This window comes from Stenotrophomonas sp. 220_Sma (assembly GCF_056487375.1).
Map to the genome: position 1 here is coordinate 4,559,428 of NZ_CM151348.1, position 115,343 is coordinate 4,674,770.

General features: G+C 64.1%; 91 protein-coding genes, 1 tRNA gene and 6 pseudogenes (2 of these 98 only partly in view). 46 read left to right on the plus strand and 52 right to left on the minus strand.

The window, feature by feature from the left end; translation table 11 throughout:
- Positions 1-986 carry the 3' portion of a hypothetical protein gene (locus tag ACZLIB_RS21260; protein ID WP_239496505.1) on the plus strand. The gene continues 55 nt to the left of window position 1, outside the view, so the window shows 986 of its 1,041 coding nt (coding positions 56-1,041); its start codon lies beyond the left edge, outside the window; it ends in the stop codon at positions 984-986.
- 36 nt (positions 987-1,022) lie between these two features.
- Here ACZLIB_RS21260 and ACZLIB_RS21265 read toward each other — a convergent pair whose 3' ends face one another.
- From ACZLIB_RS21265 to ACZLIB_RS21275, 3 genes are all read right to left on the minus strand, one after another.
- A complete protein-coding gene (locus ACZLIB_RS21265; protein WP_180846923.1) occupies positions 1,023-1,409 on the minus strand; it encodes a VOC family protein in 387 nt (128 codons plus the stop codon).
- A gap of 364 nt (positions 1,410-1,773) precedes the next feature.
- Entirely contained in the window at positions 1,774-2,481 is a 708-nt protein-coding gene (locus tag ACZLIB_RS21270) for a helix-turn-helix transcriptional regulator (RefSeq protein WP_423163358.1), read from the minus strand.
- Entirely contained in the window at positions 2,481-3,116 is a 636-nt protein-coding gene (locus ACZLIB_RS21275; protein ID WP_134951860.1) for a Rossmann-fold NAD(P)-binding domain-containing protein, read from the minus strand. The genes ACZLIB_RS21270 and ACZLIB_RS21275 overlap by 1 nt, the downstream gene beginning before the upstream one ends.
- Before the next feature lie 105 nt (positions 3,117-3,221).
- On the opposite strand from ACZLIB_RS21275, the gene ACZLIB_RS21280 reads away from it, so the two are divergent.
- Positions 3,222-4,760 carry a GGDEF domain-containing protein gene (locus ACZLIB_RS21280; protein WP_478468650.1) on the plus strand — a complete coding sequence of 513 codons (1,539 nt, stop codon included), beginning with the start codon at positions 3,222-3,224 and terminating at the stop codon, positions 4,758-4,760.
- Positions 4,761-5,447: 687 nt separating this feature from the next.
- Here ACZLIB_RS21280 and ACZLIB_RS21285 read toward each other — a convergent pair.
- On the minus strand, positions 5,448-6,374 hold the full coding sequence (locus tag ACZLIB_RS21285; RefSeq protein ID WP_478468652.1) for a DUF808 domain-containing protein: 927 nt from the start codon (positions 6,372-6,374) through the stop codon (positions 5,448-5,450).
- Positions 6,375-6,582: 208 nt separating this feature from the next.
- On the opposite strand from ACZLIB_RS21285, the pseudogene ACZLIB_RS21290 reads away from it, so the two are divergent.
- Together ACZLIB_RS21290 and ACZLIB_RS21295 are read left to right on the plus strand one after the other, a co-directional pair.
- Positions 6,583-8,229: pseudogene (locus tag ACZLIB_RS21290) on the plus strand (ABC1 kinase family protein); the annotation flags it as partial.
- A 244-nt stretch (positions 8,230-8,473) separates the two neighbouring features.
- Positions 8,474-10,579 (plus strand): phosphoglycerol transferase I, encoded by a 2,106-nt coding sequence (locus ACZLIB_RS21295; protein WP_478468653.1) that lies wholly within the window; start codon positions 8,474-8,476, stop codon positions 10,577-10,579.
- Between the two features lie 618 nt (positions 10,580-11,197).
- Here ACZLIB_RS21295 and ACZLIB_RS21300 read toward each other — a convergent pair.
- Positions 11,198-13,627, minus strand: a complete 2,430-nt coding sequence (locus tag ACZLIB_RS21300; RefSeq protein ID WP_478468654.1) for a DUF3772 domain-containing protein — start codon at positions 13,625-13,627, stop codon at positions 11,198-11,200.
- A gap of 87 nt (positions 13,628-13,714) precedes the next feature.
- Positions 13,715-13,963 carry a hypothetical protein gene (locus ACZLIB_RS21305; protein ID WP_049422925.1) on the minus strand — a complete coding sequence of 83 codons (249 nt, stop codon included), beginning with the start codon at positions 13,961-13,963 and terminating at the stop codon, positions 13,715-13,717.
- Between the two features lie 182 nt (positions 13,964-14,145).
- Here ACZLIB_RS21305 and ACZLIB_RS21310 point away from each other — a divergent pair, with 182 nt between their 5' ends.
- From ACZLIB_RS21310 to ACZLIB_RS21325, 4 genes are all read left to right on the plus strand, one after another.
- Positions 14,146-14,640, plus strand: coding sequence for a lipocalin family protein (locus ACZLIB_RS21310; RefSeq protein ID WP_478468655.1), 495 nt, complete (start codon positions 14,146-14,148; stop codon positions 14,638-14,640).
- Between the two features lie 121 nt (positions 14,641-14,761).
- Positions 14,762-15,190, plus strand: coding sequence for an SMI1/KNR4 family protein (locus tag ACZLIB_RS21315; protein WP_032127134.1), 429 nt, complete (start codon positions 14,762-14,764; stop codon positions 15,188-15,190).
- A gap of 3 nt (positions 15,191-15,193) precedes the next feature.
- Entirely contained in the window at positions 15,194-16,402 is a 1,209-nt protein-coding gene (locus tag ACZLIB_RS21320) for an NAD(P)/FAD-dependent oxidoreductase (RefSeq protein WP_478468657.1), read from the plus strand.
- A gap of 126 nt (positions 16,403-16,528) precedes the next feature.
- Positions 16,529-17,011 (plus strand): hypothetical protein, encoded by a 483-nt coding sequence (locus tag ACZLIB_RS21325; protein WP_005411364.1) that lies wholly within the window; start codon positions 16,529-16,531, stop codon positions 17,009-17,011.
- Positions 17,012-17,134: 123 nt separating this feature from the next.
- Here ACZLIB_RS21325 and ACZLIB_RS21330 read toward each other — a convergent pair whose 3' ends face one another.
- Positions 17,135-17,569 carry a PepSY domain-containing protein gene (locus tag ACZLIB_RS21330; protein WP_032127132.1) on the minus strand — a complete coding sequence of 145 codons (435 nt, stop codon included), beginning with the start codon at positions 17,567-17,569 and terminating at the stop codon, positions 17,135-17,137.
- Positions 17,570-17,720: 151 nt separating this feature from the next.
- Here ACZLIB_RS21330 and ACZLIB_RS21335 point away from each other — a divergent pair, with 151 nt between their 5' ends.
- From ACZLIB_RS21335 to ACZLIB_RS21345, 3 genes are read left to right on the plus strand one after another with little or no spacing between them, the layout of a single operon-like run.
- Complete coding sequence (locus ACZLIB_RS21335; protein ID WP_005411366.1) at positions 17,721-18,011, plus strand: PepSY domain-containing protein; 291 nt, start codon at positions 17,721-17,723, stop codon at positions 18,009-18,011.
- The gene (locus tag ACZLIB_RS21340) at positions 18,011-18,670 is read left to right on the plus strand and encodes a response regulator transcription factor (protein ID WP_014038779.1); all 660 of its coding nucleotides are present in this window, start codon (positions 18,011-18,013) and stop codon (positions 18,668-18,670) included. The genes ACZLIB_RS21335 and ACZLIB_RS21340 overlap by 1 nt, the downstream gene beginning before the upstream one ends.
- The gene (locus tag ACZLIB_RS21345; RefSeq protein ID WP_478468660.1) at positions 18,667-19,986 is read left to right on the plus strand and encodes a sensor histidine kinase; all 1,320 of its coding nucleotides are present in this window, start codon (positions 18,667-18,669) and stop codon (positions 19,984-19,986) included. Before ACZLIB_RS21340 ends, ACZLIB_RS21345 begins: the two co-directional genes overlap by 4 nt.
- A gap of 212 nt (positions 19,987-20,198) precedes the next feature.
- Here the strand turns inward: ACZLIB_RS21345 and ACZLIB_RS21350 are convergent, their stop codons facing one another.
- Together ACZLIB_RS21350 and speA are read right to left on the minus strand one after the other, a co-directional pair.
- The gene (locus ACZLIB_RS21350) at positions 20,199-20,519 is read right to left on the minus strand and encodes a DUF6122 family protein (protein WP_005411369.1); all 321 of its coding nucleotides are present in this window, start codon (positions 20,517-20,519) and stop codon (positions 20,199-20,201) included.
- 43 nt (positions 20,520-20,562) lie between these two features.
- Positions 20,563-22,452 carry an arginine decarboxylase gene (gene speA / locus ACZLIB_RS21355; protein ID WP_012512349.1) on the minus strand — a complete coding sequence of 630 codons (1,890 nt, stop codon included), beginning with the start codon at positions 22,450-22,452 and terminating at the stop codon, positions 20,563-20,565.
- A gap of 190 nt (positions 22,453-22,642) precedes the next feature.
- Here speA and speE point away from each other — a divergent pair, with 190 nt between their 5' ends.
- On the plus strand, positions 22,643-23,497 hold the full coding sequence (gene speE / locus ACZLIB_RS21360) for a polyamine aminopropyltransferase (protein WP_049400802.1): 855 nt from the start codon (positions 22,643-22,645) through the stop codon (positions 23,495-23,497).
- A gap of 122 nt (positions 23,498-23,619) precedes the next feature.
- Here the strand turns inward: speE and ACZLIB_RS21365 are convergent, their stop codons facing one another.
- The gene (locus ACZLIB_RS21365; RefSeq protein WP_024957655.1) at positions 23,620-24,525 is read right to left on the minus strand and encodes an aspartyl/asparaginyl beta-hydroxylase domain-containing protein; all 906 of its coding nucleotides are present in this window, start codon (positions 24,523-24,525) and stop codon (positions 23,620-23,622) included.
- A 436-nt stretch (positions 24,526-24,961) separates the two neighbouring features.
- On the opposite strand from ACZLIB_RS21365, the gene ACZLIB_RS21370 reads away from it, so the two are divergent.
- Positions 24,962-25,621, plus strand: a complete 660-nt coding sequence (locus tag ACZLIB_RS21370; protein ID WP_478468661.1) for an RIO1 family regulatory kinase/ATPase domain-containing protein — start codon at positions 24,962-24,964, stop codon at positions 25,619-25,621.
- Positions 25,622-25,810: 189 nt separating this feature from the next.
- On the opposite strand, the gene ACZLIB_RS21375 is transcribed toward ACZLIB_RS21370, so the two are convergent.
- Positions 25,811-26,149: a P-II family nitrogen regulator gene (locus ACZLIB_RS21375; protein WP_005411374.1), complete on the minus strand. Its 339-nt coding sequence runs from the start codon at positions 26,147-26,149 to the stop codon at positions 25,811-25,813.
- Positions 26,150-26,304: 155 nt separating this feature from the next.
- Here ACZLIB_RS21375 and ubiK point away from each other — a divergent pair, with 155 nt between their 5' ends.
- Complete coding sequence (gene ubiK / locus ACZLIB_RS21380) at positions 26,305-26,556, plus strand: ubiquinone biosynthesis accessory factor UbiK (protein ID WP_005419983.1); 252 nt, start codon at positions 26,305-26,307, stop codon at positions 26,554-26,556.
- A gap of 126 nt (positions 26,557-26,682) precedes the next feature.
- Positions 26,683-27,117, plus strand: a complete 435-nt coding sequence (arr, locus tag ACZLIB_RS21385) for an NAD(+)--rifampin ADP-ribosyltransferase (RefSeq protein WP_478468662.1) — start codon at positions 26,683-26,685, stop codon at positions 27,115-27,117.
- Here the strand turns inward: arr and ACZLIB_RS21390 are convergent.
- The 6 genes from ACZLIB_RS21390 to ACZLIB_RS21415 all read right to left on the minus strand — a co-directional run bounded on the left by ACZLIB_RS21390 (position 27,110) and on the right by ACZLIB_RS21415 (position 31,684).
- A complete protein-coding gene (locus ACZLIB_RS21390; RefSeq protein WP_478468663.1) occupies positions 27,110-27,556 on the minus strand; it encodes a DUF4279 domain-containing protein in 447 nt (148 codons plus the stop codon). The two genes, arr and ACZLIB_RS21390, sit on opposite strands and share 8 nt — an antisense overlap.
- Before the next feature lie 145 nt (positions 27,557-27,701).
- Positions 27,702-28,544: a hypothetical protein gene (locus ACZLIB_RS21395; protein WP_141401645.1), complete on the minus strand. Its 843-nt coding sequence runs from the start codon at positions 28,542-28,544 to the stop codon at positions 27,702-27,704.
- 76 nt (positions 28,545-28,620) lie between these two features.
- Entirely contained in the window at positions 28,621-28,938 is a 318-nt protein-coding gene (locus ACZLIB_RS21400) for a hypothetical protein (protein WP_478468664.1), read from the minus strand.
- Between the two features lie 112 nt (positions 28,939-29,050).
- Entirely contained in the window at positions 29,051-29,827 is a 777-nt protein-coding gene (locus ACZLIB_RS21405; RefSeq protein ID WP_478468665.1) for a hypothetical protein, read from the minus strand.
- An 833-nt stretch (positions 29,828-30,660) separates the two neighbouring features.
- On the minus strand, positions 30,661-31,026 hold the full coding sequence (locus tag ACZLIB_RS21410) for a hypothetical protein (protein ID WP_478468667.1): 366 nt from the start codon (positions 31,024-31,026) through the stop codon (positions 30,661-30,663).
- A 55-nt stretch (positions 31,027-31,081) separates the two neighbouring features.
- The gene (locus ACZLIB_RS21415; RefSeq protein ID WP_478468668.1) at positions 31,082-31,684 is read right to left on the minus strand and encodes a DUF998 domain-containing protein; all 603 of its coding nucleotides are present in this window, start codon (positions 31,682-31,684) and stop codon (positions 31,082-31,084) included.
- A gap of 667 nt (positions 31,685-32,351) precedes the next feature.
- On the opposite strand from ACZLIB_RS21415, the gene ACZLIB_RS21420 reads away from it, so the two are divergent.
- On the plus strand, positions 32,352-32,708 hold the full coding sequence (locus tag ACZLIB_RS21420; RefSeq protein WP_478468669.1) for a hypothetical protein: 357 nt from the start codon (positions 32,352-32,354) through the stop codon (positions 32,706-32,708).
- A 45-nt stretch (positions 32,709-32,753) separates the two neighbouring features.
- Positions 32,754-33,242 (plus strand): cold-shock protein, encoded by a 489-nt coding sequence (locus ACZLIB_RS21425; RefSeq protein WP_478468670.1) that lies wholly within the window; start codon positions 32,754-32,756, stop codon positions 33,240-33,242.
- A 75-nt stretch (positions 33,243-33,317) separates the two neighbouring features.
- Here the strand turns inward: ACZLIB_RS21425 and ACZLIB_RS21430 are convergent, their stop codons facing one another.
- A complete protein-coding gene (locus ACZLIB_RS21430; protein WP_478468672.1) occupies positions 33,318-34,421 on the minus strand; it encodes an Abi family protein in 1,104 nt (367 codons plus the stop codon).
- Positions 34,422-34,676: 255 nt separating this feature from the next.
- On the opposite strand from ACZLIB_RS21430, the pseudogene ACZLIB_RS21435 reads away from it, so the two are divergent.
- The 6 genes and pseudogenes from ACZLIB_RS21435 to ACZLIB_RS21460 form a co-directional block, all read left to right on the plus strand.
- A pseudogene (locus tag ACZLIB_RS21435) lies at positions 34,677-35,705 on the plus strand (YifB family Mg chelatase-like AAA ATPase); the annotation flags it as partial.
- A gap of 480 nt (positions 35,706-36,185) precedes the next feature.
- On the plus strand, positions 36,186-37,277 hold the full coding sequence (locus ACZLIB_RS21440) for a tyrosine-type recombinase/integrase (protein ID WP_197599548.1): 1,092 nt from the start codon (positions 36,186-36,188) through the stop codon (positions 37,275-37,277).
- The gene (locus tag ACZLIB_RS21445; RefSeq protein ID WP_366643378.1) at positions 37,274-38,977 is read left to right on the plus strand and encodes a hypothetical protein; all 1,704 of its coding nucleotides are present in this window, start codon (positions 37,274-37,276) and stop codon (positions 38,975-38,977) included. Before ACZLIB_RS21440 ends, ACZLIB_RS21445 begins: the two co-directional genes overlap by 4 nt.
- Positions 38,974-40,851 carry a site-specific integrase gene (locus ACZLIB_RS21450; protein ID WP_021201946.1) on the plus strand — a complete coding sequence of 626 codons (1,878 nt, stop codon included), beginning with the start codon at positions 38,974-38,976 and terminating at the stop codon, positions 40,849-40,851. The genes ACZLIB_RS21445 and ACZLIB_RS21450 overlap by 4 nt, the downstream gene beginning before the upstream one ends.
- A gap of 110 nt (positions 40,852-40,961) precedes the next feature.
- Entirely contained in the window at positions 40,962-41,258 is a 297-nt protein-coding gene (locus ACZLIB_RS21455; protein ID WP_197622619.1) for a hypothetical protein, read from the plus strand.
- Positions 41,259-41,351: 93 nt separating this feature from the next.
- Positions 41,352-41,831: pseudogene (locus ACZLIB_RS21460) on the plus strand (magnesium chelatase subunit ChlI family protein); the annotation flags it as partial.
- A gap of 7 nt (positions 41,832-41,838) precedes the next feature.
- Here ACZLIB_RS21460 and ACZLIB_RS21465 read toward each other — a convergent pair.
- From ACZLIB_RS21465 to yidA, 4 genes are all read right to left on the minus strand, one after another.
- A complete protein-coding gene (locus ACZLIB_RS21465) occupies positions 41,839-42,135 on the minus strand; it encodes a hypothetical protein (RefSeq protein ID WP_032127110.1) in 297 nt (98 codons plus the stop codon).
- A 24-nt stretch (positions 42,136-42,159) separates the two neighbouring features.
- A complete protein-coding gene (locus tag ACZLIB_RS21470) occupies positions 42,160-42,549 on the minus strand; it encodes a hypothetical protein (RefSeq protein ID WP_277779423.1) in 390 nt (129 codons plus the stop codon).
- A 119-nt stretch (positions 42,550-42,668) separates the two neighbouring features.
- Positions 42,669-44,987: a TonB-dependent receptor gene (locus ACZLIB_RS21475; RefSeq protein WP_478468673.1), complete on the minus strand. Its 2,319-nt coding sequence runs from the start codon at positions 44,985-44,987 to the stop codon at positions 42,669-42,671.
- A 498-nt stretch (positions 44,988-45,485) separates the two neighbouring features.
- Positions 45,486-46,319 carry a sugar-phosphatase gene (gene yidA / locus ACZLIB_RS21480; protein ID WP_478468675.1) on the minus strand — a complete coding sequence of 278 codons (834 nt, stop codon included), beginning with the start codon at positions 46,317-46,319 and terminating at the stop codon, positions 45,486-45,488.
- Positions 46,320-46,469: 150 nt separating this feature from the next.
- On the opposite strand from yidA, the gene ACZLIB_RS21485 reads away from it, so the two are divergent.
- On the plus strand, positions 46,470-47,132 hold the full coding sequence (locus ACZLIB_RS21485) for an exopolysaccharide biosynthesis protein (protein WP_049462570.1): 663 nt from the start codon (positions 46,470-46,472) through the stop codon (positions 47,130-47,132).
- A 140-nt stretch (positions 47,133-47,272) separates the two neighbouring features.
- On the opposite strand, the gene ACZLIB_RS21490 is transcribed toward ACZLIB_RS21485, so the two are convergent.
- The gene (locus ACZLIB_RS21490) at positions 47,273-48,583 is read right to left on the minus strand and encodes a PQQ-dependent sugar dehydrogenase (protein WP_478468676.1); all 1,311 of its coding nucleotides are present in this window, start codon (positions 48,581-48,583) and stop codon (positions 47,273-47,275) included.
- Complete coding sequence (locus ACZLIB_RS21495; protein ID WP_049400823.1) at positions 48,576-49,016, minus strand: DUF2231 domain-containing protein; 441 nt, start codon at positions 49,014-49,016, stop codon at positions 48,576-48,578. The genes ACZLIB_RS21490 and ACZLIB_RS21495 overlap by 8 nt, the downstream gene beginning before the upstream one ends.
- 310 nt (positions 49,017-49,326) lie before the next feature.
- Between ACZLIB_RS21495 and ACZLIB_RS21500 the strand changes: the two genes are divergently transcribed.
- Positions 49,327-51,093, plus strand: a complete 1,767-nt coding sequence (locus ACZLIB_RS21500) for a S8 family serine peptidase (RefSeq protein WP_049400824.1) — start codon at positions 49,327-49,329, stop codon at positions 51,091-51,093.
- Entirely contained in the window at positions 51,093-51,686 is a 594-nt protein-coding gene (locus tag ACZLIB_RS21505) for a S8 family serine peptidase (RefSeq protein WP_006399785.1), read from the plus strand. The genes ACZLIB_RS21500 and ACZLIB_RS21505 overlap by 1 nt, the downstream gene beginning before the upstream one ends.
- A gap of 182 nt (positions 51,687-51,868) precedes the next feature.
- Here ACZLIB_RS21505 and ACZLIB_RS21510 read toward each other — a convergent pair whose 3' ends face one another.
- From ACZLIB_RS21510 to cyoA, 5 genes are all read right to left on the minus strand, one after another.
- Entirely contained in the window at positions 51,869-52,540 is a 672-nt protein-coding gene (locus tag ACZLIB_RS21510; RefSeq protein ID WP_478469953.1) for an SCO family protein, read from the minus strand.
- 142 nt (positions 52,541-52,682) lie between these two features.
- On the minus strand, positions 52,683-53,015 hold the full coding sequence (gene cyoD, locus ACZLIB_RS21515; RefSeq protein WP_006399830.1) for a cytochrome o ubiquinol oxidase subunit IV: 333 nt from the start codon (positions 53,013-53,015) through the stop codon (positions 52,683-52,685).
- A 1-nt stretch (position 53,016) separates the two neighbouring features.
- A complete protein-coding gene (gene cyoC / locus ACZLIB_RS21520; RefSeq protein WP_080281857.1) occupies positions 53,017-53,652 on the minus strand; it encodes a cytochrome o ubiquinol oxidase subunit III in 636 nt (211 codons plus the stop codon).
- Complete coding sequence (gene cyoB / locus ACZLIB_RS21525; RefSeq protein ID WP_478468677.1) at positions 53,649-55,625, minus strand: cytochrome o ubiquinol oxidase subunit I; 1,977 nt, start codon at positions 55,623-55,625, stop codon at positions 53,649-53,651. The genes cyoC and cyoB overlap by 4 nt, the downstream gene beginning before the upstream one ends.
- Before the next feature lie 5 nt (positions 55,626-55,630).
- Positions 55,631-56,536 carry a ubiquinol oxidase subunit II gene (cyoA, locus tag ACZLIB_RS21530; RefSeq protein ID WP_134950806.1) on the minus strand — a complete coding sequence of 302 codons (906 nt, stop codon included), beginning with the start codon at positions 56,534-56,536 and terminating at the stop codon, positions 55,631-55,633.
- Positions 56,537-56,719: 183 nt separating this feature from the next.
- On the opposite strand from cyoA, the gene ACZLIB_RS21535 reads away from it, so the two are divergent.
- From ACZLIB_RS21535 to ACZLIB_RS21550, 4 genes are read left to right on the plus strand one after another with little or no spacing between them, the layout of a single operon-like run.
- Positions 56,720-58,135 (plus strand): aminotransferase-like domain-containing protein, encoded by a 1,416-nt coding sequence (locus ACZLIB_RS21535; RefSeq protein WP_478468679.1) that lies wholly within the window; start codon positions 56,720-56,722, stop codon positions 58,133-58,135.
- Between the two features lie 55 nt (positions 58,136-58,190).
- Positions 58,191-58,469 (plus strand): hypothetical protein, encoded by a 279-nt coding sequence (locus ACZLIB_RS21540; RefSeq protein WP_019336318.1) that lies wholly within the window; start codon positions 58,191-58,193, stop codon positions 58,467-58,469.
- Positions 58,469-59,068: a DUF6436 domain-containing protein gene (locus ACZLIB_RS21545; RefSeq protein WP_478468680.1), complete on the plus strand. Its 600-nt coding sequence runs from the start codon at positions 58,469-58,471 to the stop codon at positions 59,066-59,068. The genes ACZLIB_RS21540 and ACZLIB_RS21545 overlap by 1 nt, the downstream gene beginning before the upstream one ends.
- A 9-nt stretch (positions 59,069-59,077) precedes the next feature.
- Entirely contained in the window at positions 59,078-60,592 is a 1,515-nt protein-coding gene (locus ACZLIB_RS21550; RefSeq protein ID WP_478468682.1) for an aminotransferase-like domain-containing protein, read from the plus strand.
- Between the two features lie 223 nt (positions 60,593-60,815).
- Here ACZLIB_RS21550 and ACZLIB_RS21555 read toward each other — a convergent pair whose 3' ends face one another.
- Positions 60,816-62,117 (minus strand): aminotransferase class V-fold PLP-dependent enzyme, encoded by a 1,302-nt coding sequence (locus ACZLIB_RS21555; RefSeq protein ID WP_478468683.1) that lies wholly within the window; start codon positions 62,115-62,117, stop codon positions 60,816-60,818.
- Positions 62,117-64,519: a TonB-dependent receptor plug domain-containing protein gene (locus tag ACZLIB_RS21560; RefSeq protein WP_478468684.1), complete on the minus strand. Its 2,403-nt coding sequence runs from the start codon at positions 64,517-64,519 to the stop codon at positions 62,117-62,119. The genes ACZLIB_RS21555 and ACZLIB_RS21560 overlap by 1 nt, the downstream gene beginning before the upstream one ends.
- A gap of 201 nt (positions 64,520-64,720) precedes the next feature.
- Here ACZLIB_RS21560 and ACZLIB_RS21565 point away from each other — a divergent pair, with 201 nt between their 5' ends.
- Positions 64,721-65,536 (plus strand): AraC family transcriptional regulator, encoded by an 816-nt coding sequence (locus tag ACZLIB_RS21565; protein ID WP_478468685.1) that lies wholly within the window; start codon positions 64,721-64,723, stop codon positions 65,534-65,536.
- 105 nt (positions 65,537-65,641) lie between these two features.
- Entirely contained in the window at positions 65,642-66,313 is a 672-nt protein-coding gene (locus ACZLIB_RS21570) for a VOC family protein (RefSeq protein ID WP_478468686.1), read from the plus strand.
- Between the two features lies 1 nt (position 66,314).
- On the opposite strand, the gene ACZLIB_RS21575 is transcribed toward ACZLIB_RS21570, so the two are convergent.
- From ACZLIB_RS21575 to ACZLIB_RS21585, 3 genes are all read right to left on the minus strand, one after another.
- Entirely contained in the window at positions 66,315-67,655 is a 1,341-nt protein-coding gene (locus tag ACZLIB_RS21575; RefSeq protein WP_478469954.1) for a TPM domain-containing protein, read from the minus strand.
- A 68-nt stretch (positions 67,656-67,723) separates the two neighbouring features.
- On the minus strand, positions 67,724-69,562 hold the full coding sequence (locus tag ACZLIB_RS21580; RefSeq protein WP_478468687.1) for a M3 family metallopeptidase: 1,839 nt from the start codon (positions 69,560-69,562) through the stop codon (positions 67,724-67,726).
- A gap of 73 nt (positions 69,563-69,635) precedes the next feature.
- Entirely contained in the window at positions 69,636-70,148 is a 513-nt protein-coding gene (locus tag ACZLIB_RS21585; protein WP_478468688.1) for a hypothetical protein, read from the minus strand.
- 82 nt (positions 70,149-70,230) lie between these two features.
- Between ACZLIB_RS21585 and ACZLIB_RS21590 the strand changes: the two genes are divergently transcribed.
- Positions 70,231-70,857: a YiiX/YebB-like N1pC/P60 family cysteine hydrolase gene (locus ACZLIB_RS21590; RefSeq protein WP_478468690.1), complete on the plus strand. Its 627-nt coding sequence runs from the start codon at positions 70,231-70,233 to the stop codon at positions 70,855-70,857.
- Positions 70,858-70,911: 54 nt separating this feature from the next.
- Here the strand turns inward: ACZLIB_RS21590 and ACZLIB_RS21595 are convergent, their stop codons facing one another.
- The 3 genes from ACZLIB_RS21595 to ubiA all read right to left on the minus strand — a co-directional run bounded on the left by ACZLIB_RS21595 (position 70,912) and on the right by ubiA (position 74,032).
- Positions 70,912-71,070 (minus strand): hypothetical protein, encoded by a 159-nt coding sequence (locus ACZLIB_RS21595; RefSeq protein ID WP_162838410.1) that lies wholly within the window; start codon positions 71,068-71,070, stop codon positions 70,912-70,914.
- A 272-nt stretch (positions 71,071-71,342) separates the two neighbouring features.
- Positions 71,343-72,767 carry a short-chain fatty acid transporter gene (locus ACZLIB_RS21600; protein WP_180854520.1) on the minus strand — a complete coding sequence of 475 codons (1,425 nt, stop codon included), beginning with the start codon at positions 72,765-72,767 and terminating at the stop codon, positions 71,343-71,345.
- 371 nt (positions 72,768-73,138) lie between these two features.
- On the minus strand, positions 73,139-74,032 hold the full coding sequence (gene ubiA, locus ACZLIB_RS21605; protein ID WP_478468691.1) for a 4-hydroxybenzoate octaprenyltransferase: 894 nt from the start codon (positions 74,030-74,032) through the stop codon (positions 73,139-73,141).
- A gap of 149 nt (positions 74,033-74,181) precedes the next feature.
- Between ubiA and ACZLIB_RS21610 the strand changes: the two genes are divergently transcribed.
- The 3 genes from ACZLIB_RS21610 (at position 74,182) to ACZLIB_RS21620 (ending at position 77,422) form a co-directional block, all read left to right on the plus strand.
- Positions 74,182-74,258 (plus strand) — tRNA-Arg (locus ACZLIB_RS21610).
- Between the two features lie 49 nt (positions 74,259-74,307).
- Entirely contained in the window at positions 74,308-75,462 is a 1,155-nt protein-coding gene (locus ACZLIB_RS21615; RefSeq protein WP_478468693.1) for a helix-turn-helix domain-containing protein, read from the plus strand.
- Positions 75,463-75,544: 82 nt separating this feature from the next.
- Positions 75,545-77,422 carry an aspartyl protease family protein gene (locus tag ACZLIB_RS21620; RefSeq protein ID WP_478468694.1) on the plus strand — a complete coding sequence of 626 codons (1,878 nt, stop codon included), beginning with the start codon at positions 75,545-75,547 and terminating at the stop codon, positions 77,420-77,422.
- A 77-nt stretch (positions 77,423-77,499) separates the two neighbouring features.
- Here ACZLIB_RS21620 and ACZLIB_RS21625 read toward each other — a convergent pair whose 3' ends face one another.
- The 5 genes from ACZLIB_RS21625 to ACZLIB_RS21645 form a co-directional block, all read right to left on the minus strand.
- The gene (locus tag ACZLIB_RS21625; protein ID WP_478468696.1) at positions 77,500-77,958 is read right to left on the minus strand and encodes a hypothetical protein; all 459 of its coding nucleotides are present in this window, start codon (positions 77,956-77,958) and stop codon (positions 77,500-77,502) included.
- On the minus strand, positions 77,943-82,670 hold the full coding sequence (locus ACZLIB_RS21630; protein ID WP_478468697.1) for an RHS repeat-associated core domain-containing protein: 4,728 nt from the start codon (positions 82,668-82,670) through the stop codon (positions 77,943-77,945). The genes ACZLIB_RS21625 and ACZLIB_RS21630 overlap by 16 nt, the downstream gene beginning before the upstream one ends.
- A gap of 331 nt (positions 82,671-83,001) precedes the next feature.
- Positions 83,002-84,357 (minus strand): Gfo/Idh/MocA family protein, encoded by a 1,356-nt coding sequence (locus ACZLIB_RS21635; RefSeq protein ID WP_478468698.1) that lies wholly within the window; start codon positions 84,355-84,357, stop codon positions 83,002-83,004.
- A 65-nt stretch (positions 84,358-84,422) separates the two neighbouring features.
- Positions 84,423-87,398: a TonB-dependent receptor domain-containing protein gene (locus ACZLIB_RS21640; RefSeq protein ID WP_478468700.1), complete on the minus strand. Its 2,976-nt coding sequence runs from the start codon at positions 87,396-87,398 to the stop codon at positions 84,423-84,425.
- A gap of 133 nt (positions 87,399-87,531) precedes the next feature.
- Entirely contained in the window at positions 87,532-90,891 is a 3,360-nt protein-coding gene (locus tag ACZLIB_RS21645; RefSeq protein WP_478468701.1) for a TIM-barrel domain-containing protein, read from the minus strand.
- A gap of 322 nt (positions 90,892-91,213) precedes the next feature.
- Here ACZLIB_RS21645 and ACZLIB_RS21650 point away from each other — a divergent pair, with 322 nt between their 5' ends.
- The 6 genes from ACZLIB_RS21650 to ACZLIB_RS21675 all read left to right on the plus strand — a co-directional run bounded on the left by ACZLIB_RS21650 (position 91,214) and on the right by ACZLIB_RS21675 (position 98,515).
- Complete coding sequence (locus tag ACZLIB_RS21650; RefSeq protein ID WP_032127084.1) at positions 91,214-92,368, plus strand: SIS domain-containing protein; 1,155 nt, start codon at positions 91,214-91,216, stop codon at positions 92,366-92,368.
- Positions 92,361-93,299: an ROK family protein gene (locus tag ACZLIB_RS21655; RefSeq protein ID WP_164161940.1), complete on the plus strand. Its 939-nt coding sequence runs from the start codon at positions 92,361-92,363 to the stop codon at positions 93,297-93,299. Before ACZLIB_RS21650 ends, ACZLIB_RS21655 begins: the two co-directional genes overlap by 8 nt.
- 16 nt (positions 93,300-93,315) lie before the next feature.
- Positions 93,316-94,650 carry a D-tagatose-bisphosphate aldolase, class II, non-catalytic subunit gene (locus ACZLIB_RS21660; RefSeq protein WP_478468702.1) on the plus strand — a complete coding sequence of 445 codons (1,335 nt, stop codon included), beginning with the start codon at positions 93,316-93,318 and terminating at the stop codon, positions 94,648-94,650.
- 33 nt (positions 94,651-94,683) lie between these two features.
- Complete coding sequence (locus tag ACZLIB_RS21665) at positions 94,684-95,460, plus strand: DeoR family transcriptional regulator (protein ID WP_014038836.1); 777 nt, start codon at positions 94,684-94,686, stop codon at positions 95,458-95,460.
- Positions 95,457-96,584, plus strand: a complete 1,128-nt coding sequence (nagA, locus tag ACZLIB_RS21670) for an N-acetylglucosamine-6-phosphate deacetylase (RefSeq protein ID WP_478468703.1) — start codon at positions 95,457-95,459, stop codon at positions 96,582-96,584. The genes ACZLIB_RS21665 and nagA overlap by 4 nt, the downstream gene beginning before the upstream one ends.
- Positions 96,585-96,736: 152 nt before the next feature.
- Positions 96,737-98,515, plus strand: coding sequence for an MFS transporter (locus ACZLIB_RS21675; protein ID WP_478468705.1), 1,779 nt, complete (start codon positions 96,737-96,739; stop codon positions 98,513-98,515).
- A 51-nt stretch (positions 98,516-98,566) separates the two neighbouring features.
- Here ACZLIB_RS21675 and ACZLIB_RS21680 read toward each other — a convergent pair whose 3' ends face one another.
- From ACZLIB_RS21680 to ACZLIB_RS21690, 3 genes and pseudogenes are all read right to left on the minus strand, one after another.
- Entirely contained in the window at positions 98,567-99,037 is a 471-nt protein-coding gene (locus tag ACZLIB_RS21680) for a SecDF P1 head subdomain-containing protein (RefSeq protein WP_478468707.1), read from the minus strand.
- Positions 99,034-99,585 (minus strand): HdeD family acid-resistance protein, encoded by a 552-nt coding sequence (locus ACZLIB_RS21685; protein ID WP_049461697.1) that lies wholly within the window; start codon positions 99,583-99,585, stop codon positions 99,034-99,036. The genes ACZLIB_RS21680 and ACZLIB_RS21685 overlap by 4 nt, the downstream gene beginning before the upstream one ends.
- A gap of 58 nt (positions 99,586-99,643) precedes the next feature.
- Positions 99,644-100,078, minus strand: a pseudogene (locus ACZLIB_RS21690) (ComF family protein); the annotation flags it as partial.
- A gap of 477 nt (positions 100,079-100,555) precedes the next feature.
- On the opposite strand from ACZLIB_RS21690, the gene ACZLIB_RS21695 reads away from it, so the two are divergent.
- A complete protein-coding gene (locus ACZLIB_RS21695) occupies positions 100,556-101,836 on the plus strand; it encodes an HlyD family secretion protein (RefSeq protein ID WP_478468708.1) in 1,281 nt (426 codons plus the stop codon).
- Here the strand turns inward: ACZLIB_RS21695 and ACZLIB_RS21700 are convergent.
- A complete protein-coding gene (locus tag ACZLIB_RS21700; protein ID WP_478469955.1) occupies positions 101,763-103,460 on the minus strand; it encodes a peptidase domain-containing ABC transporter in 1,698 nt (565 codons plus the stop codon). The genes ACZLIB_RS21695 and ACZLIB_RS21700 overlap by 74 nt on opposite strands.
- A gap of 135 nt (positions 103,461-103,595) precedes the next feature.
- Positions 103,596-103,922, minus strand: a pseudogene (locus ACZLIB_RS21705) (cysteine peptidase family C39 domain-containing protein); the annotation flags it as partial.
- Between the two features lie 1,374 nt (positions 103,923-105,296).
- Between ACZLIB_RS21705 and ACZLIB_RS21710 the strand changes: the two are divergent.
- Entirely contained in the window at positions 105,297-105,656 is a 360-nt protein-coding gene (locus ACZLIB_RS21710) for a Fic family protein (RefSeq protein ID WP_478469957.1), read from the plus strand.
- A gap of 173 nt (positions 105,657-105,829) precedes the next feature.
- On the opposite strand, the gene ACZLIB_RS21715 is transcribed toward ACZLIB_RS21710, so the two are convergent.
- A complete protein-coding gene (locus ACZLIB_RS21715; RefSeq protein WP_197650184.1) occupies positions 105,830-106,843 on the minus strand; it encodes a hypothetical protein in 1,014 nt (337 codons plus the stop codon).
- 741 nt (positions 106,844-107,584) lie between these two features.
- Positions 107,585-109,672 (minus strand): hypothetical protein, encoded by a 2,088-nt coding sequence (locus ACZLIB_RS21720; protein ID WP_478468710.1) that lies wholly within the window; start codon positions 109,670-109,672, stop codon positions 107,585-107,587.
- A gap of 537 nt (positions 109,673-110,209) precedes the next feature.
- Between ACZLIB_RS21720 and ACZLIB_RS21725 the strand changes: the two genes are divergently transcribed.
- A complete protein-coding gene (locus tag ACZLIB_RS21725) occupies positions 110,210-111,184 on the plus strand; it encodes a hypothetical protein (RefSeq protein WP_197650182.1) in 975 nt (324 codons plus the stop codon).
- A 64-nt stretch (positions 111,185-111,248) separates the two neighbouring features.
- Positions 111,249-112,133, plus strand: a complete 885-nt coding sequence (locus tag ACZLIB_RS21730) for a ComEC/Rec2 family competence protein (protein WP_478468712.1) — start codon at positions 111,249-111,251, stop codon at positions 112,131-112,133.
- A 29-nt stretch (positions 112,134-112,162) separates the two neighbouring features.
- On the opposite strand, the pseudogene ACZLIB_RS21735 reads toward ACZLIB_RS21730, so the two are convergent.
- From ACZLIB_RS21735 to ACZLIB_RS21745, 3 genes and pseudogenes are all read right to left on the minus strand, one after another.
- Positions 112,163-112,497 (minus strand): annotated as a pseudogene (locus ACZLIB_RS21735) (ATP-binding protein); the annotation flags it as partial.
- A 934-nt stretch (positions 112,498-113,431) separates the two neighbouring features.
- Positions 113,432-113,890, minus strand: a complete 459-nt coding sequence (locus tag ACZLIB_RS21740) for a GIY-YIG nuclease family protein (RefSeq protein WP_197650180.1) — start codon at positions 113,888-113,890, stop codon at positions 113,432-113,434.
- Positions 113,891-114,744: 854 nt separating this feature from the next.
- A protein-coding gene (locus ACZLIB_RS21745) for a hypothetical protein (RefSeq protein ID WP_478468713.1) crosses the window boundary here: on the minus strand, positions 114,745-115,343 show its 3' portion. Its footprint extends 106 nt past the window's final position; the window shows 599 of its 705 coding nt (coding positions 107-705); its start codon lies beyond the right edge, outside the window — the gene reads right to left on this strand; the stop codon is at positions 114,745-114,747.

The following is a 115,343-nucleotide window of genomic DNA, read 5'->3' on the forward strand; positions in this document are numbered from 1 at the left end:
CCATGTTCGAGACACCACCCACACTCGAAGAATTCCTGAAGGCGGGCGATGATTTTTTCCGCGCCTCCCCGTTCAGCACACTGCTGCCGAGGGATGAGGATCCATCGAGCACGAGTTGGGTTCTGGACATCATCTTCCTGCGTTGGCTCTCCCGAAATAGCGCGTTCCTTGACGCATCGATCGGATCTGCGGTGGCGGCCGCTCTTTCGCCGGAAGATGCCTTGGCATGCATCGAAGCTGCTTTCCAGGACGAAATCCCCGGCGCGGCGTTCGCCCCGGAACTGCTGGAGTTTACCGTTCGCTACTTCTGCAAACGCGCACCCTATTCCTCGGATTTCTTCTCCCTTTTTCCGCAAAGCGAAATGCCTTCACCGGACGCCATGTGGGACAAGCAGGAGCAGGTTTACGCGATTATCGATTCTCGTCTGCAGTCATGGCGCAATGGCGAGCCCATCGTCCGGGCGCTCATCGCCAGAACCGATCAACAAGGGGACGCCGAACCGGCTACGCCGCTGGACGCTGACGTCTGGATCTCAACGCTGGCAACGCTATCGGATGCTGCGGTCACCCACGAAGGCTGCTGTGCATACGCCGACCACTTCTACAGACCTCTGACAAAACCACCGTCATTGGAAGTCGTCCTGGCAGTCATGAGGGAGTTTCTTCGCGACCCACCACATGATGCGTCGATCATGACTGCAACGGACAACTTCCTGTCGGATATTCCGTTCTCCCGCTACATCAAAGCCTACTCCATCCTCGCACCTGAACTGCTGGACCGTTCTTCAGATGCCGCGCTCAATCTGTTTGATTATCCAGGTTGTGAACTGACGCCCCGTCAGATACGGCAGTTCATCAGGGAACTCAGGCGATGCAATCCCGGCCGCGATGTGGTCGCAGAGCTGGCCCAGCTGGCCATTGAGTGGGATTCGGAAGACGACGAGACATTTTCAATCGTCATCGAAGCAGCGCAGAAGCAAGGGTAGGTCCAGGAGCCGGCAAATGCCGGCTCCCTCTCTGAATCAATCGCGCGCGACCATGCCTTCGGCACGGCTGTACACACGCAGACGGTGGCCATCCGGGTCTGCCCCGACAAAAGTGTGGCCGAATTCCAGTGTCACCGGTGCCTGCAGAATCCGCACGCCGAGCCCGCGCCACGCATCGTACATCTGCTGCACGGCATCCGGGTTGGCGACCACCATCGCCAGTTCGGCGGCACCGGCCTGCGCAGACACGGGTGGCTGCACGTCATCGCGTTGCCACAGGCCCAGTGCGGCGCCATCGCCGAGCAGGAACAGGGCGAAACCGGGCGACTGCTCGACCGGTGGCTTGCCGAGAATCCCACTGTAGAAGGTGGCGCTGGTGGCGACGTCGCGCACGTACTGCAGCAGGGTGCTGGGCGTGAACATGGGGAAGCTCCGTTGTTGGGAGCGATCATGGTGGTACGGCCCTGCTGACAGATTCTGTCAGTAGCGTCGAGCGTGCTCGACTGCTGTTGCCCCCCCCTGGTAGATGTCGAGCTTGCTCGACTGCTGTTGCCTCTGCCCTGGTAGATGTCGAGCTTGCTCGACTGCTGTTGCCTCTGCCCTGGTAGATGTCGAGCTTGCTCGACTGCTGTTGCCGTTGCTCTGGTAGATGTCGAGCTTGCTCGACTGCTGTCCGCGAAGATCAAAGGCGGTCGAGCAAGCTCGACCTCTACCAGGAGCGAAGAGCGAAGGCCGCCGTCCCCAGGAGCCGGAAGCGATGCACGGAAGCAGTCGAGCAAGCTCGACCCTACGAACGGTCCAGCCAGTCCGGTGCGATGCCCTGTGCCTTCTGCCAGCGCCGCAGCAGGGTGGCGCGCGGCACGAGGTAGCGATCCTCCAGCACGCGCACCTGGCGGATGCGGTCCAGCCGGAAATGGCGGAAGTCCTCGCGTCCTTCGCACCACGCCGCCAGCATCGGCACTTCATCGAAGTAGCCCAGCGCGAACGGCCAGACGATGCGCTCGGTACGTTGGCCCTGTGCATCCTGGTAGCCGAACTTCAAGCGCTGCTGCGACCCCACAGCCTCACGCACGGCCTGCAGGCGTGCCGCCGGCACCTTGGCCGCAGCGCGCGAAGGGCCCACGCGCAGGCCACTGTCACGCAGCGCTTCGCGGCGCGCTGCAGGCAGCACATGCGCGATACGCGCCAAGGCATCGCGTGCGGCCTCGGCCAACGCGGGTTCGGTGCGGGCCGCAACCCAGCGCAGGCCCAGCACCAGTGCATCGATCTCTGCGGGTGGCAGGGTCATCGGCGGCAGGGTATCGCTAGGTGCCAGCTGGTAGCCGACCCCAGCCTCACCACGCAGGTCGGCGCCCTGCTCGCGCAGGGTCTCGATATCGCGGTACAGCGTTCGCAAGCTGATGCCCAGCGCTTCGGCCAGCACCTGCCCGGCCACCGGCCGTCGATGGCGGCGCAGCAGCTGTTGAAGCTGGGTCAGGCGCAGCGCGCGCGACATCAGCCGACCAGTGCGCTGGATGCCACCACGTGTTCACCCGGTTGTGGGGCCAGCGCGGCTTCGACCAGTGCCTTGGCGATCTCGCTGGCCGGATTGATCCGCCACGCCCGTGGCAGCAGCGGCCCCAATGCCCCCAACACCGTCAGCGCCAGGCGCTCGCCACGTCGCACCTCAGTGCGCTCGCCGCCGATCAGCCCGGGGCGGACCAGGGTCAACGAGTTGAACCCCAGCGCACGCAGGTCATGCTCCAGCTCGCCCTTCACCCGGCTGTAGAAGATCGACGACTGCGGGTTGGCGCCGGCTGCGGAATTCAGCACATAGGTCTGCGCACCCTGCGCCTGCGCCAGGCGGGCGAACGCCAGCGGGTAGTCATGGTCGATACGGTGGAAGGCCTCGCGGCTGCCGGCTTGGGCAATGGTGCTGCCGAGCGCGCAGATGACCGCGTCCACGCGCGTCCATTCGGCTGCGTCGGGCAGTGCATCGAAGGCCAGCACCGGATTCTCCAGCTTGGCGTGGGCCACAGTCAACGGGCGGCGGGTCGGCGCGATCACGGCGCTGCAGCGCGGGTCGTCCAGCAGCCTGGACAGGGTCAGCCCACCGACCAGCCCGGTCGCCCCCAGCAACATCACGCGCATCACCACCTCCACTGCGGCATCCTGTCGCCCATCCTAGCCGTTCAAGCCGTCGGCGGCCGCGCCGATATGCTGGAACCAGTCCCTGCCAGCCCCAGGATTTGCTCCATGACGGACCAGCCCGACCACCGCCCTGCCCCCGGTACCGCCCTTGGGCCGCCGGCACGCGTGCGCGCGGTGGTGGACGATGGGCTGGGCGACCGCGTGGTGCTGCAGGGTGGCGGTGGCGTGGCCCTGCAGCAGCTGTTCGCCGGGGCCGACGCACCGGAGCCGCTGCTGGCCGCGTTCGCCAATGGCATGGCCACCCTGCCCGGCGAACTGGGCGACATGGGCGACCGCCTGCAGTCGGCGCAGGCCAGCGCCGATTGGCCGCGCTATGGGCGCGCAATGCGGCAGCTGATCGACAAGTACATCCGCACCATCGAACAGCATTCGCCGGATGGGCAGCCGGAAAGCCTGCGCCTGTCCGAGCAGCTGCGCCTGCTGCTGGGCGGCGCGGTGGTGGCCCTGCTGCAGCACGATCCGGACCTGCGCGAGCAGGCGCAGACGCTGGCCATGCAGCTGCGCCAGTGGCAACCGGGCACGGCGCTGGAACCGATCGAACAGGGCGTGCGCGAACTCGGCCACCAGGTCGGCGTGCGTGCCGAGAGCTGGCAGGAGCAGCAGGCGCTGCTGCTGGAGCTGTTCGCACTGCTGCTGGAGAACGTGAGCGAGCTGCTGGATGACCGCAGCTGGCTGCAGGGCCAGATCGCCGCAGTACGCCAGCTGCTGGACGGACCGCTGGAAGCCGAAGCGGTGGAGCGTACCCGTGCCGAGCTGCGCGAAGTGATCTACAAGCAGGGGCTGCTGCGCCAGGGCATCGACGATTCGAAGGCGGCGATGCGCGGGCTGATGGGTGAGTTCATCGAGCGCATGGATGGCATGGCCACCAGCACCGGTGAGTACCACGACCGCATCGGCAGCTATGCACTGCAGCTGCGCGAGGCACGCAGCATCGCCGACCTCAACCAGCTGCTGCAGGACGTGATGCGCGATACCGGCAAGGTGCAGCAGCAGGCCGCGCAGGCGCGCGATCATCTGGCCAGCGCGCGGCAGGAAGTGGAACGTGCAGAGCAACGCATTGCCGAGCTGGAGCAGGAACTGCGCGCCGCCGGTGACCTGGCGCGCATCGATCCACTGACCCAGGCGCTGAACCGCCGTGGCCTGGACGAACTGCTGCAGCGCGAGCTGGCCCGCGCCGCGCGCAACAACTCGCCGCTGGGCGTGGCGGTAATCGACCTGGATGATTTCCACCAGACCAACGATGCGCACGGCCATGCCGGTGGCGATGCGCTGCTGCAGCACCTGGTAGCCGTGTGCAAGCTGCTGCTGCGCGCCACCGATGGCATCGCGCGGCTGGGTGGCGACGAGTTCGTGCTGGTGCTGCCGGAGACCCAGGGCGCCGACAGCATGGCCACCGTGCAACGCCTGCAGCGTTCACTGGCGCACCGCGTGTTGACCGTGCAGGACCGGCGCGTGCCGGTGCATTTCAGTGCCGGGCTGGCGCAATGGCAGCCCGGCGACGATACCGAGACCCTGCTGCGGCGCGCCGATGACGCGCTGTATGCCGCGAAGCGCCAGGGCAAGAACCGCGTACAGGCGGGGTAGTTCTCCGGTACACCGGAAACCGCTTTGGTAGGTGCCAACCTTGGTTGGCACACGCGGAAACAATGCGCCGACCGAGGTCGGCCTCTACCAGCGCAAAGAACATCGCTTCGGTAGGTGCCAACCTTGGTTGGCACACGCCGGAACAAAGCGCCGACCAAGGTCGGCCTCTACCAACGCAAGGGACAGCGCTTTGGTAGGTGCCAACCTTGGTTGGCACACGCCGGAACAAAGCGCCGACCAAGGTCGGCCTCTACCAACGCAAGGGACAGCGCTTTGGTAGGTGCCAACCTTGGTTGGCACACGCCGAAACAAAGCGCCGACCAAGGTCGGCCTCTACCAACGCAAGGGACAGCGCTTTGGTAGGTGCCAACCTTGGTTGGCTCACGCCGGAACAAAGCGCCGACCAAGGTCGGCCTCTACCAACGCGAAGGACATCGCTTCGATAGGTGCCAACCTTGGTTGGCACGCGCGGAAACAAAGCGCCGACCAAGGTCGGCCTCTACCAACGCCAAGGACATCGCTTCGGTAGGTGCCAACCTTGGTTGGCTCACGCCGGGGCAAAGCGCCGACCAAGGTCGGCCTCTACCAACGCCAAGGACAGCGCTTTGGTAGGTGCCAACCTTGGTTGGCACACGCGGAAACAATGCGCCGACCAAGGTCGGCCTCTACCGGGCAATGGGCCGCCGCCTACTTCCCGCGCAGCTTCTGGAACCCGGTCACCGCCGCCAGCACGATGGCACCGGCGATGATGCCCACCACCATGTTGGCCGCAGCACTGATCAGCCAGCCCCACTGCCCTTCGCCACCCAGTGCCTGCACCGCGTGGTGCAAGGCCGGCACGTTGTGCACCAGGATGCCGCCACCGACCAGGAACATGGCGATGGTGCCGGCCACCGACAGGAACTTCATCAGCCACGGCGCCGACGCCACCAGCCCGCGACCGAAGGCGGCGATGGCACCGCCCTTGCGCGACAGGTACAGCCCAACGTCATCGAGCTTGACGATGCCCGCCACCAGTCCGTAGACGAACACGGTCATGGCCAGCGCAACCACGCTCAGCGTCAGGATCTGGTTGGTGAACGATGCGGTGGCGACCACGCCCAGGGTCAGCACGATGATCTCGGCCGAGAGGATGAAGTCGGTGCGGATCGCGCCTTTTACCTTGTCCTTCTCCCACGCCACCATGTCCACCTGGGTATCGGCCAGCGCCTTGCGCCGCTCGGCCCGATGCTCGGCATCGTCGTCAGCCGAATGCAGGAAGCGATGCGCCAGCTTCTCCACGCCCTCGAAGCAGAGGAAGGCACCGCCGATCATCATCAATGGCACGATCAGCGGCACGTTCCAGCCACGGCTGTGCAGCCACGCCTCCAGTGCACTGATCGCCAGCGCCGCCGGTACCAGGATCACCTTGTTCACCAGCGAGCCCTTGGCCACCGCCCACACCACCGGCAGTTCACGGTTGGCGTTGACCCCGGTCACCTGCTGCGCGTTCAGCGCCAGGTCGTCGCCCAGCACGCCGGCGGTCTTCTTTGCCGCGACCTTGGTCAGGACCGAGACATCGTCGAGCAGGGTGGCGATATCGTCGAGCAGGGCGAACAGGCTGGCACCGGCCATGGGGCGTCCAAGAAAGGGAATGAGCGGATTCTGACCGATACCGGGGCAGCTGCGGAAGCGGTCGGATTCACCGCGTGCCTACCGCCCCCCGGCGACACTGCGTAATCCGGACATTGCCGGCCAGCGGCCGGCACTACCTGTATCCGTCGCATGGGAGTTCCGCTTGAGCAATCCGCCCACCGCCAATGGCAATCCCCCGCTGGTCAAGGGCATGAACCGGCGCAGCCAGATCCTGCGCCTGCTGATGCGCTACCGCCATTCGGGCGTGTTCTCGGGCATGAACCTGGACGCCGCCAGCAACCAGGCCGACGTCCCCGCCGATGGCAACCCGGAACAGTTCGTCAGCGACCTGGAAGCGCTGGGACCGACCTTCGTCAAACTAGGCCAGATGCTGTCCACCCGCCCGGACATGGTGCCGGTGGAGTTCGCCACCGCGCTGGAGCGCATGCAGGAAAAGGTGGCCGAGATTCCGGTCGAGCGCATCCATGCCATCGTCGAGCAGGAGCTGGGCGCGCCGGTGAACAAGCTGTTCGCCGCGTTCGATCCCGAGCCATTGGGCTGTGCCTCGATCGCGCAGGTGCATCGCGCGGTGCTGCACGATGGCCGCCAGGTGGCGGTGAAGGTGCAGAAACCCGAGGTCGCCGCGCAGCTGCGCTCGGACCTGGAGGCACTGCGCAGCTTCGCGCTGGCCGCCGACCACCTGACCCAGGTGGGCCGTCGCGTGCGCCTGCGCGACTGGCTCAACGAGTTCGCCAAGACCCTGATGCAGGAGCTGGACTACCACGCCGAGGCCGAGAACCTGGCCCGTTTCGGCCGGCACCTGAAGCCGTTCCGCCGCCTGTGGATTCCGCAGCCGCTGTGGGACTACAGCAGCCAGCGCGTACTGACCATGGAACTGGCCACCGGCGTGCGCGTGGATGCGATTCCCGATGTGCGCCGCACCGAGCAATCGATGGATCCTCTGGCGGCGGCTCTGATCCGCGGCTACCTGGACCAGATCTTCGTGCATGGCGAGATCCATGCCGACCCGCACCCGGGCAACCTGCGGGTGATGCCAGATGGACGGCTGGCGATCTTCGACCTGGGCATGGTCGCGCACATGCCGCCGCGCCTGCGCGAGCGGCTGCTGAAGATCCTGTTCGCCGCGGTCGATGGCCGTGGCGAGGAAGTAGCCGACGATCTGATCAGCATCAGCACGCGGCTGGAGGCCTTCGATGAAGAGCGTTACCTGCGCGAGACCGGACAGCTGATCGCGCGCTACGCCGCCAGCGGTAGCTTCTCCGAAGGCCGCGTGGTGCTGGACATGGTGCGCATCGCCACCGCCTGCGGCCTGCGCACGCCGCCGGAACTGAGCCTGCTGGGCAAGGCGCTGCTCAATCTGGAAACCGTGTGCCGGCTGCTGGCACCCGAGCTGGAAACCCGCCGCATCGTTGAGCGCCAGCTGCAGCACGTGATGCGTGCGCGCCTGAAGAAATCGCTGTCTGCCGCCAACCTCGCCAGCGAGGCGATGGAGCTGCAGCAGCTGCTGCGCGATGGGCCGCGCAAGCTGTCGGACATCATGGCGCTGCTGGCCGAGAACCGCCTGCAGATGAAGGTGACCGGCCTGGAAGAATCGCGGTTGATGGAGAACCTGCAGAAGATCGCCAACCGCGTGGCTGCCGGCATCATCAGTGCCGCATTGATCATGGCTGCGGCGATGATGATGAAGATCGACACCGGCTGGCACCTGTTCGGCTACCCGCTCATTGCGCTGATTCTGCTGTTCATCGGCGTGGTGCTCGGCCTTGGCATCGTGACCAGTGCATTGCTGTTCGACCGTCGTGCGCGGGCACGCGAAGAACGCGGGCATCGCTAGCGCATCAGCGAAAACCGCCGTATTCATGCGGTTTTTAATGCAATCCAACGAAGCCCTTCACGCTCGTTTTACCTTCTGAGCGCGATTGCGCGCGTGCTATTTCAACAAACATTTCAGTCAGGTTCGTGCATGCACTATCGGGTCATCGGCCTGTCATGTGCATGTGCTTGTGGCAGCGTCGGTCGGATGGACACGCGTCGGTACGACGTCCATCACCACCACCCCGTCACTGCCGAAGCTGCCTATGCTCTGGATACTGCTGCTGTCGTTGTTGCTGCTGTGCTGGTTGTTCCTCGCGTCCGACAAGTGGGTGTGGTGGAAGGCTGGTGCGTTCTCGCTGCTGCTGCTCATGCTCAGCGCGTGGTGGCTGATCGACAAGCTGTCCGGTGATGGGCTCAATGCCGCCACCCTGTACCACCTCGGCGCCGACATGGAAGGCGCCGGTGTCTCCGACTTCAAGGGCTATATCGCCGGCTTCATCGTGCTGGCGCTGGTCTCGCTGCTGCCGCTGTTCGCCACGCGGGTGAAGCGCTGGCGCCGGCCCGGCCACGGTGGCGCGTTGTTCGCCGGTTTCGCGGCCGTGTGGGTGGCCACGATCATGATCAGCCCGCTGGCCCGCGACGGCCAGCGCCTGTACCAGCAGCTGCGGCCGGTCGACTTCGCCCGCATCGCACCCGAATACCAGGTGCCGACGCAGCCGCTGCAGCGCCCGCGCAACATCGTCTGGATCTATGGCGAAAGCCTGGAACGCACCTATCTGGACGAGAACGTGTTCCCGGGCCTGATGCCCAATCTCAACCGTCTGGCCACGAAGTCACTGGACGTGCGCAACCTGGCCTCGGCCGAGGGCAGCGGCTGGACCATCGCCGGCCTGGTGTCGTCGATGTGCGGCGTGCCGCTGACCACCTCGCAGGGCGATGAGAACAGCATGGACCGCATGGGTAGCTTCCTGCCCAAGGCCGTGTGCCTGGGCGATTACCTGAAGCAGCAGGGCTACACCAACCATTACCTGGGTGGCGCCAACGGCCAGTTCGCCGGCAAGGGCCAGTTCCTGGCCAGCCACGGCTTCGACGAAGTGCACGACCTGGCGTGGTTCAAGCAGCAGAAGAAGATCGGTCGCATCCACTACTCGGCCTGGGGCGTGCACGACGACGTGCTGCTGGACACCGCCTACCAGCGCTTTGAACAGCTCTCGCGCGCCGGTTCGCCGTTCATGCTGACCACGCTGACCATGGATACCCACCATCCGGCGGGCCACCTGCCGGTGTCGTGCAAGGGCGAGCGCTACCAGAGCCAGTACGGCAACATCAACATGCTCAACGCGCTCAAGTGCAGCGACCGGCTGATCTCGCAGCTGGTGCAGCGCATCCAGGCCAGCCCGTACGGCAAGGACACGCTGATCGTGATCGCCTCCGACCACCTGGCGATGCCCAACGATCTGACCCATATCCTGACCCGGCAGAAGCGCGAGAACCTGCTGCTGTTCCTGGGCGATGGCATTGCCCCGCAGCAGCTCAGCGCCGATGCCGGCACCACCCTGGATTCGGGTGCGACCCTGCTCAGCCTGCTGGACCCGAACCTGAAGACGATGGGCTTCGGCCGTTCACTGATCGATACCCAGCGCGCGCCCAGCGCCAGCGTGGCCACCCAGCGCGATGGCGGCCGCGATTACCCGCAATACCTCGCCTTCGCCCGTTCGCTGTGGCTGGGCGAACCGACCCGCGAGCTGAAGATCGACGGCGATGACCAGGTGGTGGTCGGCCTGCAGCACGTGCAGCCGCCGGTGCTGCTGGAGTACGACAAGGACTGGGGGTTGAAGTCGGTGTACCTGGAGAACACCTCGCGCCAGTTCGACGATGCCAACCCGGACAACACCCTGGCCTACGTCGACCGGTGCACCGCGTTCGAGGACGGCTCGGCCGACGGTGACTGGTGCGCCCTGCTGGTCAACCGCGACAACGGCATCAAGCTGTACCGCGACAACGACCTGCGTGGCGGCATCGCGGTGGATGCACCGCTGGACGCGTTCCAAGGCCCGCGCCCGAGCGTGCGCCAGGCGCACATGATCACCCAGAAGGGTCGTCGTACCCGTGCCGGCCAGTACATGCTGCAGCTGGTGGCAAGCACGCGCCCGGATCGCGGCTTCTGGATCGAGGCGGTGTCCTCGCAGCGCAAGGTGGTACTGGCGCAGCAGTGGGTGCAGCCCGATGCCAACGGCAAGATCAACGTGTCGTTCGGGCTGGACCACGAAGTGGATGATCTGGAGATCCGCGCGTGGTTGAACCATGCGGAGAAGCTGGCGGTGGATACGTTCGCACTGGTGCCCTCGCGCAGCCGACCACGAGGATAGGGTTCTTTGCAGGGCTGCGCCCTGCACCCGCGGTAGTGCCGGCCGCTGGCCGGCAACCTCAGAAGCAACAGCAACAGCGTGCATTCCGTGGTTTGGCGGGGCGGTGCCGGAGTGCGGGGACGCCGCAAGTACGTCCCTGTAGGCTTGGCAGCCGCATCCATGCGGCTGACACCCCGCACTCCGCCACCGCCCCACCTTTGACAGATTCCTGTGGCTGTCGGTAGGTGTCGACCTTGGTCGACACTTCTGTCAGATATCGAAATCAATCTTGGTTCAGATCCGTTTTCCTCCGGAAAACGGATCTGACCCAAGAGCATTTCCAACAGATCGCGGAAATCTGTCCAAGGCGGGGTGGGTCCGGTTGCGGGGGCGTGAGCCGCATGGATGCGGCGACCGAGCTTACATGGGTGAGGGCGCTTTGCTTGCGAAGCACTGCTTCGCAAGCGCCCGAACGCACAGCCGCCAGCGGCTGGGCCGGGCCCCGGAAGGGGGACTTGCAGCGCCCCCCGCAACCGGACCCACCCCGCCGTCCCACAGGAAACCAGCTTTTGCTTTTGCCGTTGCCGTTGCCTTTGCTCCGGCTTGTAGCGGGTGCAGGGCGCAGCCCTGCAAAACCCCCTACTCCTGCGGATCGCGGGTGATGTGGATGTCGGTCGGGGTCGACAGCGGAATGTTCCGCTCCGCCAGGATCTGCAGCAGGCTGAAGTACAGATCGCTGCGGGTGGCATACACCTGCCGCGGGCTGGCCACGTACGCGAAGCTGTTGATGGTGATCTGGCCACCGGCAATGCTGTCGATGTAGACCGTCGGCGCCGGCTGCTTCAGCACGTTGGTGTGCGCGGTGTACGCATCCAGCAACGCCTGCCGCAGGTTGCCGACATCGGTGCTGGGCGGCACCGCGAACTGGATCTGGATGCGACCCTGGTTGTTGCCCATCGTCATGTTGCGCACGGTCTTGGTGACCAACTCGGAGTTGGGCACGATCAACGTCGACTTGTCGCCCACCTGGATCTCGGTCGAACGCAGGCTGATGCGGCGGATGTCGCCCTCCTGGTCGCCCAGCTTCACCCAGTCGCCGATCTTCACCGGACGCTCGGCCAGCAGGATCAGGCCGGAGACGAAGTTCTGTGTGATCACCTGCAAGCCGAAACCAATACCCACTGACAACGCACTGACGAGCAGCGCCAGCTTGGTCAGCTCCAGCCCCATCGCCGTCAACGCCCAGATCACGGCGAGGATGATGCCGACGTAGCGGGCGACGGTACTGACCGAGTTGCGCGCCCCCAGGTCCAGTTCGGTCTTGGGCAGGTAGGTATCGGTCAGCCAGCGCTGCACCAGCTGGGTGATCGCCAGGCCGGCCAGCAGCACCACAACCGCCAGCACAATCTGCATCGGCTTCAGGGTGGTTCCACCCAACGGAATGCCCGTGGTGAGCAGCGAAGAGAAGCGTTCCACCACCGCGCCGATGTTGCCAAACGGTGCCACCAGCGCCAGCAATGTGATCAGCACGACGATGGTGCGCAGGGCTGCAGAGAGCAGCACGCCGGCCTGCTCCAGCCGCGACACGCTCAGGCCGGTACTGAGCAGGATGGTCTGACCCACCTTGCTGTCGGCGTTGAGCATCCACGTGCTCAAGTCATCGACGAATTTGAACAGCAGGGTCGCCGCCAGCACCACGATGCTGCCGCCGATCAGCTGCTGGTTCACAAACTTGGCGAAGTTCAGATACCCCAGCAGGGTGGCGATGATGGCCGCTACTACCGCGACGTTGCCCGCCACGCGTGCCAACACCAGCCAGCTGCTGCGGCGCACCGGAGTGGCCGCGCCCACGCCATCGGCCTGCGCCTCCAGCTTGGCCTCGGCCTCGGCGGTCTGCCGGCGATGCAGGCGCGCCAGGGTCACCAGCATGGCCATGATCAGGCCCAGGTAAGTCAGCGCAATCAGGCCATCCAGCGCCACCGTGGTGACGTCGCTGGTACGCGTGGCCTGATCGAGGGCGACCAGCACCGTGCTCAGCCAGGCCAGCGCCGCCGCGCCCCACGCGTACTTGCGCAGCTTGAGCGCGGCGGTGTCATCCAGATTCAGCAACCGCCACGACGGCCGCTTGGGAACCAGCATGCAGGCGCTGAGTGCCGCAATGAACGCAGCGCGGAACGTTGCGGTCTCCAGCCCGTCGGCCACCACCTGCAGGCGCGGCGCAATCGCATTGATGGCATCCAGCGCCGCCATCAGCACCACCACGGCATAGCCGGGCAGCAGCGTGCCCACCAGCAGCAGCCACATGGCCAGGCCGGAGCGCCGCAGGCGGCCATCGGGCGCACGCTCGGACGCGGCAAAGCGGCGACCCAGCTGGCGCAGCCACAACCGCAGCGGGAACATCATCACCAGCGCGGCCACCAGGCCCAGCAACGGCGTGCCCCAGCCATTGGCCCGGATGCCGGCGACGAAGGTATCGCGCCCCTGCTCGGCCAACGGCGCGACGCGTGCGATATCGATCGGCAGGCGTTCGGCAACCTTGCTCCACAGTGCCGGCGACAACGGCGAGGCGACCTTCTTCCCCATGTCTTCGGCGCGTTGCGCAGTGCGCTGCTGGTCGATGTCGGCTGCCAGCTGCTGGGCACGCACGGCACTGGTCTTGGCCTGCGCTACCGACGCGGCCAGGCCGTCGCGCTGCTTGTTGATGGTGCGCCGTTGTGCCGCCAGTTCGGGCGGCTCGGTGGTGCCCTCGGCAGGTGTGCCCAGCTGCGCCAGTTGTTCGTCGAGGCGGACGAGCTGTGGCTGCAGCTCCTTTTCCAGCGCCTCAGCATCCCGCCGCGCCTGCGAGGCATTCTCGGACAGCATCGCCAGCGTCTCGATGGCGGCCGCATCACCACGCTTGCGGTCGACCTCCTTCAGCTTTGCATCGATACCTGCCAGCTGCTGCTTCGGCGTGGGCTCATCATCCTGCGCCAGCACCGGCGCGGACAGCAGGAAGGCGCTGCACAGCAGCAGGGCCAGCCAAGGGCCCCGTGCACGGATCGATCGCAGGAAAGAAGACAAGCCAGCCACACCGGTTCGCGCGGACCACCGCGCCTGCGCGCGACTATACGGCAGAGGCGGTCAAGGGCGGATGGGCGGCCCTGGCAACGTCGAGCATCAGTACTTCAGCCGCAGCTCTTCCACGGCCGGCTGCTGCAGCGCGTACCAGTCCTGGAACTCTTCCTCGGTAATCTCATCGGGCGCATACACCGCCACCGGGTGCCAGTCGTGGTCGGTCGGCAGCGGCTGGCGCGGGCCGGCACGCAAGCTGTAGGCCACGCCTTCGTAGTCGACCAGGTCATCGACCTGAGGCCACTGTTCGCGTGCGAACGCGGATTCACTCTTCAACAGGATCACCTGGTACATCGGCACCTCCACCTCGGTTGGATCAGGAAAACACGGCGCTGGCAGCAGGATACCGCCACGCCGGTGACAACGGGCGCTCCGCCGGGGCGACGGAACGTTCTGGACACGGCCATCGCCCCGGCTTCACCCGCCCATGGCAAGGCCATCGGCATCGTGGAGGCCCACCCCTGCCACGACTGCCGATGACCGAGCACCCGCCGCTGAAAACCGTCGCCGACCTCAAGCTGCCCCGCTACCTGGGCACCTGGTACGAGATCGCACGCCTGCCGATGCGCCATGAACCGGAAGGCTGCACCGACGTGTCGGCGCACTACACCCTGCTCGACAACGGCAACGTCGGCGTCACCAACCGCTGCCGTATGGACGGCGAGGTCGAGGAAGCCACCGGCGAGGCCTGCGCCGTCGACAACGACAGCGCGCGCCTGGAGGTGAGCTTCCTGCCCAGGGGCCTGCGCTGGCTGCCGTTCGCCAAGGGCGACTACTGGGTGATCCAGGTCGCGCCGGACTACAGCGTGGCACTGGTCGGCAGCCCCGATCGCAAGTACCTGTGGCTGCTGGCCCGCGAGCCGCGCCTGGACGCGACCGTGCAGGACCATTATCTGGCGGCCGCCCGCCTGCAGGGCTTCGATCTGTCCGAACTGATCCAGCCCCCGCATACCGGCCAGCCCACGGCCTGATCTACGGGCAATGGTGGACGCCAACCGACTCCGCCAATGACGTTATCCCCCATCGCGACATTCATCAGCAGCAGGCAAACTTCTGGTTTAACCAGTCCCCGAGAGACATGGAAGAGCAGCCATGGAATATCACCTGACAGAGGGACAGCTCAATGGCCCGGCTGAAATGTCGGCCATTACTGGTCTGTCAGCCCGCGTGGGAGTGGCACTTCCCGAGAATTACCTTGAATTCCTTAGGGCGCACAACGGTGGCGAAGGATTTATTGGCGACAACTACATTGTCTTCTGGGAAGCAGAAGAGGTCATCGACTTCAATCGTGAGTATGAGGTTGAATCATATGCGCCGGGCATATTCCTGTTCGCTTCGGACGGCGGCGGGGAGGGCTATGGATTCGACACACTGGACGCAGCAATGCCGGTAGTGCGGATTCCATTCATTGGCATGGAACGTCAGTACGCCATCCCGGTAGCGAGTGACCTTCCCGACCTGTTCGCTCGATTGCTTGTAGATCAGCCTGCGGACGAGCATGAAATCGATCCGGCGAATTGACGCATGGACCTCAAGAGTGGCTACCCGTGGTGGGCGGTACGCAACGGCCTGATCCACGCTTTTCCTCCGCTGCAGCAGGACCTGCGCTGCGACGTGCTGGTGGTCGGCGGCGGCATCACCGGTGCGCTGATTGCCGACGAACTGTCCCGGCATGGCCACGACGTGGCAGTGATCGAGCAGCGCGACATCGGCTGGGGCAGCACCGCCGCCAGCACCGCGCTGCTGCAGTACGAGATCGATACCCATCTGATGGAGCTGGCCCAACGCTATGGCCAGGACGCCGCCGCGCTTGCCTATCGGGCGTGTGCCGAGGCGATTCCGGCCCTGGGCGACGTGGCTCGCGGCCTGAAAGACGTTGATTTCCAGCGCATGGACAGCCTGTACCTGGCCAGCCGCCATCGCGACGTGCCGCGCCTGATGGCCGAAGGTGAGGCGCGGCGCGGCATCGGTCTGGATGCCCGCTGGCTCGGCCCGGAGGCACTGCAGGAACGCTTCGACGTGGACGCCGGTGGTGCCCTGCTCACGCGCCAGGCGGCACGGGTCGATCCCTATCGCCTGACCTATGGGTTGCTGCAGCGCGTGCGCCGGCGCGGCGGCCAGGTGCATGACCGCACGGTGCTGCACACGCTCACTCCCTCCGCACGCGGCGTGAGCGCCCTCACCGAGGGCGGCGCCACGATTCACGCCCGCCATGTGGTGCTGGCAATGGGCTACGCCAACCAGACGTGGCTGCATCAGCGCGTCGCACGCAACCGCAGCAGCTACGCCTTCATCACCGACCCGATCGATGCGGACGTGCTGGGCCGGCTGCGCAACACGATGGTGTGGGAGAGCGCACGCCCGTACCTCTACCTGCGCGCCACCGGCGACCGCCGCCTGCTGGTGGGCGGGCTGGACGACGCCATCGACATCCCCGCCCGCCGCGATCGGCGCGTAGAGCGCAAGGCCGACAAGCTGATGAAACAGCTCCAGCACTGGTTCCCGCGGCTGGATCCGGTGCCCGCCTTCTCCTGGGCCGGCACCTTCGCCGAAACCGCCGACGGCCTGCCTTTCTTCGGCCCGCACGATCAGTGGGGGCCACGGGTGCATTTCGCCATGGCCTACGGCGGCAACGGCATCACTTATTCGATGATCGGCGCCCAGCTGCTGCGGGCCCGGATCGAGCGGCGCAGGCATGCGCTGGAAGGGCTGTTCGGGTTCGGGCGGCTGTGACCTGCAGCCAGGCATGGCCTGGCTCTACCCCAATCCGGCGCCGACAGGCATCATTCAAGCAACCCCTGCTAGCGTCGGCCTGTACCGCCGCGTGTTGCGCGGCCACCTGTCCGCTGGAGCGCCGTCATGATCCGCCCCCTGACCCTGCTGCTGTGCCTGGCCCTGCCGGGAACCGTGCTGGCCCAGTCCGCCGCTGGCGCCACCGCGCCGCAGGCCGCCGGCCTGGACCTGACGCTGCCGCAGGCGCCGATGCGCTACCTCAACGACCCGGCCCTGCAGCAGGACCCGCCGGGCACGTACTACGGTGACAAGAGCGGCCCGCGCGTGCACGACGACGCGAAGATAGCCGACGTCACCGACGACAAGGTCAAAGTGTCCGGCAGCTTCACCACCGGCATCGGCTATTCCAAGAACGGTGGCAACAGCCACTACAACGCCGCCACGCTGAACCTGAGCAAGAACTACACCACCGATGAAGGCAAGACCCACGGGGTCAACGTCAACATCCACGTGAGCGAAGGCAAGGGCCCGGGCTTCTTCGGCCCGTACGGCGGCTACTACGGCCGCGGCCCGGGCTACTGGGATTACCCGCCGCCGTTTGGCTGGTAAGCGCCGCGTCGGGCCTGGGCCGACCAAGGTCGGCCGCTACCGATGCGTACGTTTGGTAGGTGTCGACCTTGGTCGACACGCTTTCGCCCCGTGTGCCGGCCAGCGGCCGGCACTACCAGCAGGTCAATCCAGCCAGCCATCGCGCTCGCTGTGCAGGATGCGGCCGTCATAGCCGCTCAGGCGCACGTCCACCTTCTGGTTGCGGGCATTGCGGGCTTCCAGCGACCAGGTCGCACCATCGCGTTCCAGCGAATGGATCTCGCGCAGGCCATGCGCCTGTGCCCGTGCCAGCACCTGCTCGGTGGTCAACAGCGCGCGGCCGCTGTGCTCGTCGAAGATCTCGCCGGTCTTGGGGTCTACGTAGACCTCGCTGAAGCGGCCATCGGCGCGGCTCACGTCAGCCTCCCACAGGCCATCATCGCGTTCGATCTCGTGGATCTGGGTGTAGCCGGCCTTGCGCAGGGTCTGTTCGACCTGGGCCATGCCCAGCGGTGCAGCCTGTGCGGCCGGTGCGATGGCCAGCAGAGCAACAGTGGCGAGGGTGAGCGACTTCAACATGGGGGTTCTCCTGTTCGTGTTCGTGGCCGGACCATCCCGGCAACGCCACAATGCACCCCGTGGTTAACAGCTCCTTAGCCGGCACTGTTAGCCAGCTGTTAGTCAGCCCCGGCACACTCACGCCTGTTCCTACAGCCCGCCCTGCGCCCCGATGCTCTCCACCCTGCCCCTGCTGCTGGCCCTGGCCAGCGCCCCCACCGCCGCCGCACCGGCACAGGACCCGGCGCAGCAGGTCGCGCGCCGCGCCGTGCAGCAGGGCCGCTACGTGCCGTTGGAAAGCGTGGTGCGCGATGCGCTCAAGCGCTTTCCGGGCCAGCTGCTGGAAGTGGAACTGGACGATGGCGTCTACGAAGTGGAGATCCTGCGCGGCGACGGCGTGGTAGTGGAGCTGGACTATGATGCGCGCAGCGGAAAGCTGCTGAAGACGGAGCTCGACGACTGATGCGCATCCTGTTGGCTGAAGACGATGCCGCGCTGGCACAGCGCCTGGTGCCCCTGCTGGAGCAGGCCGGCTACGTGGTGCACGTGGTCGCCGACGGCCGCCAGGCCGAGGAGATCGGCCAGATCGAAGATCTGCAGGCGGCCATCGTCGACCTGGGCCTGCCCGGGCTGGACGGACTGAGCGTGATCGAGCGCTGGCGCGGCAACGGCCGCAGCTTTCCGGTGCTGGTGCTGACCGCACGCGGGCGCTGGCACGACAAGCTGGCCGGCTTCGACGCCGGCGCCGACGATTACCTCACCAAACCCTTCCAGGCCGACGAACTGGTGCTGCGCCTGCGCGCCCTGATCCGCCGTAGCCACGGCCACGCCAGCCCGCGCCTGCACTGCGGCCCGCTGCAACTGGACGTCAATGCAGGCCGCTTCGAGCTGGATGGGCAGGCGCTGGCGCTGAGCCCGCAGGAGTTCCGCCTGCTCAGCTACTTCATCCACCACAGCGGCCAGGTGATCGGCCGCGACCGCCTGGGCGAACAGGTGTTCGATGGCGGCCACGATCCGGACTCGAACGCACTGGACGTGCTGCTCGGGCGGGTGCGCCGCAAGCTCGGCATCGATCTGATCCAGACCGTACGCGGCCAGGGTTGGCGGCTGGCCGCGCCGTGAGCCGGCAACCCTCGCTGCGACGGCGCCTGCTGCTGGCTGGCGGTGTCGGCCTGCTGCTGGTCTCGCTGCTGGCCAGTGCACTGCTGGGCGAGCTGTTCAAGCGCAGCGCGCGCGATCGCTTCGACCATGAACTGCAGCAGGACATGCTGACCCTGCTGGCGCAGGCCGAAGTGGATGCGGACGGACAGCTGCGCCTGCGCCAGGAACCCAATGACGCGCGCTTCCAGCGTGTGTTCTCCGGTGCCTATTGGCAGATCGCCGGCGCCGATGGCCGCGTACTGCTGCAGTCGCGCTCGCTGTGGGATGAAACGCTGCCTGCCACGGCCATGGGAGCGGCCACCCGCAATCTGGCTGGACCGCTGCAGCAATCCCTGCGCGCACGCGTGCAGCAGGTGCGCCTGCCACGCGCCAACGAACCGTTCGTGGCCGTGGTTGCCACCGATCGCAGCGCGCTGGATGCAGACGTTGCCGCGTTCCGCCAGCGTACTGCCATCGCGCTGGGTGTGTTGGTCGCGGCGTGGCTGGCGGTGCTGGCCAGCCAGGTGCACTTCGGATTGCGTCCATTGCATCGCCTCGGTGCACAGCTGGAACGGGTGCGGCGCGGCGACGCGCAGCGCATCGATATACGGAGGCTGGGTGCGGAGGTCGCACCGCTGGGCGAGGAGCTCAACGCGCTGCTGGAGCATCAGCAACGCATGGTCGCGCGCGCGCGCACCAGTGCACAGGATCTGGCGCATGCGCTGAAAACCCCGCTGAGCGTGCTGGCCACTGAGGCCGACGGCGACGGCGCGGACTGGCGCGCCACCGTACGCGAGCAGAGTGCGCGTATGCAGGCCAGTGTCGACCGTTACCTGGCCGCAGGGTTGGCCGCCGACCATCGCCAGCGCACCGACGTGGCGGCAGTCGCACAGGCGATGTGCCGGCTGATGGCACGCGTGCATGGCGAACGTGGCATCACGTTCACGGCGGCTGGTATCGATCCGGCACTGCAGTTCGCCGGTGCCAGTGCGGACCTGGAGGAAATGCTGGGCAATCTGCTGGACAACGCCGGGCGCTGGGCGCAACAGCAGGTCACTGTCGAAGCGGAAACCAGCGAAGGGCAGTTGCGCATCGAAGTGCGCGACGACGGCCCCGGGCTGGCTGCAGACGCGCTGGAACAGGTCACCCAGCGTGGCGTGCGCCTGGATGAGCGCGAGGGCAGCAGTGGGCTGGGCCTGGCGATTGTGGGTGATATCGCTGCCAGTTATGGCGGGCGGTTGGCACTGGAGAATGCGCAGCCGGGATTGCGGGCCACGTTGTGGTTGCCGGTGGCGTGAGGCGGCCAACCTGACGGCGGGTAGTGCCGGCCGCTGGCCGGCAACCACGTGATCAACGGGAACACCGTTCGCCGTGCATCCGGTAGGTGTCGACCTTGGTCGACACGCATCAAAAGCGCCGACCAAGGTCGGCATCTACCAAAGCAGTGCATCAGTTCCGTCGGCCATCGCGCCCCCGGTAGGTGTCGACCTTGGTCGACACGCACCCAGCATCAACGGTGGTGCATCCACCAGCAATCAATCGCGTCCAGCACGATGTGGATGATCAAACCGATGCCGAACAACCGCGTTTTCTTCGGCACGCACAGCCCGGCATAGACCGCAATCGCCGGTGCGGTGTGCAGCGGGTGGAACCCGATGCTGCAGCGGTTCGGTGCATAGATCGGATCGGCCAGCAGGTGGTCCAGATCGATGATCCAGCCCAGCAGCATCAGCAGCCACGCCGAGGCGAAGCGCTTGCGCCAGAACAGCCATGCCAGCAGGGCTGGCACGGCGGCATGCAGGAACAGGTGGAAGATCGCGCGCGCGCTCATCGGGGCCGGTAGCGCCGGGCCATGCCCGGCGTTCCCGTTGACCTCAGACCAGCGGTTCGTCGGACAGGTAGGTGTAACCGGTCAGGCCGGCTTCCAGCGCCTCCGACAGCTCCTGCGCACGTTCCGGCGACAGCTGCGCCTCGGCCACGCGCTGCGCATAGGTGGCGCGCAGCTCGTCCAGGCGGTAACCCACGTAATCCAGCATCACGTCGGTGGTGTCGCCGCGGCGCTGCTGGGTGATGGCATAGCCATCGGCATCGGCCAGCACTTCCACCGCATCGGTATCGCCGAACAGGTTGTGGATGTCGCCCAGGATTTCCTGGTAGGCGCCGACCATGAAGAAGCCGATGCGGTAGCTCTCGCCCGGCTTCATCTTGTGCAGCGGCAGCGAGCTGTCCAGGCTCTCGTTCTCGACATAGGTTTCCACCATGCCGTCCGAGTCGCAGGTCATGTCGGCGATGATGCCGCGACGGTCCGGGGTTTCGTCCAGGCGCTCGATCGGCACGATCGGGAACACCTGGTCGATCGCCCACACGTCCGGGATCGATTCGAACACGCTGAAGTTGACGAAGTACTTGTCGACCAGGCGCTCGTTCAGTTCATCCAGCACCGGGCGATGGCTCTTCTCGTCGTAGCTCAGGCGCGCACGCACGCCATGGGCGATGGCGTAGAACAGATCGTCGATGCGCGCACGCTGCGGCAGGTCGATCTGGCCCAGCGCATAGCTGGCCAGGCCTTCGGCGTGGAAGTGCTGTGCTTCCTGGAACAGTTCCACCGCCGGGCGCACGTCCAGCTCGTCGTGGATCTCGCGCAGGTGGCGGATCGCGGCCGGCTCGTCGTCGTGCTGGTCCGGCACGCGGCCTTCCTGCGCCTCTTCCACTTCCGAGACATTGGCGATCAGCACCGCGTGGTGCGCGGTCATCGCGCGGCCGCACTCGGTGACGATGCGCGGCGGAGTCAGGCCGAACTCTTCGCAGGCATTGGCCAGCGGCTGCACGATGTTGCTGGCGTAGGAATGCAGGCCGTAGTTGATCGAGCAGAAGCTGCGCGAACGGGTGCCTTCATAGTCCACGCCCAGGCCACCGCCCACATCGACGTGGGTGATCTTCGCGCCCAGGCGCGACAACTCCACGAAGTAGCGGGTGGCTTCGCGCATGCCGTTGGCGATGTCGCGCACGTTGGAGATCTGCGAACCCATGTGGAAGTGCAGCAGGTTCAGGCAGTCGGCGTACTCGGTGTCACGCAGCGACTTCCACAGGTCCAGCAGCTGGCGCGGCGACAGGCCGAACTTGGCCTTGTCGCCACCGCTGTTCTGCCACTTGCCGGCGCCCAGCGAGGCCAGGCGCATGCGCACGCCCAGGCCCGGCTTCACATCCAGCGCCTTGGACTCTTCCAGCACCAGCTTCAGTTCGGAAGGCTTCTCGATGACGATGAAGGTCTGCAGGCCCAGCTTGCGGCCGATCAGGGCCAGGCGGATGTACTCGCGGTCCTTGTAGCCATTGCAGACGATCAGGCCACCCGGGCGCGACAGCGCCAGCACGGCCATCAGCTCGGGCTTGCTGCCTGCTTCCAGGCCAAAGCCTTCGCCGTGGTGGCTGGCCAGGGTGCCGGCCACGCCGCGGGTCTGGTTGACCTTGATCGGGTACACGGCGGTGTAGCCGCCGCTGTATTCCCAGTCCTGCTGGGCCTGGCCGAAGGCCGCCTGCAGCTTGCCCAGGCGCTGGCCGAGGATATCCGGGAAGCGCACCAGCAACGGCAGCTTGGCGCCGGCCGCACGGGCCGCGTCGACCACCTTGGGCAGCGACACCACCGGGCCGTCCGCCCCGGTCGGTCTCACCACCATGTGCCCGGCCTGATCCACGTCGAAGTAACCGTCCGCCCAATGCGGGATCGAGTAGGTCTTGCGGGCTTGGTCGAGGGACCAATCGGTCATTTCAGTCGGCCTTGTTGGCAATAAAGGGGGGGCATGATAACGCCTATATGCCCACAGGTTCGTTATCATGCGCGCCCGCGCCCGTGACAGGTTTCAACCTGAACGGGCCGATCCGTCCGGATGTGGCATCTGTGCCACGCGGCCCCGCCCGCCAGCCCGGCTTCACCCCTCCGAACAGGACTGTTTTCAAATGACTGACAGCAACAACTGGTACATCGAGCACTTCGAGCGCACCGGCTCGGCCATCGGCTACCGCATCACCGGCAAGCTGGACGAGGTGCAGTCGCCGTTCCAGAAGATCGAGATCTTCCAGACCACCGACTGGGGCAACCTGATGACCATCGACGGGGCCATCATGCTGACCAGCAAGGACAACTTCTTCTACCACGAGATGATCAGCCACCCGGTGCTGTTCACCCACGCCGCGCCCAAGCGCGTGGTGATCATCGGTGGCGGCGACTGCGGCACCCTGCGCGAAGTGCTCAAGCACACCGGCGTGGAGAGCGTGACCCAGTGCGATATCGACGAGCAGGTCACGGTGATGGCGCGCAAGCACTTCCCGGAACTGTGCGACTCCAACGACGACGCCCGCGCCGAGCTGCTGTTCGACGACGGCGTGGCCTACATGGCCAACTGCCCGGCCGGCAGCGTGGACGTGGTGATCGTCGATTCGACCGACCCGGTCGGCCCCGGCGAAGGCCTGTTCAACAAGGCCTTCTACGAGAGCTGCTTCAAGGCCCTGAAGGACGACGGCATCCTGGTGCAGCAGTCCGAGTCGCCGCTGATGCAGCTGGACCTGATCAACGAAATGCGCACCGAGATGGGCAAGGCCGGCTTCGGTTCGTTCAAGACCCTGCCGTTCCCGCAGCCGTGCTACCCCACCGGCTGGTGGAGCGTGACCATGGCGCGCAAGGGCGACAGCAGCTTCGACTTCCGCCAGGCCGACTCAGCCGCCAAGACCTTCAACACCCTGTACTACACCGCCGCGCTGCACACCGGCGTGCTGGTGACCCCGCCGTTCGTGCAGGCCGCACTGAAGGGTTGATCCAACAAAAAACCCGCGCTGGCAACAGCGCGGGTTTCTGCTTTCTGTAGAGTCGAGCCATGCTCGACTGCTCTTCGGACAGGTTGCGGTAAACCAAGTCGAGCATGGCTCGACTCTACAATTCAAAGCGCCCAGATACCCGCAATCACCGCCACCACCAGGCCCCACTTGATCAACTGGTAGGCCACCACGCTGCGCTCGCGCAGTGCCTTGGCCTTCAGGCGCACCTTGTAGACGCTGCCAAAGGCCTTGTTGACGCCACCGGTCGGGTCACCCGGCAGGTTCGGCGAGGCACCACCGGCCAGCAGCGTGGCCGCCACCGCGCGGTTGAACAGGCCCGGCAGGCCGAAGCGCAGCGGGCGGGCGATGTCACAGAACAGGATCACGCGGTCATCCGGCGTCTCGTTGTGCGCGTGGTGGATGTAGGTCTCGTCGAACATCATCCACTCGCCGTCGCGCCAGCTCTTCTTGATGCCGTCCACTTCGATGTAGCAGCCGTCGTTGTTGGGCGTGGCCAGGCCCAGGTGCAGGCGCAGCGAACCGGCGAACGGGTCGCGGTGCGGGCGCAGTTCGCTGCCCGACGGCAGCTGCGCGAACATCGCCGCGCGCACATCCGGCAGCGACTCGAGCAACGCCGTGGTCTTGGGGCACATCGCCTTCGCCGACGGGTGCGACGGGCCGTACCACTTCAGGTAGAAGCGCTTCCAGCCACGGCGGAAGAACGAATTGAAGCCGGCGTCGTTGAACGTGCTGGACGCGGCGATCTTCTGCGCATCGCGCAGCGCCAGCGCCTCATCGCGGATCATCTGCCAGTTCTGGCGCAGCGGCTCCAGCTGCGGGAACTCCTTGGCCGGGTCCAGGAACGGCGTGGTCGGCACCTTCGAGAACATGTACATGACCACGTTGATCGGGGCCATGAAACTGGAGTGGTCCAGCAGCTGGCGCGACCAGCGCGCGCGGACCTTGCCACGGAAGTGGATGTACAGCACGCAGGCGACGAACAGCGCTGCAATGACGATTTTGATGATCAAAACACTTTCCTCCAGCCGCAGCCGGAACGGGAAACAGGGCGATGCACGGCCGGACGGCCAGCACCGGTGGGGACCGCGGCAGGGGACGGGGACGTGCCAGGAAGGGGCGGCCGCCGATGTCGCGAATTAACAGCTTATGGTCGGCAGGCCGTGCGTCGGGGTCAAGCTGGACGTGCGTGACGTTCAGCGGGCCGCGGATGAACGAAATAGAGCGAAACGCAACCTATTGATTCTGAAAGAATCACCGACCAAGTGAGACGGAATTGTCCGATTGGGCGCGACGAACTGTTCCAGCCACGACCCCGACATTTCTCCGACAAATCGTGGAATAGCGAACTGGCGAGTACTAAAATTAACGAAAACTTAGTAACTCCCTGTAACACCGGTTCGCTTGACGCTTTGCGCCACCCACCGGGTCGTCCGAGACCCCGACATGTATCTTCCTGCTCTCCCCCCCTCCTCCTGCGGCAATGACGCCGCCTCCCCGCTGCTGCTCAAGCGCGGCGAGCGTTTCCTGGCCCCCGACGTCTACCGCACCTGCCTGGACGGGCGCGAGGCGGTCATCAAGGACTACTCCCGCTACCGCGGCACCCCCGTTTCACTGATCGCGCGGCTGATGGTGCGCCGTGAGGCCCGCATGCTGCAGCGCCTCGGCGGTTGGAAGCATGCCCCCGCGCTGCTCGGCACCCTGGGTGGCCTGGCGCTGGGCATGGAGTTCATCCCCGGCCAGACCCTGAGCACCGCGCAGGCCGTCGGCAACGACGTGTTCGAGCAGCTGCAGCACGCGCTCAGCCGCCTGCATGCCGCCGGCATCACACACAACGACCTGCATGGCACCAACGTGGTGGTCAGTGGCGGTGTGCCGGTGCTGCTGGACTTCACCTCCGCCTGGCGCGTACCCCGCTGGCTGCGCCGCGGCCCGCTGAGCCGGCAGATGCGCCGCAGCGACATGAAGAACCTGCTGAAGATCCGCCAGCGCGTGACCGGCCAGGCGCCGAGTGCCGCGCAGGCCGCGATGGTGGCCGACCCGGGTTGGGTCGCCGCCGTGCGGCAGGGCTGGAAGCGGTTCTATAAGTGGGCGAAGCGCCGGTAAGCGCTTTGCTTTGGTAGGGGTCGAGCTTGCTCGACCGCTTTACCGCTCTTTGTAGAGTCGAGCCCATGCTCGGCTGCCGTTTCGTAGAGTCGAGCTTGCTCGACTGAAGCGCAGAGCAGTCGAGCAAGCTCGACTCTACAAAGAGCTAGCCGAGCATCGGCTCGGCTCTACAACATCGCGCCGAACGGGTTACAACGCGTCCGCGTCCAGTTCACCGGTACGAATACGCACCACGCTGCCCAGGTCGTACACGAACACCTTGCCGTCACCAATCTTCCCGGTCCCGGCGGCCTTCACGATCGCCTCAACCACGGCCTCCACCTGGTCATCGGTCACTGCCACTTCCAGCTTCACCTTCGGCAGGAAATCGACCACATACTCCGCGCCGCGGTACAGCTCGGTATGGCCCTTCTGGCGACCAAAGCCCTTCACTTCCGTCACCGTGATCCCGGTGACCCCACGCTCGGCCAGCGCTTCGCGCACGTCGTCGAGCTTGAACGGCTTGATCACCGCCATGACCATCTTCATCGCTTATCTCCTGTCTTCCGGCGTGGAGGATAGCGCCTGAACACGGCCCGTGCGAAGCCGCTGCCGCCTGTCCGGGCAGTGGCTGCCAGCAGTATCCTTGTGCCCGAATGGCCTGCCCGCGCCGGATGCACGGGCCCACCCCCACGGAGCACCCCATGATCGACCTGAACCAAATCGATGACCTCGCCCGTCGCCTCAGCGACCTGGTGCCGCCGGGCCTGCGCGAATCGCGCGAGGAACTGCAGGCCACCTTCAAGAGCGCACTGCAGGCCGGCCTGGCCAAGCTGGACCTGGTCACCCGCGAGGAGTTCGAAGTACAGCGCGCCGTGCTGCTGAAGACGCGCCAGAAGCTGGACGCGCTGGAAACCGCCGTGCGCGAGCTGGAAGGGCGCGGCGCCGCAGAATGAAAAAAGGAGGCGCACCGCGCCTCCCGTTTACAGATTATTTCCCGGATGGGGCCTTGCAGCAAGGCCCACCGGACGCCCTAGACTCGGCGGCCTGTCGATCCGGCAGGACACGCAGGGGCAGTGCCGATGGCGCAGGACACCGAATGGACACCCGTTTCGCATGACACCTGCGACCAGGTCGCCGGGCCGTTATATCACGGCACCCGCGCTGACCTGGCGGCGGGCGAGTTGCTGAGTGCGGGCTACCGCTCCAACTATCGCGACAGTGTGGTGATGAACCACATCTACTTCACCACGATTGCCAAGGGCGCCGGGCTGGCTGCGGAGATGGCCCGGGGTGAAGGGCGGCCGCGTGTGTATGTGGTGGCGCCGACCGGGCCGTTCGAGGACGACCCGAACGTGACCAACAAGAAATTTCCCGGGAACCCGACGCGGTCGTATCGGAGTGCGCAGCCGTTGCGGATTGTGGGGGAGATTGTGGAGTGGGAGCTGTATGACGCGGAGTTCGTCCGGCAGTTGAAGGCGTTTGTTGCTTCGGGGAGTGGGGAGATCATCAATTGATGACCTCTGGGCACGGAGCGCCGCGCTCTTCTTCATCGGCATCGTAGATGTCCAGCCCGAGCTCAATACCGCGCTCCCCCAGGGCGAGCAGGACGCGGGGCGAAAGCGAGACACCATCGTTGCTGCTGCCCATGAACAGACCGCAGAAAAGGTCAGGCCGGAAGCGTGCCAATGACTGCCATACCGCGAGATCGTCGGTGAGTTGATCGAGGATCTCGAAGATCTGTGCTTCCAGATCTTCAGGCTCACGCCGAGCCGCACTGAGTCGCCAGCTTCCGAACCTGGCGATACGCACGGCGCCTGAGTGGCTGCCTTTGAGTTCCTGGCCCTTGTGATGTGAAGCGGTCGGAGTCACCCCGAGCAAGGCACTGACTTCTTCGGGCAGGAGGTCGTCCCCGAAGAATCGGAGGGTCACCAGGGAATGATCGAATGCTGCCATGGGAATCCAGTTATCTTTTTCGGATTATCTCTCATTCCACACGTCTCATCGAAGTCAGGTCAGCCATCAGCCAGTTGCGGATGTTCACCGCCAGAGTTAACCCGCCACCATGAATTGGTGGTCGGCCTGGACGAATTGTTAGGCCTTAGTCCGTGCCTAATCCACGGACTAATGCATCGGCAGCTTCATGCATACGCGACTGGGTGGCCCTTACCCGCTTGAGCATGAAGTCTAGGTCGGAAGGCAGCCCAATCTCTTGACGCATGGCGTCCATTAGTCGTGCCTGTGCAGATGCCATGGCCTGTAGCTCCCCGAATACAGCCTGCATGAACTGCGGTTGCAACGAGTTGAACTCCTCCCAGCTCGCAGATCGTTGCGCTGCCGCAGCCTGATAGGTTTGCTTCGCATGATTGAACGAGTCTTGGAGAGCCTTCATTCGAGGAGCATCCTGTTTGCCGGACTCCCTTACTATCTGCATCTCCTGATTGACGCGTTGCGCCTCAGCAATTCCGTCCTGAAAGGACTTGTCCGCGAGGCTGATGTCGATTTTCAAGTCATGCAGGGGCTTGGCTGCTAGCATTAGCCGAAAGAGAGCTTCGCCGTACAGGCAAGAAAGGTCTCCCGCCAGAAGTGCGGTTTGCTGGGACCCAACTAGCTGCACTCTTCCAAGCTGCGACATGGCTGCCTGAAGCGGAGCGCCGAGGTTCTCTGACACCGGGTCTTTTCCGGCCAACGCCCCGAGGTGACCACCGACGGCAGCCAACTCTTCAAAGAGTTTAAGATAAACCTCCCGACGAAGGGCTGCCAGCCTGTCGCGCTGCTTCTCGGCCGCGTCGTGGCGTAGCTGCTCAACGAGTCGCCGTTCGCTGCTCCGGTTCGACAGGACGACGCCTGCCATCGCGCCCGTTAGGGAAACAATGGCAGCAACTAAGCCTGACCAGACCACTGTCGGGACGCTCAGAAGGTTGGCTGCTGATTCGGCTGTCATGATCCTGTCACCAAGGCCTAACACCTGAATTAAGCCGCGCCGCGAAGCGGCGGCGGCTTGAATGAATTGTTAGCCATCAACCATCATTGGTCACTAAAACTATTTCTGCGCCAGAAATATCGATACTGACCTTGGAAGTCACTGACACATCGTACTCGCCACTTACATCCTCGCCGTCAGCATCTTTGTATGTCGCGGAGCCCGTGCCGCGGGCCGTTACAGTAATAGTCCCCGCCTCTAGATCAACTTCTTCGACTTCGATCGAATCCGGGTCGATATCCAGAGTCCCCATGCTGCCTTCATAGCGCCAGTCGTCGACAGCAATACCGGTCCAATCTCCGTTTCGAACTTGGCGTTCAATTGCATCTTTAATGGCATTCCGGGTGTCGTTCACAAAAGTTCCTTCTATGCGTGGTGAAATCTGTCATTGATGGCTGACGCCTGAACTAAGCCCTGCCGCGAAACGGCATCGGCTTGAATGAATTGCTAGATTGCAAACACATCATCTAGCGCTGACTCATCGCTTTCACAATAACATAAAGTGCCGCCACAGCCAAAATCAAAGAAAACAGAAGAACGCACTCAGGCTGGAAGAAAATCGGCACATCTTTCTTCTGCTCTTTTAGACTTTGTCCAACAGAGGCTAGCAACGGAAAAATACTGCTACTGATCAAGCCGCCAGCCAATCCACCCGCGAAGCCCAAGTACTGCGAGACCCTTACTCGCCTAGCCTCATCTGACGAGGTGTAAAGGAACCTAAATCTTGATGATCTCCTACTCAGCAAGCTGATGAACCGACCACCAGCTTTCGTGGGTGCAACCTCAGTGAGGGATATTGAAGCAAGTTTACAGAAGGAAGATAGCGCTTGCCTTATGCTCCTTCTTCCTGCCACACCAGCAAGGTCTTGAGCACACTGAAAAAACGCAATAGTGAAGCCATCGCCATCTACGCTTGCGTGTGAGGATGAGAATCCAGATGCATAGAATGAAATCGTGCCATTTGGATGGATGCCAACTACAAGTTTTGCAGAATGTTCGCGCTCGATAGTTATTTTTTCGTCGGCAGTGATCGGGCGGAAGAAGCGATCTGAGTGGAGGTCAATCTGGAGCGCCTCATCATTGCGCGGAATCTCCACGCGCCTAAACATCCTTGGCCAGGTGAAATCCTCGATCTCTTGCAGCAGTATTGAGCGGGTCTCGGCTCTCCATGTAATTGCGGAATATCTTGATCTATCGATTGAAGTACGAATTCGTCGCTCTTGATTTGTTTCACTCGACAGCATCTAAGATGTCCTTGAACACTCTAACTGCCTAATAGACGGACCGCTGAGTCCGGTTATACGACTTATCCACAAAGCACCCTATGACAGGCTTTCTCCTTGATACCGCTCGATCTTAGGGCGGCTGGGTCCGGCTAACAAGCCGGCGTGTAACCGGACGAGGCGGAGGGCTCAGCTACCACCGCAAGCTCGCTCCGGTAAAAGTTGCGAGGGCGACCATGGGTCGCATCACGCTTTGTTCCCGAGTGTGGGATAAGCTTGACCAACGCCGCGACTCGCCTGCACGAGAAGTGGGAGAACTATTCGGGAAACAACCCAAACAGGTTCCGTGCGGGCATCGAAACGGCCAAGGCCACGCTGGCCCGAATCGAGGGAGCACTCAAGAACACTGGAGTGTTGCCGCGGACGACCCAAGAGGAGCGGGATGCAGCGCTAGACAGGGCGTACCCCAATGCGCTCACCCTCCAGATCGTGCAATGGGAAGGTCAGCGTTGTTCAGAAGCGTTACACGCCCGCGACCACCAGCCTCTCAGGGAAGACCGTACGAGAGTGAAAAGGCTTTGAGGCTCCACTGGCCGACTGAGATCAGTTCGACGGCACAGTGAATCGGTCCACGCCCGCTCGGCCCAACCCCGTCACCACTCGCCAACCAGGAATGCGCCATACAGACAGCCACTGCGCGCCAGCGTACCGCCAACAGCCCGGTGCAGATTTACCTTCGGTGCTGCACGACTACAGCTAAGCTTCTGCTTCCGGCCAGAAACAGACGCTCGCAATACTTCAACCACGACCAATCACGAAGTAGTTTGGCCCTGAAAGAATTTTCGTGCCGTTCCCTACTTGAACATGTCCAGCAAGTCCTTGTCCTCATGCCGCTGCTCCCACGTGGAGAGCAAACAGAAGCTCACACCACTTCGCATGGCAGCCTTCTGAAACCCGGCCAGCTCCTCCTTCGTAACCGGGTACTCAACCGGATCAAAGTGCAGAATCCCCCACGGCTTGACGAGAGAGAACACAGGCAGGAGGTCCGAGAAGATCGCCTTGAGCAGGGGCCGGATATTCGAAAAGTCCTTGATCGGACCCGCGCGATTGCCAAGGGCATGGCACTGGCTACGGATGGTCCTATCTCCACCGACCACGCGGGCAATGAAGTGGTCCTGGTGCACTTGAACGTAGATCAGCTGACGGCGAAAGATCCTCATCCCCTTCCCAACCCCACACGCTCAATGGTCGTTCATGTGCCTGCACGCCTTTCCATCAAAGCGCAGGCTCTGCCTTCAGCGCGCTTGAACCCCTTCGCAGCAGGTACAACGCAACCAGGAATGGCCACAGCGAGTTGATCGACGAGAACAGGCGCTGGGTCAGCCCCCGATAGCCTTCCGGGTCCGCGCCAACCACGTTCAACCAGAGATAGACGATGCTCGCGATGCTCACCATAGCAGTCACGGCGTAAGCCCTTCGGTTGGCAGACCACGCGCTCAGTTCGATGTGCGACATCGCCGGTGCAATGATGTTTGCGATACCGATGGTGTAGAAGCCGTGCATCGGATGGCCCATGGGCCAGAGCCCGTTGGTCAGCATCGAGATGCCAAAGATCATCCAGCAGATTGCACCTACTGCGATCCGGCGACCAGACTCACGCCATACCCCGATGGAGAACGCCACGAAGCCGACACCGGAGCCGATGGCGGCGATCCTGCCGCAGATGCTTGCGAGCGTTGGCGCCTGCAGCAGCTCGCTGGCGTGCTGCGCAAGCGGGTTGTAGCCCGGCGCGAACACGGCGGCAACGCTGGTCCAGAACAGGAACCACGGAAGCGGGATCAGACCCGCAGACAGAAGAAGTCGATTGCGGCGTGACACGTACAGCGATCCTTGTATTGGTCTGCGCCAGGGGGGGGAATCCGTTCAAACGCCGCAGAGCCTTCCTGCTCCGGGCAGGACAGTTCCGGGTGACTACAGCAGTAGTCAGATTCTGCGTGACACCCTGTGGGGTCAATAGGCAGAAAGTCACTCATGCATGGAGGCGAAGTACGCGGCACTCATCAGCTGCCCTCGCACCGGTTCCTTCGCAATGGCGATCACACATTGCCGTCGGCCCGATGTTGTCGCATTTGCCGTGCCTTGCGTCTCTGGTGGAAGGTTCTGACGACTCCGTTCCAGAAGTGCCGCTGCGCCTAGCACGCCAACGCTCTCGCCGCTTCCGGCGCTATGCGACAATGCCAAAAGCGTCTCGGGTTTTGGCGGCATTGACCCCTACCCGTTGGCATTCCGCACAACAGCAGGTAATCGTTACTTCGCCACCGTGCATCGGTGGTCGGGACTCGAAAACCCGTTGTTGTGATGAAGTTTGCGCTTGCCAGCCGGCATCACCTTGCGTGGTGCCGGCTGGCAATCCGTCTGCCGGCTATGGCGGGCGGGGCGTGGGGGCCTCGTGCCCGCCGGCGATCATCACACACCGGTTTTCGAGCCACGCCCCGTCCGCCACCTTTATCGGTGGCGGCGTCCGCCTGCATGCACGGAGCCCGCCATGACCACGCCGCACTCCCCTCCCCCGCGCCCGATCCAGGAAGCGCCCTCGGCCGCTCCGGCCCCGGACCCGAACAGCCTCATCGCCATCCTGCACGCCATCGGCGCGGGCGCTGCGGCCGACGGCCAACCCTGGCCCGAGCAGCATCACCTGCGCAGCCGGCAGATGGCGTTGTCCGACGCCGACTGCGCGCTCACCGGCCAGCGCATCGTGCAGGAGATCCTGCTGGCGGCCGAGCGCACGCGCCAGAACGGTGAGCCGGAGCAGTACGTGGGCGACCGGGTGATGGAGGGGCTGGTGATGGCCGATCTCGCGCTGACCGCCTTCATCCACGAGCGGATGCGACCCAAGGACTGAGCGCGTTTATGGCGCGGGGTTTTCTGTCTGTGTGCGGGGTGACGAATGAAGATGCACGGCCTTGCCGCTGCAGCGGTGTGCATCGCGGTGATCGGCCCGATGTGGGTGGAGTGGCCCGAGCCAGCGGGCGATCAAGTGTGGGCCTACCAGAAGCTGCGGCCGGCCGATTACCGCGTGCTGCACAGTGATGCGCTCGGCTTTGTGACCGCGAAGGCACACGAGGGCTTTGAACTGCACACGCGCCATGCCAGGGCAACGTCCTTCGAGATCCGGTGCAAGGGCGTTGTGGTGATGGACGTAGAGAATGCGCCCTCGCGTGTGATGATCCGCATGCCCGCCGATGCACGGTGGCGGGCGCCGGATATCGAACGGCTGCGTATCAGCTTCGAGCGTTGGCTGGATCTGCACCAGAGCCAGGGATGGTTGCTGGTGGAAAGTGCGGGGCCTTCGTGGGTTGCGGCGCGGTTTGGGCACTTCACTGGGTCAGTGCCTGATGAGCAGCGGTGTCTGCTTGGGGCGCTGGGCCGCCATTGACTGTCATCCCCTAACCGGCCCATTCGCAACTCGAAGCCACCAGAAACGACCTGGAGAAGCGGCGAGTCCTGAGACTCACCCGCGCCAAAGGCGATGGTCCTGCCACCCTGCTGCAGCCCCGATGCTTTTCGTTCGCACTTCGGTCGTCAGGCCAGCCGAGAGGTGGACATCGACGCGTTCACGCCAATCCAAGGAATCAGCGGTCGTCGCTTCCAGAAGTCTGCGAAGCAGGAGCAGCAGAAAGAAGCAGCGATTCGGTGCGTACGGCGCTTCACGTTCAGACCATCCCGCCGACCGAGGGCGAACCGCCGAAACACCGAGCTCCTTGTTCCACAACCTGCTGTGATGTGCAACGACATTTCGCACCACGCTGGTGACATGCAGCCAGTTTGCGAAGACTGGCGCTGCCAGCTGCATCTCACCCGCAACAGCCTTCTGTTCTCTGGAGTGCAGCGCTTTGTAGAAACGAGAAAGCGAACCCAGCGACATGACTTCTGTCGCCATCCAGATCGGCACTCTGGGAAACGCGGGTGAAACGTACTTTTCCTTGTAGTGCCGAATGAACGCCTCCCTGGAGCGGGTCACTTCACTTTCGACGCCGCCGAGCCAATCCGCATACTCCTGCCCAGCGAATGTCAGATTGCGCGGTTCCAAGTGGCCGAAGGCGCCATAGGCGTGGGCAAAGTGGTAGGTGAGCACGGTCCGCGTTGCTACCTCGATATGGCCGACGGCCTCCATCACCAGGTCTCGAAGCACCCTATCGAACTCATAGAGGCTGACCGCGTCCTCGAAAGTCGCTTGATCGCGGAAGTGATCGCTACCAGGAATACGCTGGGTATAAAGATAGCCCATGAGGCGGTAGTAGCCGACACGCTGCAGGTAGCGATTGGCGTTGGCGACGTCGCCGATGGCAAGCCCGCGCTGCTGTAGCTGATCAAGCTGCGCCTGAATCGAAAGCGGCGGCTTGCGGTAATGGGTCATCCTGACACTCATTTGCGAGCAAAAAAAACCCGCCAATTTGAGCATGTCGCGAACTAGCGCGTCAGAGGCGTGGCGGGTGTGTTGCGTGCATTTTAGCGGCTCCGCTTCTTGCCTGCAAGTAATTGTGTGTAGTTTTGGGTGGTTGTAAATGCTTGTTCTAAAAACACTTTGTGAAAAATCCAACTTGAATTCAGCCATCTCCCGGGCGCCGGTTAAACAATGTGAATTCCGGGCCGATCCAGCTGTAGCAAGCCGCCGCCCCAGCGCTACTCCACGTGATGCCGGTCGAGTTCCGTCACTCAATTGCAGAGACCAACCGCCGGGGAGCAAGAAGCCAAACTTCAACGGATCAACTGACTGCCAGAATCCTCCTAGTCCATTCACCAGCAACTTCCGATATCCCACGCGGAGCGCCTGCCGCACCATCAAGCGTCTTTCTGCGGGAAACCACACATGAGCCTGGCGCTGGTCCACAGCCGTGCCCGCGCCGGGGTCGACGCCCCGCTGGTGCGGGTGGAAGTGCATCTCTCTGGTGGCCTGCCCGCCACCCAGATTGTCGGCCTGGCCGAGACCAGCGTGCGCGAATCACGCGAGCGCGTGCGCGCCGCCCTGCTCTGTGCACGCTTCGACTTCCCGCAGCGGCGCATCACCCTGAACCTCGCGCCTGCTGATCTGCCCAAGGAAGGTGGGCGTTACGACCTGGCGATTGCGTTGGGCATTTTGGCGGCCAGTGGCCAGGTCGATCCGCAGTCGCTGCTGCAGTACGAATTCCTGGGCGAGCTTGGCCTGACCGGAGAACTGCGGCCGGTGGCGGGTGCGCTGCCGGCCGCGATTGCGGCGGCTGACGCCGGGCGCATCCTGGTGGTGCCGCCGGGCAATGCCGCCGAGGCTGCGCTGGCCGAGCATGCCGATGTGCGGATAGCGCGTACGTTGCTGGAGTGCTGCGCTGGGTTGGGGAACCCACGCCTGCTGCCGCCCGTGGAGCGCGTGGACACGACACCGTTGCCACTGCCCGATCTGGCCGACGTGCGCGGGCAGGCGCATGCGCGACGTGCGTTGGAAGTTGCCGCAGCGGGTGGGCACCATCTGCTGTTGATCGGCAGTCCTGGCTGCGGCAAGACACTGCTGGCCTCGCGCCTGCCCGGCCTGCTGCCGGACACCGAGGAAGCCGAGGCGCTGCAACTGGCCGCGATTGCATCTGTCAGTGGTGAGGGGCTGGATCCGCGGCGCTGGCGCCAGCGACCCTTTCGGGCGCCACATCACAGTGCCAGTGCGGCGGCGCTGGTGGGCGGCGGCAACCCACCCTGCCCCGGCGAAATCTCGCTGGCCCATCACGGTGTCCTTTTCCTCGATGAGCTTCCAGAGTGGAACCGCAGCGCGTTGGAAACCCTGCGCGAGCCGCTGGAATCCGGCCACATCCGCATCGCCCGCGCGGCGCGCAGCGTGCAGTATCCCGCGCGGTTCCAACTGGTGGCAGCGATGATCCGGGTCTGTGCGATCGTTAGAAGTTCAGTACACTGAGATCATTGGGTTAGAACTATCAACGATGTGCAGGGTGTCCCCTGCCGGATCCCTGACTAGCAGCCGAAATGGTGTGGTCTTGATTGATCTTGGGCCTGCTCAGGCACAGCACGGGGAACGGCAGTGGAGCTTGGTGCGTTAGGTGAAACCTATGGCAACACTTGAGGTTCTGCTCGAGGGCCGCGCACCAATTTCCACGATCGTACTTGCGCATCCCGAAGTGCCGGCCTTCACTCATCCGGCTCGCCGGGAAGGTGGCCACGCCGACCGCGGGGCATGCCTAAGTGAAAAGTCATATCAAGAATAAGCAAATCAGCTACCTGATGGCGCCTCAGCAAACACTGAGCGCACTCGGAGCCAACCGGGAACTCGCTCGTGCACCTAATATGGGCCACCTCCGACTTCACGATTCGCGGGCAGCCTTACCCAGGCTTCCCCATCGTGCTCTATGACTCGATGGAGTCAGCCGTGGAGGTAAATCAATTCCTCCGACACTATCTTCTACGCGGAGTGATTGGTTCACGAGGGTCCTGGCCAAGCACAGGTCGAGCGCTCTATGACTACTTTGGCTTCCTCGAGGCTCATGACCTGCATTGGGCTGATGTAGACCGTGGCGAGGAGAAATCGCTCGTTGCCGCTTACCGGGACTATTGCCTGGAGCAAGTGAAGCTTGCCCGACGTACGGTTCGCCAGCGGCTGCACTACGTTTGCGACTTCTACGAGTACTCCCAGAAGCAGACCTGGATTGACCGACTTCCGTTTGGCATCGAAGATCGCACTGTCCGTCGCGAGAACGCAGGCTTCTTGGCGCACACCGATAAGTCTGGGAACACAATTAAGGTTCGCGATGTGATGCCTCGAAACCACAGGCAGTTGCCCAAATTCCTGACCCGAGAACAGGCTCACGCACTACTCGCATGCACTGAGAATCCGCATCACAGGATGATGACCCGGCTGGGACTCCAGACCGGCTTGCGTCGTGAGGAGATCGCTACGTTCCCGCTAGCCTATGTCTTCAACCCAGACGCCAGGCACGGTAGTGCGAGGAACGTCATGGTGGCCCTCGATCCCTCCGACGGAGAGGGCATGATGACCAAGGGCGGCAAGCCTCGAGATATTTGGATTTCGAGGCGTCTTATGAGCGATCTCTATCGCTACAGCGTCCTTGTCCGCGGCGAACTAGCGTCCCTGAGCGATAAGGCCCATCCCACACTCTTCCTGACGCAGGATGGTAGACCTTATGCGAATCATGGAAAGCACATCGAAGTCATCGTACGGAAGAACGGGCTGAAGGCAGGGTTCCGAACGCATCCGCACATGTTGCGGCACACCTACGCCACTCATATGCTTTTAGCTCTTCAGAGGGACAGAGCAGCACAAGCGGTAGAGCCGCTCGTGTTTGTTCAGCGCCAGCTTGGGCATGTCTCCATCGAGACAACCATGATCTACCTTCACCTTGTCAACTCCCTGGTCGATGATGCCGTCCTTGCTTACGACGAAGAGCTGAATGACCTGGTTGATACGCTCTCATGACAGGAAAGCGCAAGGTCCACATCAGGACTGATCTTCATCAGCCTCGGATAGCACAGCACCACGAAGGTGGTCTCCTGAAATCGGGCGATGATGACAGGAAGCCGCCTGCGGCGACGCTGGTGAACTTCGGTTTTAATGCCGTCGGTGCGCGGACCTACGACTTCGCCAGACACTACGCGGTGGGAATAGACGAAATCACCAGCGCCTGTCAGCGTCAAATAGAGCGCTTCCTGTGCAAGCAGGACGCAGAGTTAGAGGTAAGCACGATCGCCGGCTATGCACGCTCTGGGCTAGACACCTTTCTTCCCTACCTGGCTCTGCGCGCAGCCGCTCTCCGGCGCGCCTTGACCCTAGCCGACATAGATCGCGACGTGATAGATGGCTACCTCCGACATCTTGCGGATTCAGGTGCCACCCGCTCAGCGCAGAAGATGCGATACGACAAAACGAAGGCGGTGATCCAAGCGCTTGGTCGCCGCGGGCTTATCCATTTATTCGATGCAGGGACTGAGCGAACCTTTCCGGCGAACCCCTTTCCGAACAGTGCTAGACAGGTCAAGGGCGAGACGCCACTACTGCGAAAAGAGCGCCAAGCGTTCGCCGCGGCAGTTAAGACGGCAGTGATGCCGATCTTCCGGGAGGACGTAAGTGTTACTAGTGAACTGCTGTCATACGCACTTCTGATCATTGCACTCCACACTGGACGCAACACCACTCCTCTTCTTGAAATGGGTGCTGATTGCCTACGCCCCCACCCCAAAGAGAACACAGAGTTCCTCGTCCTCTGGAAGAGAAGGGGCTACAACTCCAGCAAAGTAGCACTTCGTGCAGATGGACAAGACGATCGCACGATTGAGTCAATGCCGGGCGTCAAGGTGCCTATCGTTCGCCTGATCCGGCGAGTGATAGAACTTTCCAAGCCCCTGCAGGCCGAAGCAGAAGCACATCATGCCGGTAGGATCTGGCTCTATCGCAGCCGCCAGCGAGGCAGAAGTGGGTATGTCACTGCGCTGAACGACTCCACGGTCTCCAACGCGATTCAGACCCTCGTCGCTGATGCGGGGCTAGTCGGCGCGGATGGAAAGCCACTGAGGATAAACGTCTCCCGCCTGCGGAAGACGTTCGCCAATCGCATCTTCGAGTTGCTTGATGGTGACCTAGGCAGCACTGCTGTCGCACTTGGCAGCACACCGAGGGTAGCCGGACGCAACTACATGAGGCCGGGAGAACGGTCCAGTCGCAACTGGCAGTTCATGGGCGAGGTGCTTACCCAAGAACTTCTCAGCCGAACGATCGGGGCGACTGAGCGGACGCCAACCGGCCGCTGCACCGACCCAAGCAATACCACGTATTCCTCCACGACAGCCGACGGCGCCGTGTGCTTTTCCTTTCTCGACTGCCTGCGCTGCCGCAACTATGTGGTGACTGGTGAGGATCTCTATCGACTCTTCAGCTTCTACTGGCGAGTTCTCCGTGAGCGGGATCGAATGGATGCCCGCATTTGGGAGAGACACTATGCCCACATTCCTCGACTTATAGAGCGTGATGTCATCGCGACGGGGTTACGGAGGAAGGTCTTCAAGCCGGCGGACGTCGATGCAGCTCGTGAGCGTGCTCGCCACGACCCTCACGCCTTCTGGAGGTTTGATTCTATTGCGTCACTTGACGATTTCCGCCAGCCATTGGAAGAGACTGCATGAACGCAACAGCGTTGCACCAGGTGGACTCAGATGTTCCATCTCAGACCTTCAGTTCCGTTTCACTGAACGCGCATGAGCGAGATCGCCTTGTCATTAGCTCGGCCAAGGTCAATGGCACCTTGGTCACCAGAAGCTTGTATGGGGATGGCACCTGGTTGCTGAATGGTGCCCCGCCCAACGTGGCGAAGGGCCATGCAAGGATTGACTTCTCAAGGGTGCCCGAGGAGTTTCGTGCCGCAGCCAAGGAGCTGATGTACCTGTACCATTTTCGTGGTCGAGAGGGGTCCGGTAAGGCCGCGGCCACCACGCTTGTGGGAGTGTTCGATCAGTCCGTGCAGTTCTTCCGCTATCTTGTGTCGATCAAGGTAGAGGCGCTCTGCGATGTCAGTCCAATGGTATGCGCTACGTATGTCGCCGCCTGCAAGGCAGAGCGTATAGTTCGCAAGGGTGACGGCAAGCCTCTGTCTGCGGAGGCCTTGGGAGGGCGGTTCTCTGCCGTCGAAGTTCTGTACGAGATGAGCTTGCTTACGAACGACCCGATGCCCTCGCACCCGTGGCCAGAAAGCTCGGCCAAGCATCTCGCAGGGCTCACCGGTTCGAGTAAGCGAAGCAAAACACCACTAATTCCTGACGATGTCTTCAGTGCATTGTTTCATGAGGCATGGTCGCTTGTTCAGAGAGGTTCTGCCCTACTTGACCTACGTGACACTCTTGAGGGATTTCCGGATACCTCAGTAGCCTTATCCAGCTCTGGTGCCAATCGAGCCAAGAACCGTCAGCTCAAATTGCTAGGCTGGGATAGAGGCGTTCGAAGCTTCGGAGTAGAGCTGAATAGGCTTCGCACGGCTTGCTACATTGTGGTCGCCAGCCTCTCTGGGTGTCGGAACCATGAGTTGGCGCATCTCCGGTCCTCGGCCTGCTACAGCACGCGAGGCGAAGAAGGTGAGGTCTATTGGTGGATGCGGGGGCGGAGCGATAAGACCGCAGTCGGCGACACCGAATGGATGATACCAACGGCTGCGGTGCAGGCACTAGCGGTCATGGACCGGTGGGCGATACCGCTACAGGAAGAGTTGGTGTTAGAAATCCAACGGATGACTGAGGCGAATCCACTTGATCCCGAAATTGCCGAGGCACAACGACATGTCGGCGCGGTGTTCATCGGCGCTGACAAAGATCGATCGGGCCGGGTACGGATACTGACCGACAGCGCGTGGAACATCGCTCTCACGTCTTTCGCACGGGGTATCGGTCTGAACTGGGTTCTTAGTACGCATCAGTTCCGTCGGAAGTTTGCCAACTACGCTGCACGCAGCCGTTTCGGTGACCTGCGGTATTTGCGCGAGCATTTCAAGCACTGGTCGCAGGACATGACCAATGATGCGTATGCACTCAATGAGTCGCAGGAGATTGAGTTGTATGGGGAGATCCTGGAAGAGCTAGCTGCGATCAAGCAAGGGGTTGCCGACCAATGGTTGAGTCCTGCTGAACCACTAGCCGGCGGCTATGGGGGCAGACTCACCTTCTGGCGGAGCCAGAACGAGAACATCGTTCTTTTCAAGGATCGGGCAACAATGGTCCGGTCAGTGGCGGAGAGCCATGCAATCCGTAGCAACGGGCACGCATGGTGTACTGCAGACGACAATCGGTGTATTGGAAACACTTTCGAGAAGACGCGCTGCAGTGGTTGTGACAATGCGGTCATTGGTAGCGTTCATGCTCATCTCTACCAGCGTCTCTATAGCGATCTCAAGGATGTCGCCAAGTGCGAAGACATTGGACAAGGTGGGCGATTGCGTGTACTTCGCGACCTTGAGCGCTGTCGCAACGTATTGCTTTCCCTGGGACACGATCCGGATGCTCACGCCCAATGACTACGAAACGAAAGCCCGGCGATGCCAGGCGCAAGGATCTTGAGCTTGCAGTCTCGCGAATTCAAAGGGGGCGAGCACGAACAGAAGCTAAGAAGCTCAGCATAACCTCCGTGGCGCATGAGGCTGGCGTCACCCCCGCTTTGATCCACAACCATTATCCAGACATCGCCGAAGCGATCCGCGAGGCCCAAGGCCGGTCGAGCCGGGCGCAGCGGGATGTGAAGCATGAGCAGTTGCTGGCCGAACGTGAGCGGAACCGGGCCCTCCGGGCAGAGAATCAGGCGCTTCGATCCCAGTTGGCTCGGTTGGCGTCCATCAATGAGGTCCTGCAGGCGGAGAACCGCGTCCTTGAAGCCAAGCAGCGCGATTCGAAGGTCGTCGATATCAGGCCCAAGGGCGCTACATAGCCGCTCCTGCGGGTCAGGAAACAGTTAGTTGCGGCAACCCATTGAAACAGCAGCGTAAAATCACTCATAACTGTTAGGACCCACCCGGAACACATGAACCCTTGCCCGTGTGGCTGGGCCGGTGACCGCAGCAACCGCTGCCTGTGCAGTGACGAGCGCATCAACCGCTATCGCGCGCGGGTATCCGGCCCGTTGCTGGACCGTATCGACCTGCATATCAGCGTGGCGCGCATGGACGCGGTGGAGCTGCGGGAGAGTACGCCGCTGGGTGAGCCCAGTGCATCGGTGCGTGAGCGGGTGGAAGCCGCGCATGCGCGGCAGCAGGTGCGTGGCGGGCTCAATGCACATCTACCGCCGGCTGCGCTGCGTGCGTGCACAAAATTGAGTGAGGCCGATCAGGATCTGCTGGAGCAGGCGATTGAGCGTCTGCAGCTGTCCGCACGGGCGATGCATCGGATTCTGCGGGTGGCGCGCACGATTGCAGATCTGGCAGGTTGCGAGGTGATCCAGACGGCGCATCTGGCTGAGGCGATTGGCTATCGGCAACTGGACCGGGGAAAGCCGGGGGTGTAACGAAGGATCACGTCAAGATGAAGGAGGCACGCCGCGTCTCGTCAAACTGCAGCCTGTTTACCGGCAGAACGCCGACGCCAAGCAGAAGCCCACGACTGTGCCGTTCCCATATCTCCGCCGGCCCTGCGGCACCAGCTTCCACGGCAAGGACTCGATACACCGGTGCGTAGTCATCCCGTTCGTCCTCGAACGGACAGTCGAGCACCCAGTGCTTTGATGCGCTATCGGTCACCAGCATCAGCCGTGGCAGGTCGTGGAATCCGCGATACGCGAGGATGCGATATCGCCCCAGAAGAAGATCCATCGGAACTCCCTGCAGATGTGCGGGTCAGCGGCCGCGCCCGAACAATACGCCTCGCCGGGCCAGCAACGCCACCCGACGGCTGACCAGCGCGTGCAGCTCCGCCAGCTCCGACGCCCGGTCAGCCGTCATGTTCCCGCCGAACAACACCCGCGACAACGCCGCCTCGTCGCTGTCGTGCGGGTGCTGCCACCGATCCCGGTACACCTTCTGGCACACCAGCCAGGCCAGCCGCAGCCCCCCACCGGGCAACGGGCGGACCACACGCTCGTAGACGTGCCAGAACTGGTACTCGGCCTGCAGGTCGATCACAGGCGCCACGGACAGCGCCTGCCGGGGCCGTCCATGACTCCGTATGCCGAACAACGGTGATCGCGGGTTGTACTGAGCCATGCCGACAGCATGACCCAGCAACATTGTGGGAACCTTGCGTCGCCGCCAGAAAATCCCTGTTGATTGCGCAAGGCGGGTTTGTGGACGGATTTTGGCACCTGCCTGGGGACCGCCAGGTGCATCCACGCATGGCGTGGATCTACTTAGAAGGTCATCGAGGTGCTGAGCATCAGCTGCCGGGGCGCGCTGCGCTGCAGGGTCTGGTAATCCCCCGAGAACGACGAGCCGGCGATGGTGGCGGTGCCGATGTTGTGGCGGTTGAACAGGTTGCTCACGTCCAGCCGCAGCTCCAGGCCCGGCACGGCGCTGTCCGCACCAAAGCGGTAGGCGGCATAGGTGTTGACCTGCCAGAAGGTCGGCACGCGGATGTCGTTCTCGTAGGTGAAGGGCTGGCGCAGGTAGGAGGTGCTGGTGGCACCGAAACGCCAGTCACCAAAATGCGCCGACAGGTCACTGACCAGCGAGATCTGCGGGTAACCCGGCTGGGCATTGCCCTTGATCGGGTACACCGTGTCGCCCACCACGAAATCGCTGTCGTAGTACGAACGGGCCACGGCCACGCCCTGGTAGACCTGCAGGTGGTCGGTCAGGTCGGCGGTGATGCCGAGGTCGGCGCCGATCACGTGCATCTTCGGCATCAGCCGCACCGTGTTGATCTGCGCGAACTGGGTGCCAATGGCCGCCGACAGCAGGCGGTTGCGGATGTCGTTGTAGAACACGTCACCGGTGATCGTCAGCCGGTCGAAGCGATGCGACGCGCCGACGGTCAGATTCCAGTTCTTCTCCGGGCGCAGCGTGCCGGCCACGCGGTCGAACTCTTCCTGGTCGGTGATGGTCCACGCGGAGGCGGTGTAGCCGATGTTGCCGCGCTGCGCCACGCGGTAGCCGTTCATGGTGTTGGCCAGGTCGATGAAGGCATCGGTGGATTCGGTCGGGCTCCAGAACAGCGAGACATGCGGCAGGAAGTTGCTCTTCGCGCGCAGCGTGCCGTTCACCGGCCGGTCCTTGGCATCACCCAGGCCGCCACCTCTGGTGCGGAAGTCCACGGCCTTGAAGCCAACGCCCAGCTTCAGCGTGTCGTTCAACACGATGTCGTCCTGCAGGTAGAACTGGCGCGAGCGGGTCACCCAGCTCGATGCGTTGTCGCTCTTGAACGCGGGGCCGTACACATCGAACGGACCGGTGGCCTTCAACGGCGGGCCCTCGCCCAGCAGCGGCTGCTGGTACCACTCGGTCTTGGCTGCGGCCTTGCTCTTCTCCTGCCAGAAACCGGCGGTGAAGGTGTGCGCGCCGGTCTCGAACTGCAGGTTGAGCATGCCGCCCAGCCGATTCACGCGCGGGGTCTGCACCTGTTCGGAGAACGGCGCGCCGTTGGGCGACGGTACGGTCGGGTCGGTCAGCGTGGCCTGGGTGTGGCTGTTGGCGTTGTACAACTGCACGTTGCCACTCAGGGCCGGGGTAATCTGGAAGCGATGGTTGATCGAGGACACGCGGTCGCGGGTGATCTGGCCGGTGTCATACGGAATCAGCTCGGACAGCTCACCGCAGGTGTAGGCGCCGCAGGATTTGTCCGCATTCTCCGGCGAGGCCACGTACCAGGCCCACGCATAATCGGGATAGAAGATGTCGGCCTTCCAGCCCAGCTTGCGGATCATGTCGAACGAAATGTTGTTGTAACCCCAGACCTTGGCCTTGCTGTCGGACAGGAACACGGTGAAGTCGCCCCAGGCAACGTCCTGCTGCAGCTTCAGGTCGCCGCGCAGGAAGTTCTGGGTGCCCTCGCCCTGGTACTTGTCGGCGGACACGCGCTGCAGGTCGACCAGCACCTTCGGGCCGTGCTCACCGAGTTGGCCGCTCTGCCCGGACACGGTGGTGACCAACGTGTTGTTGCTGCCCACGCCCTGTTTCACGCGCAGGCTGGGCGTGTCCTGCAGCTCGCGCAGGCGGTATTCCAGGCTGCCGCCGTTGACGCTGCTGGAGAACACGCTGACCGGTGCGCCACCGGGGCTGACCGTGATCGCGCCGATGCCATCGGGCACGCCCACGTTCACCACGCTGGTGCCGGTGAGCGAGAGGAAGCCGTTGTCGTTCAGTGGCACGCCTTCGAAGGTGATGCCCATTTCATTCATGCGGAAGCCGCGCACGAACAGGCTGGTAGCGGAGATGTCCAGGCCCAGCCCGTCGGTGGCGGTGTAGCTGGCGCCGGGTACCTGCTTGAGCATGGCCAGGCCGTTGTTGCCGGTGACCATCGCATCGAGGTCTTCGGCCTTGATGATGTAGCGGTTGGGGCCGACCACCTGGGTGGGTGCAACGGCCGCGCCGCGTGGCGTGGCGATGACCTGCAGCGCGTTCAAGGTGGTGGGCGTGTCATGTGCTGCGTCGTGCGATTCTGCGGCGTACGCAGGTGCGGTGATGGCCGTGATGATGGCCAGAGCGAGGCGCGTCGTGGGTGGGGTGTTCATGGGCAGATCCAGGGTGCAGGGAGAGAGCGGCGCAGGCGCACGCCCAGCGCGTTGCAGCACCGGTGTCGGCGCCCTGGCTGGCGATGCGATTGCGTTGAGGGAGTGACGGCGCGGTGCGCGCCGGTCAGCAGACGAAGGCGATCATCTGCCGTGGGATTCGATGGGGTGATTTCGACGTGCGAAATTCTTGCATCGCAGTGCCGCATTCGCCATTGCGCGGTGGTACAGCGCGGATGGCGATGGGGATGGGTGGGTTATACGTGGGTATAGCCTGGGTCGGCGCATACCGCCTGCGTGTGCCAACCAAGGTTGGCACCTGCCGAGGCGGACGGGACCTGGTAGAGGCCGACCTTGGTCGGCGCTTGCCGTCTGCGTGTGCCAACCAAGGTTGGCACCTACCAGGGCGGATGGGACATGGTAGAGGCCGACCTTGGTCGGCGCATACGGTGTGCGTGCGCCAACCAAGGTTGGCACCTACCAGGGCATAGGGACGCGCGGTTACTGCAGGACGAAACGCTCAATGGCGCGCGCCACGCCTTCGTCTGCATTGCTGGTGGTCTCGAACCGCGCCACCGCCTTCACCGCGTCGATGGCATTGCCCATCGCCACGCTGGTACCGGCGTACTGCAGCATGGTCAGGTCGTTCTCCTGGTCACCGATGGCCATCACGTTGGCGCGGTCGATGCCCAGGTGCTCGGCCAGCTTCTGCAGGCTCGGGCCCTTGCCAGCGCGGTGGTCGAACACTTCCAGGAAGAACGGTGCGCTCTTCAGCACCGCGAAGCGCTCGGTCAGTTCGCTGGGCAGGCGCGCGATGGCGGCATCCAGCACGTCGGGCTCGTCGATCATCATCAGCTTGATGAACGACATGGACGGGTCCATGTCTTCCACGCGGCGGTAGGACAGCGGCATCCGCGAGAGATGCGAGTCGGCCACGGTGTAGTAGCTGATGTCCTGGTTGGGCGTATACATGCGCCGGCTGTCCAGCGCCTGGAAATGCACGCCCACTTTGCGGGCTACCTGCTCGCAGAACAGGAAGTCGTCGAAGCTGAGCGGATACTCGACCACGGTTTCGCGCGTGCCGATGCGCTGCACCAGGCCGCCATTGCAGGCGATGCAGTAGTCGTCGTCGCCGGTGATGCCCAGCTCGTGCAGGGACGGCGCCAGGCCCGGAACCGGGCGACCACTGGTCAGCACGATGTGCACGCCCAGCGCGCGCGCCTGCGCGATGGTCTGCTTGGCCCGGACGGTGAGCGTGTGGCTGGGGTCCAGCAGGGTGCCATCCATATCGATGGCGACCAGTTCGATGGTCGATTGCCTGCGGCCCATGTCCATTGCGTTCAACTCGTGCGGGGCACGCCAGTTTAACCCCTCATGCCCGGTTCACCTCTTTGCCCACGTTGGCCGGGATACTGCGGGAGCCTGTGCGTCCCCCCACCGCAGGACGGCCCCTTGACCGCCCTTCCCTGGAGAACCTTGCGACGCATGACCTACCGAGCCCCCGAAACCAATGACAGCGCGCCCCTGGCCGAGCAGATCGAGCAGATGATCGACGAATTGCCCGGTGAGCAGGTCAGTATCGGCACCCTGCTCAGCGCGCTGGGCGATGAAGGCCTGCTGCTGATCGTGATCCTGCTCTCGGCCATATTCATCATTCCGGTGTCGATTCCGGGGCTGAGTACGGTGTTTGGTGCCTCGATCCTGCTGATCGGCCTGAGCCGCGTACGCAACCGCCCGCTGTGGGTGCCGCAGAAGCTGGCGCGCCGCGAGATCGCCACCGACAAGCTGAAGGCCAACCTGGGCCGTGCGCTGAAGTGGGTGCACCGCATGGAGCGCCTGTCGCGGCCGATGCGGCTGGCGGTGATGGTGCGCTCGAAGAAGATGATGCGCCTGAACAACCTGATGCTGGTGTTCGCGACCCTGCTGCTGATGGCGCCGGCCGGGCCGATTCCGTTCAGCAATACCTTGCCGGCGCTGGCGCTGATGTCCTTTGCGATCGGCTTCATCCAGCGCGATGGTGCGGCGGTGGCGGCTGGTTATGGTTTCGTGGTGGCTACGGTGGTGTATTTCGGCGTGCTGCTGGGTGGCGTGGGGTTTGCTGCCGAATCGGTGTTCAGCGGGTTCCGCAGCAGTACCGCGGAACTGTAGAGCCGAGCCCAGGCTCGGCGGCTTATGGCTTTTTGTAGAGTCGAGCCATGCTCGACTGCTGCTGGCAGAAGCAGTCGAGCATGGCTCGACTCTACAAAGGCCGGATCCACAGCAGTCGAGCGTGGCTCGACGCTACAGAGTTACTTGGCAGACACCCGCCACACCACGTCGCCCACGTCGTCGGCGACCAGCAGTGCGCCTTCGGCGTCCATCGCCATGCCTACCGGTGCGCCCATCAAGGTCTTCTCGTCCTTCGAGGCGAAACCACTGACCACGGTCTGCGGCCGCCCGGTCGGCTTGCCGTCCTTGAACGGTACGTAGACCACTTCGTAGCCGCTCAGCGGCGAACGATCCCAGCTGCCGTGTTCGCCGATGAAGGCGCCGCCGTGGTACTGCGCCGGCAGTGCCTGGCCGGTGTAGAACAGCAGGCCCAGCGGTGCCACGTGCGAGCCGATGGCGTAGTCCGGCGTGATGGCTTTCGCCACCAGGTCCGGCCGCTGCGGCTGCACGCGCTCGTCCACGTGCTGGCCGTAGTAGCTGTAGGGCCAGCCGTAGAAGCCATCCTCCTTCACCGAGGTGAGGTAATCCGGGACCAGGTCGGCACCGATTTCATCGCGCTCGTTCGCGACTGCCCACAGCTGGCCTGTGCTCGGCTCCCAGTCCAGCCCGGTCGGGTTGCGGATGCCCGACGCAAAGATGCGGCTGCCACGGGTGGCCACGTCCACTTCCAGCACCACCGCGCGGCGGTACTCAACGGCCAGGCCATTCTCGGTGATGTTGCTGTTGGAGCCCACGCCCACGTACAGCTTGCTGCCATCGCGGCTGGCCAGCAGTTCCTTGGTCCAGTGGTGGTTGATGGTGCTGGGCAGGTCGGTGAACTCACGGCCCTTGTCGGACATGCGGGTTTCGCCCGGCACATAGTGGTACTGCACGATGTTGCCGGTGTTGGCCACGTACAGCGTGTCACCGATCAGTTGGATGCCGAACGGCGAATGCAGGCCTTCGATGTACACGTGCTGGGTCCAGGTGTTCGTGCCCGGTGTGCGGCGCAGCAGGGTGACCCGGTTGCCGCCCTTGCCGGCCTTGCCCGAGCGCGCCTTCACCTTGCCGGCGATCCACTGCTTGGGCGTGGTGACCGGTTCTTCGCCGGGGCCATTGCCCTCCACCACCAGCACATCGCCGTTGGGCAGGGTCAACAATCGCCGCGGATGCTGCAGGTTGGCGGCGATGCGTTCGATCTTCAGGCCTTCGGCCACGGTGGGTGACTGCCCATCGGCCCAACCCACGCCACGAGGCACCTGCATCGGCGGCATCAGGAAGTTCTTAGGTGCTGGCAACGGCGGCTTCGCACCCGACTGGTCGGTGGGGTGGTATTCGGCCTTGCCGGCACAGGCCGACAGCATCACGGCCAGCGCCAGGGCGCCCACGGTAGGCAGGATGTGCTTAGCCATGACGACCTCCCTGCAGCACCGGCGGCTGCAGCGACAGCAGGATCAGGCCCAGCGCGATCAGGGCCACGGTCAGCGCCGACAGGATCGTGCCCGGCACCGCGACGGCATAGGCATCGCGGCTGTGCACGAAGGCGTTCCAGATGGCCAGCACGACCGCGACCAGGTTGAGGAAGAAGTCGATGCGGTCGATGCGGGTGGCGGTGCCGTTGCGGCGCCAGACCGCGAACAGGTTGATCAGGCGCGGAATGATGGCGATCAGCAGGCCGAAGGTGATCAGCCAGGCGGCGGCCTTGCCCCACATCACCTCGGCGCTGTTGAGGTAGATCGCGTCGAAGATCAGCGCGCCGACGAAGAAGCCGAAGGGTATCGGGTTCAACAGGCTGAACAGCGTGGTGCCGAGGCCGCGATGGGCCTGGGCCAGAGGGTTGACCATCATCGTGCTCCGATGCGGAAGGGTGCACGGGCTGTAGTAGCACAGCCGGATGTGAGGGCGCGCGATGATGCCGGGTAGATCCACGCCATGCGTCGATACGCGTGCCAACCAAGGTGGGCACCTACCAGATGCGGGCCGCTGCAGTCGTCATTACCCCACGGCATAAGCGTTTGTGACGCAATCGGCACATCTGCAGATTGGGAGTGTGAAGAGGTAGGGGGTTGTTCGTTGTGTCGCGTTTGGCTCGTTGCGATGGGGCAGTTCCGCCCCGCCGTCCTGCCATGCCGATTCACAACAGAAGGATTCGTGTATGAAGCGACACACGCAACGCTCCGCGCCACCGCGCTCCGCGCGCCTGGCCCTTGCCACTGCCCTGGTGCTGGGCAGCCTGGCCGTCACCGCCCAGGCCCAGCAGGCCGATCCGCTGGCCGGGCGTCAGTGGCATCTGCTCAACACCGGACAGGCCGTACTGGGCGATACCCTGCCGGTGGCTGGCAACGATCTGAACGTGGATGGCCTGTTCCGCAATGGCATCCGTGGCCAGGGCGTCACCATCGCCATCGTCGATGACGGCCTGCAGATCGCACACCCGGACCTGGCCGCCAACGTCGCGGCGGTCGCGGGCAAGAACTTCGCCAACCAGAGCAACAACCCCTCACCGTCCAATCCCGACCGCGACAATCACGGCACCATGGTCGGCGGCATCGCCGGTGCAGTAGGTGCCAACAATCTGGGCGTGCGCGGCGTGGCCTCGGCGGCCACCCTGAAGGGCTTCAATTTCCTGGCGTCCAATGCCCAGGGCAATTCGAATTCCAACATCGAGTACTCGTGGTGGGACGGCGCCGAAGTGGCCGACGTGGGGGTCTTCAACAACAGCTGGGGCTCCAGCCCGGGCAACCCCAACCTGCCGCTGGCCTACAGCCAGAACGACATCGCCGCCTATGAGCAGGCCATGTCCGGCACCCGTGGCGGCCGCGGTGGCATCTACGTGAAGGCCGCAGGCAACAACCACAACAACGGCGCACGCTCGGATGGCACCGACATCTGCTCGGCAGACACCAAGAACCGCAACACGGGTTGCATTCCGGCCGGTCGCGACCCGCGTAACAACCTGTTCAACGTGATCACCGTTGCCGCCGTGCGCGCCGATGGCGTGCGCTCGTCCTACTCGTCCACCGGCTCGGCGCTGTGGGTGTCCGGCTTCGGCGGTGAGAATGGTTGGCAGCGGCAGGTCGTGCCGGGGCAGCTGGCGATCCGCTACGATCCGGCCATCCTCACCACCGATGTCACCGGCTGCGCGCAGGGCAGCAACAAGAACACGAGCCTGCGCAACACTTTGGACGGCGACCAGTCTGCCATCGACAGCACCTGCAACTACACAGGCAAGATGAACGGCACTTCGGCGGCCACGCCGATGGTGTCGGGCGTGGCGGCGCTGCTGCTGGAGACCAACCCGAACCTGTCCTACCGCGATGTGAAGTACATCCTGGCCACCACCGCCACCCGCACCGATCCGAACCGGGCAGCGGTGACCCACTCCGACGGCCGCGTGCTGGTGCCGGGCTGGACGGTGAATGCCGCCGGCCGTGCCTACAGCAACTGGTACGGTTTCGGTGTGGTCAATGCAGCACGCGCGGTACAGGTCGCAGAGGACTTCCAGCCGCTGGGTGCACTGGTGGATAGTGGCTGGCGCAACACGACGCGTACCGTGGCCATCGGCAATACCTCGGCGGCCGCGGCGCGCCTGACCTTCCAGCTGGCCAACGGTGCGCGCAACATCGAGAGCGTGCAGCTCGGCTTCCGCGTCAACCACAGCAACACCCGCCAGCTGCAGTTCGTGCTGATCTCGCCCAGTGGCACCCGCAGCGTGGTGCAACCGGCATTCACCGCGATCGGCTCTGGCCTCAATGGCGTCCAGCGCAACTTCACCAACTGGGACCTGCTGTCCAGCAATGCCTTCCTGGATGAGAACGCCACGGGCACCTGGACACTGGAAGTCACCGACCTGGGGCAGGCCGCGAACGCAGCATCGCGTGGCAACCTCGAATTCTTCAAGATCCGCGTTCTGGGGCACTGATGATGAAGACGACCATTCTGTTGAGCACCCTCGCCCTTGCGGCGATGACCACCACCGCCTGGGCACAGAGTTCGGGCCAGACACCTCCGGCGAAGACCTTGTCGACCGTAGACACGCAGCAGTTGAAGGCAGAGGCCACCGGCCGTTCGTTCAATGTGGGCGGCTCGCGCTTCCAGCTGGCGCCGTCGGCAACCGTGCAGCAGGCCAGCGGCGGCCAGTTCCGGATCACCACCGGGGCTGATGCCAGCGCGGCGGCCGTCGGCACCCGCAGCAAGCGGTCCACGGATGCGTCTACCGGTGTGGCCGCACGTGCGGATGCCGGTGCCAGCAAGTTTGCGGCCGCTGTCTCCAACGATGGCGCACCGGTCGTGGCGACCTCGCGGGTCAAGGTGTTCTTCACCGATGCGGCTTCGGCGCAGCGTGCGGCCACCGCCACCGGCGGCACCGTGGTGAAGGTATCCAAGGCCTCGGGCCGCGCGATTGTGGAGTATCCGTCGGTGAACGCGGCACTGGATGCGACCACCAAGCTGCTGTCGACCGCCGGCATCAAGGCGGCCGAGCCGGACGTGGTGCAGTGGGAAGAAACCAAGTAAGGCGTTGAGTGGTGCCCCCGGCCGGTTGGCTCTCCTGGCCGGCCGGGGGATTGGTGTGTGGGGGGTGTGCCGACCAACGGTCGGCACCCACCAGATTCATTCACCGCGTGTCGACCAAGGTCGACACCTACCGGGGCAGCGGGCGCGACGAACAGGCGGCATCAGCCGGGCATGGCCCAGGATTACCGGGCGGCGAGCGTGTCGCTTTGCTTGAGGTGGCAGCTGGCCAGCGGGCCGTTGCCGGCGGCCGGATGGCCAGGCTCGAGCAGCAGGCGCTGCACGTCCGAGAACAGCTTGTCCACCGGCATGCCATAGGGCGCGAACAGGCGCAGGCGGCCTTGGCGATCAAACACGTAGCCGCCGGCGATGTGGCTCATGGTGTAGGTCTCCGGCACCGGGCCGGGTTCCTTTTCGTAGAACGCCTTGAAGTCGCTGGCCATCGCGGCCAGTTGCGCTTCGTTGCCGACCAATGCGACCGCCTTGGGGTCGAACGCTTCCACATAGGTGCGGGCGACTTCGGGCGTGTCGCGTGCGGGATCGACACTGACGAACACTACCTGCAGCTGGTCGGCATCCTTGCCCATCAGGTGCTTGACCTGGCTGAGCTCGACCATGGTGGTCGGGCACACGTCCGGGCAGCTGGTGAAGCCAAAGAACAGGTAGGTCACCTGCCCCTGCAGGTCCTTCGGCCCACGCACGGTGCCGTGGCTGTCGGGCATCGACCACTGCTGGCCGAGCTCTTCGCAGGCGATGTCCTTGGAATAGAAGTCCATGCGCGACTGCGCACTGCAGCCGGCCAGCAGGCCGATGGCCAGGCCTGCCAGCAGCGGCAGGCGGAAACGGGGAGAGAACAACGAACGGGCAACAGCAGCAGGACGCTTCACGGGTACCACCAACGCAGACGCGGGCGGGGTCTCGGTCAGGCCTGCCCTTGGGGGAAAGAGGACGGAGGTGCCGGGGTGATCGCGCGGTCCATGCCGATCACCCCGGCCACGGTCAGTTGATCATCATGTGGTAGTGCATGCTCCAGATGATCCAGACCGACAGTGCGACGACGATGAACAGGATCACCAGGGTGAACACGAAGCTGGCCAGGTTCCAGCCACCTTCGGACTTGCGGTCCATGTGCAGGAAATAGACCAGCTGCACCAGGATCTGCGCCACCGCGAAGCCGACCAGCAGGAACAGCGTGAGCGGCCGCGACAGCACCGGGTTCATCACCAGCGCGAACGGCACCACGGTCAGCAGCGCGCACAGCACGAAGCCGATCAGGTAGGACTTGGTGGAGCCGTGCGCATTGCCGGCGCGCGAGGTTTCGACGTGGGCCATGTCAGAAGGCTCCGATCAGGTAGACGAAGGTGAAGACGCAGATCCACACCAGGTCCAGGAAGTGCCAGAACAGGCTCAGGCACGACACGCGGGTGATGTTGGTCGGGGTCAGGCCGCGGCGGTAGACCTGGTGCATGACCACCGCCATCCAGATCAGGCCGCTGGCCACGTGCAGGCCGTGGGTGGCGACCAGCGCGAAGAACGCCGACAGGTAGGCACTGGTGCTGGGGCCCGCGCCTTCGTGGATCAGGTGCGAGAACTCGTAGATCTCCATGCCGATGAACGAGGCACCGAGCACGAAGGTCACGCCCAGCCAGCGCAGCACTGCCGAGGTGTCGTGACGATGCATCGCCAGCACGGCCTGGCCGTAGGTGATGCTGGAAACCAGCAGCAGGAAGGTCTCGGCCATCACGAACGGCAGCGAGAACAGGTCCTTGCCGGTGGGGCCGCCGGCGTAGGCGGTGCTGAGCACCGCGTACGAGGCGAACAACGAACCGAACAGCACCAGGTCGGACATGAGGTAGACCCACATGCCGAACACCTTCATGCCGCCCTGCTCGTGGCCATGGTCGTGCTCGTGGTGGTCCTCGTGCGCCTGCGTGTCGCTGGCCAGCTCGGGGCGGGTCAACAGGTTCATGCGCGTACCTCCTTCAGCTTGGCAAGGTTGGCCGCTTCGGTGCGCGCCACCTCTTCGGAACTGACGTAGTAGTCCACGTCCTCGTCATAGGACCGCACGATCAGGGTCACGATCATCGCGATGAAGCTGGCCGCGGCCATCCACCAGATGTGCCAGACCAGGGCGAAGCACAACACCAGGATCCAGATGTTGAGGATCAGCGGCACGCCGGTGTTCTTCGGCATGTGGATCGGTGCGTACTTCTTCGGCGGCGGCGGCAGGCCGCGCTTCTTCGCTTCGTGGAAGGCATCCAGCTCATCGGCCTTGGGCACCACGGCGAAGTTGTAGAACGGCGGCGGCGACGGCGTGGCCCATTCCAGCGTGCGTGCGTTCCACGGGTCGCCGGTCAGGTCCAGGTTGCGCTTGCGGTCGCGCACGCTCACGTAGATCTGTACCAGCATCAGGATGATGCCCGCGAACACGAACAGTGCACCGATGAAGGCGGCGATCAGGTACGGCGTCCACGCCGGGTTGTCGTACTGGTTCATGCGGCGGGTCATGCCCATGAAGCCGAGCATGTACAGCGGCATGAAGGCCAGGTAGAAACCGATCACCCAGCAGGCGAACGACCACTTGCCCAGGCGCTCGTTGAGGGTGAAGCCGAACACCTTCGGGAACCAGTAGGCGAAGCCGGCCAGATAGCCGAACAGCGCGGCGCCGATGATGGTGTTGTGGAAGTGCGCGACCAGGAACAGGCTGTTGTGCAGCAGGAAGTCCGCGCCCGGAATGGCCAGCAGCACGCCGGTCATGCCACCGATGGTGAAGGTGACCAGGAAGGCGATGGTCCACAGCATCGGCACACTGAACTCAACGCGACCGCCGTACATGGTGAACAGCCAGGTGAAGATCTTCACGCCGGTGGGAATGGCGATGATCATCGTCATGATGCCGAAGAAGGCATTGACGCTGGCACCGGAGCCCATGGTGAAGAAGTGGTGCAGCCAGACGATGAACGACAGGATGCCGATCGCCAGCGTGGCGCCCACCATCGACTTGTAGCCGAACAGCTTCTTGCGCGCGAACGTGGCGGTCACTTCAGAGAAGATGCCGAACGCCGGCAGCACCAGGATGTACACCTCCGGGTGGCCCCAGGCCCACACCAGGTTCACGTACATCATCGGGTTGCCACCCAACGTGTTCGTGTAGAAGTTGAAGTCCAGGTAGCGGTCCAGGGTGAGCGCACCCAGCGCCACGGTCAGGATCGGGAAGGCGGCGATGATGATCACGCTGGTGACCAGCACGGTCCAGGTGAACACCGGCATCTTCATCAGGGTCATGCCCGGCGCACGCATGCGCAGGATGGTGATGAACAGGTTGACGCCGGTCAGCAATGTGCCGATGCCCGACGCCTGCAACGCCCAGATGTAGTAATCGACACCGACCCCTGGACTGAACTCGATGCCCGACAGCGGCGGATAGGCCACCCAGCCGGTCATGGCGAATTCGCCGACACCCAGCGAGATCATCATCAGCGCTGCGCCGACCACGAAGATCCAGAAGCTGAAGGCGTTGAGGAACGGGAACGCCATGTCGCGCGCGCCGATCTGCAGCGGCACGATGATGTTCATCAGGCCGACCACGAACGGGGTGGCCACGAAGAAGATCATGATCACGCCGTGCGCGGTGAAGATCTGGTCGTAGTGCTCCGGTGGCAGGAAGCCGTCACTGCCCGGGCCAGCCGCCGCCAGCTGCGCGCGCATCATCAGCGCATCGGCAAAGCCACGCACCAGCATGACCAGCGCTACCACCACGTACATGATGCCGATCTTCTTGTGGTCCACGGTGGTGAACCAGTCACGCCACAGCGGGCCCCACAGCTTGAAGTACGTCACCGCGCCGAGCAGCGCGAGGCCACCCAGCACCATGGCCGCCAATGTGACCACGACGATCGGCTCGTGCAGCGGCACGGCCTCCCACGTCAATTTACCCAACATGTTCGTTACTCCTGGGAAACCTGGGCACCGCCGGCAGCGCCCGCCGGGGTCGCAGCAGCGGTGTTCTCACCAACGCCGATGAACTGGTCGATGACCTTCTTGAACAGCAGTGGTTCAACACTGGAGAAGTGCTGCACCGGTGCGTTCTTCGACGGTGCGGCCAGCGCCTTGAACTGCGTGAAGCTGAGCGCGTCCGGCGCGCTGCGCACCTCGGTCACCCAGCGCTCGAACTCTTCGTTGCTGCTGGCGGTGGCGATGAACTTCATGTTCGAGAAGCCATGCCCGCTGTAGTTGCCGGACATGCCGCGGAACTGGCCGGGCTCGTTGGCGATCAGGTGCAGCTGCGTGCGCATGCCGGCCATCGCGTAGATCTGCCCACCCAGCTGCGGGATGAAGAAGGTGTTCATCGTCGAGTTGGAGGTGATGTTGAACGCCAGCGGGCGGTCGACCGGGAAGTTGAGCTGGTTGACCGTGGCGATGCCCAGGTCCGGATACACGAACACCCACTTCCAGTCGGTGGCGATCACGTCCACGTGCAGCGGCTCACCGGCCACGTCCAGCGGCTTGTAGGGGTCCAGCTCGTGGGTGGACTTCCACACGATCACCGCCAGCACCGCGATGATGATCAGCGGCACGCCCCAGACCACGATCTCCACCTTGGTGGAGTGCGACCAGTCAGGCATGTATTTGGCTTTGGTATTGCCGGCGCGGTAGCGCCAGGCGAACACGAAGGTCAGCACGATGGCCGGTATCACCACGATCAGCATCAGGCCGATGCAGATCAGGATCAGGTCGCGCTGGGCGAGCCCGACCATGCCCTTCGAATCCAGCAGCACCCAGTCGCAGCCCGTCAGGGCGATGCAAGCCAGGGCGACCAGCGCCAGGCGGATGCGGTTCCAGCAGATATTCATTGGAGGTCAACCCTGTTGAAGAAGCGCGCTTGACCGGCTCGCCTGCGCGCAGCGCCCGGGCGTGGAGCGGCTACACTGTGGGTACGAGGTCGCCTACAAGCAGGCGAACCACTCCAATCAAGCCCATACAAGATACATCATTGTATGGACTTGTGCATCTGTACGTATGGAAAAAACTGACCGATGACGCCACCTGCCGCCGGCCGCCGCCTGAAACACCCCAATCGCACCTGGGTTCGCCCCTTCCGCGAGGGCGCCGGCCCGCTGTACCTGCAGATTGCCCAGCAGGTGCGCGAGGCGGTGGATGACGGCGTGCTGCGCCCGGGCGACCGCCTGCCGCCGCAGCGCGACCTGGCCCAGCAGGTGGGCGTGGACCTGACCACGGTCACCCGTGCCTTCGCCGAGCTGCGCCAGGCCGGCCTGCTCGACGCCCAAGGCGCTGGCGGTACCTTCATCGCGCTGTCGGCCGGCAACCGCAGCACCTCGGTGGACCTGAGCATGAACATCCCGCCGCTGCTGGGCAGCGCGCCGTTCGCACAGGGCATGGAGGCCGGTTTCCAGCACGTGGGCCAGCAGCTGGGCCAGGGCGAACTGATGAGCTACCACGTCGGCGCCGGCACCCGCGAGGACCGCGCCGCCGCTGTGCAGTGGCTGTCACCGATGCTGGGGACGGTCGGTGCCGACCAGGTGGTGATCTGCCCCGGCGCGCAGACCGCGCTGTGCGCGCTGATCCTGGCCCGCACCCAGCCGGGCGAGCTGATTGCCGCCGAGCAGCTGACCTATCCGGGCCTGCTGGCTGCCGCGCGCGTGCTGCAGCGGGGCGTGGTGCCGGTGGCGATGGACGCCGAGGGCATGCTGCCGGAGGCGCTGGAGGAGGCCTGCCAGCTGCGTCGCCCGCGTCTGCTGTACCTGGTGCCGACCATCCAGAACCCGACCACGGCAACGATGTCGGCACAACGCAGGCAGGCCCTGCTGGCGGTCGCGAAGCGCCACGATCTGACCGTGATCGAAGACGATCCCTACTGGTTGCTGGCCGGAGACGCCGCGCCGCCGCTGGCCGCGCACCGCGATGCCGGCTGCCCGGTCTATTACATCTCCACCCTGTCCAAGTGCCTGGCCCCGGGCCTGCGCACCGCCTACCTGGTGGTGCCGGCCGGCGAGCCGATGGAACCGGTGCTGGATGCGCTGCGCGCGATCGCACTGATGCCGACCCAGTCGATGGTAGCGGTGGCCTCGCAGTGGATCCGCAGCGGCCAGGCCCAGGACATGGTGCAGCGCTTCCAGCAGGAACTGCGCGAGCGCCAGGCCATTGCCGCCCGTTACCTGCCGGCCCGTGCCCAGGCGCATCCGGCCGGCCTGCATGTGTGGCTGCCGCTGCCGCCGCGGCTCGACCAGTACCGGTTGATCCAGGCCGCACAGGAGCAGGGGCTGGGCATTGCCAGCTCCGATGCCTTCAGCGTGGAAGAACCGCCACCGGGCAATGCGATCCGCCTGTCGTTGGGCGGCGCAGTCGACCAGGGCGCGCTGGCCGGGGCGCTGGCCAAGCTGAACGAGATCCTGTCCGAGGCCCCCGAGGCACGCCACAACGCCATCGTCTGAACGGGGCGCATGGCGCTTTATCCATACAAGATGATATTTTGTATGCAATGTATGGATGAAGGGACGTGCATCGATGCGCGCCGAGAAACTGAAATTCCACCTGGTGATGGCCGGGTGCGGTGGCTTTGTGGTGTTGATGCTGGCCGCGCTGGCCTGGGTCTGCCTGCAGCCGCAGACCGTGGATGTGCAGGCCGCCGAACGCCACGCCATCGAGCAGTGCTTGCAGCGCAGCGAGGATCCGTCGCGTAGCGAGATCCAGCGCCGCGCGCAGGCCGATTCCTGCCGCGAGATGCGCAAGCAGTACGTGCACAAGTTCGGCCGGGAAGATTCCTGATGGGCGCAGCCGCGCCTCGTCGCCGCTGGCTGCTGCCGACGATGATCGCCCTCGCCTGCCTGTTCATGGCCGGCGTGGCAGCTGCGTTGTGGCAGTACTTCGGCTACAGCGCGCAGTCCACCTTCACCGAACAGGCCATCGTCTTCGACGATTCGCAGCTGCGCCTGCCGGCCGATCTGGCCGGTGATACCGGCCGCATCCGCGTGGTGCATTTCTGGGACCCGGCCTGCGGCGTGTGCAATCGCGAGACCGGTGCGCACCTGAGCTACCTGATCAGCATGTACCGCCGCGCCGGCATCGACTTCTATGCGATCCGCCGCCCGGGTACGCAGGGCGAGCTGCCCGAGCCGCTGCGCAACAAGGTGATCAACCTGCCGACCATTGATGGCATCGAACACATCCCGGCCAGCCCCGCCGTGGCCATCTGGGACCGGCACGGCCACCTGGCGTACGCCGGCCCGTACAGCATCGGCATGGTCTGCAACTCGGCCAACAGCTTCGTCGAACCGCTGCTGGAAAGACTGGTGCGCGGCGAGACCGTGCGCCCGAAAGGACTGCTTGCCGTGGGCTGCTACTGCCCGTGGCAGGCCAAGCGCTGAGGACGCGCAATGACATCACTGACGCTGGCCGGCGTGGCCGCCGCAAACAACAACGGCGGTCACCTGTCCGAACCGACCGATGGTTATGGACAGGCTCCCGCCGTTGGAAGCAACGATACGCCCCGACATGCTCCGTACATGCCGCGACCGGATGTCGCAGCCCGCGAATGGGTGCAGGACGTACTCGCGCACAGCGGGCCGATCTACCTGCGCATCGTCAACTCGCTGGAACGCACGGTGCGCCGCGGTGGTCTCGCACCGGGACAGCGCCTGCCTTCGCAGCGCGCGTTGGCACAGCAGCTCGGTATCGACCTGACCACGGTCACCCGCGCCTTCGATGAAGCACGCAAGCGTGGCCTGATCGAAGCGCGTGGACCACAGGGCAGTTTCATCGCACCGCCCAAGGCCGGCTTCGACCAGGTGGTAGACCTGAGCATGAACGTGCCGCCGGTGCCCGATGCCGACGCGCTGGCCGAGACGCTGCGCCGCGGTGCCGCCGCCGTGCTTGCGCGCAGCAACGCGCCGAACCTGATGACCTATCACCTGGGCGGCGGCAATCCGACCGACCGCCACGCAGCGGCGCGCTGGCTGCAACCGATGCTGGGAAAGGTGGACGATGCCTGCCTGTTGCTGACCGAGGGCGCACAGGTGGCGCTGGCGGCGATCCTGGTCAGCCAGGGACGCGACGACGACGCGATCCTGTGCGATGCGCTGGTCTATCCGGGCCTGCTGCAGGCGGCCGCCGCACTGGGCCGGCGCCTGCTGCCGGTGGACAGCGACGAACACGGCATGTGCCCCGAGGCGCTGGCGCGGTTGGCACGCGAAAGCGGTGCGCGGCTGGTCTATCTCAATCCCACCTGCCAGAACCCGACCGCACTGACCCTGCCGCTGCATCGGCGCGAAGCGTTGGCGCGCGTGCTGGAAAGCGAAGGCCTGCTGGCGATCGAAGACGATCCGTACTGGCATCTGGCCGAAGATCCGCCGCTACCGTTGGCAACACTGGCACCGCGTCATGTGTTCTACGTGGCGACGCTGTCGAAGGTGATCAGCCCCGGCCTGCGCACCGCCTTCGTGCGTTGTCCGAGCGCGGCGCATGCCGAGGCGATGACGGCTGCACTGCGGGCAACGCGGTTGATGGGCCATCCGCTGGTCTCGGCGCTGGCCAGCCAGCTGCTGCTGGATGGTTCGGCGCAGTCACTGCTGACGCAGGTGCGCACCGAGGCGCGCGAGCGCATGCGCATGGCCCGCTACCTGCTGGCGCCATCGCTGCTGCAGCGGGCTGAAGGCCTGCATGCCTGGTGCCGGATACCGGCACCGTGGACCGATGCCACCCTGGTGCGCACCGCACAGCTGCAAGGGCTGGCGATCGCACCGTCATCGGCGTTCTGCCTGCCGGGGGTATCGCACCAGAGCGGCGTGCGGCTGTCGTTGGGGCTGGCGGCGGATCGCCGGCAGCTGGAAAGTGCGCTGCGGCGGATTGATCGGTTGTTGTTGTCGGATGCGTTGCCGGCGATCGAGCGGTAGGTGGAGAGCATCCACGCATGGCGTGGATCTACGGGACCCGCTTCGGTAGATGCCAACCTTGGTTGGCAATGCCCGTGCACGCCATGCGTGGATGGAATGTGCCGACCAACGGTCGGCACCCACCAGGCTGGGGGAGGATCGGTAGCGCCGGGCCATGCCCGGCGGAAGATTCCCCGGCACGGACGGAATGTGCCAACCAAGGTTGGCACCCACCAAAGCAGAGTCAGGCCAGGGCGGAGAGCGCCTGCACCATCGCGTCCATCTGCTCCGGCCGGGTGAACACCGACGGCGTCACCCGCACGCACGCGCCGGAATCCAAACCATCGCGATGGGTGGTGAACACGCGATGCTCATCCAGCAGGCGCTTCTGCAGCGCGATGTTGTCGGCCACGCTGGTACGCCCGCGCAGGCGGAAGCTGGCCAATGCACTCGCCAACGCCGGATCCGGTGAGGACAGCACTTCGATATGTGCCATCTGCCGCGCCGGTACCGTCCAGCGCTCGCGCAGGTAACGCAGGCGCGCCTGCTTGTTGGCTACGCCGATACGCTGGTGCAGGGAAATCGCTTCCGGCAGCGCCAGGTAGGCGGCGAAGTTGACCGTACCGGTATGCACGCGGCTGCCCACGCGGCCGTCGTCGGTCTCCCCCATGTACGGGTCAAGATCGGCCACACGGCCCTTGCGCACGTACATCGCGCCGACGCCGACCGGCGCACCGATCCACTTGTGCAGATTGATGCCGACGAAATCAGCCTTGAGCTGCGGCACTGCGTAGTCGATCTGGCCGAACCCATGCGCCGCATCGACGATCACGTCGATACCGCGCGCTCGCGCGCGTTCGGCGATCTCCGCCACCGGCAGCACCAGCCCATGGCGATGGCTGACCTGGGTCAGCAGCACCAGCTTCAGACGTGGCAGCCGCGCGAATGCGGCCTCATACGCCTGCAGGATCTGCGCGTGGTCGGGCACGGCCGGTAGCGCGATACGCTCGACCTGCACGCCGCGACGCTGCTGCAACCAGCGCATCGCGCCGATCATGCTGTCGTAGTCGATGTCGGCGTACAGCACCTGGTCGCCGGGCTGCAGGCGGTTGTAGCCGCCAATCAGGGCCAGCATCGCCTCGGTGGCACCACGGGTCAGTGCGATTTCATCAACGCCCACACCCAACAGCTCGGCTACCTGCCGCTGCACCGCCAGGTACTGCGCCGGGAACTCACGACGGCCGTACCAGGCGTTGCCACGGTTCACTTCAGCGGTATGGCGCTGGTAGCTGGCCAGCGTCTCGCGGCCCATCGCGCCCCAATAGCCGTTCTCCAGGTGGTTCACTTCGTCGGTGATGTCGAAGTGGCTGGCCACGGCGGCCCAATAGCCTTCATCGCGGGCCAGCACGTCCGGCGCCACGGTCGTTGCGGGAATCTGCATGGGCGCATCGTAGCGCGTGGCAGCCATGGCGGGCAGTGAAGACAGTGCGGCTGCGGCCGGCAGCAGGGTGCCGGCATGCAGCAGGGAGCGGCGCGTGCGGTCCATCAGAAGCTCAACCGGTACTGCGCGTACAGGTTGGCACCATCGGTGTCGTACGGCGCGTTGCGCGAGTAGACCAGGCCACGGCTGGCCTGGAACACCGCCTCATCCGGATAGCGGTCGAGCACGTTGTCTGCACCCACGCGCAAGCTGTGGTGCTCGTTGATGCGATACCCCACGGCGAGGTCGAGGAAGCTCATCGCGCCGAAGCGCTGGTAGATGTCGCCCACCGCATTGCCGCTGGCGTCGGTCCAGGCACCGTAGTAGCGCATGCGCGCCATCAGCGACCAGGCGCCGACATCCCAGCTGCCGGTCAGGCTGCCCTTGTGCTCGGGCAGGCGGTCTTCAAACAGCACGCGCTGGGTCTCGTTGGTGGCCACCGAGGTGCTGCCGTTGTCCACCCGCGTACGGTTGTAGTTGTAGGCCAGGGTCAGCGTCATGCGGCCGGCACCGAGATCGCGCAGGTAGTTGCCGACCACGTCCACGCCGGTGGTGGTGGTATCGAAGTCATTGGTGAAGTAGTTCACCGAGGTATAGCCCAGCGGATTCGGCGTGCCGGCCGGAATGGCGAAGCTGGCCGACTGGCTGAAGCGGTCGGTGAGCTTGATCTGGTAGACGTCCACCGAGCCGGACAGCCCCAGGTCGGTGCGCCAGGTCAGGCCCAGCGACGCGGTACGCGATTCCTCCGGCTTCAGCGGCTTGGCACCGAGCAGCTGGGCCAGCGGATCGTTCGGCGACAGGCGGCCACTGGTGAAGATCTGCAGCGTACGCGTGTCCAGGCCCTGGGTGGTGCTGGTGGTATTGAGCTGCGCCGGTGTCGGTGCGCGGAAGCCGGTGGACACGGTGCCGCGCAGGGCCACGTCCGGGGTGATCGCGAAGCGTGCCGACAGTTTGCCGTCCAGCGTGCTGCCGAAGCTGGAGAAATCCTCGTAGCGGCTGGCCGCGCCGATGCTCCAGCGCTCGCCCAGCGGCACTTCCATATCCACGTAGGCCGCCTTGCTGCGCTGGCTCCACTGCCCGGCCTGGCTGGCCGAGAAGCCCGGCGCGCCGTTGGAATTGGCTTCCAGCCCTGCCGCAGCGCCCGGGCCCACTGCGTACGAAGCCGGATCACCGGCACGCACCTGGTAGGTCTCCTGGCGGAACTCGCCACCGAAAGCGACGTTGATCGGCTTGGCCAGCGCGGCTACGTCCCACTCGTAGTTGAAGTCGGCGTTGGCGTTCTTCTCGGTCTGGGTCAGGCGGCCGAGATCGAACGCGGTCGGGCTGGCGGGACCCAGCGAGGCGTTGATCGAATTCTTCAGGCTGTAGTCGATGGCATTGCGACCATACGAGGCACTGACATCCCAGCGCAGCTTCGGGGTGATCTCACCGCGCAGGCCACCGACCAGCTGCAGGTCGTTCTGGACGTTGCCGTACTGCGGACTGAAGCCCACCGGGTACAACGAACGCAGGTTCCAGCCCGGGAAGATGGCGGTGGTGCGATACGCGCCGGTGGTGGTGTCCGGATTGCGCCAGTTGAAATCGCTGACGCCATCGCTGTGGCTATACAGGCCGAACGCATACAGCTCCAGCGTGTCGCTGACATTGGCCTTCACGTTGAAGCCGACACGGCGGCTTTCCAGTTCTGGCTGGCCCCAGCGCTGTACCGGGTTGGGCACGTCCAGATCCGGATGCGCGGCCTGGAAGGCAATGGCATCGGGGCGTTGGCGGGTGCGCGAGGTGGCGTCGGAGTTGGACGATTCGGCGAACAGCACCAGGCTGCCATAGTCACCCAGGGACCAGCCGGTGCGTGCGCTGAAATCGCGCGAGGCGCCATCGCCCTGTGCGTACTGCGAGTAGCCGGCGGTGATCTCGGTACCGGGGCCATCCTCGAGAATGATGTTGATGACGCCGGCGATGGCGTCCGAGCCGTACTGCGCCGACGCACCATCGCGCAGCACTTCGATGCGCTTGATCGCACTGGTCGGAATCTGTGCCAGATCGGCCGCCTGCGCGCCACGGTTGCCGAGCAGCGCGCTGCGGTGGAAGCGACGACCGTTGACCAGCACCAACGTCTGATCCGGCGACAGGCCACGCAGCGTGGCCGGGCGCACGAACACCTGACCGTCCGCCATCGGCAGGCGCTGCACCACGAACGACGGCACCAGCTGCGCCAGCACGTCCTTCAGGTCGGTGGATTCAACGGACTTGATGTCTTCCTTGGTGAACACGTCCACCGGCGCCAACGTTTCGAACTGGGTGCGGTTGGAGGCGCGGGTGCCAGTGACCAGCATCGCATCGAGCTGGGTGGGCGCCGCACGACTGCCCGCCGGGGCATCGACCGCATCGGCCTCCGCTGCGATCGCGCCTCCTGCGCTGGCCATGGAAAGGGCGAGGAGGATGGAACGCGAAAGCTTCGAACGATGCACGGCAGGGCTCCGGGAGGACGCGACTGGGCCAGCACCTGCAGGGATATCGCAGGCCTGGACAAGGCGCGCAGTCTCGGCGCGATCTGTGAAGGAGCCATGACGTCAGTGCGACAGCTTGATGCCGCTTGAGCGCAAGAACTGCTAAACGCGCTGCCTGCCGATCCGCTACTGTGCCCGGCATCGGAATCGGGGAACGGCTGGATGAGCGCGGCAGGCAAGGCGTTGTGGTACATCGAAACCCATGCGGACCGGCCATTGGCACTGGCCGATATTGCCGCCGCAGCGGGGCTTTCGCCGTTCCATCTGTCGCGCCTGTTCCAGGCCCGCACCGGCACCTCGGTGGTGCGTTATCTGCGGGGACGGCGCCTGACCGCTGCCGCGCAGCGGCTGGCCAACGGGGCGGGCGACATCCTGCAGGTGGCACTGGGCGCGGGCTACACCACCCATGCCGCGTTCACCCGCGCCTTCAGCGAACAGTTCGGGCAGACCCCGGAGCGGGTACGCGAACAAGGCACCGATGGGCTGGCGCTGGTGCAGGCGATCCGCGTGGACGATGCGCCGACTGCCTGCGGTGAAGCGCCGCGCCTGCTCGATACCCCTGCCTTCCAGGTCGCGGGTATCGGCATGCGGCATACCCGCGACAGCGGCGGTGCGATACCCGGACAGTGGGCGCAGCTCAACCGGGAATGGCCGGCGCCGGCACCGATCAGCTTCGGCGTGTGCTGCAACAGTGATGACGATGGCGGCTTCGACTACATCGCCGCACTGCCGGCCAGCGCGGTGCCGAGCGTACCTGCGCACTGGCAACGCGTGGACATTCCGCCGCGCCGCTACCTGGTGGCCTGGCACGGCGGGCACATCTCGACCATCCGCTCGACCTGGTTCTGGCTGCTGGATCACTACCTGCCCGGCTCCGGGCTCAGCCTTGCCGATGCACCGGACCTGGAACGCTACGACTCCCGCTTCGATGAGCATACCGGCAACGGCGGCGTGGAAATCTGGCTGCCAGTGGAGTGATCTTCGAGCGCGGCACCCACCGTAACGAATCGTTGCGCCCGCGGTGACACCCACGCAATCCCGCCAGGTCTACACTCGGTGCATGCGCTCCACGGAGGATCGATCATGCGCCTGCTTCACCTCACCCTCCCGGTGTCCGACGTCACCACCATCGCTGCATATTTCCACGACGTGCTGCAGCAGCGCGTGGTCGGCAATCATGTGCACATCGGATGGAGCACGATCGAACTACAGCCGGCGGGTGATCATCCGGTCGGTGGCGTGCACCTGGCCTTCAACGTACCGGACAACCGCTTCAGCGAGGCGATGACCTGGTTGCGTGAGCGCACACCGCTGCAACGCAATCCGGCGGGACTGGACTACTTCGCGCTGGAGAGCAGCTGGCAGTCGCAGTCGGTGTACTTCACTGGCCCTGACGGCCTGATCCTGGAACTGATCGGCCGCCGCCGTTTGCCGGCCAGCGCGCGCGAAGGTGCGTTCCACGGCAGCGAACTGACCTGCCTGAGCGAAGTCGGCCTGCCCAGCCACGATGTCGACGCTGTGCGCGAACAGTCCAGCCTGCGGTTCGGCCTGCAACCGATCAGCCCGCCGTCGCCGCAGTTCGCGCCGATGGGCGACGACGAGGGCCTGCTGATCGTGGTTGCGGCGGATCGTCGCTGGTTCCCCGAGCAGAAGGACCTGCCGAACGCGCGCGGCTTGCAGCTGCAGGTCGGCGACGTGGCCGGCCCGGGTGTTGTGGAGGACGCCTCGCTCGGCTGGCGGGTGCAGGCGACCTGAACTACCAGCTGCCGGACGCGCCGCCTCCGCCGCTGCGGCCGCCGCCTCCAGACCAGCTGCTGGAACTGCTCGACGACGAACTCGACGAGGACGACGAACGGGACGACGTGCGTTCGCGGGATGATGAAGCCCGGCCGCGTGCGCGCTCGCCCGGCAGCATGGTGAACAACCACACGAAGTACAGCAGTACGCCACACACCCCGGACACGATCATCGCCAGCAATCGTGGATCGTCACCTTCGGCACGATGGACCGCCAGCAACGCGCCCGCGGCATAGCCGAGGGTCAACAGCACCAGCACCGTCATGCGCACGATGAAGCTGCTGCGGTTCTTCTTCCAGCGTGTGCGGCAGGCCTGCACCAGCAGGAACACCATCAGGGTGACAACGCCCGCAGCGACCTGCAGCAGCAGGTGCCGGGCCAGGCTCGGTGGCAGCTGGTCACGCAGCAGCGCCTGCACCAGGAAGAGCACGCTGAGCATCAGCATCCCGCACAGCACGATGCGCACACCTCGGCTGCGGCGCCAGCACCAGCCCAGTAGGGCAGCCACCGGCACACCCAGCGCCAGCACGATGCACAGGCCCGGCAGCACATGGCGTGGCAGCAGCAGCGCCACGGACAGCACACCCGCACCCACAACAGCGGTCACCAGCATCGGGCGGCCCCAGGCCGGCAAGGTCGGCCAGGTTGGTTTTGGTGCCGATGCATTGGCGGCCAGTGCCTTGCGCCGCCGCTCCCGACGGCTGCCGCTGAAATCGTCCTCGGTCTTCGCCGGCGGGAGGGGCGGCGGCGAGCGCCACAGCCCGGCCAGGAAACCGGCCAGCAGGGTCAACGCCACCACCGAGTCTGCGCGTCGCCAGTCCGCAGGCAGCACATTGCTGGCCGACGGTTCTTCCCATGCCGGCAGGTCCTCGCCATCGATCAGCGCCACCATGATCGTCGTGCCATCGAGCACGCCCTGGTCGACATCGCCCTCACGGAAGCGCGGCACGATCGCGTTATCGATGATGCGAGCGGCGTACGCGTCCGGTAGCGCTCCTTCCAGGCCATAGCCGGTCTGGATGCGCACGCGGCGGTCCTGCACCGCCACCAACAGCAGCACACCATCGTCGACACCGGCGCGACCCAGCTGCCACTGATCGAACACCCGCTGTGCATAGGCCTCGATGCCTTCGCTGCCCACGCTGGGTACCACCAGCACCTGCAGCTGTGCACCTTTCCGCGCCTGCAGCTGCAGCGCCTGCGTGCGCAACGTGGCGCGGGTGTCGGCGGACAACGCGTTGGCGGCATCCACCACCGGATCGTCCAGCGCAGGTATCGGGGTGACCGCCAGCGCTGCCATCGGCAGCAGGCACAGCAGCAACAGCAGCCACACGGTGGCGGCCGCCTGCTGCAAGGGGCGCGCCGGGTTCACGTACCCTGCCCTGCCTCGATCTGCGCATGCAGCGCCTGCAGCTGCGCCGCCGTCTGGTTGAACACCTGCAGATCGGCATCCACCAGGGCCGCCCAGTCAGGCGCGTGCCCCAGCAGTTGCGCCACCTGCTCGTTCGGCGCGCGGTCGAAGCCCTCGCCAAGCACGGCAAGATAGCGCTCACGGAACCCTTCGGGGTCGCGCTGGTCCTGCACATACAACTGCACGGCCAGCAGCCCCGCATACAGGTAGTTCACCAGATAGTTCGGGTCTTCATACATCAGGCGCTTGCCGATCCAGGTGTTGCGCAGCTGCGGGTAGCGCTCCGGTTGCTGGCCGAAGCGCGCCAGCACCTGCCCGGTCAGCGCGTCCAGGTCATCGGCGGTGCCCAGCGTGCCGGCGGCCACGCCCCGATAGATCGACTGCTCCAGCTGCGCTTCCTCGGAAGAGGTGAACAGCTGCAGCACCATGTCGTCCAGCAGCGATTTCAGGTAATAGGCTTTGGCGCGCGGATCCTCTGCCTGCTGGTACAGCTGGTCGCGGAAGCGCAGCTCGTTGTAGATCGCGAACGCCTCGGTCAGCCACTGGCTGCCATTGCGCTGCAGCGGCGACGCATGACCGCGCTGCATCCACTCGCCGTGCACGGCATGACCGGCTTCATGGGCGATCTCGACGTCGCTTTCCAGATCACCACGGCGCAGGCCAACGAACAGCATTGCCGGCACACCGGGAGCGCTCACCGGGAACGCGTCCTGGCTGCGGTCACCACGTTCGGTGGCCAGATCCATGCGCTGGTTGGCCGGATCGAGCAGCGCGCGCAGTTCGGCGACGTACGCCGGCCCCAGGTGCTGCATGGCATCGGCGGCGTTGTCACGCAGCTGCGCCAACGTCAGCACTGGTGGCGTATAGCCGGCATCGGGCACGGTGGTATCCCAGATCTGCGGCGCGTCGATGCCGGATCGCGCAGCGTGGCGCAGCAGCATGTCCTGGTAGGCACGGCGGTCCCCAGCGTGCCGTTCGATCGCCACCAGCGTTGCATCCACTGCGGCAGTATCCAGGCCCATGCGCTGGTAGCCATATGCCGGCGCCGAGCCGTCACCCTGCAGGCGTGCGGCGGCGTCATTCACCTGCACCAGCCCCAGCAGCACCGACGCCATCGGCTCACGGCGCGAGTGCAGCCCCTGCCAGTAGCCCTTCCAGCCGGCCTCGCGCAGGGCGCGGTCGGGCTGCTGGGCCAGCAGCTGCTTGTCGCGTCCGGTGTCCCAGTGACGACCGCCGTGCTCGATCTGCGGATACTCGGCGCTGCGCAGGATCTGCCCGCGCAGGCGCGCGAAGCTGTCCAGCGCCGGATCGGCCAGTGCCTCCACGGCCTCATCCAGCGCGGCGTTGGCCGGGGTGGCAGCCTCCTTCAGCGCCCGAGTGCGCAGGAAGCCATACGGTGCTGCCCACGCCGCATCTGCGGGCGCCTCGCGCAGTGCGGCGCGACCACTGCGAGCGATGCGGCTGCACAGCCCCGCTGCCTGCTCCATCGCCTGTGCCGGGCGAAGATCGCGCGCGTTGCGGGCGGACTGCAGATGCAGGTAGCCGAGATGCCGCAGGCACTGCGCCTCCAGTGCCTCGGCCTGCTGGAAGCGTTCCGCCGGTGCGAGGGTGGACGCCTGCTGCAGGGCCTCGACGCGCTTGCCCAACGCGTCGCGCGCGGTCTGTTCGGACGCGGCGCTGGCGAAGTAGGTGCGGTCATCGGCATGCACCGACTGTGCCTGCGCGCCGCTGAAGGGGGCTATCGCCAATACGGCGGCAATGGCGGCGGTGGTGGTGCGCTTCCTGAAAGCCTGCATCGGCGTCTCCCTGCCTGGACCAGGGATCGAGCCTAGCAGCCGCTGGCCCGCCGCGCCTGTGCCGGATCAGCCATCAGATCGACTCATCCTCACGCTTGACCAGCGTCCAGCAAGGCGCCTGCGCAAAGGTATAGGTCTGCTGGTCGCTGCTGTCCGGCGTACGGATCTGCACCTGCCGCTGTCCATCGGCCAGGAGGCTGACCTGCATTTCGCGGCCCTGCCCGGCCAGTGCGGCGGGATCAGGCATCACCGGCCACTCGACATCGGCCCGCGCCAGCCGGCTTTCCACCTTGCGCGGTTCCGGCTCGGCCTCGGCATCGATGTAGCTGTCCAGCAGCGGATCGGCAGTGGCCTTTTCCTGCAGCGCGATCTCGTTGCCGAAATGCTTCAGGAACGTATCGAATTCCGGGTAGGGGCAGTCACCGCGTGCAGCCACAGCTGTGGGCTCGGCGGGGGTGGTCGCCAGCGCCGCTGCGGCAGGTGAGGCTTCGGTCGCGGTATGCGGTGCCTGCGGCGCTGGCGTGCAGGCAACCAGCACCACGGCGCAGGCGAGCATCAGCACTGCGGCAGAACGGTATCGACACATGGGCTCATCCTGAATCCGGTCCGGTCGCTCCATGCTACCGCGCACCCTACAATTCAGGCATTCCGCTTGTCCGAGAATGCTCATGCATCGCCTCCTGCTCCTGATCGGCCTGCTGCTGCCCGCCCTGTGGCCGGCGGTGGCGAGGGCCATCGATGTCCACGAAGGCGACCTGCTGTTCGTCACCGCCGGCCGCAGCGGTCTCAGTGCGGCCATCGACGATGCCACCGGCAAGCAGGGCGCGCCCAGCTTCGATCACGTCGCGCTGGTCGCTTCCGCGCCGAAGGGCTGGGAGGTATTGCATGCAGACGAGAAAGGATCGCGCCGGCAATCGCTGGTCGAATTCCGCCAGGAAGCGCGCGCCAAGCAGCGGCAGATCGTGGTCTATCGCCTGCGCGCGCCGCAGCAGGCAGCGATCAAGGATGCGGTCGCCACCGCGCGCACGATGCTGGGCAAGCCGTACAACACGTCGTATGTGTTGAACGAGGACAGCTACTACTGTTCCGACTTCATCGAACGTGCGTTTCGTGCGCACCACGTGTTCGCATTGCAGCCGATGAATTTCCGTAACCCGCAGACCGGGGAGATCGCCCAGCACTGGGTGGATCTGTACCGCGGCATGGGCATGGAGGTGCCGCAGGATCAGCCCGGCAGCAATCCGAACGACATGTCGGCGGCACCGGTGCTGCAGCGCATCGGGGTGCTGGAATAAGCGAAGCCCCGCGCAAGGCGGGGCTTCACCGGTCACTCCGCATGCGCGGCGCGGTCATTCTTCTTCGTCGTGGCCGCCCTGCTGCTGGTTCTGGTTGCGCTTCTGCTGTTCCTGCTGCTGTTGCTGCTGGTCACGGCCACGACCCTGCTGCTGATCCTGCTGGTTCTGCTGGCCCTGTTGCTTCTGGTTCGGGTTCTGGTTCTGCTGTGCCATGTCCGATCTCCAAAGCCACTCGCGGAATGCGGTGGACGTGGCCATCGTCTGCAGCGAATGGTTAATCACGCGTGGGTGGGCGGCTACATCTGTGTGTACGCCTGTGAATGAACGCGCAGAAGCCCTTGTGGCACAAGCGGCTGAAGGATTCATGCGGGTTCGGCATGTGCTCATGCCTTCGTCAGCCTGCACGCATTCATGGCGTTCGCCGCCGGAAACACGCGCTGAACGAGGCTGGCTTCCCGGCTCACGCAGAGAGGCCAACCCTGCTTTCAGGGCATCACCGGTGGCACATACGCCAGGGTCATGCCCAGAAGCCACAGCAGGCCCAGCACCAGCGGAATGTGCACCAGCAACTGGATGAAGGTGAAGCCGACGATGTCGCGTGCCTTCAGGCCCAGCACGCCCAGCAACGGCAGCATCCAGAACGGGTTGATCAGGTTCGGCAGCGCTTCGGCCGCGTTGTAGACCTGCACCGCCCAGCCCAGGTGCGCTTTCAGTTCATTGGCGGCCTGCATCACGTACGGCGCCTCGATGATCCACTTGCCACCACCGGACGGCACGAAGAAGCCAAGCACCGCCGAGTAGACGCCCATCACCAGCGCAAACGAATCGGTGCTGGCCACGTGCACGAACAGGCTCGACAACCGGTGCGCCAACGTCTGCCCATCGCCGCCGGCAGCGTGGGTGAGGATCATCGCGATGCCACCGTACAGCGGGAACTGGATCAGTACGCCGGTGGTGCTCGGTACCGCCTTGGCCACCGCGTTGAGGAAACTGCGCGGCCGCCAGTGCAACAGCAGGCCCAGCGAAATGAACAGGAAGTTGTAGGTATTGAGGTTGGCGATGGCGGTGATCACCGGCTTGTTGGCGAACTCGTTGAACAGCCAGCCGAACGCCAGCAGCGAGAGCAGCACGGTCAGCAGCGGGCTGTACTCCAGCCATTCGCCCGGGCGCGTGCGTCGCTGCAGCGGCTCCGGCTCGGCCTGCGCAGCGCCGGGGAACTCCTCGGCGGTGCGGGCGCTGGCGGCGGCGGGTGCGGTCAACCAGGCAATCAGCAGCGAGACCAGGATCAGCACCGAGGTCAGCGCGATCGACTGCCACAGGAAGATGGTTTCGGTGAACGGCAATACGCCGGTGATCTCGACCAGCCCTGGCGGCATGCTGGCCGGATTGGCCTGCAGCTGCGCGGCCGAGGAACTCAGCCCCATCGCCCACACCGCACCCAGACCGAGATACGCCGAAGCACCGGCCGCGCGGTAGTCCATGCGCAGTTCGGTACGGCGCGCCAACGCGCGCACCAGCAGGCCGCCGAACACCAGCGAGAAGCCCCAGCTGAGCAGCGAGGCGAGCATACTGACCAGGCCCACGTACACCACCGCGCCACGGCCGGTGCGCGGTACACGGGCGAGGAAATCGATGAAACGTGCGACCACCGGCGCGGTGGCCACGGCGTAGCCACCGATGACCACGAAGGCCATCTGCATGGTGAAGGGAATCAGGCTCCAGAAGCCGTCACCGAAGGCGCTGGCGGTGGCCTGCGGGGTCGAGCCGAAGCCCATCGCCGCCAGCGCGACGATGACCACGCCCAGCACCGCGAACACGTACGCATCGGGGAACCACTTTTCCGCCCAGGCGGCCGAGCGCAGCGCAGCGCGCGCCATCCAGCCATCCTGTACTGCTGCCGTCGAGGCCATCGCCTACCCTCCCAGGTTCGATGGACCGATTCTGGGCGGTGGGGTGCGGGCTGTCTGCCACCTATTGGTCGTAGGTGGCGGGATGGTAGTGCCGGCCGCTGGCCGGCAACCTCGGGATCGCGCACGGGTGCAGCCGGCCAGCGGCCGGCTCTACCAGATCCAAGCATCATCCCAGGTGGTTGAAGGCGGTAGTGCCGGCCGCTGGCCGGCAACCTCGGGACCGCATACGGGTGCAGCCGGCCAGCGGCCGGCTCTACCAGATCCAAGCATCATCGCAGGTGGTAGAAGGCGGTAGTGCCGGCCGCTGGCCGGCAACCTCGGGACCGCTACGGGTACAGCCGGCCAGCGGCCGGCTCTACCAGATCCAATCGTCAACGCAGTGCCAGGTCCACGGCAATGCCGGCGAACAGCGCGGCGCCCACCCAGTTGTTGTGCAGGAACGCCTTGAAGCACGGGCCGCGCTCGCGGTTGCGGCAGATCCAGAACTCGTACACCACCAGCGCAGTGGCCACCGCCACGCCCACCAGGTAATAGCCGCCCAGCCCGCCGCGCACGCCGACCAGCGCCATGGTGGCCAGGAACAGCGCGTACAACACGCCTTGGATGACCAGGTCGAGGTCACCAAACAGGATCGCGGTGGAGTGCGAGCCCATCTTCAGGTCGTCCTCGCGGTCGACCATGGCGTACCAGGTGTCGTAGGCGGTGGACCACAGGATGTTGCCGGCATACAGCAGCCAGCCCAGCATCGGCACCTCGCCCTGCACCGCAGCGAACGCCATCGGGATACCCCAGCCGAACGACATGCCCAGGTAGACCTGCGGCAGATGGGTGTAGCGCTTCAGGTACGGGTAGCTGGCGGCCAGGAACACGCCGATGAAGCTGAGGCCGATGGTCAGCCCGTTCAGGGTCAGCACCAGGCCGAACGCTGCCAGCATCAGCACGGCAAACAGTGCCAGCGCGGCACGGCCACTGATTGCGCCGGTGGCCAGCGGACGCGCCTTGGTGCGTTCCACATGCGGGTCGAGCCAGCGGTCGGCATAGTCATTGATGACGCAACCGGCCGAGCGGGTCAGCCACACGCCGGCGGTGAACACGAACAGCGTCCACAGCGGCGGCAGGCCGCCCGCGGCCAGCCACAACGCCCACCAGGTGGGCCACAGCAGCAGCAACGTGCCGATCGGGCGATCAGCGCGCATCAGACTCCAGTAATGCCGCCAACGCGGCGTCGCCGGCGACTGCGGCGAAATGAGGGGGGTATCAGCCATGGCGATAGGATACTCCTGCCCCTCCGGCAGGGCTTTGCCCATGGGGGGAGATTTGTTCGGCGAAACTGGATAGAATGCCGGTCCCGCACCGCCTCATGGCGCTGCGATGTCCGCCCCGGCACTGGTCGGTGGCGCGGCGGTTCTACAACGCGCCCGTAGCTCAGCCGGATAGAGTAGTGGCTTCCGAAGCCATTGGTCGGGGGTTCGAATCCCTCCGGGCGCGCCATCTTCCCCTCTTGTTGCCCGCACACTGCCAGCCCACGCTGGACGATGCCGTGCGCTTCATCAACACTGCGCGCATGACGCCACCGGATCTGCTGAAGCTGGCGGCAGGCGCTGCGATTCTCGGCCTGGCCGCGTTGTCCACCGGAGTGACCTTCGGCCGCGCCCGGCGTGGCAACCACCTGCTCACCACCTTCTTCGCCTGTTTCGCCGCCGCCAATCTGTTCGGACTGGTGCTGTTGGGTGGCCAGGCCTGGCTGTCGGCCGACGCGGTGCGCTGGCTGCGGGCCATCGAAGTGCCACTGGTCTATCTGCTGGGCCCGCTGCTGTATGGCCATGCGCGTGCGCTGCTGTCCCCAGCGCCGGACCACACTTCGTTGCTGCCGCTCGCGCATCTGCTGCCGGCTGGCCTCGCATTCGTCATTTCCCTGTTGAACGCACTCGCGCCTTCCGAGGGCTTGCCGCTGGGCAAGGTGCTGTTCCCGCTCAGCTTCCATGGCTGGCTGCTGCAGGGCGCCCCCTACCTGCTGGCCACGCTGTGGCTCTCGCTGCGCACGTCTTCGGCCTCGCGCGGAACCGCCATCCAACGCAGCGGACTGCGCGGGCTGGCGATCGTGATGGCGGGCTGCTGGCTTGCCAGCGCGATGAACCGGTGGCCGCCGGACGCCGCTCCGCTGCTGGCCAGCATCGGGCTCAGCCTGCTGACCACCGTGGGCATGTATCTACTGGCGTGCCGGGTGGTGCGCCAACAACTGCGCGCGCCAGTGAGGATCGCCGCACCGGACATTGGGAATCTCATCCCCGCGCCCATCGAAGACGTCGCCGTCGCACGTTACGAGCGCTCGGGCATCGACGCGGCGCAATGCGCGGCCATCGCCAGCGCGCTGACCGCATTGATGCAGGGCGAACGCCTGCATGAGGCCCCGGGACTCGACCTCCAGGGCTTGAGCCAGCACAGCGGCTGGTCACCCAACCAGGTCTCGCAGGCGCTCAACCAGGGTCTGGGCCAGAGCTTCTCCGAGTTCGTGACCGGTTTCCGCATCACGGCCGCGAAGTCCCTCCTCTCCGATCCGGCTGACCCACGCAGCGTGCTGGACATCGGCCTTGCCGCCGGCTTCGGCAGCAAGTCCACCTTCAACAGTGCGTTCAAGCGCGCCACCGGGCAGACACCCAGCGAGTACCGCCGCAGCCGCGCCACGTCCGGCTGAACGTCCAATCCTTCACGCCCGGTCGAACGGTGCCCGCCGCTGCGCTGCCATCAGCGCTCGACCCGACGAAGAAGGTGATGCAATGCGATGGCAACGGATGATGTTCGGCCTGCTGTGGATGCTGGCGATTCCCGTGCAGGCTGCGGTGGGGGATGCGGCGGGTGTGCTGGCCCGGGCCCGTGCAGCCAGTGGCGGCGAGCCGTGGCTGTCGGTACAGCGCCTGCAGGCTGAGGGCGAGCAGTCGGTCGGTGGCTTGCAAGGCCGCTGGCAGCTCAACCAGGACCTGCGCGCCGGGCGCTATGCCGAACAGGCGCAGCTGGGGACCTTCACCGTTGCGCAGGGTTTCGACGGCAAGCTGTCGTGGCGCCGCGACTACGGCGGCGAAGTAGGCCTGCTGGATGGCACCGTGCCACGCCGCACTGCCCGCACGCAGTCGTGGCTGGCCACCCGCGCCTACTGGTCCAGCGCCTATCCGGCCTCGCGCTTTGCAGGCCCACGTACCGAGGTCCACGACGGGCAGCGCTATGACGTGCTGTCGACGACGCCGGAGGAAGCGGACCCGATCGAACTCTGGTTCGACGCGCGCAGCGGCCTGCTCGGTCGGGTGGTCATCGCCTCCCCTCGCACACCCACCGCTACCGCACTGGAAGACTACCGGAGCGTCGGCGGCCTGTTGCTGCCCCATCGCATCATCACCGATACGCTCGATGCCCAGGGCCGTGCCGACCCGCGCCTGCGTAGCGACGTGCAGGTGCAGCGCTACCAGGTGGATGGCCCTGTGCTGGATGCGCTGTATGCACCACCGGTGATGGCCGACGACAGCTACATCGACGATGCCAGCGGCACAACCCACGTCCCGTTCGACCTGATCAACAACCATGTCTACATCGAGGCCGAGGTGGACGGCCAGCCGGCACGCTTCCTGGTGGACACCGGCGCCATCAACCTGCTGACACCGACCGCCGCCAAGCGTCTGGGGCTGACCGCCACCGGTCGCCTGAGCGTGCATGGTGCCGGCGACAGTGCCAGCGACCTGCGCCTGGCACAGGCCCGCCACCTGCGCATCGGTGGCGCGCACCTTGCAAACCCGGTATTCCACATCATCGACCTCGGCCAGCAGATCAACTCGATGGGCGTGCCGCACGATGGCTTCATCGGCTATGAGACCTTCCTGCGCTTCGTCACCACCTTCGACTACGGTGCGCGCGTGCTCAGCTTCACCCGACCGGGCCACTACCAGCCGCCCGGCAACGCGGTGGCACTGCCGTTCGAACAGGACGACCGCGCACCGGTACTGAATGGCGAGCTGGATGGCATCCCGCTGCGGCTGTGGCTGGACACTGGCTCACGCAACTCGCTGAGCCTGAGCAGCCCGTTCGTGCGTGCCCATCATTTGTTGGAGAAGTACCACGCCAGAGAGGAGGCGGTGCTCGGATGGGGCCTCGGTGGCCCGGGCCGCGCGCGACCGGCCCGGCTCGGTGTGCTGCGCATGGGCAGCATCAAGGTCAGCGGCCTGGTCGGTGATCTATCCACCACCGACAAAGGAGCGCTGGCCCTGGCCGACTACGGTGCGATCCTGGGCGGTGGCGTGCTGCGCCGATTCTCCATGGGCATCGATTACGACGCCAAGCGCCTCTATCTGGTGCCCAATGCCGAAAGTACGCAGGCCGATGCCTTCGACCGCAGCGGGTTGTGGCTGCAGGCCCAGAACGACGCATTGCAGGTAGCGGATGTAGCACCGACCAGCGCCGGGGCGCGTGCGGGGCTGCGCAAGGATGACCGCATCATCATGATCGACAGCGAGGCGGTGGCCGCGCGGATACTGGGTGACTGGCGTGCGCTGCTGCGCGAGCGTCCCGTTGGAGCCCGTTTGAGCATCCGCTATCTCCGCGACAGCCGGCAGGTGGATACCGAGCTGGTGCTGGCCGATCGGGTGGCTGCGGATTGGCCTGCAAATTGAGGCGGTACTGGCGCCATCCCTACGAAGCACCCGCCACTCACGCGGCGGATGCTCACGCACGACAAGGGTAGTGCCAACTATTTGTCCCTTAAGAAGTTCCTCGGCCGAGTGCCAAGCCTGATGATTTTTCGCACAGCGCCAAGATAGAAGTCACTGAATACAAATGAGAAGGCGGCAGCTGTATAGAAGACAAGTAGTACCCCGGGAATGGGAATCGCGCGAACGAAGCTATCGCATTCGAGGTTCCGGGCGATCAGCAATCCGATCATGAACATCTCGGCTAGGAAAACCATAGCGAACGCGAATCGCACTCGCCTAACCTCAACCGACAGAATCCCCCTTCTCGCCAGTTCGAACTTGGAATACACAAGCAGCACCAGCAATGCCACAAAAAGAGCAAACATAACTGCTGGGGAGTACCCAACGACTGGACAGCCCATACTCAACATGGACGCAATCAGCGCGTAGCAGATCGCCAACGCTCCAACTGCAGCTGCACCCTTCATGCACCTTATGAAAATCAATTCACCGGACATTGGCATTTATTGTAGTTTGACCTGTAGTTCACCATTGCTCCAAGGGGCCCCAGGATCTTCGATCCACCCCGCAAGAGATTAGCGTTCCCCGCATGCGCCGCAGCTCGATTTAGGCGACCGTTGGCAACCGAGTAATGAATTCCGCGCTCAGCTGCCCCGCGCGTCCTTCTGGCCGCTTTGCCATCCTGACGCGACGCTGCCGCATCCAGCATGTGACCTGCCGCTGCATACGGAGTCTTTGCACCATACTCGCCAAAGTGAACGCCGGGATTCTCGTAGAAGTTTATGTCAACACCCACAGAATCCATTGCAAAAGACACCATTGAAGTCAGGGGCACGAGATCTATGAGCAGATCGGCAACAGCCTCCCTCTCGCAGTCGTTGGCGGGAACATAGCCGGTGACGTTGTTCATTTCACCATTATTCCATGGCCCAATGCCCTCGAGACATTCTGGATCAATCGCCGACTGAGGATTGCTTCCAACATATGTGAACGTGCTTATTCCCCCCATCAACCCAATGGGATCACTCTGCGAATAGCGCCCCACAGCCGGGTCGTATTCCCGCTGGTAGTTATAGAAAAGCCCACTTGCAGCCGTCGCCTGCTGGCCCGGGAAGCGCAGCGCCAGCTCGAACACCATTCCATCGCCATCCGGATCATCACTCGGCATCTGGTTGCCGAACACTTCGCTCTTGTTGCTCCACCCCCAGATCGCGACATCGCGCACCGGGTCGATCACCACACGCGGCGTACCCAGATGGTCCGGCTGGATGTAGGCCAACTCCGGCACACCTGCGCTTGGCACGCTGATCAGCGCTACCGGATAGTTGTCCAGCCAGATCGCCTGCTGCTGGGCCTGACCCGTAGCCGAGTAGTTGCCGAGCCACTGCCCTGCCTCGTCATACAGGGTGATCTGCGCTGCGCCACCGGCCGGGGTACGCAACACGCGCTCGCCACGATGGTTGTAGCCGTAGCTCTCCAGTGTGGCGTTACCCTGCTTCACCGCGTTCATGCGGTTGGCATCGTTGTAGTTGAACGCCTTGCTGCCGATGCTGGTGGTGTTGCCCACCGCGTCATGGTTGCGCACTTCGCCGTCCACGGCTGTCAGGCGATGGCTAGTTGCTGGATAGGTGTAGCTGGCGGTGCCTGCCGAGGTGATCAGCGCGGTGCGATTACCGGTGGCGTCGTAGGCATAGGTTTCAATCGGCGTGCCGGTCGCGCCGTCCTGGGTCTGGGTCAGGCGGCCCAGCGTGTCGTAGGCGTACCTGGCCAGCACCGTCGAGCCTGCGCCGTTCTTCAGCTCGGTGATCGAACCGACGGGGTCATAGCCATAGCCCAGCGACAGGCCGCCTGCGGCCGGGTCGTGCACCGCTCGCGGGCGGTAGTCCAGATCCAGCGGACGCTGTAGCTGGCGGCCGTTGCCATAGGTCCAACCGGTCGCCGGGCCGAAGGCCGCGTAGGTCACGTTGTTCACCACGATCTGGCGAGCTTGGCCGGGCCGGGTCAGTCCGATCTGGCTGATGCGCCCCAGGGTATCGCGCACGTAGTCGGCCACACTGCCATCGGGGTACGTCAACGCCGTCAGGCGGCCCGACTTGCTGTAGGCATAGCGCAGGGTACTGGCCACCCCATTGAGCGTCTGCACCTTGCGGGTGACCTGACCGAAGCGGTCATGGCAGTACTGGGTGCTGCCATTGGCGTGCAGCACCTGCCCCAGGCGCCCCTTGGCAAAGCGCTCGTCGGCAGTACACGCAGCGGGCGCCACGTCGTAGCTGTAGCCCACGTCCAGATTGGGGTCCGGATAGGCGATGCCGATCAGCCGGTTGAGTGCATCGTAGTGATAGGTGGCGGTGACGCCGCGCGCATCGGTGGCCGTCTTGCGGTTGCCTGCCGCATCGACGGTGAAGCTGCTGGCGCCACTGTCCGGGCTGACCTGGCCGGTGAGGTCACCGAAGCCGTTATAGGCGTATGTGGTTTGGAGGCCCTTCGGGTCGGTGACCTGGGTCACCTGGTCCAGCACGTTGTACTGGCTGCGGATCTCCGCCGCCACGCCACCCACGTCCTGCAGGGTCTGGGCCAGTCGGTTGAGCGGGTCGTAGTGCTGGCTGGTCACGCGCTGCAGGGCGTCGGTCACGGTCTGCGGGTTGCCGTTGGCATCGTAGGCAAAGCCGGTAGCGTGGTTGCCCGCGTCCTTCAGCGCGGTCAGCTGGCCGAGCGTGTTGAACGTCCGTGCCAGGGTGCGACGCAGGGTGCCGCCGGTGTCCAGCGTGTCTTCCTTGAGGCGGTTGCCGGCGTTGTCCAGTGTGTAGTGAATCGTGTTGCCTGCGTTGTCCGCGATGTCCGTCAACCGCCGGGCGGCGTCGTAGACATAGGTAACGCTGCTGCCGTCAGGCACGGTGACCTGTTGCACCTGGCCGGTCGGCCAGTAGCTGATCTGGGTGACCCGATTCTCGGCAGTGGTCGCGCCGCGCACGGTGACCGAGGTTGGCCAGCCGCGGGCATGGTAGGTGTAGTCGGTGACCACGCCGTTGCCGTCCTTCACCGACAACGGCCGTCCGAGCGCATCGTAGGTTAATGTCTCGACGGTCTGGCCGAGCGAGTTGGTCACACTGCGCAGGTCGCCCCTGCGATAACTGCAGACACCATTGGCCGAGCATCCCGCGTCGTCCGCAGTGTAGTAGGCATAGGTGGAGACATCCGCCACATCGCTTCGCGGGCCATCCACGCTACGCAGCAGTCCCACCAGCGGGCACTCCGGGCCCTCGACCTCACAGTAGGTCTGCGTGGTGACGCGGGTGTCACCGGTCACCATGTCGCGCACGGTGATGGTGGTCGGCTGGAGGCGCGCATTGCGCGCGATGCGGATCTCACGGTTGCCGACGGTCTGCTGCACCAGCCGATTGCTGTCCATCGCCACGCGCGTCTCGCTGACGCGCTGATCCGGAGTACCGGCCGCTTCGGTGGTGGTGGTCACGCTGACGGCGCCTGCGGCAGCATCGCTGGCCTCGACATAGGCATACTGGGTGACAACGCCACGGCGGTCGGTCACCGACTGCAGCCGACGCCGGAAATCGGTGGCCTCGGGCAGATAGGTGCGACTGATGCTGCCGTTGCTCTCGGTGATGCCATTGACCTTGCGCGGAAGGCCGCTGGCGCCGCTGGTGGTCAAGGCGTAGGTGCTCTGCTTGCCCAGTGCATCGGTGACGATGGTGGTGCCCGCCGGGGTGTACTCCAGGCGCACGCCATCAATGCCCACGTCGGCTTGACTGCAATCGCCGGAATGGCGGCTGCAGGTGACCCGCCCTTGCGTGTCATAGCCGTACCAGCTGTAGCGCTGGCTGTCTTCGGCGGTAATGCCAGTCAGGTAACCCGGGAAGCGGGCGTCCTCATAGTGGTACGTACGACTGGCGCCGTCTGCGTAGGTCGCACGGATCAGTTCGCCGGCAGGTGAATAGGCGTAGCTCACCACAGGCTGGCCGGCGACCATCACCGCGGAGATCAGCGAGTCGTCACCTGGCAGGAGGTACTGAATATCCAGACGCCGCCCGGTTGAATGGGTGACGCTGAGCAGGCGGCCACGGCTGTCGTGTGCATAGGTCAGCGACGTTCCGTCCTCGAAATCGCGACGCTGCATCAGACCGGTGGAACTGAACAGGATGCGCTCCCCGGCGCGTGAGAGCAGCCAGTTGGAACCTTGCTGCGTTACCCGCTCGCCGCTGCCGTCATTGGCTTCGTAGTAGGCACCGCGCTTGGGGAAAGCGAGGTGCGTGCCGTCCTGACCGATCCGACCGACCTTCACTTCGGTGCCCGGTGGGAACGTGGTGCTGTCCACACCGACCGTCAACCGCAGGTTGTGCGAGTGCGTCCAACCCGTGCCCAAGGCGGCTCCAGGCGTGCTGGTCAGCGAGTGGTAGTGACGGCGGAAGCTGATCCAGCCCAGATCGAAATCGGGCTCGGGCTGGGTCTTGTCACCTGTTGTCGGGTCGCATGGATTTCCAGGTGCATCACACTGTTGCGCGATCATCGGGCTGTAGTATCGGCGGGTCATTGCCGCCGTCCCCGTCTCAAGCGCCGGGGGCATGCCGCACATCTGCAGATCTTCACGCCACTTCATGATGGTGCTGCTGGTATTGGGGCACTTCACTTCCCGTGTCCGCTGGACATGGCGCGGCGCTGTCATCGGCTCGCAGGTTGCACTGCCTGCATTGAAGGAGTGGTAGGTTACGGTGGCCACGCCCCGCTCACCCACATTGCTGCCATCGGCGCCGGCACCTGCGCCACCGCCAGGTATCCCCGTCCACGCCTGCGTCATCGAAACCTGCGGCGCCGGGCAGGCGGGCTCCTTGGGCACCGTCAGCCTGAGCGCCTCGAACAGGGCCTCCTCCGAGCCATGCGCCTGGCTGTCGAAGCGGTATGTCCAATCGGTCTTGATCAGCTTCGCGGGCTTGATCGCGTAGTCATAGATGATCTTGTCGGTCAGGGTAGTGGTCCCCCGCATCTCCCAGCTGAAGGGGCCATAGGCCTGATGGGCGGCAAAGCGGGTTTCAATGTCCTTCTGTACCAGCTTCTCGGTCGCACGGGGCTGGTTGCCGGACGCGAACGCGAACCACTGCTTCTTCACCTCCTGCGCCTGAACCGCAGAGGTGCCCATGCATCCCAGCGCGGCCATCGCCAGCACTCCGCTCGACAGATCCTTCAATCGCTTCAACATCCCTGTTCTCCTTCCTGGACGAACACAGCACCGGCGGGAACGAGAACGTGGGGCGGTTGCCTCACCACGTCATGCTTCGGATCGTCCCTGGTCCGGAATGCGGCCTGACCGCACGGGGGACGTTATCTCCGATGTGATTTACACATTCAAGTCAGAAACTGTGGAATGGGTCGGATTTCAGAGTTTTCTGATACAGGTCGGCCGATCAGATGGGCAGCCGAGCATGGACTCGGCTCTACAGGGGCCAATGCCCACACAAACAGCAACGCCGGGCATAACCCGGCGTTGCATTCAAAGCAGTCGAGCATGGCTCGACTCTACAAAAAGCAGATCAGTACTTGCCGTCAAACGCGAAGATCGGCTTGCGCTGCTTCCACGCGCCAGCGGTGAAGTCCGGGAACTCCAGCGTCTGGAAGCTGTTGGCGATCGACTGCTCGCTCAGCGGGGTGATCGCGCTCCAGGTCACCGCGTCATAGATGTCGATCGGCATCGGTGCCTTGGCCTTCAGCGCTTCCACGAACGCATGGATGACGAACCAGTCCATGCCACCATGACCAGCGCTGGCAGCGGTCTCGGCATTCTGCTTCCACAGCGGGTGCTCGTACTCGTCCTGGTACTTCTTGAACTCTTCCCACTGGTGCGGCGGGCTGCGGCCTTCGATGTGGATCGAATGGTTCACGTCCATCCACAGGCCCTTGGTGCCCTGCACGCGGAAGCCCATCGAGTACGGGCGCGGCAGCGAGGTGTCGTGCTGCAGCAGGATGGTCTCGCCGTTCTCGCAGGCCAGCGTGGTGGTCACAATATCGCCCAGCTTGAACTTCACCTTGGTGCTGGGATGGGTGGTGCCGCCACTCTTGGCCACGGTGTATTCGTGCAGGCCGCGCGCCTTGGTCGCAAAGGCGTTGATGTGGGTGAAGCGATTACCGCGGTTGATGCCGGTGTACATCGCGCACGGGCCGATGCCGTGGCTGGGGTAGAGCTCACCATTGCGCTCCACCGAATGCTCGGTGCGCCAGCGGGCTTCGCTCCAGCCCTTGGGACCGAACTCCACGCCGCTGTCGTAGGGCTGGTTCGGGTCACCGGAATTGAACTTCACGCCGCGCAGGTCGTGCTGGTAGCCAGCCTGCAGGTGCACCAGCTCGCCGAACAGGCCCTGGCGCACCATCTGCAGCGTGGCCATCACGTCGCGGCGGTAGCAGACGTTCTCCAGCAGCATGTAGGGCGTGCCGGTACTCAGCTGGGTCTTCAACACGTCCCAGTGGTCCTGCAGGGTGATGCCGGCCACCACTTCGCAGCCCACCGCCACGCCGGCCTGCATCGCGGCAATCGCCATCGGCGCGTGGTACTCCCACGGCGTGGCGATGATCACGCCATCAATGCCCTTCTGTTCCAGCAGGCGCTTCCAGGCATTGGTGTCGCGGTCCTGGCCGTAGGTCTTCGGGGCCGGCTTGCCAGCCTTGCTGACCATCTCCACGGCGCGGCCGAGCATGATCGGCTCGATATCGCAGACGGCGACCACCTCGACGTCGTCGCGGCGCACCAGTTCCTTCAGCAGCACCAGGCCACGCATGCCGGTACCGATCATGGCCAGGCGCACCTTGCGCCCGCGTGCCCAGGCCGGGGTCTGCGGCAGCAGGCTGCTGGCGGCGACAGCGGCGCTGGCCGCGATGAATTCCCTACGCTTCATGGCAAACATCTCTCCTCTTGGCAGCGTGCCGACCGAAGCCGGCACGCCAGGTCACGCAAACGGAATTACTTGAACCGGTAACCGACAGTCACACTGTAACCACGACCGAAGATCGTTGCGTAGTCACTGGAGTCACCCAGGAAGCTGTTCGGATCGTAGAACGGCAGGCGGTTGAACAGGTTCTTGACGGTGAAGCTCAGGTTCCACGCATCATCCGGGCGCCAGGTGACGCTCATGTTGGCGGTCCACCACGACGGTGCACCGTCGCACTTGCTCTTCTGCAGGGCCAGGTAGCCGCCGGTGCAGGTTTCCTTGTTGTTGCTCACCTCATCAACCTGGTCGGTAGCCCACTTGGTGCCGCCCACGTAGTTGACGAACATGCTGGTGGTGACCTGCTTGTAGGTCCAGTCGGCGTTGAGCGTGGCACGCAGGCGCGGGTTGTTGTAGTAGCCCACCACGTCGCCGTAGTACCAGCCGCTCGCTTCGTCCATGTAGAAGCGGTTGCGGTTGGCGATGGTGGCAGCCAGACCGATGTTCAGGTTGCCCCAGTCACCCAGCGAGAAGCGGCTGCGTGCATCGATGTCGAAGCCGTCGATCAGGGTCTTGCCACGGTTCTTGTACTGGCCCACCACGCTGGCCACGTTGCCGGCGGAGTAGCCCGGCAGCACCGACGGGCAGCTCACGCCACTGGCCGGGTCGGCACACATCGCCGCCAGCTGCGCCAGGTTGGCGCGGTCGCTGTCGGTGATCGGCGAGCGCGACGAGGAGATGATGTCTTCCATGCGGCGGTAGTCCGGCGCGACGATTTCATTGTCGCGATAGATGAACCAGTAGTCGGCCGACACCGACAGCCAGGTTGCCGGCTCGTAGACGAAGCCGAGGGTGGCGATCTTCGCCTTCTCCGGCTTCAGGTCCTTGTTCGGCTGGGTCATGCGTGCCACGGTGCGACTGCAATCGACGTTCAGCATGGTCTTGCCCAGATCGACATCGCCCGGCCGCTGCGACTTCAGCAGCAGGTTGGCGATGGCGTTGGTCTCGTTGCAACGCAGCTCGTCACGGTAGCCGCCGAGCTGCGCGAACACGCCGCCGTTGCCGGATTCGGCCAGGCTCGGTGCACGGAAACCGGTCGAGTAGGTGCCGCGCAGCATCAGCTGATCGAACGCCTGGTACTTGAAGCCGATCTTCGGCGCGACGTTGGCGCTGAAGTTCGGGTACTTGTCCACGCGTACCGCCGCGTCCAGTTCCAGCTTGTCGGTGATCGGCGCCACGGTCTCGGCGAACAGCGCGTAGGTGTTGCGCTTGCCGTCGAACCAGGAGCCGCCCTGCTGGGTGATCAGGCCGTTGGCCGCATCGGCGTTGCCCGGGGTATAGAAGGTCTCACGGCTGGCATTGAAGCCGAACGCGGCACGCATCTCACCAGCCGGCAGCTGGAACAGCGGGCCTTCGATCTTGCCGTCCAGGGTGTGCAGGCGGGTCCACGACTGGATGTCGAAGGTCGGGAACGCTTCGCGGATCAGCGCAGCGTTGGCTTCGCTGATCTCGCCGAACTTGTACGCCGGGTGGTCGGAGATGATCACGCGGCCCGTGGTCGGATCGATCGAGTACGGGCCGAAGGCCTTTTCGAAGCCCTTGATGTTGACGTTGATCGTCTGGTACGTGGTGGAGTGCGTACCGGCGCTGGCGAACGCGGTCTCCCAGTTCCAGTCACCCCTGTTGCCACGCGCGCCGGCCAGCACGCGGTAGCTCTTGTCGGTGTTCCGCTGGCCGAAGTAGTTCGGGCCGGCGTCCTGCAGCAGGTAGTTCAGGCCGACCACACCGCCCATCATCGCCTTCATTTCCGGGCTGGCGTGGTTGTACTCGTTGTTCGGGCCCAGGAACGGGTACAGGAACTGGTTGACGGTGTTGCCGGTGTTGCGCGAGAACCAGCTGGTCGGGTTGCCGGTGGTGGTGCCGTAGGTGCGCGGCGTGCCGCCGTTGGCGCGCAGGTCGATGTCGGTGTAGGTCGCCTCGGCGAAGATCTCGGTGCTGTCGCCCACCAGGAACGTGCCGTTGAGGTAGGCGGTGTTGCGCTCGGACTTGGCGCCGGCATCGATCTCGTTGTTCATCCAGGTTTCCCAGACGCAACGCGGACCAGCCGCTTCACTGGTCAGCACGTTCTTGCAGCCCGGCGCGGCTTCCTGCACTCGGCGGCCGGTGACCGGATCGAAGGCGAAGTAGGTGCCCGGGTTGAACTCGCCCGGCTTGCTGCCCACGCCCAGGCGCAGGTCGTTGAGGTAGTTCGGCTTGTTGACGTAGTACTGGTCGGGCCGCTTGTCGTAGAAATCGCTCAGCGGGATCGCGTCGCGGCGGTACATGTTCACCGCGCCGTAGATGTTGAAACGGTTCTCGGTCAGGTCACCGAAGCCGGCGGTGATGCTGGCCTGGCGCTCGCCGTAGGAATCGATGCGCGAGGAGGTGTCGTTGGTGAAGCTGACCTCGGCACCCTGGAAGTTGCGCTTGGTGATCACGTTGATCACACCGGCCACCGCGTCGGTGCCGTACACCGCCGAGGCGCCGTCGGTCAGCACTTCCATGCGCTCGATGGCCGCGGCCGGGATCGCATCGATGTTGACGAACTGGGTCTGGAAGCCGGCCGGCGCACCGTAGTACGACAGGCGACGACCGTTCAGCAGCACCAGCGTGCCCTGGGCACCCAGGCCGCGCAGATTGGCCTGCGAAGCACCGTCGGAACCGGTGAACAGCGAACGCGCGTCCTGCTGCGCCGGGCGTGCGGCCGGCAGATTGTCCAGCACCTGCAGCAGCGTGCGCGCACCCATGTTCTGGATGTCCTGCTTGCTGATCACCTGCACCGGCGAGGCGGTTTCAACGTCGGTGCGGCGGATGTTGGAGCCGGTGACCTCGATGCGGGCCAGGTCGGTGGCCTTGTCCTTGCTCTCCTGGGCGAAGGCAGGAACGGCGACCGACAACAGCACGCCGGCAATGGCCAGCGACAGCGGAGCGATCGAACGACAGGGGGGGCGGTGGTGGCGTGCGGGCAACATCGGGGTTCTCTCCTGGCAGGGGTGCGGCGCAAAAAGTGAGCGCGTGGGCGTTCGGCGGGCAAAACGCTCCCGGGCCACGGCCATGAGGGCCGTAGTCGGAATGGGCGGGGGGAGGAGCGGTGTTACGAGGGAGTCATGGGGCGACGATGCTGGCGGAGTCGCCCTCCTGGCCGATCAGCACGGCGTTGGCCCAGTTGGCACAGACCTGGGCGGGTTGGCTGACCTGTGCACCCAGCGTGCGCAAGCTCAGGGTGGAAAGGCCTCGGATGTCCAGCTCCGGCTTGACCACGCCGGGCGCCTTGACCAGGCCGCTGTCGTACAGCAGGCGGTTGTCACCCCAGACCTGGAACTGCAGGCCACCGGCAGTGCGGCAGGCGTCGTCGATGCCGAGGTCGGCGCGCAGCAGGTGCCAGCCTCCCTGCAGGCGCAGGTCGATGCGGCTGTTGGCGCCGACGCCCAGGCCACGACGGAACTGCAGGCCGTTCATGCGCATGCCGGCGTCGCCACGGAACGACTGGTCGGTGCGCACCTGGCTGGCCAGCGCGGCCGGCACCGGCAGCTCGGAGAGATAGCGCTGCCGGGCCGGTCGCTCCGGTTCCTGGTGTTCAAGAATGTGGAAGGTGGACAAGGCGATCGGGCCGACATCGCGCGGCTGCAATGCATCGAAGGCGCGGGCGGTGCCCTGTGCGGCGGTCACCATCGGGTCGGTGCTGCTGGCGCCGTCGCCTTCGGGGTTCTGCACGCTCAGCACGCGGAAACGCAGCAGGCGACCCGCGTGGGCCGGGAAGTCGATGCGCTGCACGCCTTCCTTCAGCTGCAGGCGGCCGCGGGCGATCGGCTCGCCCCACTCGCCATTGCTGTCGCCGAGGTAGACCTCGTAGTCGCGTACCTGGCCGTGCTTCCAGTTCTTATCGTTGCGCGGCGCGATGTCGATGCCGTCGATCATCCTGCGCTCGCCGAAGCCGATCACCCACTCGTGCGCACCGGTGCGCACGGCCTGGTTGCGCACGCTGCGGAACCAGGTGCCCGGATCATCATCGAAGGCATTTTCCAGCGCATGGCCGGGTTCTTCGGCCGGGCGATTGACCACCAGCAGGCTGTCGGCCGGCAGTTCGCGGCCCAGCACCGGCGCGGCCGGATAGGCATCATCGGCGGCTGCGGCAGCGACTGCGAAGTCCAGCTGCAGCTGCAGCGGCTGGCGGATGTCCTGCGCGGCGGTGCGCACATGCACGGTGCCACGACGCTCCTTGGCATCGAAGTACCAGCCTTCACTGGCGTTGTTGAACGCAGCGGCATCGGCCAGCGCCGGCAGCGCGCGACCACCGGCCTGCACCGCGCGCGGCGCCTGGCGGCTGAGCACGCGCAGGCCATAGCGGCGCTGCGCCAGCTGGCCGTTGTACTGGCCCTGCACGGCATCAATCTGCACCTGCACCGGGCCGCTGCCCTGCGCCGGCGCCTGCACGCGGATCTGCTGCGTGCTCGATTCGCCCTGCTGGTAGCGGCGGGTGTTGCCGTCGTCCTCGTACAGCGTGTACTGCGAATCCCCTTGCGGGTACAGGTCGAACGTCACTTCATCCAGGGGCTTTTCGCCATCGAACAGCATCGACGGGTACATCGGCAGGATCGCACCGGCACGCACGAACACCGGCAGCGTGGCCAGGTCCACCTGGCGGTCGAGCTGGCGGCCATCGGCGGCGGCCTGCACACGGCGGCCGTCCCAGTAGTCGATCCAGCCACCGGCCGGCAGATGGATGTCGCGGCGCCAGCCACGGCTGGCCGCCTGGCTGCGGTACACCGGCGCCACCAGCAGGTCGCGGCCGAGCAGGAACTGGTACTTGTAGGTTTCATCCTGCGCATGCGGATCGCGCGGGTTGTCCCACATCAGGCCACGCACCGGCGGTGCGCCGGTCTGCGCAGCCTCGTGCACCAGCCCGTACATGTACGGGGTCAGGCGCATCTTCAACTTCAGGTAATCGCGGTTGATGCTGCGATAGGGCTCGTCGTACCACCACGGGTGCTTGCGCGCGTTCGACGACCAGCCGCTCATGCCCATCAGCACCGGGGTGAAGGCCTTCCACTGCAGGTCGCGGGTGAAGGTCTCGGCGCTGCCGCCGAAGATCGCATCGACGTCGCCGCTGGCGTAGGCCATGCCGGACAGGCCCGAACCGACCAGGGTCGGTACGTGCCAGCGGATGTAGTCCCAGCTGCTGCTCTGGTCGCCGGTCCATGCCACCGCATAGCGCTGGATGCCGGCCCAGCCCATCACCGTCCACAGGAACGGGCGCGAATCGGAATTGTCGAGGATGCCGTTGAAGGCCTGGCGGTTGGCGTCCATCGCGAACTGGTAGCCCTTGCCGGTCCAGGCCACGTCCAGCTTCTGCACGCGGCTGCCGGCCTTGCCCACTTCCCAGGCGATCTTGTCGACGCCGTTCTCGGTCCACAGGCCGGTGCGGAAGCCGTACGTGGCCAGGCCCTTCACCGTTTCCGGCAACTGCTTGTAACCGCAGCCGTAACCATCATTGGGCAGGATCCAGCCACCGGGCATGTCGTGGGCGCGGTACTGCCTGGCCACGCTGTCGATCACATCCGGGGTGGTGCCGGTCGGGCCGTCGCTCCAGCCTTCGGGCACGGTGCCGGGCTTCTTGCTGTTGTCGCCGTCGTTGTAGCAATCGGCATCGCCGTAGGACAGCGCCCAGCGCGCGACCATGTTGGGGCGGCCGGTCAGCTGGGTGTAGCGCTCGATCAGTTTCGGCAGATCGGCGCCGACGAAGTAGTACGCATCGAAGCGGTCTTCGCGGTGCAGCAGCGTGGCCTGGTCAGCCTCGCGCAGGTCGTAGCTGCCATCGCTCCACGTGTTGCGCAGCATGCCCCAGCCGCGGCTGCTCAGCAGCATCGGGGCCGGGCTGGGGCGGTCGCCCTCTTCCCAACCGCCGGAGTAGGACACTTCCAGCTCGCGGCCCTTGAACTGGTAACGGCCGTTCTGCTGGCCGCCACCGTAATAGCCTTCATCGGCCTGCGAGGACAGCACCTGCACGCTCTGCGTGGCATCCAGGTCCAGCGGCTGCAGCTCCTGCCAGAGGGCGGTGGGCTGGCCATTGTCCAGGCGTTCCAGGCGCAGGCGCAGCGGCTGCCGTTGTACATGCAGCACCAGTGCATCGGTGCGCACGCGGATTTCCTGCGCGTCTTCTTCCAGCTGCGCCCGCACGTTCGCCTTGGGCTGCGGCAGTACGATCGGTGCGGCCTTGTCACCTGCACCGGTGAGCTTGCCGTTGCGGCCGGCCTGCACGCGGATGATGTCGGTGGCCGGCAGCTCGATGCGGATGCGCGCGCCCTTGTCGGTCTGCAGATCCCAGCCCTGCACGCCGTCGCGGCTGGCGCTGGCGCTGACCGAACGCAGGTTGCCGACGGGCTCGGCCCGGGCCGGCATGGACGCCAGCATCAATGCCGGCAACAGGGCCAGCATCAGCGGCGAGCGACGAACGCAGATTTCCACGCGGACTCCCAACCCGTTCACCGGGCGTTTCGAAAGCGATTGGGCCGACTCTAGGGCAGCGATTCGAAAGATGTCAACAAATTGAAAGGAAAAAGGAAGATATATTCCACTGAAACGAAAGTTGTTGCACCGCAATACTTTGTGTAAGCGCTTGCAGGCGCCTGTTAAGCATTGTGCGATACGGCATCCAGCCCGTTCTTTCGTTTTCCCGAGCACACCCGGGCGGGAAAAGTCACCACGCCATTTTCTTTCTTTTTACTTTCGCTATTTGACATTTCGAAAGAAAACGCAGATGGTGCGCTGGCCCAACTGGAACCTCCGAATGGACGTCACCCTGCTTTCCGATGTGTCCGCCTGGCAGCGCCTTGGCGGAGCCGATACCGCTACCGAAATCGCCCAGCAGCCCGCGCTGTGGGACGCCCTCGCACAGGACCTGTCGCGTGCCCGCGACCGCCTGCAGGCCTTCCTTGGCGACAGCCTCAACGATCCCAACCAGCGCGTGCTGTTCACCGGCGCCGGCAGCTCCGGCTTCATTGCCGAGATGGTGGCCGATGCGATCAACGCGCAGTGGCCAGCCGATGTGCGCGTGGTGCACACCACCAGCCTGCTGACCCACCCGGCGCTGTACCTGCAGCGCGACCGCCCGACCTTGCTGGTCTCGTTCGGCCGCAGCGGCTCCAGCCCGGAGAGCGTGGCGGCAGTCGACCGCGTGCGCAGCGACGTGGACGACGCGCGCTTCCTCGACATCACCTGCAATGCCGATGGCGAACTGGCCCGACGTGGCGCCGGCCGTGCCGATACCTGCACCCTGCTGATGCCCTCGGCCAGCTGCGACCGCGCCTTCGCCATGACCAGCAGCCTGACCTGCATGCTGCTGGCCGCACTGACCGTGTTCGACCGCTCGCCGTGGGATGCGCGTGTGGCGCGCCTGAAGCAGATTGCCGCGCTGGCCCGCGAAGGCCAGGCGCAGTGGGATGCACCGGTGGCGGCGCTGGCACAGCGCCCGTTCAACCGCATCATCTACCTCGGCAGCGGCCCGCTGGAAGCGCTGGCACGCGAGTGCGCGCTGAAGGTGCTGGAACTGACCGCCGGCCGCGTGCTGGCGCTGGCCAACACCCCGCTGGGCTTCCGCCATGGCCCGAAATCGACGCTGGACGGCAACACCCTGGTGGTGGTGCTGCGCAGCGTGCAGCCACTGGCGCGCCGCTACGAACAGGACCTGCTGGAAGAACTGCGCCGCGATGGCGTGGCCGGCCAGGTGCTGGCGATCGGCCCGCATTCGGACATCGGTGCGGACGACGAGTACACCCTCACCGTACCGGCACTGGATGATCCGTGGCTGGCACCGGTGTGGCTGGGCTTCGCGCAGTTGTTCGCGCTGCAGCGCTCGGCTGCGCTGGGCCTGACTCCGGACAATCCGTTCCCGGATGGCACCGTCAACCGCGTGGTCAAGGGCGTCACCATCCACCATGGCTGAGCTGATCGCCCACGCCTGCTACGGCATCGACATCGGCGGCACCAAGATCGAGCTGGTGGCGTGCGATGCGGCGATGCAGGTCACCTGGCGTCGCCGGGTGGCCACGCCGCAGGGCGACTACGACGGTTTCCTGCAGGCGGTGGTGACCCTGGTCGCCGAGGCCGATGCCGCGCTGGGCCGCAGTGATGCGGCGATCGGCATCGCTCTACCCGGCGTGCGCGACCGCCGCAGCGGCCGCCAGCTGAGCGCGAACGTGCCTGCGTTGACCGGCCACAGCGTGGCGGCCGACCTGCAGGCGCGCCTGCAGCGGCCGCTGCATTTCGGCAACGACCTGCAGTGTTTTGCCCTGTCTGAAGCACACGGCGGTGCCGCCGACGGCTATCCCAGCATGTTCGGCGCCATCCTCGGCACCGGCGCTGGCGGTGGTTTCTGCCTGCAGGGCCGCCTGCTGTCCGGTTTCAACGGGCTGGCCGGCGAATGGGGCCACTGGAGCGTGCCCGGTCATCTGCTGCAGCGCCACGGCCTGCCGCTGATCGACTGCGCCTGCGGCCTGCAGGGCTGCGTGGAGCGTTATGTCTCCGGTAGTGGCGTGGCGATGATCGAGCGTCACCTCGGTGGCAGCGCCGCCGACGCCAGCGCGGTGATCGCCCTGGCCGACGCCGGTGATGCGCGCGCGCGCAAGGCGCTGGACATCCATCGCGACCTGCTCGGCCACAGCCTGGCCGCGCTGGTGCTGGCGCTGGACCCGCACGTGATCGTGCTCGGTGGCGGCCTTTCGCAGTACGCGCCGCTGTACGAGCACCTGCCCGCCGCCATCGCCGCCCATCTGTTCAAGGGTGTGCAGGTGCCACCGATCGTGCCACCACGCTTCGGCGATGCCGGTGGCGCACGTGGTGCTGCCCTGCTCGCCTGCCAACCCTCGTTTTCCTGATGTCCGGAGCCTGACCATGTCCCCGTTGCAGACCCTGCTTGCCTCCCACCGCGCCGGTGCCAACGTCGGCCTGTACAGCGTCTGCTGCAGCAACGAGCAGGTGCTGCGCGCGGCCATGCACGTGGCGCTGGCACACGGCACCGTGCTGCTGATCGAGGCCACCTCCAACCAGGTCGACCAGTTCGGCGGCTACACCGGCATGACCCCGCCGCAGTACCGCGATTACGTGGGCACGCTGGCCGATGAGGAAGGCTTCCCGCGCGAACGGCTGATCCTGGGCGGTGACCACCTCGGCCCGAATGCCTGGCAGAAGCGCCCGGCTGCCGAAGCGATGACCCACGCGCGCGTGCTGATCGAGGCCTACGTCGCCGCCGGCTTCCACAAGATCCACCTGGACTGCAGCATGTCCTGTGCCGATGACCCGGTGCCGCTGCCCGATGCCATCGTCGCCGCGCGTTCGGCCGAGCTGGCCGAGATCGCCGAACGCACCGCCGCCGAACACGGCCTGCCGCCGCCGGTCTACGTAATCGGTACCGAAGTGCCGATTCCCGGTGGCGAAGCCTCGCTGGCCGAAGGCCTGCAGGTGACCACGCCGGCCGCCGCCGCGCAGACCCTGGCCATCCACCAGCAGGCGTTCGACACGCCGCAGCTGCGCGATGCGTGGCAGCGCGTGATCGCGATGGTGGTGCAGCCGGGCGTGGACTTCGACCACAGCAGCGTGCACGAGTACGACGCGGCCGCTGCCAACACGCTGGCTGGCTTCCTCGAACAGCAGCCGCGCATCGTGTTCGAAGCGCATTCCACTGACTACCAGCGCGAAAGCGGCCTGCATGCACTGGTGCGCGACCACTTTGCCATCCTGAAGGTCGGACCGGCGGCGACTTTCGCCTATCGCGAAGCGCTGTTCGCGCTGGCCGCGATCGAGGCCGAGCTGCTGCCGGCCGCACAGTGCTCGCGCCTGCCGCAGGTGCTGGACGAGGTGATGGTGGCGCAGCCGAAGTACTGGCAGTCCTATTACCAGGGCGATGAGGCGGCGCTGCGCCTGCTGCGCAGTTACTCCTTCAGCGACCGCTGCCGCTACTACTGGGGCGAGCCGGCGCTGGTGCAGGCGGTGCAGACCCTGTTCGGCAACCTGGAGCAGCATGCGCCGCCGCTGGTGCTGCTCAGCCAGTACCTGCCGGAGCAGTACCGCGCCGTGCGCGAGGGCCGCCTGGCCAACACGCCCACCGCACTGGTGCAGCACCGTATCGGCCTGTGCCTGGGCGAATACGCCCGCGCCTGCAGCGCCAACCAGGCCGGCCCCCGCACGCAGAATGCGGGCTCGGCTGCCGGCGTTGCTGCGAACGGCTAATCTCTACCTTTTTCCGCGAAACCGAGAATGGCCATGCGCAACACCCGCTCCCGCCGGCAACAGATCCTGCAGCTGCTGATCGAGCATGGCTCGGTGCAGGTGGCCGATCTGGTCGAGCGCTTCGGCGTGTCGGCGGTGACCATCCGTGCCGACCTGACCCACTTCGAGTCGCAGGGCCTGGCCAACCGTACCCACGGCGGCGCCACGCTCGTTCGTACGCCGCCGCAGGAACAGGACATCCACGAGAAAGACGCGCTGAACCTGCCGCTGAAGGAATCGATCGGTGCGCGCGCTGCGCGCCTGGTGCAGCCCGGCGACAACATCATCATCGACTCCGGCTCGACCACGATGACCCTGGCCCGCCACCTGCGCGCGCATCGCGACGTGACGGTGATGACCAACGGCCTGAATATCGCCTGGGAACTGGCCAATGCCGCGGGCATCACCGTGCTGCTGACCGGTGGCCTGCTGCGCCAGCAGTCGCTGTCGCTGCAGGGCAGCCAGGCTGAAGCCAGCCTCAACTCGTACAGCTTCGACACCCTGTTCCTGGGCGTGGACGGCCTGGACCTGCAGTTCGGCCTGACTACCCACGATGAAGCCGAAGCCCGCCTCAACCACCGCATGGTCGAGCGCGCACGCCGTATCGTGGTGCTGACCGACGCCTCCAAGTTCGGCCGCGTCAGCCTGCACCGCATCGCCCTGCTGGATCAGATCCACGCCATCATCACCGACGCCGGCATCGACGACGCGACCCGAGAGGGACTGCAGCGGCTGGGCATCGAAGTGATCATCGCCGAGCCCACCGCATGACCGACACCCGCACCCTGCATGGCCGCATCCTCACCCCGCTGGGCTGGCGGCGCGGGCACGTCCACTTCGATTCACGCGTACGCCAGCTGCAGGTGGACGACCACAGCGGTGCCGACGACCTGCAGCTGCCGGTGATCCTGCCCGGCTTCATCGACCTGCATGTGCATGGCGCGGCCGGCGTGGACCTGATGCAGGGCGGTGACGTGGCACGCACCATCGCCCGCACCCATCTGCGCTTCGGCACCACCACGCTGCTGGCGACCACCATGACCGCCGGGCTGGACGAGATCGAGCACGCGCTGCAGGGTGTGGCCGCCACCATGGCGGCACCCGATGCCGACGCCGCCAGCATCGTCGGTGTGCATCTGGAAGGACCGTTCATCAGCCCGCAGCGTCTGGGTGCGCAGCCCAACCGCACGATCGAGGCGACGCTGGCACTGGTGCAGCAGCTGCATGCGCTGGCACCGATCCGGGTGATGACGCTGGCCCCGGAAATCGGTGAGCACACCGCGCTGATTCCCGCGCTCTCGGCGATGGGCATCCGCGTGCAGCTTGGTCACAGTGCTGGCACCTACGAGGAAGGCGTGGCCGCGCTGCAGGCCGGTGCCTCCGGCTTCACCCATCTGTTCAACGGCATGACCGGCGTCGATCACTATCGCCCGGGCATTGCGGCGGCGGCACTGGCGCATGCGCAGTACGCCGAGATCATTCCCGACCTGCAGCACATCCACCCCGGCGTGATCCGCCTGGCCGCGCGCGCGATTCCGCGCCTGTACGCGGTGACCGACGCCACCGCCGCCACCGGCATGCCCGATGGCGAGTACGCGCTGGGCGAACAGCGCGTGCACAAGTGCGGCGGCTGCGTGCGCCTCGCTACCGGTTCGCTGGCGGGCAGCGCACTGACCATGGACCAGGCGCTGCGCAACCTGGTGCAAGTGGGCCTGGAGCTGGCCGATGCCTCGCAGCGTGTTTCCACCTTCCCGGCGGACTACCTGGGCCTGGACGATCGCGGCCGCATCGCGCCCGACGCCCGTGCCGACCTGGTGGTGCTGGACGCCGAACTGCGCCTGCAGCAGGTGGTGGTTGGTGGGCGCGTAGTTGATTTGAACGCCGCAAACGCCTGACGTGTCGCCGCTCCTTAACGCCGGAAATGCCTGACGCACCGCCTTTGTAGAGTCGAGCTTGCTCGACTGCTCTGCCGCGCCCCGCGCGGTCAGTCGAGCAAGCTCGACTCTACGAAGGCAATCCGCACCGAAACGCCTCCTGGGATATGCCGATGACTGCAAGCACCGCTCCGCGCTGGCCCGTACGCTACCTGCTCTTCATCGGCGGCCTCGGTGGCCTGCTGTACGGCATCGACATCGGCATCATCGCCGGCGCCCTGCCCTACCTGGAGGCAACGGCCAGCCACGCCTGGCAGCTCAGCAGCCAGCAGCTCGGCTTCGTCGTGGCGGCAGTGCTGCTGGGCAGCGTGCTGTCCTCGCTGTTCGCCGGCATGATTGCCGACCTGATCGGCCGCCGCGGTGCGATGCTGCTGGCCGGCCTGCTGTTCACCGCCTCAATCCCGATCATGGCACTGGCGTCCGGCTACACGCCCCTGCTGCTCGGCCGGCTGCTGCAGGGCATCAGTGGCGGCCTGATCGGCGTGGTGATTCCGCTGTACCTGGCCGAAGTGCTCAGCCCCGAGCGACGCGGGCGCGGCGCGGCCATGTTCCAGCTGCTGCTGACCGTTGGCCTGGTGCTGGCTGCCCTGATCGGCCTCTACCACGCCCACGCCGTGGATGCCGCCGCCGAAGCCGTGCGCTCACTGCCGGTCGCGCAGCAGGCGCAGGAGCTGTTTGCGGTGAAGGACCACGCCTGGCGCACCATCTTCTGGACCTGCCTGGCGCCGGGTCTGCTGTTCTGCGCTGGCATCTTCTGGCTATCCGAATCGCCGCGCTGGCTGGTGCGTCGCGGCCGCATCGATGACGCGCGCCGCAGCCTGCAGCGCGTGCTGCCGGCTTCGGAGGTGGAGCCGACGCTTGCACAGATCCAGGCACCGGAATCGAGCAGCGGCAGCGGCAAGCGCGACCCGCTGCTCAGCCGCCGCTACGTGGTGCCGTTCCTGCTCGCCTGCGTAGTGCTGGCCTGCACCCAGGCCACCGGCATCAACTCGGTGCTGGCCTACGCGGTGAACATCCTCAACCAGGCTGGCCTGTCCGGCTCGGTGGCCAATGGCGCCGACGTGGCGATCAAGCTGCTCAATGCGGTGATGACCGTGGTCGCGCTGCTGCTGGTCGACCGCAAGGGCCGCAAGTTCCTGCTGATGCTCGGCAGTGGCGGCATCTGCGTGGCCCTGCTGGCCGCCGCCACCCTCTTCTTCCAGGCCGAACGCGGCCGCACCGACGTGCAGCCGCAGCTGCAGGCGGCGGTCAGCGGCGACGGCCTGCAGCTGGTGCTGGATGATGCGCAGTGGCAGCGCCTGAGCAATGGCATCGACAGCCAGGGCCGGCCGATGCAGCTGACCGTCTCCTACGCCTACGGCGACTTCACCAATGTGCGCGCCCTGCGCAGCGACAACCTGATCGACCGCGAGCTGCGCATCGAGCGTGCCGGCACCGTGCAGCCGGACAGCGTGATCGGCGCGTTCTTCCGCAAACTGCACCTGAACCCGTTCGCCGACCCGGCCAAGGCCGCGCAGGCACCGCTGCGCATCGAGCAGGCACGCATCGGCCCGGTGCCGCCACCGGCACACGGCTGGGCCGTGGCCGCCTGCATCCTGGTGTTCGTCGCGTTCTTCGCGGTCGGGCCCGGCGTCTGCGTGTGGCTCGCGCTGTCCGAGCTGATGCCGAACCGCATCCGCTCCAACGGCATGAGCATCGCGCTGCTGATCAACCAGTTCGTGTCGACCACTATCGCCGCGATCTTCCTGCCCACGGTGGGCCACTATGGCTACGCCAGCATGTTCGTGTTCTGGGCGGCGTGCACCTTCGTGTTCTTCCTGGTGGCCGCGTTCTGGCTGCCGGAGACCAAGGGCAAGTCGCTGGAAGAGATCGAGGCCCGCTTCGCCCGGTAGCGGTCGACTTTGGTCGACCTCCGCGCGCAGCGCGGGTTCATGGCGCGCCCGTCATTCGCCAGTGATGTGCTTGGCCAGCTCCCGCGCTTCGGCAACGCTGGACAAGCCGCTCAGCATCATCGATTCGCCGAACGGCCCCTGCACCGTCGCCACCATCAGCACGCGGCCATCCACGCTGAGCGCCGCACGCTGGCCCACCAGTGCCGCGGTGCCATCGTGGATGCGCTGATGCGCCTCCGGCCGATAGCGGATCTGCAGGCCCGGCTGCTTGCCTTCATCCAGCACATAGCGCACATCGGCAATATCCGCGCTGCCGGCAATCGGCGGCTCGCGCAGGGCGAGGGTCTCGCCCTGCCACTGCACCGATGTGCCCTTGCCGGCTGCATCGACCGCACTCAGGCGCACGTCCACGCCGGGGCGTGGCGCATGCTCCTTACCTGCCAACGCACCGGGTGTAGCGCCCGGCATGCATCCGGTCAGGGTCAACGCCATGCCCAGCAACAGGGGACGCGCAGCCCTCACTTCAGCTTCCGCAGCTTGAACGCCACCAGCACCTGCAGCAACCCGTACAGCAGGCTGCCGATGCCGATCCACAGCGTGGTCACCGCCACGCCCGCATACGGGTTGGCCGCGAACAGCACGCCCAGCACCACCGCCAGCACGCCACTGAGGATCAGCAGCCACTCGCCCTGGATCTGCTTGCGCACGCGGATCGCGAACACGATGCGATAGATGCCGGCCACCAGCAGCCACGCTGCCAGGAACAGCACCAGCACGCTGGCGGTGGCCAGCGGATTGATCACCGCCAGGATGCCGAAACCCAGCGAGGCGATGGCATACAGCGCCAGCCAGCCACGCGAGGCACCGCTGCCGCCGCTGACCAGTGCGAACAGGCTGATGACACCTTCAACGATGGCCATCACACCCAGCGTCCATGCCAATGCCATGGCTGCAGACAGTGGCCAGCCGATGGCGACGATGCCAAAGCCCAGCGCAACCAGCCCATACAGCAGGAGGATCCACCAGCTGCGCCCAACCGCCGACAACAAGGGAGACAAGGGGGAATTCATGGCCACTCCTTCGATCCGGAACCGGGCTCATCCTAGCCCCTGGTGATGAAGAGGGCGATCACGGCGCCCGCGCGCAGACCCATACCCGCACCTCGTCCGCTCCCACCCACCGCAGCGTCTCCGCAACCTCCATCACCGTGCTGCCGGTGGTCATCACATCGTCCACCACTGTCAGTCGCGGCGGCACCGGACCACGTACATCGAACGCATCGAACAGGTTTTCCCTGCGCTGTTCGGCCGTACGCTCAGACTGCGGCGCGGTATGCCGCCGCCGGTACAGCCCCTGCCAGACCGGCATCGGCAGCAGGCGGCACAGTTCTGCCGCCTGGTTGTAGCCGCGCTGGCGCAGGCGGCGCCGGTGCAGCGGTACCGGCACCAGCGGTAGGCATGACCACGGCGGCGGTGCGCGCTGCATCAACTGCGCCAGCAGGCGACCGGCGGCGAGATCCTGATGGAACTTGTAGCGCACGAGCAGCTGATCCACAGGCGGCAGTACGCACGTCCCAAATTGTTGTCGCCCATGACAAACATTCATCACATATTCGAAATTTGTGTCGCTGAATTCGTGTACGTCATTGATCCATGAATCTCACGTACACTGCGCAACGCAGGCGACAAGAATTCATGCTCAAGCGCGGGGTTGCAGCACGTGCATGAACTGCAATGTGTCTGGACGTCCACTCCCAAGTTCACAGCGTGGGGATCGTGCCAAATAGGCCTGTGGTGTTTGTAATCTCAGTGGCCGCAGATCTCAGTCAAGATCGGCTCTCGGCCATCATGTGCTACGCGTCGGAACAGCACACATAGAACAGGTCGCGGCTCCTTTCGAACCTATGCAGTTCAATCGTCTCTCCATCGACGTTGATCAGATGTGCGCACGGGGCTATCAGAGGCTGTTCGGGGCAGACGCCTGATGACTGATGGCGCAGCCAGATGCCATAATTTTCGGCTTCCGAACGAAAATTCCCACATGGACGTTGGCCGCTCCGCAAAGCAATCTTCCGCGCTCTTTCGCGAGGCTGTCCGGCTGGATGATCTGCGCCGCCAGAACGCTCCGCTCGACCGCCTGGGCTTTGGCTGGCGCTCTACCGCCTTGTTCTTTCTCCTGCTGGCCTCGGCAGTCGTTGCTGTCGCAGCTACAGCACGCTTTCCAAGGAAAGAACGCGCCCAGGGGGAGATATCTACCGAGATGGGAACAAAGCGCGTAACTGCGACCCGACAGGGCGTGGTTTCGGCAATACACGTCAAGCCGAATGAGGCAGTTCGGAAGGGGCAGAGTCTGCTGAGCCTTTCCTATGACCGGACAGTTGACGGCATAAGTATCGGGAATCGTAGCCTCGAAGCTGCTCGTAGGCAGATGCAATCGCGCGTGGACTCACTGGGAGACACGGCAGAAGTCATTAGGCAGAAGATCTTTGAGGTAGAGCTTGAGTCGGCAGAGAACCGCGAGCAAGTTGAATTCCTCAATGAGCTTGTCGCTCTGAAAGAGATGCAGATCGCGGATAAGCAGCGGACGGTTGACGCCATGGAGCAGCTAACCAAGGAGAAGATCGTCTCGGAACTGCAGTTCCGCGCCGCTCGTGGTGAGCTTTTGGATCAGCAGCAGCAACTGGTAGGCCTCAAACGAGAGCGTGGCCAGCTGCTATCCAAGATAGGAACGTCGGAAAGCTCGAGGCGCCAGCTGGAGCACCAAGTCTCTTCATCCGAGTCGATGATTACGGCTGAGACGGCCGCGTTCGATGAGAAGGAGATCTCATTGCGAGCCAGTAGCGCCGAGACACTGACGGCTCCAATGGATGGGCGCGTATCAAGTCGGATTGCATCTTTGGGCGAGTCAGTCCAACCAGGTGCATCACTCATGATCATCGCTGCGACGGACGAGCCTGCGATTGGGCGTGCATGGGTGAAATCATCAGCCATCGGATTTCTGAAGCTTGGAGGTGAAGCGCGTTTGAAGGTCTCGGCATTCCCGTATCGCAAGTTTGGCACGATCTCGGGAACAGTACGGGAAGTCGCCAAGGCGCCCACGCCCGTTGCTGATTTGCCCAGAGATCTGAATGCATCCGAGGCGATGTATGCAATCACCATCTCCCTGTCGTCCACCAATCACGAGATGTCCCGCAATCAAAAGATTGATCCATCCATGCTCGAAGACGGAATGAAGTTTGATGTGGATCTTATGATGGAGCGGAGAACACTTCTCGAGATGCTATTTGATCCTGCAAGGACGGCACTTTCCGGCCTGGAATGATCTGCTCAGGCGTCACACGCTTCACGCTTGTTATCGAGCCGCCAGCACATGTGGCAAGCAGCGTCGCCAGGCTCGCGATCTGTGGCCGATGAGTAACGGCAATGATCGTGATGCCGATCGATCGCAGCGAGAGGAAAATTTCCCTTTCCTTATCTAGATCAACGTTCGCTGTCGCCTCATCAAGAAGAAGAACGCGGGGGCGGCGGTACAGGGCGCGAGCAATCAGGAGCCGCTGACGCTGGCCTGCAGACAATGTGCTTCCAATCTCACCAATGCGCGTCTGCAACTGGAGCGGCATAGCTCTGACCTCTGTGGCAAGCCCAGCCAGTGCCAGGCATCGCCAGATACTCTCCGGCTCAGCATCCTCAGAAAAGAACGCTACGTTCTCGCCGATGCTCCCTCCAAGCAGCTCGTCTCCTTGCATTACCACGCCAATCTGCGACCTTATGGAGCGCGAAAATGGCGTAGACAATGCCGTGCCGTCATACCGGATCTCACCTTGCTGAGGGGTATACAAACCAGCGAGCAGCTTCATGATGGTGCTCTTGCCACAACCGGACGGACCATTGAGGAGTACGAAGTCTCCTGCATGAACGGCGATATTGAGTGCCTTCACCGAAAACTGGTCCGATTGACCGTAGCGATAGTACACATTCTGGGCGTATACGCGCCCCTCAAGCGGAGGGTGATCCATTGCCTCAGGACCCATCAACTCGCTCTCACTTAGAACAATATCGGCCAATCGATCTGAGTGAAGGACAGTCTGGCGGAAGGCGGTGATCTGCTGGACGAACGTATGGATTCTTGCGGACAGTTGGCGCTTGAGTGCAAAGAAGGCAAATAGGGCGCCAACCGTCAGTGCTTGATCCAGCAGTAAATGAACGCCCAGGTAGACGGCGCCGGCCGTCGCGAGATTGTCCAGCAAGGTGCGGCTAGCAGACAAGGATGCTAGCAATAGATTTAGTCGATTCCCCGCGTTGGTTGCGTCTGCAAGTCGGGCCGACCATTCCGCCTCACGATTCAGCTCGGCGCCGGCGGATTTGATGGATGCGATTGAACGAATGGTCTCGATCCTGGCAGTCTTCTCACGCAGTGATGCCTGGAAGGCCTCCCCGCCCAGCTTGTTTCGCACCGGCGATGAAGCCCAAGAAAGGCCCAAGTAGAGTGCCGCGGCCGAACTGCCAACAAGCGCAAGTGCCGGTGAGACGAAGAACATTGTCGCCACAAGTAGGAGCGACAGAATTCCGTCCATCACAGCGGACACAAGGCCGCCCGTTAACGCCTGCTTTAGAGAATCCATAGTGTCGAATCGCGACGACACGTCGGCAAGGCGTCTCCGTTCGAACCATGCCAGTGGAAGGAGGATCATATGCCGGAACAGTTGGCGCGTTGCATTCCACGACAAAGCGCTTGCAGCCCTCGACATTGCTCGTGAACGAAGTACCTCAGCTATGAAGTTGAAGATCGCAAGCAGTGCAAAGCCAAGCCCTAGGAGAACCAGTAGGTCTGTGTCTGTATGGGTTGCTGCCTCGTCTACCGATATCTGGATGAAGAACGGCGAGCTGACGAGGAAGAGCTGAAGGAACACGGAGTAGACGGCCCCAAGCCCCAGCGACTGCTTCACTTCGGCCGTGATCGTTGCAAACCGCCGAATGCTAAACTGAAGATCACTTCTGCTAGCGACGAAGCCTGGAAGCCGAGTCAGCTCGAGCGCAACTCCGGTAAAGTATTCCGAAATCTGCGTTCCACTTAGTCTCATGTGGCCAGACGCGGGATCAAAGATATGGAGTCGCCCGCGTGAGCACTTAATGAGCACGACAAAGTGCGAAAGCTTCCAATGCAGTACCGCGGGCATCGAAATGTGCTGGAGGCCTTCCACTTCGCAACGGATCGCGCGAGCATGGATGCCGAGGCTGGTGAACGCTGAGATCAGCGCCGCCGCATTCGTCCCTTGAGAGGACGAAGGATGCCTAATTCGAAGAGAGGATAGAGTTGTCTCTCTGCCCATCAGAGAGGCGGATGTGGCCACACAGGCCAATCCGCACTCAGAATGCTCACTTTGATACTGGAAGTGTTGCCGTGACATTACTGCTTGCTCGTTCCATCTTCTGGGCGCGCCATACGAGGTGCGTCGGCGTAGCTCATCGCCACACGCCTGTTATCGGGTCGCTGAGCGAAAGCGATCCATACTGTTAGACGCAGAGGTTCCGTACTGACGCCTGATCACGTCTTTGGCGCGTGCACTGCACGTTCCCATGCGCACGCTGATCAGCTGGAGGCTTATCTGGGAGAAGTCCACCTGGTCAGTTCCGATGACTAGAATTCCTCAAGAGGAACTCATCATGCACGGTGATCGGCGCGCGCCTCGACTCGCCTCAACAGCTGTCGGCTAGTTCTTGTACTTGAAGACAACGCTTCCCAGACAATCGCTTCCAGGAGATCTGCCGATAGCATCGATGCTCACTTGAGAATTCTCGTGAAAAGCGTGCTTCCGCTGTCCATCGGTCTTCCATACCGGAGTCGGTTCGGGCGGTTGCACAAACAGACCGAGTGCATGACTGACCTCAGCCAGCTTCAAGCAGTGTGCATCATCTATGGTCGCCTTCTGCGTCACTGTCAACTGTCTTACGCTTCCTGAGAATCGATCGCGGATAAGCACAGCAGGACCCATGGCGGAGTCGGACCGCGGTTCAAGTTCAGAGAACCGCACGTTACCGGTGGGGCCGATCCTGTTCGCGGTCACCTCGAACGTGCGCAAGATGCTGGCGTCATCAGGTCGTTGCTGGAACTGAATCAGATCCTCGACAGCGAACGTAGAGTGCTCCGGTTGAGCGGATTGATGTGCGTGCGCAGTCAGCACGATGCCCAGCGAGCATGCGAGAGCGCACGCGGCGGCAAAGGTATACCCTCCAAAGGTGGGCGTGCGAGTTCCATTCGACATCCGATCTCCTTCGCTTGATCTAGAACTGAGCCGGCCTGTAAGGTCGGGCAGGAATGTTCGTCATGCGCCGAATGAAAGTCAAGGAAATCTATGGCGATCCACTTGGTCTCACCAGTTTCGTACGCCGCGTTCGTTGCGGGAGTCGCTGGCCATGCTCGAGAGATTGTCGAGATTGAGGTGAAGCGAACGGCACTTCTGCAACAGAGGTCAGTCGACAGCACGGATGATATCTGCCACGGGATTCTGCACTTTTGGGCTGCACACCAATCTAAGCTCGTTCATCCACTCTCAGAACATGTGACGCACCGTAAAGGTCTCAGGCGCTGTCACACTTCGCGTGTCGAGCATGAAGTGCTCTGCGAGGTGGTTGATCAGTGCAGGGCACTTTTGGATACTTCGGCTCCAGCTGCTCTGCAGTCGGCTATCAAGCTCATCGCGAGCCGCCTTGGCGTGGATGGAGAGCTGCGCTGTGGCCCCAACGTTACGTCGGCCGATGAGGCGGGAAATCGCTGGGGCTACATGCCGCACCCACTACTTGCCAAGAGGCTTGACTGGCTGGCTGCAGGTGCCCGTGACAGAGGCTGGTCGCCCTTCGTGCGCGCGACTTGGTTCTATGTCGGCCTGCTCAACTGCCACCCACTTCAGGATGGGAATGGTCGAACCGCTAGAGTGCTTTTCAACGCGCTGCTTTGGCAGGGTAAAGATTTCTATCTTCCAATCTATGAAGCCAGCGGCTCTCTCGGTTCGAGCTTGGAGATCTGTCTGCGTCGAGCTGCCAACTCGGATGATTGGTCAGACATCATTAGGTTCTTACATGACCTTCTAAGCGCGCACTTGAGTGCATTGGAACTGCGGATTCGGTCCGCCCGGGCGCTGTAGGAGATTGGAAGGCAGAGAGCCTGATCTGCTTCGGTTCGAGAGTCGATAGGAAAGTCGGGCGGAGTCCTCCCCCCGACCTTCTGGCTGGCTTTCAGGGAGAGCGGTGTTGCCTCTACTGTGATCGTCAGCCTTTCCTAAGCTTGGCAGTCCCGTGTGTCAATGCGTTGATGAGATCACTCCTCTTCCCATGTTTCGCGACCACCGGTAGTGCCGCCGCTGCCGTTGCCGCCTATGCCAATTGTCCAGCCACCGCTTCCCCAGGTCCAACTCCCACCTGTCCAGGGAACGCCCCCAGCTCCGCCAGTGCCTCCCCAACCTCCGGCTCCTGAACCGCCCTTTGCCCCGAATGTTTCATCCCACGGTTCGGCCAAGTAGTCAGCTTGGGTCTTATTTGGATCGGTGGGATGCTTCATGCTGCCGTAGATATCGCCCATAGCCTTGATTGCTTGGTCGACTGTGTACTCAGATCCAATCTTGTTCTTGATCTCAATGAATCGAGAGTCCCAAGTGTAGGCGGCCGCTTCCGGGTACTTTGCTGCTAGGACGTCGTTGGCTTTCATCGCTGCGAGAACTCCACGTCCCTCTTCCTTGAGGTAGGTGGCGACGTATTCCTCTCTAGTTGGCTTGTGGTCCCAAGTTACCCGATTCTCCACGTGGGCCAACTCATGGGCGATAGTCCTCGCCATCTGCAGGGCATCACCCTTGATGTTCGGATTCAAATAGATGCTGCCCAGCTCAACATATCCGTTGGCCGCGCCCATCTCGCGGAACTGGATGGACAGCCCGCTGTCCAGGTAGTTCTTCAGCGACTGCTGCACATCGGGGATGTTGCTAAGAACTTCATCCAGCTCACTTGTTACGCCGGAAGTGAAGCTGCCTTTTGCAGCGAGTGCGAACATTCCCGCGGCGCTGATGTCAAACTGGACGTTCTCCACACCATCCCAGCGAGTCTCGTCGAAGTAGTGTTCGACCATTCCTTGATCGATCTCCCCGTCCCAAACGCCGCTGGAGGCCGCTTGGAAGTCCGTCTGACTGCCACCCGAAACCAGCAGTAGTTCTTCGGCGGTGAGTTCGCGTGCGGCACGCATTCCTGTTGCCATGTTTCTTCCTTTCAAGTCGTTCGTTTGTCCCGCGCGATGCGAAGCGCGGCGGACGATGTTGAAAGCAGCTTGAATGGAAGTCAACAAGATCGCTTGCTGGACGCAACAACTTGACACCACCTCCAATGATCTGAGTTCCGAGAGATACCGTTGTTGCTGGAAACACCAGTTAGGCTGTGGGTGGCCGAGGTCCCGCCAGACGTCCCGCAACGTCGCACGTCAAAAGGATGACTGATACCGAGGGTCGGACAACCACTAAGCGGCTTTCCGCTACACCGTTTTGGTCAGCGTCCTCTTCCGGCCAGAAGCGGTCATCGCCGCCGAACGACGCCGTTGACCCTAGCGCGGATAGGCAAGAAGTGGGCACGGTGGAACTCTCGAATCGCGCACCTGTGAGCTATCCATCCCATGAGCCTCAACGAGAGTCGCCACGATCGCATGGAGGCATTCGAAAGTGATCGCAACGCTGCGGGCTATCTCGCGCGCTTGGCGTTGACCGAAGCTGCGTTGCGCCTGGAACAGTACACCGGTGCGCACGAGGCAAAGTCATTCCGTACAATGCCGCCGCGAGTCGCTTAGCGGCCGTGAGCCATTTTCCAGGACGCTCGAGGTCGATCGCCAGAAGACGCAGGCATCTTCGGGTAGCGGCTCGTCTTGAAACCAGTCGCCGGTCTGGTCCCCGTCCGGGGATGGGCGACGCCAAGCGGTAGTTATCATGGCGCAAGCAGTGTTCATATGGGCGCGCGTCGGCTCCTTCTAATCGGTACGAGCCGGCAATACGTTGCGGCAACGAAGCTTCAAGTATTCTGCGACAGTGGGTAGCGTTGACTATGGCACGTCGACATAGCGCTCGTGGGTGATGGATGTGGTTGGATCGCCTTTGATTGCCGACCTCGCCTGCTCTTGAAGTGAGAGTGGAACGCCTCCCGCAACGCATTCCATTGTCACGACCTGGCCTGCCCAATCTCTTTCGTCCGCGGCATAGAGGGGTACGACACGTGCGCGCAAACCATCAATGAATCGCTTCATCTGCGGTGGAGATGCAAAGTAGCCTGGAGCTCGCTCTTCAGCCTCAGCGGCATTTGAGTAGAACCGGGTCTTAAAGCGCTTTGAGGAAGCCGGATCGCCCGGCTGATAGGCTATGTCCTCTAGTTCGCCGTCCAAGAAACGGCCAAGAATGTGCTCGTCGATGACAGGCACTGTCAGTGCGGCAATGCCCACATGGGTGCTGGTGCTCACTATGACCAAGGGCTCAACCTTGAATTCTTCGCTTAGGTTCATTCCGAACCGACTCGCATCCTCAATGAACTGTATGCGATTGTCTTCAACCGCTTTAGCCTTGCGTAATGCCTGCTCGGCAGCGCCTAGCACGGTCTTGCGGTGCATAGCGAGGCCCTTAGCATCGGTGGGCTCAAGGATGCACTTGGCTTCGGCAACGAACACCGTGTTGCCGATGGAGAAGATCAGATCGATTTGCTCGTCGCGGCTGCCCGAGGGCCTGAACGTATAGTCGCCAGTGATGCAAGCGGCGACAGGTGACAGCACCGCCGAGCTCTGAATGGCATCTATGACAAGCTCTTGGATGTGGGTTTCGAACGCAGGTCCTCGCCTGGCTAGGTCCACGCCGGTTTGTCGCATCCATACATCGACCAGCCGACGCAGATTGGGCGATGCGACCGCTGCAAAGACAGGCACCACCTTGTCTGGCCCAACTGGTACGAGTGGCTGCGCCCAGAGCTCCTGTCCAGCCATGCCCCGAAACGTGAAGAAATCCACGATGCTCCGGGCCTCCGCCTTGTTGATCCCCGCCGCAATCGCCAAGGCATCCTCCAGAGCCCCAGTCTGCAGCGTGGGGGCATACTCGGGCATCCAGGCATGGACACGATCTTCCCCAACATTTTGGGTATGCTTCTCGCCGATGGATTTTGCCAGCATTTGCGCGGCGCGCGAAATGAAGGTCCAGGCGTCCATGAGCGTGGACAGAGTTAATCCGTGGAGAGCCTCAAGACGCTCCTCTAGCAGCTCTCCGTAGTATGGCTCGGCGGCATGGGTGCGTAGGATGCTGAGTTGCTCTAGGATACCGGTCGAGACGCCTTGTTTGGCGACCTTGATCACTTGACGTTTGCCGCGACGCTCGATGCCGCAGACATCGCGAAATTTCAGCCTCATACCTTGAGCGAACGCTTCGCGTTGGAACTGCGTCGCCTGAATGTTGAAGCCCATCGAGAGAGAAGCTCGGCGCGCCAAACCTGTTCGATAGGCACGGAGCACATCGATTTCTCGCGGCAGGAAGACCTTGACCGGTCCCGTGTCGATCATCTTGTAGCTGTTCCAAAGGCAGTCATCCCACAGGTCGACAGCGAAGCGGTAAAGGACGCCCAGGTTCAGTTCGCGGATAGCTTCGTCCCACTGGATCCGATTCATTCGAGGATTGCCGGCCAGATCGGGTTTGGCTTGCATAACAACCCTAATAGGTAGTTCTATGCCATCGACAATGCCTTCCACAACCTCGTTGGGCATCCAGGCGGCCCCCCCAGGCAAGCTGAGTTTCACCGCCGCCATTTCCTCCATGTCGTAAAGCTCCTGCGATACAGCCGCTCTCTCGGTCATGAACCGCTCAATCGCAAGACCGGTCTTGTCGCGTGTTACGAAAAAATCGTAGTTGGCGAGCGCCAGAAAGGCGCGCAGCTTGGTCGTCGCGGAGATCTCGTCTGACGAAGAGAGCTTAAGGATGCTACGGATCGTCCCTAGCTTTTCATGTAACACCAGCCCGGCGGCATGAATGTCTTGATCCTCGGCATCAGGTGCCGGCAGGTCACCGAATGCACGGTTCCATCTGTCGGGGGCGAATGCGCGCCTCAACGGCCCGGCGATAGCATCACTGCGGACCCGCTTCGTAAACTCTCCCATCTTCATCCCCCTATCCCTGGCGCCAGTCCATCCAATTTACAGAAGGCCGAACACTGCGCGCAATGTTCGCTTGGGGCGCATGGCGTCCTTCGGACATAAGCTGATCTGATATGCCCCCTGATCGAATGATGGCGCTGGATGGGGGGTACCCTCTGGCTGCATGACAGGACCTAATGGCGTACCCGCAGACGCTTCGCCTGGCGCACCGTACAGTTCTCCGATCGTGTATCCATGTCACGAACGTACTTATTGATCTTGGCGCGCATTGCAGGAGCTTTCGGGCGGGTCAGTACTTTGGTCTGCTGCACTTCTGCTCTGGAAGTCAGGAAACGAAGTTCCTTTGCGGAAAGCTCGGTCAGATCTACGTTTATGGGTAGGATCCTAGTGGAGACGAATCATCGTAGCCGCCCGGGGCACCCAGCACCAGTTGCTGGGACGTGCGCGCAAAGATAGGTATTATCCCGATAAGTTCTGTCAACGTTTGACTCGAATTACTTCGGTGCCAAGTCTCCGGTGCCCATTTGAACGATCAGGGGAGCGGACATGAGATATGCCGCGGTAGCTTTAGAGTTTGTTAGTCTCGCTATACGCGACATCATTCGCCGAGAGATGCTGATTTCAAGCTATCCGGAGGATCGGTACTGGGCGGCTAGGCAGCTGAAAGTCGCGCTGGATAGCGTGGACGATGACAGCTGGTCAGCCGCGCTACCCAAAGGAGGCGATTCTGTTCGCTTCTACAACAAGCAGGTGAAGCATTTGCTTCGGCAGGGCCCAATGACTGCCTTCCGATTTCATCGTGTGGCTTTAAGCCTGCTGGACAAGAGGAGTAAGGGAGCGAACTTCAGCCTAGCCAGGATCGAAGCATTGACCGGTTGGCAGGAGTGGCCAGTTCCCGGTAAGGACAGGCAGTGGAGGCTGTTGAGGTGGCTAGATTGGAAGGGCGCCGTACACACTGAGTACGGACAGCCGGCGGCCGAACCAAGCTTGTACTTTGCTTTTTTGGAAGAGAAGAACTCCATCGAGCCAGGTCGAGACGTGTACGGAGGCGACGGTCGAGTACTGGCCCGGACTGAGGACGGAGGCAAGCTGACGCAGATCAGGTTCGCTGCAATTCCATGTACGCAGTTCTTTGATGCGGCAGATCAGATTGATGACCTGGAGCCCGGGCTCGTCTCCGATGAAGCAAGGAGGGTGCGGCTCCTGCAGCTTCAAGAGAACTTGAGTGGGGCTGATCTTCCGGTTATTGATCTCCTGATCCGCTCGCGACCGCCATGGGCCGTCAGACTTCCGGTCGGGACTTGGTGGGTGCTCGGATTGGGCGGCGGTGTGCCCACATTGGCGGATGCTCGTCTATTCTTGACTGATACTAGTGATCCTAGGAAGCAGTCCGACACGGGGCCCTTGCCATTGGGGATCTTCGGGGCCGTTCCGCAGTACTGGTTGCGTCGCCTTCGGGATATCTTTTCGCTGGCTCATGTAGCTGATGCCGATATCGGTGGAAGACCTGGCCCGGGCTAGGCCTCCAGATAGTCCAGCTATGTAAGCAGTTCGTCAATCGTTCCCATCGGAAAAGGTAGTTCGCATGCCTAAGGCGCGAAAGAGAGAGTGGATTCAAGCAGTGGATCTGGACTCGATATCGGGTCTACATCCGACTTGTGGGGTGTCTGCCATTGGTGGAGTTCGGGTTCATGACATCGGCCAAGGGGACGCCATCAGCATTCTTGATGAGAATCTGGAGCCGTTCTTGCAGATTGACTACGGCGGAAAAGTTGGAAACATCTTTCGCAATCAGATCGACCAGCATGTCCCTGTCAAAAACGACTCCCTGGTTATGCTTTCGCACTGGGATGAGGACCATTGGTATTCAGCCCCAATGGGAGTCTCTGCAAAGGCCGCGACATGGCTAGTGCCTAGACAGATCACTTCGCCTCGAGCGGTCATGTTCTCAACAACATTGCCTAAGATCTACTGCGTACCGGAGGCAATGGTAGGACAGACCTGGATCTTCACCACGACGTCCGGAGATCAGGTTTGCTGGGAAAAGATAGCGAGCGCTCCTCCGGCAAGTGCCGAAGACGAGGATTGCAATCGTACGGGCATAGCCTTCTCGGTAGTTAAGAAAAATCCAGGCGGAGGAGCGCCACAGGTAGTACTTCTTCCAGGCGATGCCGCCTTTGGAAAAGTGAAACACTACGAAGGTCAACGTAAAAAGGGGTACGTGCTGCGAGGAATGGTGGCCTTCCATCATGGCTCCAAGCTACACATTTGCAAGGCTACCCAGAGCCTTCTTAGTGGGTGGACGTCAACGGCAAACTCTGTTGACATCGTCTTTTCCTGCGCCTCGAACAACAGCTTTGGCCACCCGGACTTTGCCTTCTACGCGGCTCTCCCGTACGCTAATGTGGTTACCACCACTACTCCAAACATTCGCGTGCTGGGCAATCCTCATCATGACGTGCTCTTCTAATGGGCGAAGCAGATGGGGAGAGAGGCGAGTCACATCACGGGCAACCACAGCGTCGCGCGCAACCGCGGCTCGGCGTTCTCCATCACCAGCTTCCCGCCGTAGCTGGCGGCGATGTCTCCCACAGACCTAGCCCGCTGCTGCCTTCGCGCTCATCCAGGCGCACGCCGCGCTGGGTGACCTGCGCCAGCGCATTGGCGGCCAGGCCGGGGCCGTCGTCGCGCACATCAATGCGCAGCTGCCCTTCGCCACTTGCCGCGCTGATCGACACGCGCTGCCGCGCCCACTTGCCGGCGTTGTCCAGCAGGTTGCCCAGCATTTCTTCCAGGTCCGCACGCGCACCGGCAAACTGCAGCGCCTCGTCGATACGGCTATGAAACTACTGCTGCAGGGCATGGCCGAGCCGACATCTGCAGCGTAGGTGTCCACCTGCCTCGGGGCGTCCCATGCGTCGGCGAGTCATCGTGGTTATGACTGCCACACCGACGGTGGCAACTGGGGGTTCTATCCCGCCATCCGTGGAATGCAACGTCGGTGTCCGCCTGGGCTGGCCACTCAGGTTGATTCTGCCTTGTGACCGCTCGATGCGCTCTACGCCAGGTAAACGCCGGGCTACTGAACGATGCATTCCCCCTCAGCGCTGGCTGCGGGGATGGGAGAACGGGACCATTCTCAATGTCCGCTTTCGGCCAGGAGCGGACATCCGTGCGGAGTTGCCCGTATGTGACAGACAACAACCTGATTGCGCGAAATCTAGAGACTTGATCGTGGAGTGCAGAAGAACTCAGCCAGTACGTCCGGCATTGGAGCAGGACCCGAGTTGCTGATTCAAACGGCACCGAAGCCGTGCACGGACGCTTGTGCTTTGCGAAGCGACACGGCCAACAGCCTGCCTCCTGCAATCTGCCGACCGCTTCACCTGTTCATCCACTCTGGCTGAAGGCGACCCGCCTGCACTACATCTTCCGGATGAAAGCCGTGCCTCCTGCCCTGCAACGGTTCTCCCAGCAAAACCAGGCAGCCAACCAGCAGTTGCACTCGCGCGGGCTTCCCGCCGACGCTTTTGGCATATGCGGTGGTCATCATCCGCCCCCCTTTAGGGACCACCCAGCCAAGACGAGGTCAGTTCCTGCTGCCTATGAAGCCATCCCGGCGTCACGGGCTGCCTTTTCGTAAGCCGGCCAAAGCTGGTCAACTGCGCCTCGTCGTGACTGCTGTAGATCCTCCGCTTGATCCGCTCGAGTTTCAGAGCTGGAAGAAGCTTTCCTTGGTCCTTTAAGCTGCTCGCCTCACGATGCTTGTCAGAACCCCTTAGGGCCCCGTGGATAGATCTCTTTCCTCTCATGAACCCTCTCAAAATACTCTTCGAGAGGGACGAAGCGCGCTTCCGTCTCCGTGGTCGAAATGGCCTCGTTGATGTCGGATGTCATTTGCCACAAGAACGCATCAACCGAATCTGGATCATTCAAGACGCCAACAGAGAACCAACTCGGGTCCGCGATCAAGAAGAACTCCCTATCGGGCGATATTCGATTGAATTCGTACATGCCTTGAATCGACCTCTCAAGAAAGGCGGCATTCGAAGTTACCCAAAGCGCGCGCAGCTGAAGGCGCGCCGCAGACGACGTTCCATGAAGCTCCTCGATGCGTCGGGTTGGGTCCAACGATCTTCCAATCTTGATTTTGTTGATGTGGAGCGGATCCTGGAGAATGTAGACATAGCCCGCACCACCCGAATAGCTTTCCGAACTATTCTTCATTCAACCCCCTATATATACATGCTCAGCGCGTTAGCCTTTTAGAATCATACCTTAATCGCGGCCTCCATTTGGAGGCCAGCATTCAGTTGATGCCCGTCTACGGCCACTCTCCAGGCATCTGTCCAAATGATGATCGTGACACCCCGACTACTGGTGTCATTCCGAAGACCACAACAGGCAACTCACCCTAGACCTGTCACTTATTGATTATAGCTTAGATCCAAGGGCTCGTGCCCCAGAATAAGCGCCGCAGGCAATACCGCAGCAAATACTAACCATGCTCTGGCTTTACGTGGCTTGCAGGCTGCTGGGTGTGACGTGCCAGGCTTCCAAGCAGCCTTGTACCTATTCGCGCCCCAGCACTCCCCGCTACGAACGTCGACGTCGCGGGAACGTGGCGGTGGGCTTCCCGTCCAACGCTGTCGCTGGGCTCCAAAGAGTTGACGTTCTGCAGAAGCTTGAGGCGGCTACGCAGGAAATGGAGCGTGGTGCAGTCGCGGGAATGACCGCTGGAGAACGGTCACTTGGAGATGTAACGGCCGCCCGAATCGAGTCGCAGAGTGCCGCAATCAACACCCGCATCGAGCAGCTTCGAGCCGCATCGCTTCGGATTCAGCTATGGAAGCTGACGTGCGAACTGAACCGCGAGAAGGTTCCAATCATCTCCAACGGCTTGCGACTAGAGCACATCTGATTCTGCTCGCTGTCCGGCGAGGAGTTCTGCGTCGCTATGCTCTACGCACGATCGCGAGTGTTCGTGTCCCAGCACTCTAATAAGACTGTTCCATATGGCAGCCATGCACTCATTGAGTGCATCCTGTGGAAGAAACGGGCGCGACATCATTTTCTATGTATCACCGTTCGTGCTCGTCATCGTCTCGACTTCCAAGCGTCGGTCCACGCCAGACGCTGTGGTCTTGCTGCTCAGAAGGAGATCGGGCACGTTGTTGAAGAGGTTCCAGAAGTTGCTCCAGCGAAGAACTCGTCCGGATCTTGAAGCTATCGCCGCTTTTGGCCACGGCAAGCCAGGTCGCATCCCTTCCACCTCCGCCCTGTCTGCGGTACGAGGCAAGTTTGCGCAGGTACGCCTCAAGCTCGCGGGGCGGCAGGCCAATCTTCTTTTTGGCTTCTGGAGATTTGTCGCCGACCAGATGCACGAGAGCTTGGATAAGACGATGGCACTCCATCTCAACCTTGGACTTACCCAAGCCCAACGCGGATGCGTAGACCATAGCGAACAGATCAACTCCATCGGACGTTGGCCGGCTGAAACACAGCATGTGGGCCCTGCGGGAGGCGACCTTAAGCAGCGTGTCGCCCTCAAAGGCCCGCAGCGCTTCCTTGCTCCATTTCTCTTTCTCCGAGTCGATGGTTCCTTCCTCTCGTTTGAACTCCAAGGCCAGGCACCAGTCCGCGCCGACCACGAGGTCACCGAACGTCCCGTCCAACGGGG

Bases quoted from the DNA above. Each gene is read 5' to 3' on its own strand.
- ACZLIB_RS21265 (WP_180846923.1), bottom strand. From the start codon at position 1,409: ATGTTCACGCCCAGCACCCTGCTGCAGTACGTGCGCGACGTCGCCACC.
- ACZLIB_RS21270 (WP_423163358.1), bottom strand. From the start codon at position 2,481: ATGTCGCGCGCGCTGCGCCTGACCCAGCTTCAACAGCTGCTGCGCCGC.
- ACZLIB_RS21275 (WP_134951860.1), bottom strand. From the start codon at position 3,116: ATGCGCGTGATGTTGCTGGGGGCGACCGGGCTGGTCGGTGGGCTGACC.
- ACZLIB_RS21280 (WP_478468650.1), top strand. From the start codon at position 3,222: ATGACGGACCAGCCCGACCACCGCCCTGCCCCCGGTACCGCCCTTGGG.
- ACZLIB_RS21285 (WP_478468652.1), bottom strand. From the start codon at position 6,374: ATGGCCGGTGCCAGCCTGTTCGCCCTGCTCGACGATATCGCCACCCTG.
- ACZLIB_RS21295 (WP_478468653.1), top strand. From the start codon at position 8,474: ATGCTCTGGATACTGCTGCTGTCGTTGTTGCTGCTGTGCTGGTTGTTC.
- ACZLIB_RS21305 (WP_049422925.1), bottom strand. From the start codon at position 13,963: ATGTACCAGGTGATCCTGTTGAAGAGTGAATCCGCGTTCGCACGCGAA.
- ACZLIB_RS21310 (WP_478468655.1), top strand. From the start codon at position 14,146: ATGACCGAGCACCCGCCGCTGAAAACCGTCGCCGACCTCAAGCTGCCC.
- ACZLIB_RS21315 (WP_032127134.1), top strand. From the start codon at position 14,762: ATGGAATATCACCTGACAGAGGGACAGCTCAATGGCCCGGCTGAAATG.
- ACZLIB_RS21320 (WP_478468657.1), top strand. From the start codon at position 15,194: ATGGACCTCAAGAGTGGCTACCCGTGGTGGGCGGTACGCAACGGCCTG.
- ACZLIB_RS21325 (WP_005411364.1), top strand. From the start codon at position 16,529: ATGATCCGCCCCCTGACCCTGCTGCTGTGCCTGGCCCTGCCGGGAACC.
- ACZLIB_RS21330 (WP_032127132.1), bottom strand. From the start codon at position 17,569: ATGTTGAAGTCGCTCACCCTCGCCACTGTTGCTCTGCTGGCCATCGCA.
- ACZLIB_RS21335 (WP_005411366.1), top strand. From the start codon at position 17,721: ATGCTCTCCACCCTGCCCCTGCTGCTGGCCCTGGCCAGCGCCCCCACC.
- ACZLIB_RS21340 (WP_014038779.1), top strand. From the start codon at position 18,011: ATGCGCATCCTGTTGGCTGAAGACGATGCCGCGCTGGCACAGCGCCTG.
- ACZLIB_RS21350 (WP_005411369.1), bottom strand. From the start codon at position 20,519: ATGAGCGCGCGCGCGATCTTCCACCTGTTCCTGCATGCCGCCGTGCCA.
- speA (WP_012512349.1), bottom strand. From the start codon at position 22,452: ATGACCGATTGGTCCCTCGACCAAGCCCGCAAGACCTACTCGATCCCG.
- speE (WP_049400802.1), top strand. From the start codon at position 22,643: ATGACTGACAGCAACAACTGGTACATCGAGCACTTCGAGCGCACCGGC.
- ACZLIB_RS21370 (WP_478468661.1), top strand. From the start codon at position 24,962: ATGTATCTTCCTGCTCTCCCCCCCTCCTCCTGCGGCAATGACGCCGCC.
- ACZLIB_RS21375 (WP_005411374.1), bottom strand. From the start codon at position 26,149: ATGAAGATGGTCATGGCGGTGATCAAGCCGTTCAAGCTCGACGACGTG.
- ubiK (WP_005419983.1), top strand. From the start codon at position 26,305: ATGATCGACCTGAACCAAATCGATGACCTCGCCCGTCGCCTCAGCGAC.
- arr (WP_478468662.1), top strand. From the start codon at position 26,683: ATGGCGCAGGACACCGAATGGACACCCGTTTCGCATGACACCTGCGAC.
- ACZLIB_RS21390 (WP_478468663.1), bottom strand. From the start codon at position 27,556: ATGGCAGCATTCGATCATTCCCTGGTGACCCTCCGATTCTTCGGGGAC.
- ACZLIB_RS21395 (WP_141401645.1), bottom strand. From the start codon at position 28,544: ATGACAGCCGAATCAGCAGCCAACCTTCTGAGCGTCCCGACAGTGGTC.
- ACZLIB_RS21405 (WP_478468665.1), bottom strand. From the start codon at position 29,827: ATGCTGTCGAGTGAAACAAATCAAGAGCGACGAATTCGTACTTCAATC.
- ACZLIB_RS21410 (WP_478468667.1), bottom strand. From the start codon at position 31,026: ATGAGGATCTTTCGCCGTCAGCTGATCTACGTTCAAGTGCACCAGGAC.
- ACZLIB_RS21420 (WP_478468669.1), top strand. From the start codon at position 32,352: ATGACCACGCCGCACTCCCCTCCCCCGCGCCCGATCCAGGAAGCGCCC.
- ACZLIB_RS21425 (WP_478468670.1), top strand. From the start codon at position 32,754: ATGAAGATGCACGGCCTTGCCGCTGCAGCGGTGTGCATCGCGGTGATC.
- ACZLIB_RS21430 (WP_478468672.1), bottom strand. From the start codon at position 34,421: ATGGCTGAATTCAAGTTGGATTTTTCACAAAGTGTTTTTAGAACAAGC.
- ACZLIB_RS21445 (WP_366643378.1), top strand. From the start codon at position 37,274: ATGACAGGAAAGCGCAAGGTCCACATCAGGACTGATCTTCATCAGCCT.
- ACZLIB_RS21450 (WP_021201946.1), top strand. From the start codon at position 38,974: ATGAACGCAACAGCGTTGCACCAGGTGGACTCAGATGTTCCATCTCAG.
- ACZLIB_RS21465 (WP_032127110.1), bottom strand. From the start codon at position 42,135: ATGGATCTTCTTCTGGGGCGATATCGCATCCTCGCGTATCGCGGATTC.
- ACZLIB_RS21470 (WP_277779423.1), bottom strand. From the start codon at position 42,549: ATGTTGCTGGGTCATGCTGTCGGCATGGCTCAGTACAACCCGCGATCA.
- ACZLIB_RS21475 (WP_478468673.1), bottom strand. From the start codon at position 44,987: ATGAACACCCCACCCACGACGCGCCTCGCTCTGGCCATCATCACGGCC.
- yidA (WP_478468675.1), bottom strand. From the start codon at position 46,319: ATGGACATGGGCCGCAGGCAATCGACCATCGAACTGGTCGCCATCGAT.
- ACZLIB_RS21485 (WP_049462570.1), top strand. From the start codon at position 46,470: ATGACCTACCGAGCCCCCGAAACCAATGACAGCGCGCCCCTGGCCGAG.
- ACZLIB_RS21490 (WP_478468676.1), bottom strand. From the start codon at position 48,583: ATGGCTAAGCACATCCTGCCTACCGTGGGCGCCCTGGCGCTGGCCGTG.
- ACZLIB_RS21495 (WP_049400823.1), bottom strand. From the start codon at position 49,016: ATGGTCAACCCTCTGGCCCAGGCCCATCGCGGCCTCGGCACCACGCTG.
- ACZLIB_RS21500 (WP_049400824.1), top strand. From the start codon at position 49,327: ATGAAGCGACACACGCAACGCTCCGCGCCACCGCGCTCCGCGCGCCTG.
- ACZLIB_RS21505 (WP_006399785.1), top strand. From the start codon at position 51,093: ATGATGAAGACGACCATTCTGTTGAGCACCCTCGCCCTTGCGGCGATG.
- cyoD (WP_006399830.1), bottom strand. From the start codon at position 53,015: ATGGCCCACGTCGAAACCTCGCGCGCCGGCAATGCGCACGGCTCCACC.
- cyoC (WP_080281857.1), bottom strand. From the start codon at position 53,652: ATGAACCTGTTGACCCGCCCCGAGCTGGCCAGCGACACGCAGGCGCAC.
- cyoB (WP_478468677.1), bottom strand. From the start codon at position 55,625: ATGTTGGGTAAATTGACGTGGGAGGCCGTGCCGCTGCACGAGCCGATC.
- cyoA (WP_134950806.1), bottom strand. From the start codon at position 56,536: ATGAATATCTGCTGGAACCGCATCCGCCTGGCGCTGGTCGCCCTGGCT.
- ACZLIB_RS21535 (WP_478468679.1), top strand. From the start codon at position 56,720: ATGACGCCACCTGCCGCCGGCCGCCGCCTGAAACACCCCAATCGCACC.
- ACZLIB_RS21540 (WP_019336318.1), top strand. From the start codon at position 58,191: ATGAAGGGACGTGCATCGATGCGCGCCGAGAAACTGAAATTCCACCTG.
- ACZLIB_RS21545 (WP_478468680.1), top strand. From the start codon at position 58,469: ATGGGCGCAGCCGCGCCTCGTCGCCGCTGGCTGCTGCCGACGATGATC.
- ACZLIB_RS21550 (WP_478468682.1), top strand. From the start codon at position 59,078: ATGACATCACTGACGCTGGCCGGCGTGGCCGCCGCAAACAACAACGGC.
- ACZLIB_RS21555 (WP_478468683.1), bottom strand. From the start codon at position 62,117: ATGGACCGCACGCGCCGCTCCCTGCTGCATGCCGGCACCCTGCTGCCG.
- ACZLIB_RS21565 (WP_478468685.1), top strand. From the start codon at position 64,721: ATGAGCGCGGCAGGCAAGGCGTTGTGGTACATCGAAACCCATGCGGAC.
- ACZLIB_RS21570 (WP_478468686.1), top strand. From the start codon at position 65,642: ATGCGCCTGCTTCACCTCACCCTCCCGGTGTCCGACGTCACCACCATC.
- ACZLIB_RS21575 (WP_478469954.1), bottom strand. From the start codon at position 67,655: ATGGCAGCGCTGGCGGTCACCCCGATACCTGCGCTGGACGATCCGGTG.
- ACZLIB_RS21580 (WP_478468687.1), bottom strand. From the start codon at position 69,562: ATGCAGGCTTTCAGGAAGCGCACCACCACCGCCGCCATTGCCGCCGTA.
- ACZLIB_RS21585 (WP_478468688.1), bottom strand. From the start codon at position 70,148: ATGTGTCGATACCGTTCTGCCGCAGTGCTGATGCTCGCCTGCGCCGTG.
- ACZLIB_RS21590 (WP_478468690.1), top strand. From the start codon at position 70,231: ATGCATCGCCTCCTGCTCCTGATCGGCCTGCTGCTGCCCGCCCTGTGG.
- ACZLIB_RS21595 (WP_162838410.1), bottom strand. From the start codon at position 71,070: ATGGCACAGCAGAACCAGAACCCGAACCAGAAGCAACAGGGCCAGCAG.
- ACZLIB_RS21600 (WP_180854520.1), bottom strand. From the start codon at position 72,767: ATGGCCTCGACGGCAGCAGTACAGGATGGCTGGATGGCGCGCGCTGCG.
- ubiA (WP_478468691.1), bottom strand. From the start codon at position 74,032: ATGGCTGATACCCCCCTCATTTCGCCGCAGTCGCCGGCGACGCCGCGT.
- ACZLIB_RS21620 (WP_478468694.1), top strand. From the start codon at position 75,545: ATGCGATGGCAACGGATGATGTTCGGCCTGCTGTGGATGCTGGCGATT.
- ACZLIB_RS21625 (WP_478468696.1), bottom strand. From the start codon at position 77,958: ATGTCCGGTGAATTGATTTTCATAAGGTGCATGAAGGGTGCAGCTGCA.
- ACZLIB_RS21630 (WP_478468697.1), bottom strand. From the start codon at position 82,670: ATGTTGAAGCGATTGAAGGATCTGTCGAGCGGAGTGCTGGCGATGGCC.
- ACZLIB_RS21635 (WP_478468698.1), bottom strand. From the start codon at position 84,357: ATGAAGCGTAGGGAATTCATCGCGGCCAGCGCCGCTGTCGCCGCCAGC.
- ACZLIB_RS21640 (WP_478468700.1), bottom strand. From the start codon at position 87,398: ATGTTGCCCGCACGCCACCACCGCCCCCCCTGTCGTTCGATCGCTCCG.
- ACZLIB_RS21650 (WP_032127084.1), top strand. From the start codon at position 91,214: ATGGACGTCACCCTGCTTTCCGATGTGTCCGCCTGGCAGCGCCTTGGC.
- ACZLIB_RS21655 (WP_164161940.1), top strand. From the start codon at position 92,361: ATGGCTGAGCTGATCGCCCACGCCTGCTACGGCATCGACATCGGCGGC.
- ACZLIB_RS21660 (WP_478468702.1), top strand. From the start codon at position 93,316: ATGTCCCCGTTGCAGACCCTGCTTGCCTCCCACCGCGCCGGTGCCAAC.
- ACZLIB_RS21665 (WP_014038836.1), top strand. From the start codon at position 94,684: ATGCGCAACACCCGCTCCCGCCGGCAACAGATCCTGCAGCTGCTGATC.
- nagA (WP_478468703.1), top strand. From the start codon at position 95,457: ATGACCGACACCCGCACCCTGCATGGCCGCATCCTCACCCCGCTGGGC.
- ACZLIB_RS21675 (WP_478468705.1), top strand. From the start codon at position 96,737: ATGACTGCAAGCACCGCTCCGCGCTGGCCCGTACGCTACCTGCTCTTC.
- ACZLIB_RS21685 (WP_049461697.1), bottom strand. From the start codon at position 99,585: ATGAATTCCCCCTTGTCTCCCTTGTTGTCGGCGGTTGGGCGCAGCTGG.
- ACZLIB_RS21695 (WP_478468708.1), top strand. From the start codon at position 100,556: ATGGACGTTGGCCGCTCCGCAAAGCAATCTTCCGCGCTCTTTCGCGAG.
- ACZLIB_RS21710 (WP_478469957.1), top strand. From the start codon at position 105,297: ATGCCGCACCCACTACTTGCCAAGAGGCTTGACTGGCTGGCTGCAGGT.
- ACZLIB_RS21720 (WP_478468710.1), bottom strand. From the start codon at position 109,672: ATGAAGATGGGAGAGTTTACGAAGCGGGTCCGCAGTGATGCTATCGCC.
- ACZLIB_RS21725 (WP_197650182.1), top strand. From the start codon at position 110,210: ATGAGATATGCCGCGGTAGCTTTAGAGTTTGTTAGTCTCGCTATACGC.
- ACZLIB_RS21730 (WP_478468712.1), top strand. From the start codon at position 111,249: ATGCCTAAGGCGCGAAAGAGAGAGTGGATTCAAGCAGTGGATCTGGAC.
- ACZLIB_RS21740 (WP_197650180.1), bottom strand. From the start codon at position 113,890: ATGAAGAATAGTTCGGAAAGCTATTCGGGTGGTGCGGGCTATGTCTAC.